This is a genomic window from Clostridium intestinale DSM 6191, assembly GCF_900130055.1.
Lineage (GTDB): Bacteria > Bacillota > Clostridia > Clostridiales > Clostridiaceae > Clostridium_T > Clostridium_T intestinale.
Genome location: NZ_FQXU01000016.1, coordinates 1 through 87,446 on the forward strand (window position 1 = coordinate 1; position 87,446 = coordinate 87,446).

Here is an 87,446-nt window from a genome sequence, read left to right on the forward strand (position 1 = left end):
ACTTTCTTGAAGAATGGGAAGTATACTAATACAGATATAGTTATACATACTACTTGAAGTAAAGCCATTCTCCATCCACCCATTATTAATCCTCCGATTACTGGTGGTGTAGTCCAAGGAACAGTTACACCTGTAAATAGTGGAACTAATCCTATTCTCATAGCAAAATATGCTACTACTGCTGAAATTGTTGGTGCTAATACGAATGGTAAGAACATTAATGGGTTCATAACCATTGGGAAACCAAATATTATCGGTTCATTTATGTTGAATATTCCAGGCCCTATAGATAATCCACCTAATGCTTTGTTTTGGTCAGATTTAGAGAACCAAATCATTAGTATTGCAAGACCTAAAGTTAATCCTGATCCTCCAACTGTTACAAAGCTAGCCATAAATTGGTCTGTAACTATGTGTCCACCATTTTCTAATGTAAGTTTTTTACCTGCATCTATAATTGCTTGGTTTTCAAGTCTGTTTGCAATTTGCATACCTTGCATAACACCGTTAACTATATTGTTTCCATGAACACCAAACCACCAGAAGAATGGTACTAGTGCAGTTGTTATAATTAATCCTATTAAAGAATCTGTAAATCCTTGTAATGGTGTTTGTAATACTTTAAATATAAAGTCTATCATTGTTGTGTTTAATGCATATTTAAAGAACATAAATATAAACATTGTTCCTGTTATTATAACAAGTCCAGGTATAAGTGCTGAGAATTGGTTAGATACCCCTTGTGGTACTCCAGCTGGCATCTTTATAGTAATCTTTTTGGTTAAGAACCAAGAATAAATTGCTCCAACTAATAATCCTATGATTATTGAAGCTACCATACCTTGTCCGCCAAGCCATGTTCTTGGAATAACTCCTGATACAACTTCTCCACCTTTAGTTGTTGTGTATTGATTTAATGTTATTAAAAATACTGCAAATGCTATAATTCCTGCTCCTAAAGGTTCATGTCCTTCGTTTTTAGCATACATGTATGCTATACCGATTACAGCTACTACAGCCATAATTGACATTGTTGAATTATAAACTTGGAATAATGGTTCTGTCCATCCTGCTCCAAATATTCCTGCCATCCAATCATTAAATGGTTGATATGGGATTTGAGCAAGTAATAAAAATATTGACCCAATTAATGACATTGGTAATGTGTAAATAATTCCGTCTTTTAATGCTACTATTCCTTTAAGTTCAACAAACTTCATTACTATGTTTATCAACTTTTCACTACGTGTTTCTGACATAAAATAAGTCCTCCTAGTTTTTATTTATGTATTTTCTGCTATAAATAGTTCTAATATTTATAGCAGAACTTAATACCTTATTGATTATTTTCCTAATAATTTTAAAGCGAAATCTAAAACTTTGTCACCTTTCATCATTCCATAATCAACTGAGTTGATTACATCTACTGGAACTCCTTTTGCAGAGCAAAGCTTTTTAGCTGCTGGTAATTTATATCTAACTTGTGGTCCAAGTAAAGCTACATCTATTCCTTCTTCTAATTTCTTACCCATAGTTGATTCTGGGAAAGCTTCTATATCAGCTTCTACTCCCTTAGCTTTAGCTGCCTCTTGCATTTTTGCTACTAATACACTTGTTGACATTCCTGCTGCACAAAATAATCTGATCTTTATCATCTTTTTTTCCTCCTTAAATATCTATACTTAACTATTTAACTAGTTTATTAACTATTTTTCTTAGTTCCATAATTTGTTCTATAAGATTCTTTTCTGTTATAGTTGTCATTAAGTGGTCTTGTGCATGTACAAACAGTACTGACACTTCTGTTTTTTCTCCTGCTGCTTCCTTTTGTAATAAATCTGTTTGAGCATTGTGTGCTACTTCTAATGCTTCGTTTGCTTTGTCGATTAATTGGTCTGCCTCTTCATAGTTTCCTTCATTTACTGCGTTTAGAGCTTCATAGGAATATCCCTTAGCATCTCCTGAGTTTATTATTATATTCATTATTACCTGTTCTAACTCACTCATTTTATTACCTCCGTATTTTTAAATCCTTTTGTTTTTATACTCTTTATATTAGCAAGACTCGTGCCAAAACACTAAACCCACCTATAATTAACGTTTTCAAACATAAATATTATTTAGTGTTTGATTATTCAACACCATTTTAGTTAGTGTTTAAATTTCATTAAGCAGTGTTTGACTATTTAAACAGTGATTTTTAAGTGTTTATATTTATTCTGTTTGTGTTTAATTTTTCTTTTTATTTAATTAAAATAAAAGAAATGACTGGATCATCTCTTATGCCTCCAGCCATTTCCTTTATAAATCATTTTATACTTTTGCTCTTTTTTTCACTAATACAAAACCTAATGCAATAAGTATTATAGAAATTCCAAGTAAAGAATTCATTCCTACCATCGATCCTGTTTGAGGCAATGTTAAACCAGTCTTAGAATCATTAGTAGCTTCCCCTATTACATATTTTGAGAAATGAGGAGTCTTAAAAGTTACATTATTTCCATCTAATGATGTTTTTAAACTTTCAAAACTTTTAGTTTCTTCATTATAATAGAATACTGTTATCTTATCTTTATTAAATTTACTTATTTCTTCATCAGTAAGTGTTATAGTAATCTCTGCTTCACCATCATTAAATTTATGAATAAGAGTTTTATTATCTCCATTTACTACATATAGATTGAAATTATAAACTTTTTTATTTCCTTTTAAATTTTTGACAATATCACTATTTTCTTCAATATTAAGTTCAAAAACTAATTTTGAACCTTCAACCAATAAGCTATCATCAATAGCTGAGAAAGGAAGTTTTATTGTAGTATTTCCTGCTACTATTTCAAAAGATCCTTTTCCATCTTTAACTGATTGTACATCTTCAATTTCAACTTTAGCTCCTTTAGTTAAATCAACATCTTTTACTACTATCTTATTAACACCATCTTTATTAACTATTGGGTTATTGGATTTATTACCATCAACTGCTTTTGTTTGCTCAAAAAGCCAATCAATCATACCTTGATCATTATTAAATACTGGCACCCATGACCAATGTTTTAAACCTCCGTAGAATTTGTGTGCATCCATATATTCATTACTATATATAGTTTCTTTAGCTTTTGTACTACCTAATTCTATTAAAGCTTTATATGCATATTTACTTGTTCTACTATCACAAATTGGATCTCCATCTGCATGTACTATCCATATTGGAATATCTTTTATTCCTTTTAATTTTTCTTTAAAGTCTGCTACAGCAGTAGCTTCCTCAGCTTTGTAATCTCCTATTGTATCTTTTGCTGCTATTGATATTGCACCTGCAAAAAGATCTGGATATTGCATCATAAATCTAAATACTCCGCCTCCACCACTTGAGGCACCTACTACATAAACGCGATTTTTATCTACTTTTCCTTCTGAGATTAATTTCTGTATTAATTCATTATAAGCAGTAAAATAATCTTGCATTTGTTTTAATTCTGTAGGATTATTATATATTGCCCATCCATAATTTTTAGGGAATTGTACGCTAAGTACTGATGTTTCTTTTCCAGACTCAGTCCAAGTTGTAGCTCCTCTATTTTCAGTTAAGTGTTTTAATCCATCTGTTCCTACTTCTCCACCACCATGTAGCCATACAACGAGTGGCTCTGGTTTACTTGATTTTGTAGATTTAAGTTTGTATGTTAAATTTTGACCATTACTTCCTACAAAAGTACCAGATACAAATTCATCTACAGTTTTAATATTAACCTTTGAAACATTGCTTTGGTTAAAAGATAACTCTGGATATTTGCTGCATATAATTGAAAATGGTGATATAAATCCACCTGGATATTTAAATCCTTTAAATCTTAATTTAACTGTATTTCCTTCTATGCTTAATTTAATTTCGTCATCAGCATAGTTGTTTTGTACAAGATTTCCTTTAGAATCTAATGGATATCCATCATAATTCCCTTTTATATCGAAATCTGATGCTTTTAGTCCTGAAAGCTTCGAAACATCGTTTACTGTTATATCAAAGCCTTGAACCATAGTACCTGCATCACCTATATAAGTATCAGCAACTATATCTTTTACCTGAACAACTTGCTTAGATTGAGAATATAGCCAACTAATCATATCTTTATTATTAAGAGTAGGAACCCAAGACCAATGAAGAAGTCCTCCATATAGTCTCAATGAATTCATATATTCTGTTGAATATATAGTCATTTTAGCATTATCATTTCCAAGCTCTTTTAATTTGTTATATATATTTTTACTTATAGTGCTTGAATTAGTTGTGTCTTCTTCTGCATGGAATAACCATATTGGTAATTTTGATATCTTACTAAGCTCAGATAAATCTTTAACTGTTCCTCTACTTGCTATTGCAACTGAAGCTGTAAATAGGTTAGGTTTATCTAATAAAAATCTTAAAGTTAATCCTCCCCCCATAGATGCTCCAGTTAAGTATATTCTATTAGAATCTACTTTTCCTTCAGCTATAAGCTTATTTATAAGCTCTTCATAAGCATCAAAAAAGTCTCTCATATCTTTTAATTCTGTATCAGTAAGTTCTACAGAATATTTATATGGGTATTGTGCTGCTATAACATTTGTTGTATATCCTGATTCTGCAAATGCTACTGCACCTCTATTGGCTGTAACTGGTTTAATATTATCTGTTCCAACTTCTCCAGCCCCATGCATCCATATTACTAATGGCTCAGGTTTTCCTGTATTTGCTGAATATAATCTATATGGTATCTTCACACCATTAGTTCCTACGTAAGTTAATTTTTCAAATTTATCAACTGTCTGAGTTTTTATTTCATTAACATTGCTTGATGTAAAATTAAGCTCTGGGTACTTATCACATATTACACTAAATACCCCTGTCATACTTGAATCATATTTAAAATCTTTTACATCCATCTTTATGGTATTACCTTCAATACTCAAAGAAATACCATCATCTTCATAATTTTCTTTAACAAGCTCACCTTTAGAATTTAAAGGATATCCATCATAGTTGTTTATTATTTCAAAATCCTCAGCTTTGATTCCTTGAATCTTAGCTGCGTCATCAATAACTATTTCAAAACTATCAACAACCTGCCCTACATCTCCCACGTAGGTATTAGCTGTAATATGCTTTATACTAACACTATCTACAGTTTCAGCATTAACTCTTAAACTAGGCACCGCAAAATTTACTACTGTTCCTGTCAGTGTAAGTGCAGTTAAAAAACTTTTTAAACCTTTTTTCATTATTTTTTACGCTCCTTATATATTTATATAACAAAGGCTCAACATAGATAATGTTGAGCCTTCACTTAATTGTCTATTTCTAAGCTTCTAATTCTTGCTCACTCTTAAGATTCATAGCATCTTGCTTTAATAGGAATGGGAAGTAAACTACTACTGAAATAGCTATACATACTATTTGAAGAAGTGCCATTCTCCAACCACCCATTATAAAACCTGATATTATTGGAGGAGTAGTCCATGGAACTGTTACACCAGTAAATAGTGGAACTAAGCCTACCCTCATAGCTAAATAAGCAACTACAGCTGATATTGTTGGTGCTGCTACGAATGGTATAAACATCAATGGGTTCATAACCATTGGGAAACCAAATATTATTGGTTCATTTATGTTAAATAATCCAGGACCTATAGCAATTTTACCTAATGCTTTAGTTTGTTCAGATTTAGCTATTATGATCATAGCAATTACTAAACCTAAAGTTAATCCTGAACCTCCTACAGTTACAAAACTAGCATTAAACTGATCTGTAACAATATGTCCTCCATTTGCAAGAGTTAATTCTCTACCAGCATCTATTATAGCTTGGTTATCAAGTCTATTAGCTGTTTGTAAACCACCTATTACTCCTCCAACTATACTTGCACCATGTACCCCAAACCACCAGAAGAATGGAACTAAGGCAACTGTGATTATTAATCCAAATAAAGAATCTGTAAATCCTTGTAATGGAGTTTGTAACACTTTAAAAATAAATCCTATAAGTGTAGTATTTAATGCATATTTAAAGAACATGTATATAAACATTGTTGCTGTTATTATAACAAGTCCAGGTATAAGTGCTGAGAATTGATTTGATACCCCTTGAGGTACTCCAGCTGGCATCTTTATTGTTATTTTCTTTGTTAGGAACCAAGAGTAAACTGCTCCAACTGATAAACCTATAATTATTGCAGTTACCATCCCTTGTCCACCAAGCCATGTTCTAGGGATAACGCCTCCTACAACTTCGCCTGTTGTAGATGTTGTAAATTGATCTAAAGTTATTAAAAATACTGCGAACGCTATAATTCCTGCTCCCAATGGTTCATGACCTTCATTTTTAGCATACATGTATGCTATACCAATTACAGCTACTATAGCCATTATAGCCATTGTTGAGTTGTAAACTTGGAATAATGGTTCTGTCCATCCTGCACCAAAGATACTTGCCACCCAATCATTAAATGGCTTATATGGGATTTGAGCTAATAATAAAAATACTGATCCTATTAATGACATTGGTAGTGTGTACATTATTCCATCTTTTAGTGCAACTATTGCTTTAAGTTCAACAAATTTCATTACCATGTTGATTAATTTTTCACTACGATTTTCTGACATAATATAATTCCTCCTTATCATTTATATCTTTTATTAAAGCAATACCCGTGCCAAAACACTATTTTCACGTATTCACAACGTTTTCAATAAGTGTTTCTAATAGTGTTTAAGTATTTTTTTATTGTGTTTGACTTTTGATATCGTTTTAATAGCATTTTAATTTTGTGTTTATATTTTTTTATTAGTGTTTGAAGTTAATATATTAAAGGTAAACTCACCAGTCAGTTTAATTAAAATAAAAATGTCTAGTTAATTTTCTAATTGAAAAATAACTAGACATTTTCCACCTATATTCCTTTATTAATAATCATCAACATCGAATTCTCTGTCTTTAAAGTAGTACTTTCTATCTTCTTCGGTTACTTCCCTTATAACCCTACATGGATTACCAACTGCAATAGCATTGTCTGGAATATCCTTTGTTACAACACTTCCAGCACCTATAACCACATTATTTCCTATTTTTATACCTGGATTTATTATAACATTTCCACCTATCCACACATTATCGCCTATTGTTACTTCAATTCCATATTCATATCCAGAATTTCTTGATTCAGGATGAACAGGATGTCCCGCAGTATATATGGACACATTAGGCGCAAACATAACGTTTTCTCCGATTATAACTCTCCCTACATCTAATATAGTACAGTTATAATTTACAAAAAAGTTATTACCTACTTCAATATTTTTTCCATAGTCACAATGAAACGGAGGTTCCACTACAATATTTTTCCCAGACTTTCCAAGTATATCTTTAATTAATGCATCTAATTCCTCTTTTTTATCTGGAGACATAGTGTTATATTTATGTATCTTTAACTTATTCTCCATCCTCTCTTCACCAAGACCATCTAACCAAGCCTTATATGGTAGTCCTGCAAGCATTCTTTCTTTTTGATTCATAGTAATACCTCTCTTTTACCTTTTATAATCTATTTAAATAATGAAATTATACTAATATTATACTCAATTGTTTACATATAAAAAAGAGTTTAGCAAATTAACTCTACTAAACTCTCATATTACAAAAGTATTTAATTATTCTTTCTCTGAAACCACAGTAAATCTTTCATTTATGTGTTTCCCATTCTCAATTTCATCTACTAATGCCACTGCCAAGTCAGGATAACTAAGGTAACTTTCTCCTTTAGAATTAACTATAAGATTATCTTTTCCTTCTATATATTTACCTGTTCTTTTTCCTTGAGGATCAAAAAATGCTGCTGGACTTAAGTGAGTCCATTTTATTCCTTCTGACTTTTCCATCTCTATTAAGCTAGCTCCCATAGCTTTAGCAGTTGGAAGATATGCTTCTATAAAATCTGGAGTATCATATAATCTCACCTTTTTATCTTCATCTACAAATAAGCTTCCAGCACCACTTACTACGATTAATCTTGTATCAGGTACTTCTTTTAAAAGATTTGTAAGAAATCTTCCTGCATCTACATAAAGATTTTCTTTTCCAGCCGGTGCACTAATAGCATTTACTAAAACATCTAGGTCTTTAACATCCTCAGCCTTTAAATCAAAAAGATCTTTTTCTATTATTTTTACAGTTTTATCTGTTAATTTTGAAGCATCCTTGACTATTGCAGTTACTTCAATACCTCTATCTAGAGCTTCCTTTAATATAAGACTTCCAGCCTTTCCATATGCACCTATAATTCCTATTTTCATTTCTCATTCCTCCTATTTTTTTAAATTTCACATACTCCGTCTATACTGCAAACTCCATAGCCTTTACTTGCTACATCCTTTGCATATTCATCATCAATTGCTTTTTCAAAGGTTTCTTTATCTGTATATCCTTCAATTCTTTTATTTCCTATAATAAACGTTGGAACTACTTTAACATTTGCATCCTCATAAGCATGTCTCAATGCCTCTCTTTGAACATCTTTATATTTTCTTGTTTGCAATGCTTCTTTGAACTCTTCTTCATTTAATCCAACTTCCACTGCAAGTTTAGCTAAAACATCTATTTCCCCAATATTTTGTTCTTCTTTAAAGAAAGCTTCATAAATCCTATCATTATATTCTTTCCCTTTCCCCTGCTCCTTTGCAAAATGAAAACCTTCAAAAGCTAAATTGGTATAGGGATTTGGAGATACCCTAGGCAACTTCATATCACTTCCTATGGATTTAGTAAATCTATTCCACATTTGCATTTTCTCTGGCTCATTTATGGGATCTAGTTTTGGTACTGGCTCTGGTCTTAACTCAAAAGGCATCCACTCAACCTCAACATCTTTTCCTTCTATAGCTTCTTCAAAAATCCCTTTTGTTAAAACGCAAAATGGACAAATATAATCTGAATATACTTTAATTTTTAATGACACAATTAATCATCTCCTAAAATATTTTAAGTTTACTTAATACTATACGTTGTAACCACATCAGTTACAACATTGATAAAAAAAATTGAAACCTTATCCTTCAATTTTTTTGTTTAACACTCCCACAAGCTCTTCCATATTTACATCTTTAAGAACAGTTTCCATGGCTTCCTGAGCTTTTATTAATATAAGTTCGAGAACTCCTTGAATATTAGCTCCTATTGGACAATTTATATTAGGATTTTCTTGAAATTGAAAAAGTTCTCCTTCCTCAACAACATCAACAGCACGATAAACATCCAGAAGAGTTATATCTTTTAAGTCCTTATTTAGGGTAGCTCCTCCAGTACCTGAAGTAACATTTACTAAACCTGCTTTTTTAAGCATACCTGTAATTCTTCTAATAACCACGGCGTTAGTATTAACACTTCCCGCCATCCACTCCGAAGTGCAAAGAGTATTGCTTTGAACAGCTATCAAAGATAATATATGAACAGCTACGGTAAATCTACTACTAATTTTCATTTAAAACACCTCTTGTAACCATTATAGTTACAACTAAACTTTTAGTCAATAGTTTATAAAAAAATACCCATAAGAAATTTTAATCTCCTATGGATATTTACATTTTATCTAAAACTTAAACCACTCCCGATTCTAATATAGAAAACTTCTTATTATCACAATCAATTTCTGCTAATGCACCATATGGAATTATCATCATTGGTGCCGTATGACCAAAATTCATATTGTACATTATTGGTAAGTCTTTAAGACTTAATTCTTCTCTAATAACTTTATTAATTACATTTTTATACTCTTCATAATACTTGTTGTCATATGGCTTTCCAAAAATTATTCCATTAATTTTTTCTAAAATGCCTTGAGAGCCATAATTTCTAATCCAGTACTCAAAATATTCAGGATTCGGTGTATCTTCTGATGTTTCTAAAAATAATATTGATTCCTTCCACAAGTCATCTTCTGGCCAAAGCTTTGTTCCCTTAAGCATCTCTAAAACTTCAATACATCCCCCTATTAGTGTTCCTTTTACCTTTCCATTTCCCTGCAGAACCTCTATTCCTTCAAATTCATTAGTTCTTCTACCTATATTCTTATTTTCTTCCTCCCAAGGAAGGTGCTCACTTGTCCATATAGTAGATGCTTGAACTTCTCCTATTTCTTCCCTATTAAATAGAACCTTATCTACCCAATATCTTGTATAAGCAAACATTTTAATGTTTTCCGCAAACTCAGATAAAATAGCTGGACCATAAAAACTAGAAATTCCTGCTTTTAAACAAATCATATGTGCAACTGTTGTATCTGAATACCCGATAAACACCTTAGGGTTTTCTTTAATAATATCAAAATCTATAAATGGAAGCATTCTAACACTTTCATTCCCACCTATACATGAAAAAATTCCTTTAATTGATTTATCTTTAAAAGCATTCATAAAATCTTCAGCTCTTTTTTTAGGATGATTATATACATATTCACTTCCCTTTAGAGTATTCTCCATTTCAACTACTTCAAGACCAAACTCTTCTTGTAATCTTCTCTTACCTTGATTATATCTCCATAATATTTCTTTATCTCCTGCTCCACCCCAAGACAAACTTACAGTGGCTATTTTATCCCCTCTTTTAAGCATTGGTGGTTTTATCAAGTTCAGCATAGCCATTCCCCCTACTTTTTGAAACATTATACCATTTATTAAAGCTGAGTCCTATATATTAATTCATTTATAATTTTAATTTTAAGAAGGCTACTCAAAAGAGAATTTTTAAAACTATAAGTTTTAGTTCATAAAACAATTTATTTCTCCAAATCTATCACAATATCATCTAATATAATTTCGCCATTTATTGGGTGATTTTCATCTATAACAGGACTTGTATCAACAACTTCTCCATCTCCATTACCTGATGCCTGACGCACATCATTTGATAAGCGTACTTTAGGGGTTATTATTAATTTAGTTGCCTTAGGATTTAATTCACCAAAAATAGCCATAGAGTTTCCAGAATATCGTCCTTCACCACCTTCATTTGTTCTACAACTTGTGAAGGTATAGATGTTTCCTAGATCATCTCTCAGCTCTAATATTGGTATATCTATCATAAAATATTTCTCTTGTAGTTCTTTTGATATTTCTTGGAAATAGTTTATTGTAAATGAAGCTGGTGTTTTAGAAATACTACTTATTACTAATTTAGCGCCATCTTTTTCAATCTCTTTATTTATAACTTGTTTAACATTCCCTATTGCCTTCAAATTAATTTTAAACTTCCAGTGTCCTTTTATTAGTTTAGAATTTTCTAAGCTCCCACTCCTAATATCTGTAAAGTTTAGTCCAAAACTTATAGCTTCTCTTTCTTTCTCTATACTGATAGTTTGTTCACCTACATAAGTATTATCATAAACTCTTTTTACTCCCGAACCTCCTCCTATTGAACCATTATAATTTTTTATATTAATGCGGGGACCATTCACATTAAAAAACGGATCTTCTCCTAAATCTTTATCACTAACTATTTCATAAGTATAAGTTAATGTTCTTCCATCAAATATTGCTTCTTTAATAGTGACTTTAATTCCATTGCTTTCCTGAGTCATTCCTACCACATCTGCGTATTCCTTATATTTATCATATGCACCAGTTCTTCCATTATCTATAAATCTAAATATATCTCCAACTATAGGAATTTCAGCTGCATATGATGGATATGCAGTTCCAAAAATTCCTGTTCCCCCAATTACTAAACAAACTAAAGCAGCTACTACAATTCTTTTCTTTTTGAATACCTTATTCTTATTTATGGAATTTTTTAAGTATTTTTTTACTCTCATTTTTTCTATATCAGATACTTCCATCAATTCAATCTCATCCTCATCTATATCAATATCATTTAATACTTCATAAATATCTTTCATACTATATCACCTCAATATTCAATTTAAGTATTTTCTTACTAAGCTTTTTCTTATTTCTATAAATTCTATTGTCTAAGGCTGATCTAGTAATACCAAACTTTTTAGCGATATCATCAGATTTTTCTCCAAGAAAAAACTTCATAACAAAAATGTCTCTGTCCATAGGTTCTAGCGTATTAATTAAACTAAGGAGCTCATTTCTTTCTTCTGTCTTAATAATTTCTTCTTCAACTAATTCATTTGTGCTTATTTCTTTATTTTCTATACTTACATCTAAGTTCTTAATTTCTTTTCTATAATAGTCAATTGCCTTAAATTTTGCTATTTTAAATATCCATTTCTTAAATGCAATTTCTTCTCCCATAAATTTGTTTGAATTATTCCATACTGAAAGAAAAACATCATTTATACATTCTTCAATAATTCCATCATTATGGAGTGGTGAGAGTACTTTATGCACAGTCGATTTAACTATTACTAGATACTTATCTACTATAAACTCCAGTGCATCTTCTTTTTTATTTTTTAATCTATCTATATAATTTTTTTCAGTACATCTCATTAAATCTTCTCCAATTCATTATTTTGTAAAAGCTCTTACACATTATATAACGTTAATAAAGAAATTTTCTCTCACATTTTTTATTATAACTGGTTTTCTGGTTAACTGTATTTCTGGTTAACTGGTTATATTCTTAACTGGTTAACTGGTTATGTGGTTTTCAAACATACTATAAACAAAAAAAATCTTAATTTCTCTTAGAACAAGGCTTTTAATCATTACTTTATAAAAACATAAAGGAGCTATAATCAATTAAATTCATCATAGCTCCTTTATGTTTTATAAGGAATATACCTTTTTTATAATTACTAAAATATAATAGATTACTAAACTCTAACTTTCCTCCATATTAGTTTTACAAGTTCAGATATTACAACTACGCTAAATGAAGTAGCAAATATCTTTATCCACATCATTATATCAAGAGGAATTGTTCCAAAAAATGCTCCTGCAAACTGTATTATGATTATCTGCAAAGCAAAAGTAATGGAAATAACAATCAACATTATCTTATTTTCAAATAAATGTTTAAATATACTTACTGACTGAAGTTCCCTGCAGTTAAAGGCATTGAATAATTGGAACAAAGCAAATAAGGTGAAAAGCACTGTTGTCATTTCTTCTTCTGTTGCTCCAAGAAAATTAAATATATACTGGCATAAAAATACTATTGAAATATAAACACCAGTAAGCCCTATTCTTGTAAGCATGGACTTAGATACAATATTTTCACTTCTCTTTGTAGGAGGACGACTCATTAAGTCACTATAAATAGGTTCTAGTCCTAAAGTAAGAGCTGGAGGTCCATCCATTATAATATTTATCCATAAAAGCTGAAGAGCTGTAAATGGAGCTTTAAATCCCAAAACTATAGAAGTAAAAACAACAATAACAGAGGCTAAGTTTACTGTTAATTGAAATTGAATAAATCTCTTAAAGTTTTCGTAAATACCTCTTCCCCAAGCAATAGCTTTAACAATTGTTGAAAAAGAATCATCAAGAAGAACAATATCACTTGCTTCTTTAGATACCTCTGTACCTGATATACCCATTGCAATTCCTACATCAGCATTTTTAAGTGCTGGGGCATCATTAATACCGTCACCAGTTACAGCAACTACATTTTCTTGAGCCTTAAGTAATTTTACTACACGCATTTTTATAGTAGGTGTACTTCTCGCAATTACGCTGATTTTAGGAAGAATTTTCAATAATTCATCATCATTTAAATCCACTATGTCTTTCGATTCAACGGCTATGTGTTCTCCGTCTAATATGTTAAGTTCATTTGCAATGGCTTTAGCTGTTACAATATTATCACCTGTTAATATTTTAAGATCTATTCCAGCAAGACGACAATTCTTAACAGCTTCATATACATCTGGACGTAGTGGATCTGATATTGCAACAAATCCATCAAAAACCATATTATTTTCCATTGCATTATGATGATGATCCTCATCATAATTTTGCATTACCTCAAGTTCTTTATGTGCAAATGCTATTACTCTCATAGCCTTTTCTTGCGCTTTTATAATATATTCTTCAATTTCACTTTTTCTATCTTCTGAAATATTACACATAGAAAATACAGATTCTGGACTACCTTTTACATATGAAATAATTTTACCATCAACCTTACTTATAGTTGTCATATGCTTTAATTCAGAAGAAAATGGGAATGCTTGAAGAACATCATGATCTTCTCTTTCATCCTTATATGATTTACCACTTGTTTTACGTACATCTGATTTTTCGTAGAAATTTAACATTGCACATTCAGTAGGATTACCTATAAAAGTACCTTCTTTAGAAATATCTGCTGTTGTATTTAAGCATATATTATGAACCAGCCAACTTGATGATAAATTGGATGGCTTTTCATTCCACTTATCATCATAAAATGCAGATACAGTCATTTTATTTTCAGTCAATGTTCCAGTTTTATCTGAACATATTACATTAATACAACCAACCGTTTCAGATGCAATCATCTTTTTAACAAGGGCATTTTTGTGGGAAAGTTTTATAATGTTTATAGATAGTGAAACTGCAACAATTGTAGGTAATCCTTCTGGAACAGCTGCTACAATAAGCACAATACTAGTAACAAAGGCTTCTAAAACTTCTTCAAAAACTAGTCCACCATTAACCGCAAATGATATAAGTTCAGTTATAAAAACTACACTAGCTGCAATTACTCCAAGAATAGTAATTATTTTTCCTAGTCTTGCTAATTTTTCTTGAAGAGGTGTTAATGTTTTTTCTGTACTAGTAAGTTCCTTAGCTATTTCACCAAACTCTGTATTATCACCTACTGCAGTTACTACCAGCTTACAATATCCGCTTATTATATAGTTTCCTGAATAAAGCATGTTGCTTCTTTCAGCTAAAGGTGTTTTTTCATCTATAATGGTAGAATCAGCATTTTTCTTAGCTGGAACACTTTCACCAGTAAGAGCTGATTCATCCACTGATAAATCTACACTTTCCAATAATCTTCCATCTGCTGGGATTTTATCTCCTGTAGAAAGAAGCAGTATATCGCCAGCTACAATTTCTTTTTGCGCTACCATAGTAGTATCGCCATTACGAAGTACCTTGATTAAAGTGTCTTCACTTATCTTTGAAAGAGCTTCAAAAGCCTTAGCACTTTTCCCCTCCATAACAACAGTAATAATTACCGAAAGAAAAATTGCTGCAAATATTCCTACACACTCTAAAAAGTCTGCTTCCCCACCAGTTGTCGTACGGATAATATTAACAATAAGTGCTATTACCCCTGCCATAATAAGCATTAAAATCATAGGCTCACTGGCAGCTCCTATTATTCGTTTTACTAAAGACTCGGGCTTTTCTCTAGTCAGAGTATTACTTCCATATTTTGATTTATTTTGAGCTACTTGCTCATTTGTCAGGCCTGCCGATGAATCTGAGTTAAGCCTAATTAGAAGACTCTTTTTGTCCTCCATAAATTCCTTCATAATTAATTCCTCCTCTTAATAAATATTATTCCCTGAAATCTACAAAATAAAAAACTCGTGTACAGCAGACTAAGCTATACACGAGTCAAATAAAAAAAGACCATGTATGGCTATATAAGCTATACATGAGTCTCGTTTATTAAGACAAGCCAGACTTTTTACGGTCAGTATGTTGACTTGTCACGTAAATTCTTACGCAAACTACTCCCTCACGAGTATTTTTAAATTATTTTCATATTTTACCATGATGGTTTTATTTAGTCAAGTAAGCTTTTAAGTCTCTTCAATGTTCTTATGATTAATAGAATATTCATTTATCAATTTTATACATTATTGACATAAAAAGAGTTTTTATTTATACTTAAACTAATTTTATAAGGAGACACGCTATGATTACCAATTTTAGAAATAAAAAACCTAAGCAAATAGATAAAAAAGTAGGACGTAAGTTTCATATTAAAACCATTGTATGGTGCTCTATATTTACTTTATTTTTCACAGGTATAACTGCTCCTTTTACTTTGCTATATGGCCCTTTTGAAAATGCAAAAAAAATTTTTGTTGGGACTGCAATGGGTTCCATGCACTTTCAATGGCTTGCTACAAGCTTTTTACCTAAAGACAAAATAGATGAAATTATCGGAGCCAATAAGGAAATTGAAGAAAACCCTATTACTAATGAAGATACTACCAATATAAAAATATCAGAGGAAAAAGATAATTCTATAGAAAGAAAAGACATATCTGATGAAAATAATAAATTTAAAGGGTATGCATTAATAATTAAAGATCCAACTAGAGTAAAGATAGGAGTTTCATCTAAAATATTTAAAGAAGGTGAAACCATTTCTGAAATTGCAGAACATTATGGTGCTGTAGCTGCTATAAATGGAGGTTATTTTACTGATGAAGCTGACTCAGAAAAATGGTCATCTAATGGTGGTATTCCAGTAGGATTTTTAATGTCAAACGGCAACATAATTCAAAACATAGATCCTAATGAAGAATCCTATATTTTAGCCCTTACAAAAGAGGGTAAATTATTAATCGGCAAAACATCAATAGCTAAATTATTAGAAAAGAAAGAAAATGAAAAAGAAACAGTAACAGAGGCAATGACTTATATAACACCACTTATAAAAAACGGTAACTTATTGGACATACCAAGTAATCAAGGAACCTCACCTAAAACAATGATAGGTCAACGTAATGACGGTGCTATAGTCTTTGTAGTTTTGGATTCCAATCTACCTGGAGGAAGAGTTTGCGCAACTTTAACAGAAGCACAAAAGGTAATGAATAACTTAGAATGTTATAATGCAGTTAATTTAGATGGTGGAAAATCAACAACTATGTATCTGAACGGCAAGGTAATTAACAATCCTTCCTATGCACTTGGAGAAAGACCTATATCATCTGGATTTATAGTTAAATAAGAAAATGGAGTATAAAAAATGAATATATTAAAAAAAGTAATTGTTTGTATAGTTATTTCAATTGTTGTCCAATCTAGTGTACTTTTTTATTTGGATAAAATACTTTTTAAAGAATCAACTCAGTTTGTAATAGAAACCGTAGATACTCCGATAGAAACTAAGGTGTCTAATATATATATACCTAGTGATTCTGAAAATATCAAAGCTTCTTTTAACGGAAATTTTATTACATATTTTCAAAATGGCAAACTAAAAATAGTTAATACTACAACAGGTGAAACCAAGGAAATTTTAAATGGTACTAATATACTTAGTGTAGAATGGGTTCCTAAAAACAACACCTTATTTTTAGTAGAAAATAAACATGGTGAAATAAATACAAAAACATATAATGCAACAAACGAAGTAGAGCAAGATATCTGCAAATTAGCTAACTATAATGAAAATGATAATATTCAATCCTTTATTTCATTATCAACAGAATATGTAAGTATAACTAATAGAAATAACACCACAATTTATAGAGTTGATATAGAAAAAGAAAGGAAAAAAATTTCTAATTTTAAATTTATGTTAGGCACTGCTAGTGTTTCTCCAAATAAGGATTTATTCTATTTTGAAGATTTTTATAATAAGGAGTTTTACCAATATTCAAATGGAAGCAGTAAAAAAATTAATTTACAAAATACAAATCAATTAACCATATTAAAAGCTATAGGAAACACTTTATACATTGGTGAATATTCAGATGATAACAAGATTTCAAAGATAATATATGGTGAATCAATATCTGATATAAATAATTGGAAAACTCAAGTTTTAAATGAAAAAGTTGATAAAAAAGATATATACATAAGTAGTGACAATCAAATCTATATTAACAACAACTTACAAGGCATGGTCACAAATATTATTACAGGAGAAAATATTCAATATGATGATAAATTCCTTTTTATCAATGATAAGGTACTATGTACAATAAAAAATAATTATGTATATTTTATAAACTTGAATGATTCATAGTAAATAATATTCAAAGATAAACTTAATAAAAAACAAGGTGCAGAAGGTTAAATAGTGAATACTATCTTATCTTCTGCACCTTAACTTATAAACTTTTATATTTTATCCAACTCTTCTTATTGCCTTAGTTGGACATTTCTCCACACATATTCCACAATTAACACACTTATCATAATCGACCTTAGCTAAAAGGTCATTTACATGAACTGCATCATGTGGACAATTCTTTTCGCATATTTTACAACCTATACATCCTACACTACAGTTTGTCCTTACTATCTTACCAACATCTTTAGAGCTACATGCAACTCTAACTTTTTTGTTTTCTGGAATAGATTCTATTAATCCCTTAGGACATGCTTTTATACAAGCTCCACAGTTAACACATTTCTCCTCGTTAACTTTTGCTATTCCATCTACTATATCTAAAGCTCCAAACTTACATACATTAACACAGGTTCCTAAACCTAAACAACTGTATGAACATCCAGATGCAATCTTATCCCAGTTTTCATGAGCATCAACACAGTTAGTATAACCTGCTGTATCTAACTGTATCTTTTTATTTGAGCAATTTCCATTACAGTTTACAAAGGCCACTTTTTTCTCAACTTTTTCAACCTTAACTCCAAGTATTTCACCTAAAGCATTTGCAACTTTTATTCCACCAACTGTACATCCATTTACTGGCGCTTCTCCACTTACAACAGCCTCAGAAAAAGCATCACATCCTGGAAAACCACATCCTCCACAGTTAGCGCCTGGCAAGGCTTCACGAACCTTTGGAACTCTAGGGTCTACCTCTACAGCAAATTTATCTGATGCATATCCTAAAGCTGTTCCAAATATAATTCCTAAAACACCTAAACTTAAGGCTGCATATAATATATTAATATCCATTCTTCCGCCCCCCTACTTTATTAAGCCTTGAAAGCCTAAAAATGCTATAGACATTAAGGCCGCAGTAAATAAGGTAATTGGTAATCCTCTTAAAACTCTAGGAATATTTTCATTATTATCAGTTTTTTCTCTAATAAAAGATAATAAAACTATGGACATCATATATCCTAAAGCCGCTCCAACACCATTTACTACTGATTGTAGGAAATTATAATTTTCCTGCATGTTTAATACTGTCATACCTAATACAGCACAATTTGTAGTTATAAGTGGAAGATATATTCCAAGAGCTTTATAAAGTCCTGGACTCATTTTCTTTATTACCATTTCAACTAGTTGAACTAAAGACGCTATAACTAATATAAAAGCTATAGTCGATAGATACTCAAGTTCAAGTGGTACTAATATAAAGTTAAACACTAAATAAGACATTATAGATGCTATAACCATAACAAAGGTAACTGCAAACCCCATTCCTATAGCTGCATCTCTCTTTTTTGATACCCCTAAAAAAGAACATATTCCTAGAAATCTAGAAAGCACAAAATTATTTACAAACATGGCACTTACAAAAATCAATAATAAATTCATTTATTTCACCTTCTCCTCTTAATACTATTTTTCTGTATTGCATCCAGTTCCACAGCCTGAACAATTTCCACAGCCGTGTTCTAATGTCTTAGGTGAAGTTCCATTTTTATCAGCTTTTCTAATATTAATGTAGTTTAAAATAGCCATTAAAAAGCCTAATGTTATAAATGCTCCTGGAGCAAGAATCATAATTGAAGCTGGTTTATAACTTTCTGGCATTATAGTAATACCAAAAACTGCTCCTGAACCTATTAACTCTCTAATAACTCCAACCATTGTTAAAGCTAAAGTAAATCCTAGTCCCATTCCAAGTCCATCAAAAATTGATGGTATTATAGGATTTTTTGAAGCATAGGCTTCAGCTCTTCCCAAAATAACACAGTTTACAACTATCAAAGGAATAAATATTCCTAAGGATTTATATAAAGCTGGTACGTATCCTTGAATAAACATCTCTATAATAGTTACAAAAGACGCAACTACAACTATATATGCTGGTATTCTTATTTTATCTGGTATAAATTTTCTTAAAGCAGAAATCAACATATTTGAAAATATTAAAACTATGGTGGTAGCTATTCCCATTCCAAGGGCATTTTCAGTAGAAGTGGTTACAGCTAGAGTTGGACACATAGCTAAAACTTGAACAAATATAGGATTTTCTGTTATTACGCCATTTTTTACTCTTTCAAATACTTTATTCATATAAACAACTCCCCCTAACTTTCTGATGCTCCGGAATTTGCATCCGTACCATTTTCATCGATAGGTGCCTCTCCCTGAATATTAACTCTATAGTAATTAATAGCTTCATTAACTGCTGTTCCTACCGCTTTTGAAGATATGGTTGCACCAGTTACTCCTTCAACCTCATTTTCACTAGTTGGAGTTGTCTTCACCATACTAATTCCTTTATCTATTGGTACATTTTTAAATCTTTCTTTAAATTTATCTTCATCTATTTTAGCTCCTAACCCTGGGGTTTCAGAGTGAGATATAACCTTAAGACCTGTCATTTTCCCTTCATTTGATATTGCAATCATAAGGTCAACTGGTCCATGAAAGCCTTTGGTATTTACTTTAAATAAATATCCAACTCCCTCGGAACCATTTTTTCCTTCAAGAACTTCTAAAATATTCCCCTCTAACTTTTTATCTGTTTCTTCAACAGAAGTTGCTAAAGGCATAATTAATGCTAAGTCTTCTTTATTTAGTTTAGAATTTTCTGCAATTGCATCTTTAGTAACACCATTTGCCAATCCTAAAAGAACTCCTGCTATAGAAGTAATTATTGCTAAAATAATCCCTAACTTAAAATTCTCTTTCATATTTATGCTACCTCCTTTATAGGCTTTCTTTTAGTAACATAATCAATTACTGGAGTTAACAAGTTTATAATTATAATTGCATAATAAGGACCATCTGGGTTATATCCATAGATCATAATTATGCTTGCAAGCATAGCTGTAAGCGCTCCAAAAATTACTTGTCCAAGTTTTTCCTTTGGTGTGGTTACGTGATCATTAGCCATAAACACTGCTGATAACACGACTGCCCCGTTTATAACATTTGTATAATCACCAAGAAAATATCCTTCTCTTGAAAATACCCAGTTAAATAAAGCAAAAAATGCTAAATAACTTAAAGTACTTCTATAACTAATAACACCTCTAACTAATAGATAAATAAATCCTACTAATAAAGCTAATACAGAAACCTCGCCTAGATTTCCACTAGCTGTTCCTAAAAATTTATCCATTAAACTAGCAGCTTGTACCGTTTCTCCACCTGATGGTTTAGCTATAATTGCTGCCCAAGATGTAATTAAAAACACCTTTCCAACTGCAGCTGGGTTCATAAAATTTCCTCCATATCCTCCAAAGAAACTTTTAACAAAGATATTAGAAAATATAGCCCCTATTACAACTATCCATATTGGAAGATGGCTTGGCAGAATCAAAGCAAATAATATTCCTGTAACTACTGAGCTTAAATCCTTTAATTTTAACTTCTTATCTCTTCCATAGTTCCAAATAACTTCACATAAAATCGAGGTTATAACTGATGCTAATATTATCTTTACCGCATCAAACTTATAAAAATACATACTTGCAGCAACTGTAGGCAAAGTTGCTATAATTACTTCAACCATAGTTTTGTTCTTTAAATTTAGATTGTTTGACAAATTATTCATCCTCTCTTTATAGATAAGTTTTTAAGTACATAAAGCAGCTGTCATTTTTTTATCGGCTTGCACTTTTTTGTATACGTTCATTTTCATTTTAAGAAAAAACTAGTTTTTCCTTGATAAAAAAAAAACAAACCGTTTCCTAATCGTCTGGGCTCTCCCCCCTGAGTAGCCCAGACGACTTGAAAACAGTTTCCTGCTCAACCGATAATTCCATATTTATTTCATTATAATTCTAACATAACACTTATCCTCTGTCAAAAAGTTGTTGGTTATAGGAATCTAACTTATATTAATAGAATAAAAAATTCCACCAAAGGCAAAATACACTCATGATAAAACATAAATGAGGTGATTAAAATAAATAAAGATGAAGATAACTATAAAATACTTACAGGTAATCTTGAACTGGATCTTAATAATTTGAAAAATATATTCTTTTATCCTAAAAATAAAGACTTTGTCATAAGACCCTTGCATATAAAGGCTTTAAATGTAGACGGTATTATAATTTATTTAACTGGTTCTGCATGCATAAACACAATAGTAGCTGATGTTATTCAGCCCTTAACTAAAGAAGGAATTAAACAAACACCTAACCCCATTACCGAAGATATAATAAATAAAATTCTTACTACTAAAGAAGCTCATAAAATATCAAACTTAGCTGAAATTACAACTTCAATTACTAAAGGAAATACGTTGTTGCTTATAGAAAACTCCAAGGAAGCTATTTCTATTTCTACTACTGAATTTGAACATCGTTCCATTGAAAAACCAGCAAATGAAAATACCATAAAAGGACCCAAAGAAGCCTTTGTTGAATCTGCTAATGTTAACAGATCTCTTATACGTAAACACATAAAATATGCGAACTTAGTTACTGAAAGTATTGAAGTGGGTGAAAAATCTAAAAATGATGTTTATATGATGTATATTGAGGGAATTGCAGACCCAGAATTGATAGAAAATATAGGAAATAGAATCAATAATATAAAATCAGACTCTATATCAAATGTTTCCATGCTAGAACAATTTATTGAAGAAAGAAGCTATTCACTTATTCCTACAATCTTATATACAGAACGCCCTGATAGAGCATCATCTTTTTTAAATGAAGGCCACATAGTACTGCTTATTGATGGATCTCCCGCTTGTTTAATAGCACCAGTAACATTTTGGGCATTTTTTCATACTGCCGAGGATCAATATGAACGATGGGCTTATGGAAATTTCATAAGAATAATTAGACTATTTGCAGTTCTTATATCCTTGTTAGTTCCAGGATTGTATATTGCAATGAGTAACTTTCACGCTGAAATGATCCCAAGCGATTTAGCTGTATCCATTGCTGCCGCTAGAGAAGTACTCCCTTTCCCAATAATTGTTGAAGTGATTTTAATGGAGGTTGCTTTTGAACTAATACGTGAAGCAGGAGTAAGAATTCCTACTACAATAGGCCCTACTATAGGTATTGTAGGCGCATTAATTTTAGGGCAGGCAGCAGTAGAAGCAAATATAATTAGTCCTATTTTAGTAATAATAGTATCAATTACAGGACTTTCTTCTTTCGCATTACCAGATATAAGTCTTAGTTATGCTATAAGAATATCAAGGTTTCTATTTTTACTTGCTGGCGCATTTATGGGATTCCTAGGAATATCACTTCTATTAACAGTTTCCTTGGCTTATATGATTAACATTACATCTTTTGGTGTTCCATTTATGTCTCCTTACGCTCCTCACTACCCTTCTTCTCATGATTTTTTAACAAGAGCACCTTTATGGAAGCAAGTGTTAAGACCTTCTAATATTTCTAATATTAATTCTGTAAGAAGAAAAGGTAAAAGAATGGAGTGATGGACATGATAAAAAAATATGATGGTAAAATTGGTTTTAGAGAACTTATCACTCTAATAATAATTTGTTTAGGTATGAAAGTTACTGACAGTACACCAGTTTTATTAACTAAATTAGGATTAAATTCTTCATGGATGCTTCCTATCATCTCAGGCTTAGTAATAATAATTCCAATTTTATGCCTATTATCATTATTAAAGCTTTATTCAGATAAAAATATAATAGACATAATATATTTATTAGCTGGAAAAGTTATTGGATTTATTCTTGTGTTTTTATTATTAATACTTACTTTACAATATGTGATAATTACTATAAGAAGTTATAGTGATATTTTAAATACCTTGTTCTATATAAAAACACCTATTTACGTTATAACGCTCTTATTGATTGTAAGTAGTTGCTATATCGCTAATAAGGGCTTTAGTGTAATAGGTAGTTTAAGCTGGATAATTTACTTTTCACTACAAGGCATACTACTAATTCTAGTAATTATGTTATGGAAAGAATTCAACTTTAGTTATCTTTTCCCTTTAGGAGGTCCTGGTGTTTTTACTTTATTAAAGGAAGGTACTACTCACTCCACAATCTTAGGAGAATTTATTATTTTAGCAGTTTTTTTCCCACTAGTGAGATCTTTTAAAGATTATAGAAATGCAACTTTATTAGGGTTTCTTATAGCAGCTCTACAGCTATCTATTTTTATGATAATTTATATTAGTGTTTATGGATATCCAACCCTATCTGTTTTAAATTATCCATATCATCAGTTAACACGTTTAGTAAACGTAGGGAGATTTGCTACTAATATGGAGGCTATTTTTCTTGGATTTTGGGTTTTAGGAACTTCTATTAGATTTTCCTTGTATTTTAGTACCGCGTCTACTATATTATCTAATATTATAAAGTGTAAAAATCAAAAATTAGTTATAGTTCTAATAGGAATTTTAACTTTTTTAATGTCGATAGTTCCTGATAATTTTACTAAATATGTTTTAGACTATAGAGAATTTACTATTGTTATATTTTGGATTTATGTAGTAGGACTCCCTATTTTATTATATGTAATAGCTAAACTAAAAGGAGAATACAAAAGATGAAGACTATTAAAGTTGTATCGATACTAATTTTAACATCATTGCTTTCAGGCTGCTGGGATAAAGCAGAAATAGAGGATATTGGTTATGTTGCAGTAATAGGTATAGATGATGCCGGTTTTAATAATATAAGTGTAACCTTCCAAGTCACTAACCCCCAAGTTGGAACATCAGCCAAAGTTAAAGTTGATGAACCAGCTACTAATATTATTACTTTGTTATCAAAAGACTTAATTACCGCAAGAGAGATTTCAAGTATGTCTATCGCAAGACGATTAACATTTGCTCATGTTAAAGCAGTAGTAGTCAGTGAAGAATTTGCAAAAACAGATAAACTATTTACTTTAATAGAAGCAGCTCAAAGAGATCGAGATATTAGGCGTGACTTTGATTTTATAATCTGCAAGGAAAAAGCCTCTGAATTTATAAGAAAAAACGATCCTCAATTCGATACTAGGGTTGCTAAATATTATGATTTTGTTTCAAGTCGCTGGAAAGATTCTGGATATGTACCCTTATCTGATCTTCACAGACTTTCGCAACGTACTTCAGATGACTTAGGTTTATTTCTTGGAACTTATGCCACTACTAATAAAGAAAATGAAAAAAAATTTGCTGAAAATGAAACAGATTACATAGCTGGAGAGATACCTGAACAAGAACCCAATCCTACTCAAATGATGGGCTCAGCTGTCTTTAGAAAAGGAAAAATGATTGGAACACTAACTGGAGACGAAACTAGACTTGCATTAATCTTAAGACCAAAGATTATAACAAATCATTTAATTATTAGTTTTCCTGACCCAATGAAAGAAGAAGAAAGAGTAACTACTATGATGTTTAGAGGAAAAAATAAAATCAAAATTGATGTAACTAATGAACATCCTGTTATTAATGTCACAGTTCCATTAAAACTCAGTATTACCGCTATTCCAAGTCTTATTGATTATGTTGAAAATCAAGAAAATCAGAGAATATTGGAACAATCAATAAAAGAATACTTAGAGGATAAAGCTACGAAGCTAGTAAAAAAAACTCAGGAAGAATTCCATGGAGAGCCCTTTAATTGGTCAATCGTGGTACGAAAAGAATTTAGATTATATGATGACTTAGAAAACTATAATTGGATGGATAAATACACTGATGCCGAGGTTAATATTAAATTTGATGTAAAAATTAAAGATTTTGGAAAACATATTGCTCCAACAAATCTAAAAAGACCAGAAAATTAAATTTCATTAATTCTTAATATCATTCACAATGAAATTAATAATGTTATAATATATTATAATATTAAAGTTAAGCTGTTTTTAAAGCAGAGGAGGCAATATAATGGAAAAAATCGCAAGTTTTACAATTAATCATTTAGAATTACATCCTGGAGTATATGTTTCAAGAAAAGACAATGTAGGTGGAAGTGTTATAACTACTTTTGATATCAGAATGACAAGACCTAATTTTGAACCAGTTATGAATACAGCTGAAATGCATGCTATCGAACATTTAGGTGCCACATATTTAAGAAATCATGCTGATTTTGGATCAAAAATTGTTTATTTTGGTCCTATGGGCTGTAGAACAGGTTTTTATCTACTACTAAATGGAGATTATGCTTCAAAAGACATAGTTGATTTATTAACTGGTTTATATAAATTTATTGCAGATTTTGAGGGCGAAATTCCTGGAGCATCTGCTAGAGATTGTGGAAACTACCTAGATATGAATCTACCTATGGCTAAATATTTAGGAAAGAAGTTCCTTAATGAAGTTCTTTTAAATATTAGTGACAAGAACTTAAACTATCCAGAATAATATCATTTAAATAAAGAGTAGTAATAGGCTTAAATTCTATTACTACTCTTTCTATTAAGTTTGATAGACCTTAAATAGTTTCTTCACAGCATTTTTTGCAAGTATCCATCTTTTTTATACATGAAACTTTTTCTGACTTACAGTTAGGACAATTAAACTTATCTTCACTACAATTGATCTCATAATTATTCCCACAATCAAAACACTTATACTTGCAAGCCTTTCTAATATAGTTTCCTCCACTTATTTTTATTGCCTTACCTTCTATTAAAGCCATAGCCACCTTCTTTCTTGCATTATTTATAATATTTTGAAAGGTGGGTCTAGATATCTGCATTTTTTCAGCACATTCTTCTTGACTTAAATTCTCAATATCCTTTAATCTCATTGCTTCAAGTTCTTCTATTTTTAAAATAATTTCCTCAACTTCTGATTTAGCTCTACACTTCATTTTTTTACATGGTGCAAAGTAATCATCTTCTGGAAAAAACTCTACAGCTCTATGCTTTGTTGGTCTAACCATCATTTACCCCCTCAAGATACTAGATGTTTGTTAACTTAATTATATATAACTACATATAAATCTTCAAATATATAAACTATTTTATAGTAATTTTATTATATCCTATTGCTTTTTTAGGACATACGTTAACACACTGACCACACTGTATACAATCTGGATGACTTAGCATATCATCTTTATAATCATAGGGAACCAATCCTAACGGACACTTCTTCTCACATAACTTACAAGATACACAAGAAGCTGATACCTGTAATACATTTTTGCTTTTTCTAAATTTAGATATAATCGAGGCCAAAGTTCCCATAGGACAGAAATTACACCAAGTTCTATGATTATATCTTAAAGACAATACTATTCCTATTATTGTTGTTATAAAAATAATCCTATAAAACACCATTCCAATCCCATATAAATTACCCCAACTTTTTTTAATCCCTAGAGTAAACATAGTCATCATAATTATAAAGACTAAAGCTCTAAAGTAATAAGACTTTAAAAATTTAGGTGCCTTTTTCTTATTACTAAATTTTGAAACTACATTATCATAAAAATTCCCCCTTGGGCACAAATTACCACACCAATATCTCCCTCTAAATACAGAAACAATCCCAGGTGCAATCATGCAAATAGCTGCTATAACAGCAAACCTTAAATCCACTAAACCTACTATAAAAAATACTATCAACACTATAAACGAATATTTTTTCCACCAGTTAAAGATGCCTTTCATTTATTACCCCCACTTATTACATTTTCTTATATTTTATAAAATATAAACATTTATTTCTGTGATTTAATTACTTATCCACATCAAATACAAATAAATATTTTTCATATTTTACCTTATTTTCAAATCATTATTGACATATGCCACTAACAAGTTTAATATAATTATTAATGGCATATGACAATAACTTTTTTTGTTTTGTGTATTTTATTAAAATTTTATGGAGGTATATTTTATGAAAATAGCATTACCATCTCGTAATAACTCTATCGATGACCATTTTGGTCACTGTGAGTATTACACTATCTTTACTATCAATAATGAAACTAAAGAAATACTCTCTTCTGAGATTCTACAGTCTCCTAAAGGTTGTGGTTGTAAATCAAACATTTCTACAACACTTTCTGATATGGGTGTTGAAGTTCTACTTGCTGGTAACATGGGTGAAGGCGCATTAAAAACTTTAAACAATGCAGGAATAGAAGTTTTACGTGGTTGCTCTGGAAATGTACAAGACGTTGCTCAAAAGTGGCTCCATGGATCTCTAATTGATTCTTCTGAATTATGCCACAATCATGATTGCCAAAGCTAACAAAAAAACATTAAACTTAAATATATTAAAAAGAGTAGCACTGGACTAAATAAATTCCATTACTACTCTTTACATTTTACAACTCTATAAATAAATATTTAATAACTTTATATCTAAAAGTCTACTAAATTAATCCAAGTTTTTTGAAACTATTATAAATACCACCTTCATCGTGAGTATCTGTAATTTCATCAGCAATTTCTTTTAAACCTGGTTTTGCATTTCCCATTGCAATCCCTAAATTACAAAACTCAAACATTTCTACATCATTCATTCCATCCCCAAAAGCTATGGTATCTTTAACATCAATATTTAAATGCTCTAAAAGAGTTTCGATGGCGGTTGCCTTATGCACCTCTGGAACTCCAAGCTCTCCACTATCATCTCCAAAAATTGGAACTGTACAATGAATAACTTCAAACTCATTTTTAAATTCATCTCTAATCTGTTCAAAAGTAATCCCTTTAGGTTCTAAGAAACAAGCTTTATTAACATCATTCCTATATAAATCTTGTCCACTAATTAATGCTTCAATAAAATGATTTGGATTATTTTCTTTTTTATGTTTCGCAGTTGTGTCACTTTCTATATCTCCATAAATAAGTCTTTCTAACTCTGGAATTAAATTTTCACTTGCATATAATCCACCATTAGATTCAATATAAAAATCCACTTTATGTTCTGTAAAAAAGTCAACTAAGTGCTTAACATTCTCTTCACTAACTTTTTTATGATAAAGCATTTCTTCACCAATCTCTACAAAACCACCACCAGCTCCGATTATTCCATCAAAGCCTATTTCAATTATAAAGTCATAAATTTCTGCTTTTGAACGTCCTGTACATAGATAAACTACATGTCCATTTTTTCTTGCTTCTTTTATAGCTACAGCCGCAGATTCAGGTACTAAACCTTCATCATTACACAAAGTTCCATCAACATCTATAAATATCATCTTTCTATCTGTCATAAACCCACCTCATAATTATAAGAATTTTTAAGTACATTATATTATAATTATAAAGCATAAAAGGACTTGTTGTTTTCTAAAAATGAAAGATAATTTCTATTTACCTAATTAAACATCTTGTCTTGAAGCTTTCTTAATTGAAGTAGTAGTGAATCTTCATTTAATTCAACCATATCATAAGTGATTAAATCACCTTTTTTAACATCTTTTTTCAATACAGTATCTCTACTTACCAAGCCTACTGGAAGTAGATTTAAATCCTTAGCAACTTCTGCTCTTTCAAGTGTACCGTAAACTGTATATCCACCTATTCCATCTAAGTTTTGTCCAGCTTTAAGATCCTTCTTTGCAACTGTTACTACTTCTGAAACTAACCCTTTTATTGGTGCAATTGTTGCTTTATGGTCTAATACTGCCATAGCCGCTGATAAAGGTGTTTCTAAACTACATAAGTGATATGGTCTATATAATACATAGTTTGGACCAGGTCCCATACTTAAGTATTGCATCTCATGATTAACTTCTGGTAATGGACTGCTTACTATTACAAATACTCCTGGAGCTATACCATCAACATAATCAACAACTCCGTATTTATCTAGTATTCCACCTTCTTCTTTTAATGAGAACTTAGCTGGAAGTTCAGATACTTGTCCTGAAATCCCATGTGCTCCTCTAACATCAGGGATAAATCCTGTTGAGTTAGACATAAGAGCCATTTCAACCATAGTTTTACTTCCTTCTTTGAAGGCTGCTAACATGTGAGGACTAACCCCTCTTCTTGTAGCTTCTTCTCTTACTGTATCTGGATTACAGTCTAAATCAACCTTGTTGTTTTTACCCTTTCCTACAACTCTTACTTCAAATCCCATGGCTACAGCAAAATCATATAATTCCTTAACAGCACCTGGTTCATCTCCAGCTGCACCAGTGTATACTACTCCAGCATTATCAGCTAATTTTTTAAGTATTGGTCCTATTACGCAGTCAGCTTCTGCATTAAGCATAACAATGTGTTTTTTATTTGTTATTGTATCTAAAGCAATCTTAGCTCCTACTTCTGTTACCCCAGTAGCATCTATAACAACTTGTACAGCTTTTGACTTAGTAACAAAATCAATACTACTAGCAATAACATATTTTCCTTCTTTTGCCCAGGCATCTGCTGCTTCTTGTGTTTCAGCTTGTAGTATGTCCTTTTCTTCTATTCCAGCATAAAGAAGAGCCTTTTTAGCATTTTCTATGTTAATATCAACTACTATTGAAGGCTTCATTCCTTTCATAAGAATCATTTGACTAACCATACCTCTTCCCATTTGACCAGTACCTATTACCCCCGTACAAATGAATTCACCTTTTTTTTCTAATTCCTCAAGTTTGTAATTTAATCCTAACATATCTTTCCCTCCTATTTTTACTTTTACATATGTTCAGTTCTTTTATTTTTGTTCACAAAGATTATATTGCCTTTTCTTTTATAAGTCAACCTATTTTAAATAAATAAAAAAATCTTATCGAATTTATATTTGTACAAACATAAATTCAATAAGATTTTTTAAAATTAAAACTGGTCGTAAATAGCTTTCGCATTACTATAATTAGTTACAAGAACATTTATAAACTTTCCATTTAAAGCCCCTACAATTGCTTCTATTTTCTCTTCTCCCCCAGCAACTCCAATAACAGTTGGTATTTTTTTTATATTATCTAGTTCCACTCCTATAACTCTGTTATTAAACTCGAATTCATCAGACTGTCCATTAATATCATAAAACTGAAGACATATATCACCAGCAGCGCCCTGCTTTTTGAATACTTTTAAATCATCAACATCAAAATATCCACTGCTCATCATTGTAGATTTATCCGTTATCGGTGAACCAATACCAACAATAGCTATATCAACTTTTTTACCCATTTCTAGTATATTCTCTAAACTTTCTTCCTTCAAAAAAGTATTTCTTATTTCTCCGTTAGATACAACAGCTGGTGCATGCAAAAGTTTAAAATCCCCTCTAAAAGCTCTCGCTAAATCCATAACCACATGGTTTGGGTGAATTTCAATCTGAGTTTGACCTACTCCCCCTATAAGTGGTATTAAGGTTAAATTTAACTTACTATTTGGCTCTATGTACTTTCCAATATTTTTTATTGTCGTTCCCATAGACACTCCTATGTTGTCATCCATCTTCACTATTCTTTTCAAATATTCTGCACATGCTTTTGCAAGATTTTTCTTTTGAGCATCATCATCTTTATCATCATCAACTATTATAACTTCTCTTAAACTATACTTTTTCTCAATATTTCTTTCTAAAATCCCATAATTATTTTCAATAGGATTTACTATTTCTATCTTTACAACACCTGATTTTCTTCCTTCATCTAAAAGCCTAGATATAGTAGGTCTTGAAACTCCAAGTATAGTGGCTATTTCATTTTGAGTAAGGTTTTCTTCATAATATAACTTACAACACTTGATCATTAAATTTGCTTCACCAACAAACTTTTTCATTATTTTTGTCTCCTCCAAAATATTTTGAAATATATTACACTAAGTTTATAATACATTAACTCTGACCAATGTTCAACGCCTTTCTTTTTGTTCATATAGATTCGATCATAAAAAAATCTTACCAAAGTCATATCTATATACATATGACTCTGATAAGATTAATTTTATTTAAACTTAGTTAATTACTATCATATCCCCTATCTTCATATTAGGTCTACCTGGTCCTTCTAACTCAATTTGCCCTGGTAAGTCAACCTGATCTTTGCCAGAAAATCTAAAGGTACAGTGGCCTAATTCCCTTAATGTATGAAGCGCTTCATAACCTACAGCAGTAACAGTATATACTTGATCTCCTAACAAAATACTGTCTCCAACCGCTATTTCTTCTTGAAATTCACTAATAGTATGCAAAAATGATATCTCAGCTAATTCTTCTGGTGCATTATCATTAAATATAATTAGACTATCATTTTCCTCCAATAACTCAAAAGCCAATTCTCCAATCCCTGTAATTTTAGAACGGTATTTCATAGTATCTCCCCCATCTTTCAATTTGCATAGTTATTAATCTTTATATATTTAATATAAACCAATTCCAATGAAGTATGCTATAACAACAGATAACGGCCCTGTAACTATTCTTGAAAATAATATAGCAGGAACACCAACTTCAATAGTTTCTGGGCTTGCTTCTGCTAAACTAAGCCCTACTGGTATAAAGTCACATCCAACTTGCGGATTTATTGCAAATAATGCTGGTAGTGCATATTGTGGTGGTATGCTTCCTTGTCCTATTTGTACCCCAATTAACACACCTACTACTTGTGCAATAACTGCTCCTGGTCCTAACAAAGGTGATAATATTGGAATTGAACATACTAATGAAAGTATTAGTAAACCTGGCAACGAACCCACATAAGGTGATATAGTATTTGCAATAATATCACCAATACCAGATTTTAATATAATACCAATTATTAAACTAACAAAAGCCATAAATGGCAGTACATTCTTAATAACTGAATCAATAGATTCTCTACCTGCCTGATAGAATTTTCCTACAACCTCACCAACACCTTTACCAAGTCTAACAAAGAAGTTTTCCTTTTGATATTTAGCTGCACTAGCTTTTACCTCTTGATAATACTTCTTTCTATCTTCACTTGATTCTGGAAGTGATGTTTCAGTTGGCTTTTCTTCTACAGTTCCATTATATAATTGAATACAGTTTTCTTTAACGTCAGATACATAAATGTCTTCTTTAATATATTTTGCTAAGGGGCCTGCTTGCCCAACAGCCATAACATTTACAGTGTATACTCCTTTTTTAGGATACACTCCACATCTTGCCGTACCTCCACAGTCAACAACAACTACAGCTATTTGATCATCAGGAACTCCTGTTAAAAATCCATTTACTACTTCCCCATTAGTTAATTCAGCTATTTTATAAGCAATAGGGTGAATACTTTGTCCTGTCACACTTACAATTTTATTTCTTTTTTCAGTAGGCTCTATAATTAATGGGCCACCCCATCCACTTGTTCCTTTTGTTATCTTTACAGCTTTATACATAACCTTTCCCCCCTTCTTATATACTAAACGTTTTCTGTAATGGCAATTTTATTTGAAGACTCTCTCTTCATCATGATATTAGTAATTTTTTCAGTTAAAATTCCTCTAATAAATATAACTATTATACCAACTAAAAAGTATCTAACTGCTAATTGAGGAAGCGGTAATCCTAAAGTTGTTAACCCTTGAGCTATTCCCATATAAACAAATAATTCTGAAGCATTTGCATGAGGAAATAAGCCAACAACAGGATGTACAAATGAAACGGTAGCGTCATAAAATGCTGGTTTATACTTTTCATCTACAAATCTGCCAAAAGTGTAGCACATTGGATTAGTTAAAAAGAACACAGCTAAAATAGGAAAAATTGTATATCTTGTAATTACATTTTTTGTACATAGTTTAGCAAAACTATTTACTCTCTCTTCACCTATTATTTTTATAATTGCATTAACTCCAGTCATAAGTACTATAAGAGTTGGTAGAATTCCAGTTACTAAACCTAAAAAGTTTTCTCCTCCCTTATTAAATAGACCTATAAAACCTTGTGCTAAATTAGACAAAACATCCAACATAAAAATTCTCCTTTCAATATAATTTTTTGATATTAATTGATTGATAATTTTATCTTACTTAAAGAATTTTCTATACTGTCAACGGCACTTATTAAAGCAATATTTTTTCCGTCCTTCTCAGCGATTTCTTTTCTTAAGGTAAATATATCCTTACCTTGAATTCCTCTAAGTTCCTTAAACCTAGCAAAAATAGTCATACCATGCATTTCCTTCCCAGTAATAATATCACCAACCTCATTACTAACAAGTATAATAATTCTACCAGCTTTAAGTTTTCCTTTTTGCACTCCAATGCCTATAATACCCTTATTCTTTAAGCTCTTTACTGTTTTTTTATAGTTAACAACCTGAAGCCACGTTAAACCACCTTGTAAAATCATGAACAAAAATGCAATATAAACAAACTTTACCATAGAAACCTCCTAATATTTTTCATACTATTATTCTAATAATTTAATATCCAATTAGCTTTAACAACAAAGATTCTATTATTCCAAATTACTCCAACCTAATACTAACGTTTACAAAAACTATAAATCGATAAACCCTATTACTAATCAATATTAAACCTAGAACTTGTCCATAAATAACTTATCCATCTGAACTATTTTTAACCCTTAACTCGTTTAATTTATAATTCAATCCTAACATGTTCTCCCCCCCCCTTTAGATTTCTCTTTTACATTTGTTCACCTCTTTTATTTTTGTTCACAAAGATTATATTATCTTTAATCTTTTTAGTCAATATATTTTTCCTAGTATTATAAAAAATTTACAGTCTTTATTTTATAGCTATTAAGTTAGAATTTAGGGAAAGCATCATTGAATTATTTTACTTAATTTCTAAATATTCGGTATCATTTTTATAGTTTAGATTGTATAACTAAACATTCAGCTTGTAAATATTAAATATTCAAAAAATTTAGTAAACTTTGCTAAACAAATTATTGAATCATTGATATTTACTTCTACATTTTGTATAATTTACATAAATAATTGAAAACGTAATCTGAAAAATTATGTTTGTTATACCTTCAAGGAGGAAGACCTTATGACAAATAGAGAAATAGCTCAAAAGCTTAAAATTTCTCCAGCTTCATTATCATTAATTCTTAATAATAAACCTGGAGTTTCTGATTCTACTAGAACAAAAATTCTTACACAATTAAATGAAATGGGTTTTGGATATCTAATAAAAAAAATAACTACCGAAGTACAAAACAATAATATTGGATTTATTATTTATAAAAAACATGGTGCCATTTTAGATATTAGCCCTTTTTTTCTTGTTCTAATGGAATTTATTGAGATTCATGCTAGAAGCTATGGCTATAATATACTGCTTTCAACTATAGATGAAAGACGCTCTCTTAAACCTCAAATCGACCACATATCTGAACTTAACCTTAAAGGTGCTATTATATTTGCAACAGAAATGAATGATGAAGATATGAAAGGTTTTAAAAACCTTCAAATTCCAATAGTAGCTATTGATAATGATTTTTCTAGATTTAGCTGCAACACCGTATCAATAAACAATATTATGGGCACCTTCCAAGCCATTGAACACTTGGTAAAGATGAATCATTGCCGCATAGGTTATCTTAAAAGTAATATACGTATAAGTAGTTTTGAAGAACGTAAAAAAGGATATGAAAGCGCTTTAGAATACTTTAATCTTGCCTTTTTCTCTTCTGATATATTAGAAGTTCGTCATACAGAAGAAGGAAGCTATCAAGACATTAAAGGGTTCTTAGAAATAAATAAATCAACTAAACTTCCTTCAGCTTTTGTTTGTGAGGATGATACTATTGCTGTTGGCGCTCTTCGAGCCTTTACTGAATATGGCTATAAAATTCCAGAAGATATTTCAATTATAGGCTTTAATGACAGGAGTATATGTGAAGTTACTTCTCCACCCCTTACCACTATAAGTATACCTAAACGTACTTTTGCATTTGAAGCAGTAGATGAACTTATTCATCGTATACATAATAAGGACAAGTCCTTAGAAGTGTCTCTTTCTAGAAAAATTCGAATTGAAACAAAACTTATTCAGAGAGAGTCTGTAAGACTAATTGAAGAAAAAAAATAAGGTAAGTCATTTTGACCTACCTTACTTTCTTTATATTTTTTAATTAATAAACTAATTAATCTATGCTTCCAGCTATTTCATCTTTAACAGTTACTCCTGCTGCTTCTAATTCAGCTATCTTAGCAGCAAATTGAGGTAAGTGTTTTTTGTGAGCAATTAAAAGCTCGTCCATTACACGTTTAGCAGTTTTTCCACTTGGTATTTGTGGATTTAAGAAGAATGCTTGCATAAGTAGACCGTAGTCTCCAGTAACAGCAGCTTCACATACACAAAGTTCCATGTTCTTCATAACTTGTAACCATCCACGTTCTGCTGGTGCTAATGGTCCAAATGCTATTGGTAAAGCTCCACTTGCTGAAATATAAGCAGAAACTTCTACAACACAATCTGCTGGAAGATCTGGAACAGATCCATTATTTTGAGTAGAAACAACAATGTGTTGCTTTTTGTCACCATATATAGAAGCTATTGTTTCACAAGCAGCATCTGAATAGTGAGTACCACCACGTTTAGTTAATTGTTCTGGTTTGTAGTTTAGGTTAGGATCTTTATAAAGTTCAAATAACTCACCTTCAGTTACTTTAACTTGTTGAGCTCTAGTTCCAACTCCATTGTATTCTTCTAAACCATGTTCTAACATTTCTTCTTGTAAGTAGTAGTATCTATGATATCCACAAGGGATTAATTGCATTTGATCTATTTGTTCTCTCATGAATGCAACTGCATGGATATTCTTTGGAATTCCAGCATCTTCACTGTACATTTTATCAATGATTTCTGCAGTAACATTTTTACCATTGTTATCGAAAACTTTATGCCAATGGAAATGGTTTAATCCTGCAAATTTGTAAGTTAAATCATCTAATGTTTTACCTATCATTCCTGGTTCATTCATCATAGCTCCAACTGGTACGTTACAAAGTCCTATAACCTTATCCCATTTACCATATCTAACTACAGCTTCAGTTACCATTCCACTTGGATTTGTAAAGTTAACTAACCAAGCATTAGGGCAAAGTTCTTTCATATCTTCAACTATATCTAAAATTACAGGGATTGTTCTTAGAGCTTTAAATATACCACCTGCTCCATTTGTTTCTTGTCCTAATAATCCATGAGAGAAAGGAATTCTTTCATCTTTTATACGAGCGTTTAATAAACCAACTCTGAATTGAGTAGTAACGAAATCAGCATCTTTTAATGCTTCTCTTCTATCTAAAGTTAAGTGAACTTTTACATCATATGGTGATGCATCCCACATACGTTGAGCCATAGCACCAACGATTTCTAATTTTTCTTTTCCTGCTTCTACGTCAACTAACCAAATTTCTCTTATTGGTAGTTCATCAAATCTCTTTATAAAACCCTCCATTAATTCTGGAGTGTAACTGCTGCCTCCACCGATTGTAACAATTTTAACTGGCTTCTTATCCATTGCTAATCCTCCTTAAATCTTAAGTGATCTATACCTTTACAATATATTAAATCTTGTCTCACTTCAATATTATTTCATTTTGTGAAACAAGTTTCAGATAAAGAAATTTACAATGTATAAACGTCCATATTATAGTACTATTTATGTATTATTTAAATTCCCATTTACATGCTCATAATATTTTAGAGCAATAAGTTTTGCATAACACTCAAGTATTAGAGAAGATTCTAACATATTATTGTTTGGTAGAGCAATAACATGATCAATATAAGAAGGCTTCTTTATACTTGAGGTTGTTATCAAATATATTTTAGGTGCATTACTTTTGTTAAAAAACTCTTCATTTTGAAATATTCGTGAAAAATATGTACCTGAAGAAGAAAAAGCTATAATAAGGTTTTCTTCTGTTGCCTCTTCGATATATTTTTTTTGAGCCATAAAAGGGATACGAGTATCAACCATTTTTCCACTTGAAAATAACTCATGTTGCATTGATATTGCTATGCTACCTGATTGCATATGTCCAAACATAGCAACTTTTTTATATTTAAAAATATCCTCAATTAAGTTACTCAAAAGATAACCATCTAGGTTTTCATTTAATAACTTCATTGAACTTATAGCCTGATTTATAAAATAAGAATGGCTATTTTCATGTCCTACAACAAGCCCATACTTCTCTTCTAAATCGGATTTCCTGTCTTGAAACATATATTTCAACTCATAAAAGCTATCTACTCCAATTTTCTTACAGAACCTACTTATTGTCGCTTTTGAAACATTGCATCCCTCTGCAATACTACTAGTTGAAAAAGACTTAAAGCTGCTTGTATTATTTAATAGATAGTGAGCTATCTTGTAATTTACAGAATCCTCTTCTTCAGTATTTATGACATTTAATAATAAAAGAATAATACTTGGCATGTATCTACACCTCCCTAACTATAGTATCATATTTTTTTTAGAAAGTATGTGATTTACAAATTAAGAAAAGGTATCTTAATAACCCTTATTGTTTCTTGCTAAATACACTTCATTTTTGCCCTCTTCAGTTACGCTATTAAAATAGTGCCTAATAGCTATATCAATTATAGTATTCATATGAATATCTACATCGTCACTCAGTCCTTTAAGCTGATTGAGCATCTTAACAGTTGATCTTCTCATCATATAGGTTCGTTTAATTTCAAACTCTTCCCCATCTACTGCTGGGGTTCTTCTTTTAGTTCCTCCTCTTATTATTTTTCTAGTTTTATCAACTTTTTCTCCTTCTTGTTCATTTATTAAAATAGTTTTTTTATCAATATTAGAATATATCTTATCATAAACAGAGCTTATAAGTTCCCTAACCACTTCACCATCAATTTCGTCGCCTTCTTGCATCTCTATATTTATAATGTTTTTTTCATCCTCTTCTTTTGATAGATCTTCAAGTTCTTTTCCTTCTAACTTTATCTTCTCAGCCATAAAAATCACCTCTTAATTAAATAATATTCTTAATTAAGATAAAAATTCTTTTTTTAAATGGTTTTCTGGTTAACTGGTTTTCCATTTAACTGTTTTTCTGTTTAACTGGTTAACTGGTTAAACTCTTAATTGGTTTTCTTCTTAACCAGTTAACTGGTTATTAATTTTATATATTAGAAAAAGCTCAAGAAAATTAATTCTGAGCTCTTTCTCTATATATTCTTTTTATTTTTTAAAACTTAACATCATCAGGATTCATTCCTGATCCACCGCAATACTCCATAGAGTTAATTAAAGACATATCTTCATTAGAAATAACAAAATCAAATATTTCGCTATTTTCCTTTATACGAGAAGGTGTAACTGACTTTGGTAAAGGAAGTACTTTATTTTGAAGACACCAACGTATACAAAGTTGTGCTACAGATTTATTATATTTTGCTGCAATCTCTTTAAGTGTTTCATTTGATAACATTCTTCCTGTCCCAAGTGGGCTCCATGCTTCCACTAACATGTTGTGTTTTTTGCAATAATCCACAGTCTCATTTTGCATTTGACCTGGATGGAATTCTATCTGATTAACCATTGGTGGAATTTCAGTTTTCATAAGTGACTTTAAGTGATGTGGTAAAAAGTTTGATACACCTATTGAACGAATTTTTCCTTCTTTATAAAGCTTTGTCATTGCACGCCATGTTTCTAGATTGATTTCATCCCAATTTGAAAACTGTTTTGCATTTGCAGGCCAATGAATTAAGTATAAATCAAGATAGTCTAATCCTAAATCATCTAATGTTTTATTAAATGCAGCTATGGTTTTCTCATAACCACGATCTTTATTCCATACTTTACTCGTAACAAAAAGCTCTTCACGTGATACCTTACTTTCAGAAATTCCTGTACCAACACTTTTTTCATTACCATAAACAGCTGCTGTATCAATATGTTTGTATCCAAAGCTAAGAGCTGCTTTTACAGAACTAACTGCTGTAGCTCCATCTGGTGTCTGCCATGTTCCAAATCCAACACATGGAATTTTATATCCATTACTAAGTATAAAATCATCGTTCATTTTATTCATTTATATCAGCCTCCAACTTTACTATAAATTCTTATAATAATAGTTTATCACAATAAAAGATCTTTATTATATAATTAAAGCACTCTCTTGATTTCTACCAAAATAATTATCTAAATATCCTTCTGGCAATGCAGGTAATAACTCAAACTCAGTTTCCATGGTCTGTACCTGTCCAGTTTCGGTACATTTAACAATACCATTTAAAATTTCTACCGCATGACATCCCATATCAATATTTGCACGATGTGGTCTATCTTTTCTCATAGCCCATGCCATTTCTGCAACTCCAAGACCTCTTGAATTCTCACCATATCCATAACAATTAGGTATTTCAACGGATTCTTTCATTCCTTTTTTCTGTAATAATACCTTTCCTCCGAATTTATCAGGGTCTGGAATATTTAGAATTCCCTCCGTACCATAAATAGTTAACACTGGTACTTGTGGCCATATGGTATTTGACGTGAAGTTCATTGTTCCATATACTCCGCTTTTAAACTTCATATTTGATATCATTACGTTTTCACTTTCAACCATAAAAGTTTCGCCATAACGAGGTAATGATGGATTCTCTACAGTATGTTCTGGATTTGTATTGCAAGCAAATCCACTAACCTTTTCAACAGGTCCTAAAATACTAAGTAATGCTGTAATATAATAAATACCAACATTAAAACCTATGCCTCCCCCCTTTGTCGTATGAAATGCTCCTGGATAATATAAAAATTCCATATCACGATTTACTGCTGCATGGCATGAAACAACCTTGCCTATCCCACCACTATCAATGACCTTACGAGCTGTCTGTATAGCTGCACCAAGAAATGTATCAGGTGCACACCCAATTCTTAAGTTTTGCTTATTCGCAATCTCCTTAAGTTCAAGAGCATCTTTTAAATCTGGAGTTATAACTTTTTCAGTATATACATTTTTTCCAGCTTCTAAGGATTTCTTTATTACTTCATAATGAGCTGTCACAGGAGTTAGGTTTACAACCAACTCAATTTCAGGATCATTTAAAATATCATTAATAGACATAGCTTTTATTCCAAATTCCCTTGCTTTTTCCTCAGCCCTTTGAAGACTTAAGGCTCCACACCCAATTACATCTAGGATTTCAAACCTATTAATCATATTGTCTAAATATATACAACTTATTTTCCCACAACCTATAACAGCAGTTTTAACTTTTTGAAATTGTTTCATTCTTCTCCTCCTCCATTTTCTTTCTTACTTATCTATCAGCAACCACTATGCCAAGATTTAGGCCACTTATAAAGTTCTATATTCTTAATTTAACTTATGTATTTTCCCTATTTCGGTGTAATAAAAAAAGCCCTCAAAAAGTATTTATGTGCTTTACTTCTTGAAGGCTTTTCAAAGCACATAGGTGATGCGCTTTGCTTAACTTAATTTATCCTTTATTTTCAAAATACGTAAATATTTCTTATCTTACTTTGTTACAATTAAACTAATTAGGTTTATTTAAAAAGAGAGGGGTTTCAGACTTTGAGAGATAATGGTGAAAGTTATTTAAAAAGGCATTTATTATATATTCCAGTAATAGCAGTGATTCTAATAGCATTTAATGTTTTTGATATAAGTAGATACTATCAAAATATAATCATTTATGTGCTATTAGCTTTATCTGTTATTGTAGATATTATATATGAAATAAAAAATAAAGAAGTTAATTTGTAAAAATAAGAGCTAGGAAATTTACATTCCTAACTCTTATTTTTATCTATACTTTTTTGAAAGTTTTACTTTATAAGTTTTCTCCATTACTTTTTATTACTTCTTTATACCAGTAGAAACTTTTCTTTTTACTTCTTGCAAGTGTTCCGTTTCCATCATTATCTTTATCTACATAAATAAATCCATAACGCTTTTTCATTTCTCCAGTTCCAGCACTTATTAGATCTATACATCCCCAAGGTGTATAACCCATAAGTTCAACTCCATCAAGTACTATTGCATCTTTCATTGCTTTTATATGATGTTTTAGATATTCAATTCTATAGTCATCATTTATTGAACCATCCTCGTTAACTACATCAACAGCTCCTAGACCATTTTCAACTACAAAAAGTGGAACTTGATATCGATCATATAAATTGTTTAAAGATATTCTTAAACCAGTAGAATCTACTTGCCATCCCCAATCAGATGCTTTTAAATATGGATTTTTTACTCCACCAACCATATTTCCACCAGTACTTGCTACCTTGCTATTATCAGAAGTGGCAACCAAAGACATGTAATAACTAAAACCTATATAATCTACCTTTCCATTTAATAACGTTTCTTCATCTTTTTCATCCATTACTATATTAATATCGTTTCGTTCAAAATATCTCTTTATAAAGTTAGGATAATAACCCCTCACATGTACATCAGTAAAGAAATAATTTTTATTCATAGATTCATTTGCTATTAAAACATCCATTGGATTACATGTTTCAGCATAAGTTAAAGGATAGAGGAGCATACAACCTATTTTAAAATCTGGATTAATAGAGTGTCCTAATGCTACAGCTTTAGCACTAGCAACTAACTGGTGATGAGCGGCTTGATAAACAACCTGCTCTTTTCGCTCTCCTTCTTTTAACTTAATACCAGCCGAGATAAAAGATTGATATGCAATTACATTTATTTCATTAAAAGTCATCCAATACTTAACCTTATTTTTATATCTATTAAAAATAGTATTACAAAAATTTATGTAAAAATGTATAAGCTTTCTATTTCTCCATGCACCATATTTTTCAACTAAGTTATAGGGCATCTCATAATGAGAGATTGTTACTACTGGTTCAATTCCATACTTTAAACATTCATCAAACACATTATCATAAAACTTCAAACCTTCTTCATTTGCCTCGTCTTCATCTCCATTTGGGAAAATTCTAGTCCATGCTATTGATAAACGAAAGCATTTAAACCCCATTTCTGCTAATAACTTTATGTCACTTTTATAATTATTATAGAAATCTATTGCTTCATGAGATGGATAGTATATACCATCAATAACTCCATCAGTGTATTCTCTTCGTTTATTCACAGAACCGGCAGTAGCAACATCAGCTGTACTTACTCCTTTACCGCAAACATTCCATGCCCCCTCAAGTTGATTTGCAGCTACGGCACCTCCCCATAAAAAATTATCTGGAAATTTATCTACCATTGTTTTCTCTCCTTTGTTTTAAAAATCCTCCTTTATTCTACTAGCTATGTAATCTTATAACTAATTTATAAAGGAGGATGGATCTATTAATTTACATAGTTAAATTATTTGTTTCTATATAGTTCTATTAATTCCTTTGATACAATTCCTAAAGTTTCTGCGCTCATCATCTGATCCTCAGCGTGAATTAATAACAAACTTATATCTGTTTTTCTTCCTTCAGCCTCATCCCTAACTAATGATGCATGAACAGCATGTCCTTTACGTAACATTTCATTTCCTTCTGTTATAAGTTCATCTGCTTTTGATAGATAGCCGTTTCGTGCCTCTTTAATAGCTTCTACATAACAAGATCTTGCAGTTCCTACTGAAGATATTATCTCAAAACAAATCATCTCTACTTTATCCATGTATGTTGCCTCCTAATTTTTTGCGTCTCCTAATTTATCTAATGCTATGTTTAAAACTTTTTCTCCATTCATTGTTCCGTAATCCATAATATCAATAACAAATACAGGCTTAGTTGATACTTCTGCTTGAATTTCCCCTAAGGCATATCTGATTTGAGGTCCTAATAAAATAATATCAGCCTTTTCCTTATGTTTATCTATATCCTGCATTTGAATCGCCCATATTTCTGTTTCTATTCCCTTCTCAATAGCTGCTGCTTTCATTTTTTTCACTAATATACTTGTAGACATACCACCTGAGCAGCATAATAAAATATTTACCATTTTGTTTCCTCCTATCAATTTGCAATTATTATTTTAACTAAAGTAATATTTAAACTTTATTTACTTGCTTATTTTGCTTGCTCTTCTTTTAATGCTTGTCTATCTGCGTATTTGAAGAATGGATAGTATATTATTGCAGTTGCAATTATAGCAGCAGTTATACAAATAGCTGCTAACATACCTGTTTGCAATAAATGTACTATAGGCGCAGGCATTGTCCAAGGTAACTTAACAGTAGGATTAAATTTATTGTAGAACCCAAGATTAACAAATAATAATCCAAGGCCTCCAGTTACTATAGGAGAAAGTGTCATTGGTAACATAAATACAGGATTATATATTATAGGAGCTCCAAATATAATAGGCTCATTTATGTTAAATATATTAGGTATTATTGCAAGTTTTCCTAAGGTTTTAAAACGTTCCGATTTTGCAAATAGTACCATATCAAAGGCTAATCCTAATGTACCACCTGTACCTCCAACCATTATATAAACATATGTTACTTGGAATGCTAAGTAAGGTAATATAGTTCCTGCTTGGAAGGCATTAACATTACTTGTGATTGCGGTCATAAATACTGGCATAAGTACACTTGTTAATGAACTTGGATGTATACCGAAACACCATAATAAGCTACATAGTGCATAAATAATTATTATAGAAACTGGTGATGTCCCCATTGCCATTATTGGCTTAGCAATAGTAGAATTGATAAAATCAAACACATTTCCATATTCAGTATAGCCAAAAACTATTCTAACTGCTAATACGACTACAAAAATAATCATTGCTATAAAGGTTGGACTTAAAGATTTTGATACCATTTCTGGTACACTTTCTGGTAATTTTATATTTAAGCCTTTTCTATTTAGATAGATATAAATTTGGGATATTAGTATAGCGCAAAGCATTGAAACAAATACTCCTGATCCGCCTAAATAGGACTTTTGTAAAACATTTATTGATGTTCCTTCTGCAACTTTATATACTTGAGGCATTAATATGATAAAAGAACCTAGTGATAGTACTCCTGCTGTAACACCATCTTCTTTTTTTAATGTTGCATAATTATATGCAATTATGAATGCTAAAAATAATGCAATAATATCTGTTGTTCCGCCTATTACTGCAGTCATATGAGTTTTTATACCACTTGAAGCTAACCAATTAGTCCATGCAGTCACTGGGAAGTTAGCTGCTATAGCAACTAAGCTAGTACCAAGGGTAAGTGGCATTGTATACATCATACCAGCAGTAAGGGATTTAATTACCTTATTTGAACTTATCTTCCCCATTAATGGGGTAATATTTTTTTCAACTGAATTAGCGAAATTTGACATTTAAAAATTCCTCCTATTTTGCCTTTCATTTTTACTTATCTTCTAAAGGATTTGTTTATTATTGAAATCATATTTGCAATTTCATTGTTATCAAATACAACTTGAAATTCTGATTCCAATATCTCAAAGCTTTTCTTAAAAGCTTTATAGAGTATTATATTTTCACTAATTATTTCATCTGCATATATATTTATTGGAATATCACTATGCTTTTTAATATGCTCAATGCAACATGCAACATGAATCATTAGTGAAACCTGTTGATCTTTAGTTAAAATACAATTGCTAGCTTTAATAAAATTATTAATTGCTATTGGAAGATACCTTCTCAGAATTTCCATATTGACCATTTCTAGCTCTTCACTTAAGTGATTGAAGATAACGTTTAAATCATCATTTAAAGTTTCACTATCTGTTGTTATATTGGAATTCAATTGTAAAGTAACCTTAAGCTCTTTTGCCTTATTTTGAAAAATATCTGTAATTGGTATATATTTTATTCCAAAAAGTCTTGGATCGTAGCTCCCAACTACACAAAGAATATTGTGTTTTTCTTTAATTTTATTTACTTCCTCAATTAAAAATTTCTCATTAGATATTGCTAATGGAATAATCTCTACATCTTTAAGTTCAACATGTTTTTCAATAAACTTCTTGGTTTGTATTGCTGCACCCTCTCCACTCATGCAAAGAGTTAGTATTATATCAGTACTATTAACTTTGTAATAAGTATTTTTCTGTACATACATCATATTCTCATAAGTTTCTATCATATCTTCATAAATTTCATTAAGATTTAAGTCAAGCATAACTTTTCTACTACAATCTAAAGCTAATAAAGTTAATGGGAGCTGCATGCTTTTAATCTCGATTCCAGTTTCGGTTGAAATCATATCAAACATAGCTTTAAAGGATCCCATATCATATATGACAAAAATACCTTTTCCTTTATGAATTTTTAAAATAAGCATTTTTAATTCTTCATAAGCAACAGTAGTACTTGTATCTAAAGGCATATCATAAGCATATGCTGGATACCCACTCATGAAGTTTACAACATCAACAATAGAATGCGCAGCTGAGTTTCCATGAAGAGCTATTAATAATACAGGATGCTTTTTATCTTCATCAACTAGGTTTTCTTTTGCAAGAAACATAGTAATAAATATTACCTCATCTATTGGCAAGGATATTTTAAACTCTTTTTCTATGAGACTAACAAATTTAACACAGTAAGCGTATTCATCTTGATTATATTTAATAATCTCCATAATTTGTTCGTTGCTTAATCTTTGTGATTTGTTTTGTCTACTTAGTGTAGAATTAAGATGTAAGCATAAACCGTAAAACACTGAAACGGGATATACTCTATTAAATTTAATTGTTGCTTCCTCTAAAAAATTACTTACCAAATTAATAATTTTACTGTTCACTATTTGAGCTAATTGAGCTTTATCAATTATTTGTTCACTCAATCGTCTACTGTACTGTTTAAACTCATTTTCTATATTAATACTTAAAATAGTATTAATATCATGTTTTTCAATACCCCTAGCACTTAGCTCATTAAATTTTGCATCAATCCAGTCATACATAGTTTGTTTTTTAGAGTTTTTATCTTGATTTATTGCTATAATAGTAGCTTGTTCTTTAGAAAAAGCATAATTATAATTCTCAGATATTAGTTCCTTAACTTCCAATCTGTGATTTTTTAAGTTTAAATAACCTGTTCTAATATAATATTCAAAGTCTGACATATGAACTAAAATATCATTATTATCAGTATGAAACTCCCTTACATATGCATTGGCACAGCCTAATTGAATATCTTTCTTTAATTGCTTTATGTTTCTTTCACAATGATATAATAATAACCCAATCATAACTTCTGGGTTTATCTGTATAGTTTTATTGCTCTTTTCAGCTTCTATAGTAAAGAAATGTTTTACTAAATCGAATCTCTCTTTTAATGTCCTTTGATTTAATGATGGTAGCTCAATTTTTATAGAAATATATTTTGAATAATTTTTTATAAAGCTTTTATTTGACTTATCATTCATGGAACAGATTATAATTCCATTAAAATTTCTTTTAACTCCATTTATTTCTATTGAGTTATTTTCAATTAATTGTATTAAATAATTTCTTGCATCTACTGGAAGTAGTTCTATGTTATCAATGAAGAGAACTCCTCCTTGAGCTTTAGCTAATACAGAATTGTTATCATCACCAAACAGGTCATTAACTATAAGAGCTGAATTTTCACTGTAATTATCACAATTAAATTTTACAAATGATGCAGTTTCTTTAATTATCTTGTTTTCCTTTGCAAAATCATACATGATATTAGCAAAGAAGCTTTTACCAGACCCTTCTGGACCTAAAATTAATGAATGCAAACTTTGTTGAGGATATAAAATTGCAGCTTTGGCCAATTGAACCGCATTTTTTAAACTTCCATCACAACCTATTAGCTTATTAAAACAAGATTGTTCTCCGCTTATGGTTAATACATCTTGTTTGAGTTTGTATAAAACTGGTCGACCATTTATTTTTTCTATACTTCCTTCTTTAACTAAGCTATTTAAGATACTGCTTATGTTTGTTCTTTGCATTCCTAATCTATTTGACAAGTATTGTGTAGTAACTCCTTTATTATCTTCTGTTGGTACGGAGCTTGTACATTTTTTTATAAAATCATAAACTAATTCTTTATTAGATTTCATTAAAACACCCCCCTAAAGAAGTTATACACTACATACTGTGATTTAACAATAAAATATTTTATTTGTTTTGTCAATATACCTGTAAACCTAGTATTTATGCACTCTCATGGTGTTTTTATACTCTGTCGCAAAGAGTATAATGAATTATGTCTCTATACACTTATACACTAAATTTACTGTCTAAAATATTCTTATGTTTTTCTTTGTGTATAAATATATATCAAAATATTTAGACACAAGTTAAGACAAATGTTATACACAAAAAAAATTAATTTTATTTCATATTTACATATAAAGTCTAGTTCAACAGTTGATATTCTCTTTGCATAATCTATCTAAAATTAAGAGGTTCAAAGAAACTTATTAAGTAAGTTTCTTTGAACCTCCTGTATTCTATTCTTTTTTAGATATTATTCTAAATGTACTTTTATAAGCATCTGATTTAGAAGTTGCATATTGAATGATATTCCCATCTTTATCGTAGGTTGTAATACGGGTAATAGATATAGGATCATTCTCTTTTAGATTAAGATATGTAGCTTCTTGAATATCAGCTTTTCTTATCTCTATATTTTTTTCCTCTTTATATGGAGTTACATTATGCTCCTCAAGTGTTCTAAAAAGATTATGTTCTGTAAAATCAATATCAATTAATTTAGGACATATTTTTAATGGAATATAATCATCTGCTAGAGAATACAAATCATCATTAACATACCTAACTCTCTTTAAGTGAAATACCAAATCAGTTTCTAAAATATTTAGATAAGATGCTACATTGGATTTTGGGAATTCAACAGCTTGTTTAAGTACACGATTTTTAGTAAATTTCCCTGCTGAGCTTAAAATACTAGATAATCCAAGTCCATTATTATTAGAATCTGAATAATCTATTGGAACTTTATTTCCTATGTAAAAGGTTCCTTTTCCTTGAATTCTTACAATTATATTTTCATCCTCTAATTTTTCTAATGCTTTTCTAATGGTTGGTCTACTTACATTAAACATATTAGATAAATCGCGTTCACCTGGTAATGGTGAATAATATTCGAATTTAGAAAAATAGGCTATCATTTCATCCTGAATCTCCAAATGTAATGGAGTACCTGTTCTCTTCATTCAAAATCAGCCCCTTTCTATTAATTAAAATCATCTATTTTAAAATTTATTTTCACTTAATAATAATATATTTAAGAAAAATCATCAAGTAAAAGACCCCTCTTGTTTACCAGTGGTAATAATTATACTCCACTTATCAATTTATCTCAAGTCCTAAAATTTATAATATTTTCTATTTTAATATTGATGACCATTTTTACCTATGGTACAATTATTTTACCAGTGGTAAAGAAATAAATTAAAGGAGGGTCTATTAATTTATGAAAATAAGAACACCATTTTTAGTTGTAAATCCAAAATCCTATCTATATGGAAAACGATCTCTAGATTTAGCACTAGCTGCTGACAAAATAGCTAAAGAAACAGGTATAGAAATGTTCTTTACATGTCCATTTGCAGATATTCGTTACATTAGTGAAAATACTACTAACGTAATTGTAACTGCTCAGCATATGGAATCTTTAAAACCAGGTCGTGGAATGGGACATGTTTTGCCAGAATCTTTAAAAGAAGCTGGTGCAAAAGCAGTTTTTTTAAACCACGCTGAAAATCCAATGACTGTAGCAGAATTATCAAAGACAATTGAAAGGGCACGTGAACTTGATATAAAAACTATAGTCTGTGCTGACTCTGTTTCTGAAGCCGTTGCGCTTTCTAAATTTAATCCAGACATAATCTTAGCTGAACCTACAGAATTAATAGGAACAGGTAAAACAGCAGATAACAGTTATGTAATAGAAACTACAGAAAAGATTAGAGAAATGAGTCCTAATACTTTAGTTATGATAGCTTCAGGGGTTACTACTGCTGAGGATGTTTATAACGTTATTAAGCTTGGTGCTGATGGTACTGGAGGAACAAATGGTATTTTAGGTGCTCCAGATCCTAAAAAGCGTATAGAAGAATGGGCTGAAGCAATGGTTAGAGCAATCAAAGATAAGGAATAAATAGGGGGTTATAATATGAGCATTTATAAAGAACAAATAAGTTTAACATCTCACGGAGAAACACCAAGTTTTTTTGATATTACTCCACAAGTAAGGGAAGCAATAAAGAAAAGTAACATACAAAATGGTATCTGTGTTGTAATTTCTCCCCACACTACCTGTTCAGTATTTTTTGAAGAATTTGTTCATGATTACACTGAAAATGGGGATGAATTTCTTCAAGTAGACTTAAATGATGTACTAAAAAAAATAATTCCAGATAATGTTGCACTTGGGCAATACAATTATCCTGGGGAAGAGCATTATAAAGCTGTTGAATCTTGGCCAGATGCCTCAAGTTATCTACCAAACGGAGATCGTTCTGCACTATTTAACTGCGATGCACATTTAAAGGCAACTCTACTTGGTTCTAGTGAAACTTTTGAAGTTGATAATGGAGCCCTAGGAGTTGGAACTACAGGTTACGTTTATTTCGTAGACTTTGACCGTACAAGATCTCGTACTCGTAAATGTAAAATTATAATAATAGGTGAATAATTGATTTAATATGGAGGGAGAAAAATGTTAGTTAATTCAAAAGAAGTATTATTAGATGCTAAAAAAAATAACTATGGCGTTCCAGCACCTGATTTTTTAGATTTAGATTCTGCTAGAACCTTTGTTGAAGTTGCTGAAGAATACAATAGACCTATTATTCTATCCTTTGCTCAAGCACATCGTAATATAATTTCTCTAGAAGAAGCGGCTATTGTAGGAAAATTTATGGCTGAAAGCGTTAATGTTCCAATAGTTTTACATCTTGATCACGGTGAAGATATTGAATACATTAAAAGTGCAATCGATTTAGGTTTTACCTCTGTGATGATAGATGCATCTATGGATAGTTTCGAGGAAAATGTGCGTAAAACAAAAGAAGTTGTTGAACTTGCACATCCCAAAGGAATAACTGTTGAAGCTGAAATTGGACATGTTGGTCAAGGTGAAATCGTTGGACAAGGTGAAGGACAAAGCGGAACCTCATCCATATATACAACTGTTGAAGAAGCAGTGGCTTTTGTGAAGCAAACTGGTGTAGATTCTTTAGCTGTTTCTATAGGAACATCCCATGGAATATATAAAGGTAACAAGAATCCTGAAATAAATTTTGAAAGACTAAAGGAATTAGCAAAGGCTATAGAAATTCCATTAGTTCTGCATGGTGGCTCAGGAACAGGTGATGATAATCTTCATAGATGTGCAATAGAAGGCATATCTAAAATCAATGTATTCACCGACTTTTTGGTAGGTGCAATGAAGGAGATTGACCAGGTGAAACCAGTAGACTTTATAGCACTAAAAAAAGCTTCAAATGAAGGAATGGCAAAGGTTCTTAGACATTATTTTAATGTATTTTCTAAAGATTATAAATAAACTATATATTTTCAATAAATCCAGTAGATGACTTTTATATCTACTGGATTTATTAATCTTTATTTGATGTATATTTTTACCATTTTAGATATTTTGTGACCTTTTTCTCCTTTCCTGCATATATTGTTTTTATATAGCACTAACGAAAGGAGGTGGTATATATGGCAATAGATAAGCAAAAAACTTCATCTCAACTTACTATTGAAGTTGAAGGTGGAGCTAATGAAGTTGGTAAAACCGTCTATAAAAAGCTTAGATTTTCCGGCTTAAGTGCTGATTGTAGTGTTGATGATCTTTATGAATTAGCTGAAGCTATAAAAGGTCTTTTAGCTAATGATACTAAAGATTTTCTATTAACCGATGTCTTTAAACTAGTTAAGGTTAATTAATTCTATAAACAAAATTTAAGACGGAAGGAGGGTTTTCTGTGAGTAATGTCTTATCTATAAGCTTTATAACTTCTAACGGTTCAAAGGCTTCTTTGTCTATAGCCGATGTTAGAGAAAATGTAACTAAAGAAGAAATAGAACGCTTAATGAATTTAATAATTGAAAAAGGTTATTTTGAAACAAAAAACGGTTCTTTGATAGCAATAAATGCTGCCAAGATCATCAAGAAAGAAGAAAATAAAGTAATATAAAAATTCAGAGTTCAGCATTAATTTTGCTGAACTCTTATTATTTGTTATTTATCTATCTATCCCTTTTTTATTTCCCATAAACGCCATAAGCTGCTCATAATACGGATAACCTTCCATGTCACCTTTTACAAGTGTTGCCATAGCACCAACTGCATTGCCTTGTACCGCGCATTCTCTTAAACTTAGGTTTTTTAATACCCCTGATAGAAATCCTGCTGCAAAACCATCCCCTGCTCCAACTGTATCTTCTGTTGTTACTTGGAACCCTTGTATATATTCCTTCTCAGACTTAGTGGCTACATAACAGCCTTTTTCTCCAAGCTTAACTACTACTGTTTTGCAGCCCATTTCTAAAAACTTTTCTGAGATGTCTTTTTCATTATCTAATCCTAATAACATTTCTCCCTCTTCTATTCCAGGGAATATAATGTCTGCCATCTCTGCAATTTTTAGAAGTACAGGTCTTGCTTCTTCTAAAGTCCATAGTTTCAATCTAATATTAGGATCAAAGGAAATAGTTATTCCGTTCTCTTTTGCAATCTCTAATACCTTAAATACAGTTTCTCTACAGCTTTCAGATAATGCTGGTGTTATTCCTGTAATATGAATTATCTTAGTGTCTTTTATATATTCTACATCTAAATCTTCTATGGATAATCTACTTGCAGCAGAGCCTGCTCTATAATAATAAACATTGGGATTGGTATTATTAACTCTCTCTTTAAAAAGTATTCCAGTACTTGCACCCTTATCAACTTTTAATCTAGATACATCTACTCCTTCTCCACGAACCGTATTTCTAATGTATCTTCCAAACTCATCATCTCCAACTTTTGAAAACCATCCTGCTTCATGTCCTAATCTTGCAAGTGCTATAGCAACATTAGAATCTGCTCCACCTATAGATTTACTAAAACCCTCTACAAATCTTAGTGGACCATTAGCTTGAGGATTAAAAAGTACCATAGTTTCTCCAAAGGTTAATACTTCCTTCATTTTTATACCCCCACCTAAATAGTATTCCTAGCTTCTCTTACTTTTTCCACAAATTCAGCTGCTACTTTTGTGATTTCTTCATAGTTTCCTGTTTTAGCTCCTTTAGTAAGATCTCCACCTGTACCTACTGCTATAGCTCCAGCTTTTATCCACTCTGCTACATTGTCTAAATTTACTCCTCCAGTAGGCATAAAATTAGCTTGTGGCAGCGGTGCTTTGAAAGAACTTATAATGGATGGACCATAAGCATTTCCCGGGAATACTTTTAATATTTCTACACCATATTCTAAAGCTTCTACAATTTCAGTTACTGTCATTATTCCTGGTATAACAGCTACCCCGTATCTATTACACATTTTTAGAGTTTCTATGCTTAGGCATGGACTAACAATAAATTCTGCTCCAGCAAGTATACAAGCCCTTGCTGTTTCAGGATCAAGTACAGTTCCTGCTCCTATAATTACATCTTCCCCTCTATATGTTTCCGATAATTCCTTAATTATATCTACAGCACCAGGCACAGTCATGGTAATTTCAAGTGCCTTAATACCTCCATTTTTAACCGCTTCAATTATTTTAATTGCTTCTCCTTTTGACTCAGCTCTTATAACTGCAACTACCCCTGTATCAACTATGTTTTTTATAATCTCTGAACGTTTCATTAGATTATATCCTCCCTCTTAATCATTAATAATTTAAATTTATAACTTTTAAACAATATTTTCTTTCATTTTTTTGCTATAAAGTATAAAATTATTGCATTAATCATAAAATTCTTATATTCTAAAAATAAGCTTATTTAAGGAGGTTATCTATGAATGTTGGAATTGATAATATAGATGAAGGTATTTATAACATATGCTCTTTAATTCATAACTTAGTTAATATAGATGTGGAGTTTTTTGATAGTTCTCATAACTCTTCTCTTCAATTATTCAAGTTCCAAAAACCCCTTATAATAGAAGACTTAAGATTTTCAAGTATATTAGATATGGAGAATCTTCTTAAGAATAAAAACTCCAATGATTTATTGTACTACACTGATAATTTTAATCTTAATTATTTGTGTTTAGGAATTTTTACTGAACAAAACTATTCTTCTGGAACAATTATTGTAGGCCCTTTTCTCTCAGATATTCCAGATGACTTATTAATATCTAAGATCATTCAATTAAATAATCTTCCTCTTGGATATAGGCAAGAACTTAGAGAATACTACAAAGCCATTACTATATTAGATAGTAAAACTTATAAAAATATAGGCTCTCTTATGGTAAATCTATCGTCAAATCCTCTTATTAATAGCAATATATCCTTTGTTCAAAGCAATAATGGTATTTCAAATATAAAGGACTCCCAAGAGACAGATGATAGAAAGTTTTATTCTGATATAGAATTTAGATATAAATTAGAAAGAGAAATTCAGAATTCAGTAGCTAAAGGTGAAAGTGAAGAAGCACTCAAGCTTATGAACAGCTTTGAGTTTAATCCAACCCACAGAGTTCCTAATAACCCTTTAAGAGCATGGAAAAATTACGGTTTTGTTATTAATACTCTTCTTAGAATAGGTGCAGATAAAGGTGGAGTTTCCCCTATTTATATACACAATATTTCTGATAAGTTCGCTATATTGATAGAAAAAGTAACAAGTAAGGCAGAATTGGATAGTTTATTGAAAGAGATGACTTTACAATATTGTGATCTAGTAAAAAGTTTTTCAATTTCTCAATATAGTCCTGTAGTAGGAAAATGTATTGATTATATAAAAGTAAATTTCTACAACAAGATATCTTTAAAGACTATATCTAATGAAATAGGAATAAGCCCTTCTCACCTTTCAAGAATGTTTAAGAAGGAGACTAACTTTACTATAACTGAATTTATAAATAAAATGAAAATTGAAGAAGCAAAATTTCTAATAAAGCAAAATAAGCTTTCCATTACAGATATTGCTTTAAAGGTAGGTTTTGAAAACCATAATTATTTTTGTTCAGTATTTAAAAAACTAACTTATTATACTCCAAAAGAATATTTACTAAAGGCTTAAAGCTGATTACTCTAAATCAGCTTTAAGCCTTTTACTCTTTATACATGCTTTCATAGAATTGCTTTGGTGTTACTCCATACTCATTTTTAAAAGCTCTAAAAAAATTAGAATAATCCCCAAAACCACATTTTTTATATACCTCTTTTATAGATATATTATTAAGTATAAGTTCCTTTGCCTGAATAAGCTTCTTTTGAACTATATATTTATGAATTGTTGTACCTGTATGTCTCTTAAACTCTCTTGAAAGATGAAACTTACTAAGATAACAATACTCTGCAAGTTCATCTATTGTTATGTCCTCTTCAATATTATTATTTATGTACTCTATTATGCTATCTATTAAATTGCTCTTTTTTATATCTATATCAAGCACAATATCTTTATTAAACAATATGGTATTTATATAAACCATAAGCTCAGTAATATAAGCTGAATATAAAAGTTCATAACCAAAACCTTTATTTTTTTGAACACTTAATATCTTATTTAATACTAATCTGATATTTTTTTGAGTTTCAAAGTCCATTCTTAAAACATTTTTTTTCTTATCACTTTCAAAACAAAGAGTTAGATCTGTTTCTTCACTTGATATTTTCCTTAAAAAAGATCTATTTAACCATAATACAATTCTCTCATAAGCTGCATCCTTGTTATTTATAATTGCCTTGTGAAGTTCCTTTGAATTAATAAGTACTATATCACCAGGTGCTAAATTATATATTCTACCTTCTATATGGTAAGTTACATCTCCAGAAATAAAAAGATAACATTCATAAAAATCATGATGATGAAGGCTCACTCCTGTCATTTCAGTATTTTTATAATGAAATATTTCATAATCAGTAGAAAGCATATACTGTCTATTTGAGTACTGCTGAACCTTATTTCTCATTTAAAACTCCTTTATTATTTGAGCAATTTTTGCATGTTATATAGCAATAATAACATACTTTTTAATTTTTGTTATTGCTATAATCAAATTGTAAAAAAGATTATACTTTCAAACTTAATTGAGGTGATGTTATTGTTAGATAACGATTTTATATTAAACGGCAAGACGGCTCAAAGTATTTATAATAGTGTTGCAAAAAATGCTCCGATTTATGACTACCATTGTCATTTATCTGCTAAAGAAATATATGAAGACAACACATTTAATAATATTTCTAAGATTTTTCTTGGATTTGATCACTATAAGTGGAGAGCAATGAGATATGCTGGAGTTCCTGAAAAGTATGTAACAGGAGATTCAGATGATCTTAGTAAATTTAAAATGTGGGCAAAAACTTGTGAAAGATTAATAGGAAGCCCTTTATATCATTGGACAAATTTAGAGCTTAAAAACTTCTTTGGTGTAACTGAAATTTTAAAAGAAAATAATTCTGAAGAAATTTATAATTATTGCAATAAAAAAATCAAAGATGAAAATCTATCTCCTGTAAAGTTTATAGAAAACTCTAATGTAAAGCTTATATGTACTACTGACGATCCAATTGATGATTTAGAATATCATAAACTATTAGCTGAAAAAAGTGATTTAACTTTTAAAGTACTTCCAACCTTTAGACCAGATAAATCACTAAATTTATTAAATAAAGACTTTGAGGATTATATTGAAAAACTTTCAACTGTAACTTCTATAGATATTAAAACCTACTCAGATTTCTTGAAGGCTATAAAATTAAGAGTTAGCTATTTTAATGAAGCTGGCTGTAAGCTTTCAGACCACTCTCTTGAAAGTTTAGAATACTTCTCCACAGATGAATCTGAAGTAAGCCTAATTTTTAGTAGAAGATTAAAATGTGATTCTATCTCAAAGTCTGAGGCAGAGAAATATAAGTTCTTTACTTTAAAACAACTTGCTAAAGAATATAATGATAAAAACTGGGTAATGCAGCTACATATAGGAGCTCTTAGAAACAATAATGAAGTAATGCAAGGTAAGACAGGTCCTGATTCTGGTTTTGATATTACTAATGATTTTGAAATTGCATCCCATATTTCAAAATTACTTAATGATATTAATAATGAAGCCTCCTTACCAAAAACCATACTTTATACCCTAAACCCAAAAGATAACATAGTTTTATCAACTCTTCCTCAATGTTTTAGTGAAGATGGTGTTCAAGGTAAAGTACAGTTTGGTACAGCTTGGTGGTTAAATGACCATAAAAGAGGTATTACTGATCACTTAACTTCCCTAGGAGAACAAGGAATGTTAGCTTATTCTCTAGGAATGCTTACTGATTCAAGAAGTTTTCTATCCTATGCTAGACATGAATACTTTAGAAGAATTTTATGCAGCTTTATAGGAAACCTTGTAGACTCTGGTGAATTTGAAAATGATGATGAACTTCTTAAAGAAATAGTTGAAGCTATATGCTTTAAAAATATAAAGAAATATTTAGAAATGTAGGAGGAATAAACTTATGAAATTATCATTTAGATGGTACGGAAATGATGATCCTGTAAAAATAGAATATATTAGACAAATCCCAAGCATGCACAGTATTGTAACTGCAATATATGATGTTCCTGTAGGTGAAAAATGGAGTATGGACAGCATATTATCTCTTAAAGAAACAGTTGAAAATGCTGGTTTAAATTTTGATGTAATTGAAAGTGTTCCTGTACATGAAGACATTAAACTTGGCTTATCTACAAGAGATAAATATATAGAAAACTATAAAGAAAACATAAGAAACCTAGGTAAAGCTGGGGTTAAAGTAATATGTTACAACTTTATGCCTGTATTTGACTGGACAAGAACTCAGTTAGATAAGGTATTAGATGATGGTTCAACTGCTTTAGTTTATTATGTTGATCAAATTAAAGACATGGACCCACTTACTGGTGAACTTTCTTTACCAGGTTGGGATTCAAGTTATACTAAAGAAAGTCTTAAAGAAGTATTTGATAAATACTCGAAGATAACTAAAGAGGATTTATGGAACAGTCTTGAATATTTCCTTAAAGAAATAATACCTGTTGCTGAGGAAGCTGGAGTTAAGATGGCAATCCATCCAGATGATCCACCATATGATATTTTTGGTCTTCCAAGAATAATTACAAACGAAGAAAACCTAGATAGGTTCTTAAAACTTGTTGATAGTGAATACAATGGTTTAACTTTCTGTACTGGTTCTCTTGGATCTGGAAGCTTTAATGATGTAGTAAAAATGATAGATAAATATGCTGCTCAAAGACGTATCCACTTCATGCATGTTAGAAATGTTAAGCTTCTTGATGATGGCGGTTTTGAAGAAAGTGCTCATTATTCACCTTGTGGTTCTTTAGACCTTGTTGAAATAATGAAAGCTCTTCATAAACACAATTATGAAGGATACCTTCGCCCAGACCACGGAAGAATGATTTGGGGAGAAACAGGAAGAGCTGGTTATGGATTATATGACCGTGCTTTAGGAGCAATGTACTTAACAGGAATATGGGAAACACTAACTAAAACAGATAAAGGAGAAAAATAAAATGAAACTTCCATTTAATATAGATTTAACTGATAAAGTAGTTGTTATAACAGGTGGCGCTGGAGTTATTGGGGGGTATTGGGTAGATGCTCTTGCAGAATGTGGTGCAAAAGTAGCAATACTTGACCTAAAACTTGAAAATGCTGAAAGAAAAGCAGCTGAAGTTATAGCTAATGGTAAAATAGCTTTAGGTGTTGAGGCAAATGTTTTAAATAAAGAAAGCCTTAAAAAAGCTCATGAGCTTATATTAGAAAAATTCGGACCATGCGACATACTTATAAATGGTGCTGGAGGAAATAATCCAAAGGGAACAACAACAAAAGAATACTTATTCCCAGAAGATTTAGCTGAAGATAACAAGGATTTAATTACTTTCTTTGATTTAGATGAGCAAGGAGTAAGATTTGTATTTGACCTTAACTTCCTTGGAACTTTACTACCATCACAAGAATTTGCAAGAGATATGATAGGTAGAGAAGGTTGCAGTATAATAAATGTTTCTTCAATGAATGCATTTACTCCACTCACAAAGATACCTGCATATTCAGGTGCAAAAGCAGCTATATCAAACTTTACTCAATGGCTTGCAGTACACTTTGCTAAGGTAGGAATAAGAGTAAATGCTATAGCTCCTGGATTCCTTGTAACAGCTCAAAATGCTGCTCTTTTAAAGAATCCTGATGGAAGCCTAACTGAGCGTTCACACAAAATACTAAACAGTACTCCAATGGGAAGATTCGGTGAACCAGAAGAGCTTATAGGAGCATTATTATTCTTAGTAAATGAATCTGCTTCAAGCTTTATAAATGGTGTAGTTCTTCCGATTGACGGCGGATTTTCAGCATATTCTGGTGTTTAATAAGATTTGTAAATATATTAGTAAAGTCCAGCAAAAGCTGGACTTTATATTATATATAAAAGTATTCATTAAAGAAAGACTCATTTCATCACTATTAAAAACACAATTTTTTTCTATATTCTATTCTAATAATCCCAATGATTTTTCTTCATATCAACATGATTTTCATCTTTAAAGGATACACCTTCTTCTAGTAGCAAAAATCGTTGTTCCCGCCATCCCGGTGCCAATCTTCCAGCATGATTTACCACACGATGACATGGATATCTACCATAAAATTCTGCCATACTTAGAACTTTCCCCACAAGTCTTGCATTTTTGTCTCTGCCAATAAGGCTGGCAATTTGTCCATAGGTGGCTACTTTCCCTTCTGGAATTTCCTCTACAACTGAAAGTATTTCATATATTAATTGTTCATTCATAATCTTTTTCATGTATTCTCCAAACTCTTATTTCTAAAGTAAATACATAAATATTTTAAATTTCCTTAACCTTGAAGCCCATTTGATTGTCTTTCCATATTTTCTATAACAACATCATAAATTTCTCCTAAAGATGAGCAATACTCAAGTACTTTCCATGGAATATTTGTGTGAAAGTGAATTTTTATTAATTCTTCATCACCAACTGCAAGTAAAGAATCACCTTCAATATTTTTTGTTATATAATCATTTATTTCATCTTCTGAAAGGTTTTTCCCTTCAATTAATAACTGTGTGTCAAATTTATATTCTATCATAATTAATTTATCTCCTTTTCTATTTTAAGATCTATTATATTATATAAAGCTAAATATTCATACTAATTTACTCAAACAAATAACGTATCATCTTTTCAGGATTCTCTAAAAACTTTCTTGTTATCATGTAATTATCAGTCTTTTTGTAGGTGGTTTTATTAATTCCATTATCATCAATAACAAATATATCTGCATCTGGATACGCCATCAGTATAGGTGAATGAGTAGCTATAATAAACTGAGAATTTTGCTTTACAAGTTCATTAATAACAGTCAGCATAGACATCTGTTTTATTGGGGATAGCGCAGCCTCTGGTTCATCTAAAATATATAACCCATTTCCACCAAACCTGTTAGTCATAAGAGTAATAAAGCTTTCACCATGTGACATTTTATGTAATGAAGTTCCTCCATAGCTATGTATAGCACCTAATTTTTCTATTTCTGTAGCTACATTATAAAAACTTTCTGCTCTTAGAAAAAATCCATCCTTAGGACGCTTCACACTTTTTACTACAGTAATATACTTATATAAATCAGAATGAGTTTCCATTGATGAAAAGTTAAAATTTTTAGTTCCACCTTCTGCATTAAAGCCACTATTAACTGCAATAGCTTCTAGTAACGTTGATTTCCCACTACCATTTTCACCAACAAAAAAAGTTACATTGCTTGATAAAGCTAAACTATTTAAATTACTAACAACAGGTAAATTCTTAATATAGCTCTCTTCTTCATAAATTTCTTTTTTTAAACGGATTTCTTTTATATACATATTATCTTGTATCATAGATGTATCACCTCACTTCTCTCATTTCTTTAGTGAAGAGAATATTAAATTAAATCATCTTTACTTATTTCTATTGATGGGTAGTGACTAAGTTTCGTTAAGTCAGTATTTAATGGCACACTATATACCATATAATAATCATCTAAATCATCTTTATTTTTTAGTAACTCCTGAATCTTTTGTTCTGCTATATCTCTGTCAGTCGTAGCATATACTACAGACACTACTCCAACCTTATTGTTCTCTTTATTATCAATGCTTCCACGCAATATTAATTTCAATGGTTCTTCTCCATTTAACCCTAATTCAATGTAGTCTTGGTAGTCCATGTTATAACCTCCTTGTATTCCTTAGTCTTTATTAATATTCAACGAATATATGACTAATTTAATTGTACCATAATTTACATAGCACAATAATTATTTGTAAACTACTCTGTGGTTATCTCCAAATAAAAAAAGATATAGGATTCAGTAGTAAATTAACTACCTATCCTATATCTCTTATCATATTTCTTACCTTAACTACAAGCATAAGTTCGATTGACTAAATCAAAGATTTAGAATGTCACTTATCTTAATTTTTAGGTATAACATTTAGTTCCTTATTTATAACGCTTAATAATTCCTTTGGTATATTAAATCTAGATCTCTTAGACATACTGTCTATAGTCATTAATCCCCTCATTGCACTCATTTGACTGCTTTCTGCAATGTCTCCAAAGTATTTCTTAAATACTGCTTTTGCTTCTTCGTTTTTATATAATTCATCAAGTGTGTCAAAAGTTGAATAGTATCCTTCTTTAAGTGTCACTTCTTGAACATCTGTTAAGTCAAATTTTTGGAACCAGTTAGTTACATGAGTTGTTGTTTCTGGCTTTTTAAGAACATAACTTTCATCTTCTTCTTCAGTTCTGTTTAATGTTATTTCATCAGTATAAGTGTTTTTATTATTATCAATAGCTTCAACTTTTACTATATTTTCCCCTAATTCTAATTTTACGTTAGAGAATTTCTTCATTGGCTCTTTATCATTTAGTTCAGCTATAAATTTTTCATTTACATAAAGCTTAATATTCTCTACATTTGATAATACTACTATATCATTCAATTCTTCATGTCTATTTACAAATCTGCTTCCTGCTAGTTTTACAAATAACTCTTTTGACCAGTAAGCCTTACATAAATAGAATGCATCCTTTTTAATTTTTCTATCTATAGTTACTAATCCTTTTTGATTTCTTCCTTTTTTACCGCCTTCATTTCTAATTTCACTACCAAAATCGAACATAGCCCATACGTAACCACCTAAAATAAACTCTCTTTCATTAAAAGTTTTTAGAGCGTTATTTTGGAATAACAATTGATATTCTTCTGTATAGTCTTTTACTGTTGGATTGTATGAATGAAGATCAGGGTTAGTATCTACCCCATACTCTGTAACCATAACAGGTGTATTAGGTCTTGCATTATGGAATTCATCTAATCTGATTGCTAGATCTTTCATCTCTTTATAATACCATCCATAATATAGATTATATCCAACAAAATCGGTTATATCATTTAATGGACTTTCATTTGCTACAGAGTGGATATTGGCTTGTGCAATAAATCTGCTTGAATCTAACTCTCTAGCTATAGTAGCAAGTTCTTTAACCATTTCATATATCTTTTCATTTTCTATAGCTATTGTTATTTCATTTTGAACTCCCCAACAATATATAGAACTATGATTATATGCTTGTTTTATTAATCTTTCCAACTGATCCTTGGCATTTTTATTTTCTTTATCTGCTGTTGTTGGAACACTTATAAATGGTATCTCTGCCCATGCTAATATTCCTTCTCTATCACAAAGAGTGTAGAAATAATCATCATGTTGATAATGAGAAAGTCTTACGCTGTTTGCTCCCACTTCCTTAATTATTGACATGTCTAATTCCATATGTTCCTTAGTTAAAGCATTACCTATTCCATCAAAATCCTGATGTCTGCTAACACCATTAAGTTTAATAGACTTACCATTTAAGAATACTCCTCTATCTGGAGTTATTTCTACTGTTCTAAAGCCAATCTCTATAACTCTCTCATCATATATTTGCCCGTTATGAACTAAATCTATTTGTACTTTATAAAGGTAAGGATTTTCTATTCCTTGCCAAACAATAACATCATTTATTGTTTCTAATAATTCAAAGTTCTCTTCTTTAGAAACGTTAACGTCAATTACCTTACTATATACAATCTCTTCTTCTTTGTTTATTAATTTAAAATCTACCTTTACATCTTTTGTTTCAGCTAGTTCATTTATTATTTTTCCATTTATCTTTAATTCAAATTTACCTTCACTTAATCCTTTTTGAGTTAAATATATACCATCTCTACTATTATCCATTAGATCAAAGTGAAGACTATCCCTAATTATTAAATTTACATCACGATATAGTCCACCATAAAATGAAAAGTCAGCCATTAGAGGATATACTGCATCATTACGTCTATTATCTACTTTAATTGAAATAGTATTTTCCCCAGCTTTTAAGAAAGGAGTTAAAAACACTCTGTACATAGAAAATCCACAACTGCTTTCTCCAGCAAGTTCACCATTTACATATACCTTAGATACAAGTGATGCTGCACCTATTTCCAAAAAAATAAACTTCTCTAACTCTTCCTCATTTATGTTTAAGCTTTTTTGATAACAACATTCTCCCTTAAACATCCCATTGCCACTTTGTCCATCTATTCCATTAAAACAATGTGGTAATGTAACACTCTCACTTACATTTTTATCTTTAATAAATAACCAGTTGTCATTTATATTTATTGTTTTCAACATGCTTCTCTCCTTTTCCTTCTAAACATATTCAAGCCACCACTCATACAAGTGGTGGCCTATTTTTAATATATTAAGCTTCTGCTTTCATTTCTATCTCATGAGCTTCTTTGTCTGCCTTTTTAAAGAATGGATACCAAACAACCATTTGTAAAAGTACAAGTACTACTTGAAGTACAGCTATCTTCCAGCTACCTTCCATTAATCCAGTAAATATTATAGGCATTCCGCTCATTGGTGTCATACCTGCTACTCTTGGAACTAAACCTATAGCTGTTAAACTATAAGCTATAGTTAAACTTATAGCATTCATGAATAAGAATGGCACTGCAAATCTAACATTGAAAACCATTGGGGTACCGAAAACTAGTGGTTCACTAATTCCGAAAAGAGATGGTACAGCAGATAATTTTCCTAATGTCTTATATTGTTTACTCTTAGCAAAGAACAACATAAGTAGAGCAAAACCTATTGCACTTGCAGACATAGTATAAGTACTTATAAACGCACGTCCAGTTATATTAGGAAGAGGATCTCCAGCTGCATAAGCTGCTAATTGAGCCGCATCCATTGCTGTAAATATTGGAAGAACAACTGAGTAAATAACTAATGTTCCATGAATTCCAAACCACCATAATATTTGTGAGAATGTCCATAAAATTATTATAGATACGATGTTTCCACCTACACCTTGTAATGGAGTTTGAACAAATGAATAAATAAATCCATGCATAGTTTTGAAAGGTGTTGCTGCAAAACCACCTGCAACAGCTAAAAATAAAGTAATAACTAAAAGTCCTGGTATTAAGCTACTAAAACTGCTTGATACAACTGGTGGTACACTTGATGGCATTTTAATTGTCCATCCCTTTTGTTTAATGTATACATATATTCTTGTTGCTACTATACTTATAATAATTGCTGAGAAAATCCCTCTTGCTCCTAACCATTCTACTGGTATAGAAGTTACATTAGCTTCATTAACCTTATTTACTGCAGTAGGTGTAATTATAAAGAAACATACTGCTGATAATAATGATGCTATAATACTATCTTCTTTATATTGTTTTGCATAACTACCAGATATAGTAAGTACAAATACTACAGCTAAAAAATTTGTTGTAAATAATATACCTGTGTTTAGAAGTCCTGCAATTCCTGAACTAGCAAGAAAAGCTTTCCATGCTGGTATTGGTAAGTTTTGAAATAATGAAGCAAATGAACCGAATAATGTAACAGGTAATGCTATCATCATTCCTCCAGTTATTCCATTTGCTAATTTACTTTTTTGAACTTTGTTTAATACTGGTGCTATCTTTTTTGATATCGCCTTTGCATCAAATTTAGCCATTTATAAATCCCCCTTTAAAATATTATCTTTTAATAACCTTTTCATTTGTATTAATCAAGTAATGAAAGTGCATCCTTTAACACTTTCTCACCATTTAGAGTTCCGTAGTCCATCATATCTATTACTGCAACTTTGATTCCTTTTGGTTCATATTGTTCTCTTATTTCATCTTCTAAGTAAGCTATTTGTGGTCCTAAAAGTAAAACTTCTGTAGGCTCTTCATATTCCTCAAATTTAGATTCTGACATAGCTATTACTTTTATATCAAGTCCTTGAGCTTTTGCACTTTCTTGCATCTTATTCATTAATATACTTGTAGACATTCCTGCTGCACAAATTAGGGTAATATATCTCATCATTCTTCCTCCTAAGATTCATTTTTATATTTTTTTATTAATTATTAAAACAAGCTTGCTTTTAATTATTATTAACTATTAGATTTACTATTTTCTAACTTCTTCATAAATATCAAGTACTTCTAGAGCTAAATCACGTATAGTAATTGCATTCATTAAATGATCTTGCGCATGTATCATAAGCAAATTTATCTGAAATTCCTCTCCTGCTGCTTCTCCTTGTATTAAACTAGTTTGGATGTTATGTGCTTTGTTTAAAGCTTCATTTGCCTCTTTAATCTTTGCTCTAGCAGCTTGTAAATCACCTTTTTTTGCTATTTTAATAGCGCCCATTGCTTTACTTCTAGCATCCCCACTATTAACTATTAATTCCATAACTATTTGTTCTTTTGACAGTATTTCCATTGCTTCACCTTCTATTCAAGTTATTTATGTATCTTACACTTTTATATATAGCAATCACCGTGCCAAGTTTAATTTCTCTCTTTCTTCAAATAACTTCTTTTCTAAAATCGCATTTTTACTGGATTTAAGTTAATATTAAAACTTTTTCGAACTAATATTTAAGTGCTTTATTTTAAGCTAAAAAAATAAAGCACATTCATTATGTGCTTTATTTTCTGCTTTTCATTCTAAACAAATTCATAAGATAACAAATCTCATCTTCTGATATAGTAATTGTGTATTTAGTATTAATTAAAGTACACTCACTTTTAATTAACCTATATAACTCTAGATTTTGTTTTATATATTCCTCTTTACCTATATACTCTTCTACTTTTCCATTATCAATTAACCTATCAACCATTACCGCCATATGAAGGGTTATTCCTATTAGAGCATTTGATGTTAGCTGTATCTCCAAAGCTTTAGTTACATTTCTACAAAACCTTTTTATGTCATTAACAATAGTTCTGCCATCAATATTCTTCAACTGATGCTCTAAGGTTTCCTTCATCTTCATATAGACTTTTTCTCTATCTATTAAATTTTGTATATCTTCTGAGGCCCTTCCCTCAATAATATCACTTAACTTAAATTGTATATAATCGGCATCTAACTCAAAAGGACTAACTATACTTAGTATTTCATATTTATTTGATAGTTTTTTAAGTCTATCATAAATGTTTTCTTTACCTATAAAGTTAAGTGGAATTATATCTAGCAACTCATTTTCCATCTTAAGATTTCTCTCCAAGATGCTCTTCATAGTTTTAGCACTTCCTTCACCAGTTGTGCAAATAGTAACTATACATAATCTCTTTTCCTCAGCTACTTCTGGTATATAGTCTAATGAATTATTATCATATAAATTATTAACTTCTAAAGTATCTCTGTATATTTCATCTAATGAGTAGCCCATTATTGCTTTTCTAGTAGCCTCCATACAATGAAGAGTACTCACTAGAGGAATAGTTCTTGTTTTTATTTTTAAGCTTTTCTCTATCTCCCTACCGAAGTTTGCAAGTGAACCCATATCAACTAAAAACAATATGTCTGTATTAATATTGTTTTGCCTTATATAATCTTTAACCTTTTCTAAGGTCATTTGAGGTTTCTCATCTATTGGAGCATTTATTCCCTTTGCATAGTTCACACCCAAAAGTCCATTTACAGCATCCGCTAAAGATGTAGCTGTTGTAGCACCATGTGATATGATTACTATATTTACATTACTATGAGAGTTTCTTATTTTTTCTTTATGATAAGTTAAAAACATAGTAATAAATCCAGCTTCATCCACAGGAATTTTAATGTCTAAAGACTGCTCTAATATTTTTAAGACGTCTATAGCCACATTAAACTCTCTGTTATATTCCTTACGAATTCTATTTAACTCTAAGTTTTCAATCTTTTTATTTCTTCTTATTCTATCAATAGAATTATTAATGTGAACTGCTAACCCATAGTATATCTGCTCATTGAACTTTACATCTAACTCTTCTTCACAATAATTAATCACGTTTTCAATTACCTTCATAATATGAGGTTCTATAATGTTTTCTATATTTGTAGTACCAACTTTATAATTAAACTTATCAATATATTTGTTAAAGTAACCCTCTACATTTCTCTGTATTTCTTCCTCAAAGCCTCTGCCTTCTATTCCTCTAGCTTTAAGTTCTCTAGTTTTATTCTCTAACATTTCATATATATTTTCATCTGAATCGGTTTCTTCAAATATTATCTTCTCTTCGTTTTTATCAAATATATAATATCTTTTATTAATATCACTTAATTTATTCCAAAGCTGTCTATGCTCAACTTCCCTATATAATCCTTCTGCTATATAACCTGGTAAGTCTAGGCTACTTATACTTATTTCTTCTTTTTTCTTTGACAAGAAATCTGCATATGCCCTTGCACAAGCCAGTTGTATATCTGATTTTAGCTGCCCTACATTATTCTTACAATCATAAAATAAAAATGACTTTATTGAATTAACAGATACTTTTATGCTTTTTCCAAGCCTTCCTGACTCTTCAATCATAAACTGCTTTATGAGATTAAATCTTTCTTCTATCCCTCTGTTTCTCAAAGCTGGTATTGTTATTACCATAGGAATTCTTCTTGTGAAAGTTTGAAGAAGAGTTGTATTAGGATCTTCTGTAGTTGCAGCTATTATGAGAACCTGTGCACTTCTTTCGCTAACTGTCTCTCCTAATCTTCTATACATTCCTCTATCCATAAAGGTAAAAAACATTTCTTGCCCCTCAGCTGGAAGTCTATGAACTTCATCTAAAAATAGAATTCCTCCATCCGCCTGCTCTAAAAGTCCAGCCTTATCAAAATCAGCTCCTGTATATGCTCCTTTTTTCACTCCAAATATTTGTCCTAACAATAGCTGAGGATTGTTTGCATAATCAGCACAGTTAAAAATTATAAAAGGACTCTCTTTAGGTTTTACTTCCATCTCAATAGCATATTTATATATTAACCCTGCAAAAGTTGATTTTCCAACCCCAGTCTCTCCAAGCAATAATATATTCATTCCATTAGGCGGATATAATATTGCTGCTTTTGCCTGCTCTAGAGCTGTATATAAACTTGGATTTAATTCTGAAAATCTATTTATCATAGATGTATCATTTACTGCCTTAAACAATGTAGGCTTTCCTTTAAACTTAACCGCTTTTCCTTCAGCAACTAATTTATTTAAATCATTACTTACATTTCCTCTAAGTAGATTTAATTCCTCTGCAATTTCTATTGCTGAAACTCCCTCAGGTTTTCTTTCTGTTGATTCTATAAGCTTCTTAAGAATTAAATCGATTCTCTTCATTTAATAGTTCACCTCTCTATATTAGGTCCGTTTAATATAAAATTTCTAAATATATTTAAATTCTATCATATATATTTAACTTTATCTATTTTGGTTTAAAATCCTTATTATAAAAAAGTAGAGCTCAGAAAATTAATACTGAGCTCTACTTTTACAAATGTTATTTATTTATATCCTTTATTGGAACTCCATTTAAAAAATGATATTATAAAATAAGATTCATTGTTAATTTGAATCAATGTTTTAAAAATACCAGGAGGTCCCTATGGAAAAACTTACTTTTGTAATGGAAAATTATTTAGAAGCTATTTATGAGTTATCAGAAGAAGGTAACGGCGTTAAAATGACTCATATAGCTGAAAAACTTGGAGTAACTAAAGCTAGCACCAATAGCGCTATGGCAACTTTAGCTGAAAAGGGCCTTATTACTAATGAAAAGTATAAAAAGATATTTTTAACTCCTTTAGGGCTAGAAATAGCTAAATTAACCTCTAAAAAACATCATATTATAAAAGACTTTTTTATAAAAGTTTTAAAAGTAGACTCCTCTATTGCTGATAATGATGCATGTTCTATAGAGCATGTTATTAGTTCAGATTCAATTAATGCTATGCAAAAATTTTTGTCAGATTTGTAACTTTTATGATACCTGACTTCTATATAACATAGCATAAGTTCCATTGTTACGAATTAGCTCATCATGGCTTCCCATTTCTTTAATGCCATTTCTCTCTAATACAACAATCTTATCTGCATTGCGAATAGTTGATAGCCTGTGGGCAATTACTATTGTTGTTCTATCTTTTGAAATTTCATCTAATGCAGCTTGAATTTCTTTTTCTGTTTTTGTATCAAGAGCTGAAGTTGCTTCATCTAGTATAAGTATAGGTGAATTTCTAAGAATTGCTCTAGCTATAGAAATTCTCTGCTTCTGTCCTCCAGAAAGACGTACTCCTCTTTCCCCTATAACTGTATCATAGCTATTTTCTAAAGTTTTAATAAACTCATGGGCATTGGCGGCTTTTGAAGCTTCAAGTACCTGCTCTTTACTAGCTTCTTTCCAGCCATAAACAATATTTTCATAAATGGTTCCATTAAATAAGAAAGTATCCTGTAAAACCATACTTATATTATCTCTAAGACTTTTTAAAGTTACATCTTTAATATCTTCACCATCTATTAAAATACTTCCTTTTTGTAAATCATAAAATCTATTCAAAAGACTTGCTATGGTGGTTTTACCAACTCCAGTAGTTCCTACAAAAGCTACAGTTTCACCTGGTTTTATATTTAAGTTTATGTTTTCTAAAACACCTATTTCATCATTATAAGAAAAAGAAACATCTTTAAACTCAATTTTTCCACTTACCTTAGATAGTTTTCTTGCATTAGCACTCTCTTTTACATCTGGAACCTCATCCAAGACTTCAAATACACGTCTACATCCTGCAACTGCTGTACCTGCCATTTCCATGAGTCTCGAAAAGCTCTTTATAGGTCCATAGAACATACCAAGATACATAGAAAACCCTACAATATCTCCAATATTAACTTCTCCTCTTGAAACCATCATTCCTCCAACTATTATCACTATAACAGAACCTAGTGCTGTGAAGAATGCAAGTAGTGGAAATGTTGTTTCAAAGAAGAAACTTGCTTTTAAGTAAGCTTTACTATGTTTCATTGAAAGTTTATTAACTCTTTTTTCTTCTGTATCTTGTTGATTAAATATCTGTATTTCCTTAATTCCAGAAAAATTATCTTGAACAGTCCCAGAAAGTTCTCCCCTAACCCTAGAGTTTTCCTTCCATATAGGAGAGAGATATTTACTTTGCCAAAGTGTAATTCCAATAAGAAAAGGAATAGTAACAAGACTAAAAAAGGCTAACTTTACATTAATAGAGAATAATAATATCCCTACACCTATAAAAGTCAGTATATTAACAACAAAGTCAGGAATTATATGAGCTAAAAGAACCTCAACTTCCATAACATCATTAATTACCCTACTGGTTAAGTCTCCTGTACGACTTTTATTGAAATACTTAAGCCCCATATGTTGAAGCTTAGAATAAAGTTCAGTTCTCGTATCTGCAACGTAATGCAAAGCTGCATGATGGTTTAAATATCCTGAAATAGAACTTCCAGCTGACTGAAGTATAGTTGCAACTAAAAGCATTAATCCTATTCTTAAAGACTGAGCACCAAAATTAGAACTTCCTTCTGTTGCTAAGCTTGTAAGTTCTCTTAAGGCCCATGGGTTATAAAATCCTGCTACAGTAGAAACAATAACAGCTATTAGTGCTAGTATTAAATAGCACCAATATTTCTTGGCTCCCATAAAAATACGTAAGGTTGTCTTCATATAACTATAGCCTCCTTCTCTCTTATTATTACCTCTTCATTATCTTCAACAATATCATAGGTAATACATACTGGACGATTGCTTTTAGGTTCAATAACAACATCAGCATTTATATTGAAGGTTTTTCTAAGAACCTCTGGAGTCATAACCTCTTCTGGACTTCCATGCTTTATGATACTTCCTTTTTGTATAGCAATAATATAATCAGAAAATCTTGCAGCAAGATTTAAATCATGAAGAACCATGACTATTGTACACTTTTGACTACGATTAAGTTCAAATAAAAGTTTTAAAACCTCAAGTTGATGAGCAAGATCAAGATAAGTAGTAGGCTCATCTAATAAGATTAAATCTGTTTGCTGTGCTAAAGCCATGGCAATCCACACTCTCTGTCTTTGCCCTCCTGATAAAGTATCAACTTCTCTTTTCTCAAACTCACTTAACTTAGTTGCATCTAAAGCCCATTTAACTATTTTTTTATCCTCTTCTGTTAGATTTCCAAAACCCTTTTGATGAGGGAAACGTCCATATGCTACTAACTCACTTACCGTAAGTCCACTTGGTGCAGTAGGTGTTTGAGGAAGTATGGCCATCTTTTTAGCTATTTCTTTTGTAGGAAGTTTGCTTATATCTTGTCCACTTAGATGTACTACTCCCTTTTTAGGCTTTAATATACGCCCAACAGCCTTTAATATAGTTGACTTTCCGCATCCATTAGCTCCTATAATAGAAGTTATCTTTCCTTTTGGTATCTGCATATTTAATTCTTTTACTATGAGAGTATCCTCATAAGCTATATCTAAATTTTTAGTTTCAATACTTTTCATATAAACCTCCCTAATTTGACTTTACTAACAGGTATAAGAAGTAAGGTGTACTTAATACTGTAATAATAATTCCTGTAGGAACATCAGTCCCAAGACTTATGGTCCTAGTAATAGTATCTGATAGTAGAATGATTATTGAGCCTACTAAAGATGCTGTAGGAATCAAAAGCTTATGATTTGAACCTACAAACTTTCTTGCCATATGAGGAGAAATCATTCCAATGAAAAAGAAGTTTCCACCTAAAGCTACACTACCTGAAGATAAAGCAACAGCTACTACAGCTAAAGCTATAAATTCTTTCTTTACTGCTACTCCTAAGCCTGTTGCAGTTTGTTCCCCAAGATTTAAGGTGTTTAAGATACGAGATTTATAAAGTACATATAAAAATAAAATCAATACCCAAGGGGCAAGAATAGAAATATAAGTCCAATTATCTCCCCAAAGACTTCCTGCACTCCATCTTTGAATAAAATCCATCTGATTTTCATCTAGTTTTAAAGTAAGCAAAGTAGTTATAGCGCCATATCCACTTCCCACAGCTACCCCTGTTAAAATCAGTCCTGTAGGAGATATGCTTCGCCCTTTTCTATAAGCAAGAAAGAATATAAGTATAGCAGCAGTCATTCCCCCTACAAAAGCCAGAAGTGGTAGTGCAATAGCAGAAGGTGTGCTCTCAACCTTAAAAATAACCACGAATAATAATACAAATAATCCTGAACCAGAACTTATTCCCAAGGTTCCAGGACTAGCCATATCATTACGAAGCAAACTCTGCATTACGCATCCAGCAGTTCCCATACCAATACCAACAAGAACAGTTAATACAATACGAGGAAGACGAAAATCATATACGATAAGATTTTGCTTAGCAGTCCCTTTTCCAAAAAGAACATTAAAAACTTCAGAAGGAGAGAGGCTCATTTTACCAGAATTTATGCTTATTACAGCTACAACTAACAGAATAATTATAAGTATAAATATAATAGTTAAACCGCGTGAAACTGAATAACCCTTTTTCTTCATTCAAATTCCCTCCTTTGTACCCTTGTAAGATAAAGAAAATACGGAACACCTATTACAGCAAAAATAACTCCGATAGGAGTTTCATAAGGCTTATTAATAAGTCTTCCAACTAAATCTGCTGAAACAGTTAATAACGCTCCATATAATGCTGAAGCTGGAACAATATATCTATAATCCACCCCTATAAGGTAACGAACTATATGAGGTACTATTAATCCTACAAATCCAACAGGTCCTACAACAATTACAGAAAGTCCTGTAAGTATTAAAACAACTAATGTAGATATTCCTTTAACCCTTTTAGTATTAAGTCCAAGGCCTACAGCCGCATCATCCCCAAGATTTAATACAGTAATTGAAGGGGATAAAGCAATAGCCACAAGTATCCCTATTATGAAAAATGGGAAAACAATAGCAAGCTCACTCCAGCTAGCACCTGCTGTTCCTCCAGCAGTCCAATAAGCTAACGCCTGCCCAAGTCTATATTTAATAGAAAGATATTGACTAAAGGCACCAAATAACATCGATATAGAAACACCTGCTAATACAAGTTTCTGTGGTTTCATTCCGCCTCTTCCAAAAGAAGCAATAAAGTAAGTCATACCAGTGGTTACAGCTGCACCAATACATGCAAAAAGCATCATTTGTCCATAACTTCCACCAGGTAAAAAAGCCATACAAATAGCCATGGCAAAAGTAGCCCCACTACTTATCCCCATAAGCCCAGAGTCTGCAAGTGGATTTCTTGTAGTTCCCTGCATTATAGCACCACACACTGCAAGGCTTGAGCCAACAATAATATTAGCTGCTGTACGAGGAAGTCTTAGAGTTTGAATAATCTGGTGTTCCGTTAAAGAAGAGTCAAAATTAAAAATGGCTCCCCAAGCCGTAGATAAACTCATATCAGCAGCGCCAAAAGAAATTGACGCCGCTGACATAATCACCAGCAAAACCACCCCTGCAATCATATAGATTGTAAAATTCAAAGCTCCTAACTGTCGCTTTTTTTTATAGGTATTTTGCATATTTATTTTCCTTTCTTAATTAGAGTTATTTAACTAATGAATTTATTGCATCAACCATATAGTCAAGTTGAGCAGTAAGACTTGTAACATCTGAATAGTAGAAAAGTCCTTGATTTTCTCCTGGAATTTCAGCAACTCTACCTTCTGTAACAGCAGGTATACTCTTCCATATTTCTGTCTTAGCATACTCTGACTCTTTACCTTCTTGCTTAAACCATAATATATAATCTCCAAAATACTCATGAGCCACTTCATAGCTTATAGTTCCACGTCCTTCTCCCGATTTTGCTATAAGTTCTTTTAGCTTGTCTGGATATTTAAGACCAAGATAATCATAAACTAAAGTACCACCTCTTGAACCTGTTTCATATGCAACTCCGCTCCATTCACCAGAAGGACCCCAGTCTTCCATAATGCTGAATGTTTTCCCTGTAAATGCATCACCTTTAAGAGTTTTCTTAGCATCAGCAAGTTTCTCTTCAAAGTTAGAAACTGCCTTATTGGCCTCATCAGCTCGTCCAGTAGCTTCGCCTATAATCTTAAGTCTTTCTTCTGAACTTTTTGACTCTGGAATAACAAGAACTGGAGCTATTTTACTGAACTTGTCAAAGTCTGCTTCATCATATGTAATTATAAGTTCTGGTTCTAAAGCCATAACCTCTTCAGGCTCCCATTTTTCAATTTTTGTAGAAGCCTTAAGCTCATCGTAAAAAGGCATAGTTTCTTGAGTCCATGCATTATATCCAACTAAATTTAACTCTAAAGTAATAACATCTCCAACATACCAGTTAGCAACAACACGTTTAGGATTAGCTGGAACTTTTATATCCCCTTTAACAGTACTTACCGTACGAACAGTTGCTTCTTCTTTCTCTGCATTCTTAGATGAAGAACAACCAGCTAAAATTGCTGTAGTCATAATTATTGAACAAAATAATGCCAAAATTTTTTTCATTTTATATCTCTCCCTTATAACCCTTATTATTAATCTTATAACGCTAGCGCCTGCGTTATATACAAATGTAAGACTAGTCTAACTTCAAAAATCGTAGCATTTATAAATTCTTCTGTCAATCGCTTAAAAAGTCAGTTTTCAGAAGTCATTCTTTATTAAAATCGTGGTAATTTATTATTTTATAAGCGTTAAATGAAAATACTTCTCTCTTTTATGGATTGTTATTTAAATAGAATGGATTATATTCTTATTGAAAATATTTCTCAAACAATGTTATAATTTTCTTAATTTAAATCACAGAAATGAGAGGCGTGAAAATTTTATGGATGAATATAAAGATTCTTCTTGGGATGCTTTAGCAGATAAATATAAACTCTATAAAAGACCCTATGGTAAGGGGCAGATTTACGATTTTCCACCTCATTGGTCAAATGGGTGGATTGCAGAATTGAATCCAGCTGATGGTTTATATGTATCAAGCGCTTGGCTTACCCCAAGTGAACAGATAGTACATACAATAAATTCTACTAAACCCTTTATGATAATCTTTTGTGTTGACTGTGGGGATATAGTTTATTCACATCAAGGAAAAAAGAGACAAACTCTTTCACCTATAACTCATGTGATTATTAATCCTCAAAAGCAATTTACTCTAACATTCTTAAAAGACGTACACTATTGTTTTACCAGTGTATTGATTTTTGATGACTTTATAAAACCATTTCTAAAGGATCGCATAAGTGCACCTAGAATAAGTGTTCAAGATGCGAAGCTTTGGAAAACTCAGCACTATAATAGTCCTGATATAATGCTTATTTTGGAGCAAATTAGATGGGCAGTAAGAAATGCAGATATGCCATTACTTGCTTTTGAGGGTATGACTTTGCATCTATTATCTGCAATCACTAGAAACTTTCCTGATATACCAAAAAGAAGAAGCAGTCGGCGTCACTATGTTACTTGGGAAAATGAGCAGAAAATTTATCAAGTTAAAAATAAGATTGATGAAGATGTTTTAAATCCTCCAGATACCATCGAACTATGCAGAATGGCCGGTATGAGTGAAAGTAAACTACGTGAAACCTTCAAAAACCACTATAGCGTGCCTCTTTATAAATATATTCGTATAGAAACTATGAAAAGAGCCATGCAGCTATTATCCGATGACCACTTAAGCATTCGTAATATCTCTGAACTATGTGGTTATAAAAATCCAGCAAAGTTTGCTGCTGCTTTTAAAGATGTACATGGAATTACTCCAAGTGATTTTAGAAAATACTTCAACCTCTAAATAAAAAATTAAGATACCTATATCACATAAGTATCTTAATTTTTCTTATTAACTTTTAGACCTTTCTAATAACCCCTTTACAATCACATCTAATTGTGCATTAAAGGATTGAATATCAGAAAACCAGAACATTCCACTTTCTACCTGAACTACATTACCGTTTTTTACAGTAGGAATAGATTCCCATACATTATTGCCCTTCATCTTCACAATTTGTTCATCTGAAAAAATATAATCACCTGCATAGTCCTGTAAAGCTTCATATGATATATTAATATAGGAAACTCCCTCTTTATCAAACACTTCATCTTTGATACGCTTTGGAGGATTAAGACCTAAGTGTTTATAAATTATTTCGCCTCCACGACCATAGCTATCTCCAAAAATACACATTACACCATTATCTTTCATCTCATATAACGCTACTGTCTTATCATTAATTCCAGCATTACTTAAAGATTCCTTGGCATCTAAAATCTTTTTATTAAACTCTGTAACTACTTTCTCTGCCTCTTCTTTTTTATTTACTAAATCACCGAAAAACTTAACTCTTTCTTCATATCCCCAGTCATAATATGGCATAATAACAGTAGGCGCAATTTTAGAGAGCTTATCATAATTATCTTTTTGAATCCAGATGATAAGATCTGGCTCCAAAGCTGCTATTTCCTCATAATTAGGTTCCCATGAGTCAATCACAGTTGTATTCGATAATGCATCTTCAAAAACCGCCCCATCATTAAATGAAGTTCCTACAGGTTCTATACCAAAGCTTAAAATATCACCTTGAAACTGCGCTACTACTATCCTTTTAGGCTTTACAGGAACTTTAACATCTCCCATCATTGTATTTATTACTCTTGTACCCTCATCAACAGATTGAGATGCTTCGTTGTTAGACTTTGCTTCATCACCATTACTATTAGCTGCACTACTACATGCGGTTAATAGCAAAGTAAGGCTTAAAGCTGCTGAAATCACAGTTTTATTTTTTAGTTTTTTGAACATTTTATATTCCCCTTCCTCAAAAAGTTTGACTACTCTAACTAATCTTTCTTTATTATAAGGGAATAAAAAATCACTCTCCATGGTATAATCGTTTATATCAATTGGTGTTTTCGCTCTATATTCACTTGGAGACATGCCCACATTTTTCAAAAACAACTTACTAAAATTAAACTCATCTTGAAATCCACAACTAACAGCCACCGATTTCACTGAAATATTTTTTGTATTAAGTAGTTTTTTCGCTTGTTCTAAACGATATTTTGTTAAATATTCTTGTGGACTTTTACCATATCTTTTTTTAAAATTTCTACGTAAATTACTGTCACTTATTCCTAACATGTAAGCAATATTTTGTATTGATATCGCTTCGCTATAATGTCCATCAATATACCGTTTTGCCATAGAAATTACGTCTAAAGAAAATATAGATACGCTCTCATTAACCAGTTCTTCATATACAGCATAAACAATCTGATAAAAAGCTGCTTTTCCATAAAAAAGGTTTAAAGGAGTTTGCTTCTGCCACTTTTCATACATCTCCAAAAATTTACTTCCAAAAAACAATGGATTGCTAGGCTTAAAACCATACTGCAAGCTAAAGGGATTCATATTCTCTATAATCCTGTGGAAATCTCTTCTATATAAAGATGGCTCACTAGCCTTATACAGAATCATGTAAGTTTCAATCCAGGGCTCAATTGGTCTTATTGAAAGTTCTACACCCTTCCCTCCGTGAAATACTCCAAAATTATCTATATTATATGAATTGTCTCCAATAGATACCTCTGCTTCTCCTCCATTAGTATAGATAAAGGTATTAGCAGGCATTATATAATTGTTTATTGCCTGCTCTCTAGAAATAAGACTGTGCCTTATATCGATTAGAGAAATGCTGCATTTCTCCCATATTCTAAGGGCATCTGATAACTCTTCCTTTGAGAAAATAACCGCTCTATCTAACTTCTTTTTCATAACATAACTCCTTGCAAAACATAGTTAGAATGAACTAACTTCTTTCTGTAATTGTAGCATATTGCTGTGCTATTTGTCATCCTTCAAACTTATGCTAATCTAATTTCTATCATACCGCTGTTTCAGTGTTCCAATGCTTCACTTTTACGCTGTTCCTATTTTTCTGAAGCCCTATTCACCACTTTTCCAATGTTCCGCTGTTCCTATGTTTTTGCACTTTTGCATAACTATGTTTCAAGACTCATGCATACTTATGATTTATTTGCTTTTATCTGTATAACCCTTTAAATTTAGAGTCTTACTAAAACAATAAATCTCAAATTTATTATTTGTTATATATAAAAAAGACTGTAAAACTAATTTCTTAAGTTAGTTCATTTAAGCTGGATTTCTGGTTAACTGGTTAACTGGTTTTCTGTATATATGGTTATTAAACATACTGTTTTAATCAAAGATATTTATAGAAGCCTTTTTACGATTTTTAATAGGCTGAAGCTTTTAGTAATAAAAATAAGAGCTTTGAGTTAGCAACTAATATTGCTAACTCAAAACTCCTTTTTAACATGAATTTATATTTTTAAATATTGGGGGTCAATATCTAAAGAAAAAAAGTTACTTTTTATATAATGTTTCTATTAAATAATCTCTAAGCTCCTCATTTGATTTTTCTATTTGTTCGGGAGTCCATTTTTGAAATCCAGTTCCGCTCTTGAAGCCTAATTCTCCCTTTTCAACCTTTTCTCTTAATATAGGAGAAGGTTCAGTAGAGTTTTCTAAATGCTTTAAGATATAATCATGAATAGATAAAGTTAAATCTGTTCCTACCATATCAGCATTTTCCATAGGTCCTAACTTTGGAAGCCTTAGTCCAAAACTATATTTAATTGCTTCATCAACAGTTTGAGCATCTGCTATTCCTCTTTCTACAATAGATATAGCCTCTCTCCAAAGTGCATGTTGAAGTCTATTAGCTACAAAGCCTGGAACATCCATATTTACTCTTATTGGTTTTTTATTTACCTTCTTAAGTAATTCCATGGTGTCATCCATAACTTCTTCTGAAGTGTAATCAGATTTAACTACTTCAACTAGAGGTATTAGGTATGGAGGATTCCAGAAGTGAGTTCCTACAACCCTTGATTTATCTTTAACTTTTTGTGATATTTCAGTAATGCTCATTACAGATGTATTAGTTGCAAATATTACACTTTCTTTGCATAATGGCTCTAAACGCATAAATAGGTCTTGTTTTAGTTCCATTTTTTCTGGAATACATTCTATGATAAAATCAGCATCCTTAACCGCTTCCTTTAAATCCTCTGTTAAAGTTATTCTATCTAATGTAGCGTTAACTTCTTCTTGAGTAAAAACACCATTTTCTTTTAATACTTGAAGGTTTGTTCTTATCTTATACATACATTCAAGTTCAAATTTTTCTCTGATAAATATAGTTACCTTTAAATCTTCACAACCAGCGAATACTTGAGCTATTCCACTTCCCATCATGCCTGGACCAAATACTGTAATGTTTCTAATCTTATTGTTCACGAAATTAATCCTCCTACATTTTTATTTAGCAGTTTTTAAGTCCTAATATTTTTCTTGCTTCAGCTGGAGTTGCTATTTCTTTACCCATTTCAATCACAGTTCTCTTTGTTCTTTCAACAAATTCCACATTGGATGTAGCTAGCTGTCCTTTTTTATAGAATATGTTATCTTCCATTCCTACTCTTAGGTTTCCACCTAATGCTAATGTTGCATATAATATAGGAAGATGTTGCTTACCTATTCCTATAGCTCCCCAAGTTGAATCCTCAGGAATTAAATTCTTAAGATATACTAGATTTTCTACAGTTGCTGCCATTCCTCCAGGTACTCCTAATACAAATTGGAAATGAAGTGGTCCTTTTAATATTCCTTTTTTATAATAATATAATGCGTTATAAACCATTCCTGCATCGAATATTTCTATTTCAGGCTTCACATCATTTTCTTGCATAGCAATACCTAACTTTTCTAGGAATTGTGGACTGTTTTCAAACACTGTTGAATGCTGCCAATTCATACTTCCACAGTCATAAGATGCTATTTCAGGTTTTAATTCTATGAAAGGCTTCATTCTTACATCATCATCAAGACCTATTCCGCCTGAAGTAGTTAAGTTTATTACTATATCACATTTTTCTCTTACAAGTTTTACTGTCTTTTCGAATTTTTCAAAGCTCATAGATGCCTTATCTTCGTCATCTCTAACATGTATATGAGCAACAGAAGCTCCTGCCTTATAGCATTGATAAATTTCTTCAGCTATTTCTTCAGGTTGTAGCGGTACATATGGTGTCTCTTTTTTTGTAGGCCAAGCTCCTGTAGTTGCTACTGTCAATATAACTTTCTCTTCTGAATTTCCCATAATTAATTTCCTCTTTTCCTTAATTTTAATTTTGAGGATACTCTATAAGAGCATCCTCAAAAATTAATTCTTATTTATATTTGTGTGCTTTCAGACCTTATTAATTTAGGACTAAAATCCACCGTATGTGTAAGTTCTTTCTGGAACATCATTTACTTGATCTTCATCTATTTCAGCGACGCAACGAACCATAGAACCGTCTCCCATGTACCATCTGATTGGGAAGCAGAAGAATCTGAAGCGTTTTCCAGATACCTTATCTAAATTTCCACCAAGGTTTTCAACACCAACAATACCATGTCCTAACATTTGTTTATGACAAGGTTCCCATGTTCCCCAGCATCCGATTTCTTCTAAATCACCGAACTTTTCATCATACGCTTCTTTTCCATGAATTCTAATGTATTCATCTTTATCAAATTCAGCATATGCTTCTTCACCAAATTTTTCTTTGTATTCTTCTGTTATTGGTCTTCCTGAGGCACCTAGTAAGTTTAATTTAGTAGCTCCATTATTACCCATAGCTGTATGAAGTGGATGATCAAGAGCTTGCATATCCATAGCTACACATTTAACTTTATGTTTTACAAACCATTTTCCTGCTTCAACGCCTGTACCACATGAGTAATGATAGTACTCTTTTGAATCATCAAATTTACGATGCATTCCTGTATTTAAACAGATAACCATTCCTTCTAATTCTTCTGGTTTGATATTTGCACGTCTACATGCATCTTCAAGATGTTCTGGCCCAATTAATCCCCAAGGTTCAATATTTATTTCAAGACAAACTGCATCACCTGTATATGCATCAACTGGCATTTCATGAGTATAACGAGCTCTTCTTCCATCAAATTCTTTTTCCATAACATGACGTGGTGCATCACAGTGTGTTCCAGTGTGTTGTACGCAATCAATTCTTTGTGTAAGAACTCCACCTTTTGCTAAACTGTGCATAGAATCAATTACTGGTTTTACAAAATAAGGCCAACGTGGAATATCAGCACTGAATGGGTGTGTTAAATCTACAAATACTTTTTTTGTCATTTTCATTTCCTCCTAAAATTGCGAATTATTTACCTGATTATATCAACTAGTATTCTTAAAACATTCCTAATTAAGTTAGGTTAGTTAGCCCAGTACCCACCTTCTGCAGCTACATTAGCTCCAGTCATGAAGTCACTTGCACTTGATGCTAGGAATATACATGGTCCTACAAAATCTTCTGGTTCTCCAAGACGACCTACAGGAAGTCTTCTTAAGAAGTTTTTATAGACAGCACTTTCTGGATCAAACATCCACTCCGTTAAATCTGAACGGAATACTGTTGGGTTTATTGTATTAACATTAATTTTATGTTTAGCTGTCCACTCGCAAGCTAGGGATTGAGCCATAAGATCTATTCCTGCTTTTGCTGTACAGTATCCTGTATATCCAGACATACCCATCTTAGAACGTGCAGAAGATACCATTATAACCTTACCGCCTTTTCCCTGTTCTATCATTTGTTGTCCAACATATTTACAGAATAACCATGTTCCTTGTACATCGGAATCCATGATTTTTTTCCATTCACTTAACTCTTGTTCTACTATTGGTTGTGGATTATTGTATCCTGCTGCTGTTACTAATACATTGATTTCTCCAAATCTTTTAACAACATCATCAACCACTTTAATTACATCTGCTTCTATAGCTGGATCTCCTGTTGAATATCCACAGACAATTCCTTGAGCTTCTAATTCATCACATAAAGCTTTACATTTTGCATCACTACGTCCAGTAACAAAAACCTTCATTCCTGCAAGTCCATATCCAAAAGCAACTGCTTTTCCTAATGCTCCAGTAGCTCCAGTTATAACAGCAACTTTACCTGTAACATCAAATAACTTATTTACAAATTGTGAATCCATTACTATTCTCCTTCTCGATTATGCCTTAATAATTTACTACTACTAACATAGTTGCAGGCATATTAGTTTCATTGATAATTGATCTACCTTCATTAGGAGCTATAAATATTGAATCATATTTATTTAGTACATATTCTTCAGTCTTAGTTTTTATTGTTACTTGTCCATCTAAGACAACATAGATTTTTTCTGTAGGAGAGTCTTCATAAGCGTACTCTGCACCACCACCTGGAAGAAAATGTGTTACTCCCATCCAAAATTCTTTTGCTCCAGTTTCTTCAGTACCATGTAATTTTAAAGTTGAGCAGTCAAAATGTAATGGAGCCTTATATGGTTTAACCTCGTTAAATTTAACTTGTTTCATTTCTTCACCTCCTCTCAATATCCCTTAAATATCTATAGTCTTTAAATTTTCAGCTATTATTAAATTAGCTTCAGTAGCATTTATTACCTCTTCCACTGTTAAGTCTGGAGCAATCTCCTTTAAAAAAAGCCCTTCTGGAGTTACTTCCATAACAGCCATTTCAGTAACAATTAGATTTACTTTACCTACAGCTGTAAGTGGAAGTCTGCATTCTTTAAGTATTTTGGTTTCACCTTTAGCAGTATGCATCATGGCAATTATTACTTTTTTTGCACCACTCACTAAGTCCATAGCTCCTCCCATACCTGGAACCATCTTTCCTGGTATCATGTAGTTTGCTAAGTTTCCTTTTTCATCTACCTCTAAGGAACCTAAAACGGTAACGTCTACATGTCCACCACGAATTATTCCAAAAGATGTAGAACTGTCAAAAAAAGCTGCTCCACTATTTATAGTTACATATTGTGCTCCTGCATTTACTATGTCTTTATCTTCTTTACCTTCTTCTGGCACACTTCCTAAGCCAACAAAACCATTTTCAGATTGGAAAGTTACATTTATATCTTCTGGTAAATAATTTGCTACCATTGTTGGAAGTCCTATTCCTAAATTAACTACATCTCCATCTTTAAGTTCTTTTGCTATTCTTCTTGCAATAAACTCTTTAGCATTTTTAGGATTCATTACGCTTCACCTCCAACAATATAATCAACAAATATCCCTGGGGTCATAACATGATTAGGATCAAGTTCCCCAACTTCCACAATTCTTTCAGCACCTACTATTACATTGTCTGCTGCTGTTGCCATTAGTGGATTAAAGTTTCTTGTTGAAGCGTTGTAAAATACATTACCTTGCTTGTCTACAATTGACCCTCCCAATATCGCTAAATCCGCTCTTAATGGAAGTTCTAGAATATATTCTTTATCTTGGGCTTTAATTTTCTGTTTGCCTTCCTCTACAATTGTACCTATACCTGTTTCAGTTAAAAATCCACCTATTCCAGCTCCACCGCATCTAATTTGTTCTACTAATGTTCCTTGAGGTACAAGTTCAACAATAAGTTCTCCCCTATTCATTTGCTTTCCTGCCTCTGGATTTAATCCTATATGAGATGCGATAACCTTTTTAACTTGCTTATTAACAACTAATTTACCTACTCCTCTGTCTGGAAATCCAGTATCATTAGCTATTATAGTTAAATTTTTCACATTTTTCTTTACTATTGCATCAATAATAAACTCAGGAGTACCTACCCCCATGAAGCCGCCTACCATAATGGTCATATCATCTTTAATGAATTCCATTACTTCATCAATACTTTTTATCTTGTTCATAAGTCACCTACTTCTAATCATGTATCTCTCAACACTTATACTTATAGCAATTAGTATGCCAAACCTCCGGAAAATCTTTGTACCTTTTTCCTCTTACATCTTAAATAGCTATGAGCCCTTGTTTTATGGACTTTAACATTTTTATAATTAAGTTGTTTTTTAAATTTCTTCTGACCTATATTTGAAAACATTTTTCAATTACTTATAGATTTGATTCATTTTTGTATCATTCTTTAAAAACTAAGTGTTAGTATAGATTTAATAACAGTTTTATCTCTAATACATTTTTGTATCACTTCAATTTATTAATGTATCGTTTTCTTAATATTGATTCTTTTAATTATTAATTACCTCTAAAATCATTGATAACTCTCATTTCAATTAAGATTTCTATATTTTAATTGATTTATATATAGGCTTCTTTAAATTCACATTTCTATTAAAATTTAAGTTCATTAAGTTGGTAGATACTTTTTTCCAATAAAGTCATGTATTTATTCAATGCGATAACCTTTCATAAAAATAAAAAGATATCACAATAATGATAAAAAAATCACTTTGTAATACCTTTTAAAATTAAAGACAATATATGAAATTCATCATAGTAATATCAATAATCAAATATATAACCCATTATTCCTTTGTAATCTCCACGCCCAATGCTTTTGCCTTTCTAAAAACAGTTGGCTGAGCTACACCTAATACTCTAGCCGCTTTATAAGTACTTCCATGACTTCTTAAAGCCTGCTCTATCATCTGTCTCTCCAATTTTTTTACAGCTTGCTTTAAAGTCAAATCTTCATTATTCTTTTTGAAATTTATCTTGTCTTTTCCAAGAACGTTTACTACATTTTCATAGTTTATATATAAGCTATCATCAATAACTATAAGCCTTTCTATTATGTTTTGAAGCTCTCTTACATTACCAGGCCAATCATAGTATTCTAAGCCTTCTATAGCCATAGCTTCAATCTTTTTTTGCTTATTATATTTTGTATTAAACTTATCTACAAAAGCATTGATCAATAGTTTGATGTCACTTTTTCTTTCTCTTAGTGGAGGTATTTTTATGGGTAAAACATTTAATCTATAAAACAAATCCTCTCTAAATTTACCTTGTCTTATTAATTCTTCTAAATTACAGTTAGTAGATGCAATAACTCTTACATCTAGTTTTATACTCTTTGTTCCACCTACTCTAGTTAATTCCTTTTCTTGAAGAACTCTTAATAATTTTGATTGAAGGCTCATAGGCATTTCACCTATTTCATCCAAAAGCAGAGTTCCACCATTTGCAATTTCGAACATACCTAGCTTCTCCTTATTCAAAGCTCCTGTAAATGACCCTTTTTCATATCCAAATAATTCTGATTCAATTAAACTTTCTGGAATAGCAGCACAATTTACTTTAATATATGGATTATCTTTTCTATCACTTTTTTCATGTATCTCTTTAGCTATTATTTCTTTTCCACAGCCTGTCTCACCTGTTATTAGTATTGTAGCTTCTGTTTTTGCAACATAACTAATAAGTTCTTTTATTTCTCTTATCTTTACACTTTCTCCTATAAAGTTTTTGTTCTTAATGAATTTGCTTCTATAATAATTCAACTCGTTAAGATACTTTTCATTTTTCTTTTCTGCCATTTCTATTTCATCTTTTAACTTCAGTAACTCTGTTAGATCTCTCATTACAGTTAATACCTGAATAACCTCACCATTTTTATCGAATATTGGGTTCCCAGTTATAAGTACTTTGTTATTATTATTTATAGTTGCTAAAGATGTTATCTTCTTTTTTTGTTCAATAACAAGTAAAGAAATTGAATTATTAAAGTACCCATCAATAACTACACTCTTTATACTTCTTCCTACTAAATCCTCTTCTTTTATTCCAGTTATATCAGTATATCCTTTATTGACTGCTATCACTATTCCCTTATTGTCAACTATACATATACCATCTGATACAGCATCTCCTATAGAAAAAGCATCCAACTCTCTATCCTTATACGTTTTCAATATTTCTAACTCTTCTTTTTGCTTTAGTACTATTTCTTTATAACTCTCTATTATTTTTAATATATCTTCATCAACTTTTAGAGGTCCTCTTTCCTCTAAATCTCTAATTTTACTATTTAAATCCTTTTCAACTTCAAATATTCTTTTGGGCATTTATTTTCTCCTCAACTCCTAATATTTTATCTGATAACACCGAGTATCTAATACAATTATGTATTAGCAATTTTGATACCAATTAGTCTACAGTTATAACGATCTCCGTAATCATTGAATTTTCTTACCTTATGCTTACTACTCATATTTATATTTTTTCTTCATGTATACTATAAATAATTCATATATGAATTATTATAATATAAAAGCTTGATTTTCCACAAATATGTTAATACAAAAATGTATTGTTTTTAATTCATTTCTGTATTGATGAATCTCAAAATCCTCCGACATTCAATTCTTTAATATTATAGGTTGCACTACTGCCCTGTAGATGCTTCTTATCTAGTCTCATTAGATTCCTTTTTTTAACTTTTTAGGGTAGTCTACTTTTTGCCTATTCATTATTTAAGTGTTTATAAAAAATAATTTATATATTAGGTGTAGTATTTAAAAAGACTGTAAAACCAACCTTTTAAGTCGATTTTACAGCCTTGTATTAACTCTATTTACTGCTTAAATATTCATGGATTCCATTAGCAGCTCTTTTTCCTGCTCCCATTGCTAGGATTACTGTTGCAGCTCCTGTTACTGCGTCTCCGCCTGCGTATACTCCGTCTTTTGTTGTTTTTCCTGTTTCTTCTTCAACTACTAGACATCTTCTTTTATTTATTTCTAGTCCTTTTGTTGTTGAAGATATTAGTGGGTTTGGTGATGTTCCTAGAGACATTATTACTGTATCTAGTGGCATTACAAATTCTGAACCTTCTACCTCTACTGGTTTTCTTCTTCCTGAGGCATCAGGTTCGCCTAGTTCCATTCTTATACACTTCATGCCTGTAACCCAACCTTTTTCATCTTGTTGTATTTCTACTGGGTTTGTTAGAAGGTCAAAGATTATTCCTTCTTCTTTTGCATGATGTACTTCTTCTACTCTTGCTGGAAGCTCTGCTTCGCTTCTTCTATATACTATATGAACTTCTGCTCCTAGTCTTAA

Annotated in this window: 85 protein-coding genes; 20 read left to right on the forward strand and 65 right to left on the reverse strand. The window is 31.1% G+C overall.

The genetic code is table 11. From position 1 onward, the window contains the following. The 13 genes from BUA92_RS19410 to BUA92_RS19470 all read right to left on the reverse strand — a co-directional run. Window positions 1-1,259: PTS sugar transporter subunit IIC (locus tag BUA92_RS19410; RefSeq protein ID WP_073022324.1), on the reverse strand; the 1,259-nt coding region annotated here is incomplete at its 3' end. Between the two features lie 84 nt (window positions 1,260-1,343). Then, on the reverse strand, window positions 1,344-1,655 hold the full coding sequence (locus BUA92_RS19415) for a PTS sugar transporter subunit IIB (RefSeq protein WP_073022325.1): 312 nt from the start codon (window positions 1,653-1,655) through the stop codon (window positions 1,344-1,346). Between the two features lie 31 nt (window positions 1,656-1,686). Continuing rightward, complete coding sequence (locus BUA92_RS19420) at window positions 1,687-2,007, reverse strand: PTS sugar transporter subunit IIA (protein ID WP_073022326.1); 321 nt, start codon at window positions 2,005-2,007, stop codon at window positions 1,687-1,689. 306 nt (window positions 2,008-2,313) lie between these two features. Continuing rightward, window positions 2,314-5,256 carry a carboxylesterase family protein gene (locus BUA92_RS19425; protein ID WP_073022327.1) on the reverse strand — a complete coding sequence of 981 codons (2,943 nt, stop codon included), beginning with the start codon at window positions 5,254-5,256 and terminating at the stop codon, window positions 2,314-2,316. 79 nt (window positions 5,257-5,335) lie between these two features. Continuing rightward, a complete protein-coding gene (locus BUA92_RS19430) occupies window positions 5,336-6,637 on the reverse strand; it encodes a PTS sugar transporter subunit IIC (protein ID WP_073022328.1) in 1,302 nt (433 codons plus the stop codon). Between the two features lie 300 nt (window positions 6,638-6,937). Then, entirely contained in the window at window positions 6,938-7,546 is a 609-nt protein-coding gene (locus BUA92_RS19435; RefSeq protein ID WP_073022329.1) for a sugar O-acetyltransferase, read from the reverse strand. Window positions 7,547-7,681: 135 nt separating this feature from the next. Beyond that, on the reverse strand, window positions 7,682-8,323 hold the full coding sequence (locus BUA92_RS19440) for an NAD(P)-dependent oxidoreductase (RefSeq protein ID WP_073022330.1): 642 nt from the start codon (window positions 8,321-8,323) through the stop codon (window positions 7,682-7,684). A gap of 20 nt (window positions 8,324-8,343) precedes the next feature. After that, on the reverse strand, window positions 8,344-8,985 hold the full coding sequence (locus BUA92_RS19445; RefSeq protein ID WP_073022331.1) for a DsbA family oxidoreductase: 642 nt from the start codon (window positions 8,983-8,985) through the stop codon (window positions 8,344-8,346). Between the two features lie 90 nt (window positions 8,986-9,075). Further along, the gene (locus BUA92_RS19450; RefSeq protein WP_073022332.1) at window positions 9,076-9,507 is read right to left on the reverse strand and encodes an Rrf2 family transcriptional regulator; all 432 of its coding nucleotides are present in this window, start codon (window positions 9,505-9,507) and stop codon (window positions 9,076-9,078) included. 115 nt (window positions 9,508-9,622) lie between these two features. Further along, entirely contained in the window at window positions 9,623-10,663 is a 1,041-nt protein-coding gene (locus tag BUA92_RS19455) for a S66 family peptidase (RefSeq protein WP_073022333.1), read from the reverse strand. A gap of 140 nt (window positions 10,664-10,803) precedes the next feature. Next, window positions 10,804-11,922 (reverse strand): DUF4179 domain-containing protein, encoded by a 1,119-nt coding sequence (locus tag BUA92_RS19460; protein WP_073022334.1) that lies wholly within the window; start codon window positions 11,920-11,922, stop codon window positions 10,804-10,806. A 1-nt stretch (window position 11,923) separates the two neighbouring features. Continuing rightward, on the reverse strand, window positions 11,924-12,484 hold the full coding sequence (locus tag BUA92_RS19465; protein WP_073022335.1) for a sigma-70 family RNA polymerase sigma factor: 561 nt from the start codon (window positions 12,482-12,484) through the stop codon (window positions 11,924-11,926). Window positions 12,485-12,810: 326 nt separating this feature from the next. Next, window positions 12,811-15,468 (reverse strand): calcium-translocating P-type ATPase, PMCA-type, encoded by a 2,658-nt coding sequence (locus tag BUA92_RS19470; RefSeq protein WP_175550936.1) that lies wholly within the window; start codon window positions 15,466-15,468, stop codon window positions 12,811-12,813. A 389-nt stretch (window positions 15,469-15,857) separates the two neighbouring features. On the opposite strand from BUA92_RS19470, the gene BUA92_RS19475 reads away from it, so the two are divergent. Together BUA92_RS19475 and BUA92_RS19480 are read left to right on the forward strand one after the other, a co-directional pair. Further along, window positions 15,858-16,904, forward strand: a complete 1,047-nt coding sequence (locus BUA92_RS19475; protein ID WP_073022337.1) for a phosphodiester glycosidase family protein — start codon at window positions 15,858-15,860, stop codon at window positions 16,902-16,904. 18 nt (window positions 16,905-16,922) lie between these two features. Beyond that, on the forward strand, window positions 16,923-17,927 hold the full coding sequence (locus BUA92_RS19480) for a hypothetical protein (RefSeq protein ID WP_073022338.1): 1,005 nt from the start codon (window positions 16,923-16,925) through the stop codon (window positions 17,925-17,927). Window positions 17,928-18,029: 102 nt separating this feature from the next. Here BUA92_RS19480 and BUA92_RS19485 read toward each other — a convergent pair whose 3' ends face one another. Genes BUA92_RS19485 through BUA92_RS19505 form a run of 5 tightly spaced genes read right to left on the reverse strand, consistent with a single transcriptional unit; the run spans window position 18,030 to window position 21,603 of the window. Next, complete coding sequence (locus tag BUA92_RS19485; protein ID WP_073022339.1) at window positions 18,030-18,827, reverse strand: RnfABCDGE type electron transport complex subunit B; 798 nt, start codon at window positions 18,825-18,827, stop codon at window positions 18,030-18,032. Between the two features lie 12 nt (window positions 18,828-18,839). After that, window positions 18,840-19,418 (reverse strand): electron transport complex subunit RsxA, encoded by a 579-nt coding sequence (gene rsxA / locus BUA92_RS19490; protein ID WP_073022340.1) that lies wholly within the window; start codon window positions 19,416-19,418, stop codon window positions 18,840-18,842. 24 nt (window positions 19,419-19,442) lie between these two features. Then, the gene (gene rsxE / locus BUA92_RS19495; RefSeq protein WP_073022341.1) at window positions 19,443-20,123 is read right to left on the reverse strand and encodes an electron transport complex subunit RsxE; all 681 of its coding nucleotides are present in this window, start codon (window positions 20,121-20,123) and stop codon (window positions 19,443-19,445) included. 14 nt (window positions 20,124-20,137) lie between these two features. Further along, on the reverse strand, window positions 20,138-20,746 hold the full coding sequence (locus BUA92_RS19500) for an RnfABCDGE type electron transport complex subunit G (RefSeq protein WP_021803298.1): 609 nt from the start codon (window positions 20,744-20,746) through the stop codon (window positions 20,138-20,140). A 2-nt stretch (window positions 20,747-20,748) separates the two neighbouring features. Next, window positions 20,749-21,603 carry an RnfABCDGE type electron transport complex subunit D gene (locus tag BUA92_RS19505; RefSeq protein ID WP_021803299.1) on the reverse strand — a complete coding sequence of 285 codons (855 nt, stop codon included), beginning with the start codon at window positions 21,601-21,603 and terminating at the stop codon, window positions 20,749-20,751. 354 nt (window positions 21,604-21,957) lie between these two features. Here BUA92_RS19505 and BUA92_RS19510 point away from each other — a divergent pair, with 354 nt between their 5' ends. The 4 genes from BUA92_RS19510 (at window position 21,958) to BUA92_RS19525 (ending at window position 26,375) form a co-directional block, all read left to right on the forward strand. Next, window positions 21,958-23,466: a spore germination protein gene (locus tag BUA92_RS19510; RefSeq protein ID WP_207650365.1), complete on the forward strand. Its 1,509-nt coding sequence runs from the start codon at window positions 21,958-21,960 to the stop codon at window positions 23,464-23,466. 5 nt (window positions 23,467-23,471) lie between these two features. After that, window positions 23,472-24,566, forward strand: coding sequence for a GerAB/ArcD/ProY family transporter (locus BUA92_RS19515; protein ID WP_073022343.1), 1,095 nt, complete (start codon window positions 23,472-23,474; stop codon window positions 24,564-24,566). After that, on the forward strand, window positions 24,563-25,795 hold the full coding sequence (locus BUA92_RS19520; protein WP_073022344.1) for a Ger(x)C family spore germination protein: 1,233 nt from the start codon (window positions 24,563-24,565) through the stop codon (window positions 25,793-25,795). Before BUA92_RS19515 ends, BUA92_RS19520 begins: the two co-directional genes overlap by 4 nt. A 100-nt stretch (window positions 25,796-25,895) precedes the next feature. Further along, window positions 25,896-26,375, forward strand: coding sequence for an S-ribosylhomocysteine lyase (locus tag BUA92_RS19525; protein ID WP_021803300.1), 480 nt, complete (start codon window positions 25,896-25,898; stop codon window positions 26,373-26,375). 70 nt (window positions 26,376-26,445) lie between these two features. On the opposite strand, the gene BUA92_RS19530 is transcribed toward BUA92_RS19525, so the two are convergent. Together BUA92_RS19530 and BUA92_RS19535 are read right to left on the reverse strand one after the other, a co-directional pair. Further along, window positions 26,446-26,898 carry a DUF134 domain-containing protein gene (locus tag BUA92_RS19530; RefSeq protein WP_073022345.1) on the reverse strand — a complete coding sequence of 151 codons (453 nt, stop codon included), beginning with the start codon at window positions 26,896-26,898 and terminating at the stop codon, window positions 26,446-26,448. Window positions 26,899-26,974: 76 nt separating this feature from the next. After that, a complete protein-coding gene (locus BUA92_RS19535; RefSeq protein WP_073022346.1) occupies window positions 26,975-27,631 on the reverse strand; it encodes a 4Fe-4S binding protein in 657 nt (218 codons plus the stop codon). A gap of 232 nt (window positions 27,632-27,863) precedes the next feature. Between BUA92_RS19535 and BUA92_RS19540 the strand changes: the two genes are divergently transcribed. Then, complete coding sequence (locus BUA92_RS19540; protein WP_021803303.1) at window positions 27,864-28,220, forward strand: NifB/NifX family molybdenum-iron cluster-binding protein; 357 nt, start codon at window positions 27,864-27,866, stop codon at window positions 28,218-28,220. 124 nt (window positions 28,221-28,344) lie between these two features. Here the strand turns inward: BUA92_RS19540 and BUA92_RS19545 are convergent, their stop codons facing one another. The 7 genes from BUA92_RS19545 to BUA92_RS19575 all read right to left on the reverse strand — a co-directional run bounded on the left by BUA92_RS19545 (window position 28,345) and on the right by BUA92_RS19575 (window position 34,268). Continuing rightward, the gene (locus BUA92_RS19545; RefSeq protein WP_073022347.1) at window positions 28,345-29,190 is read right to left on the reverse strand and encodes a Cof-type HAD-IIB family hydrolase; all 846 of its coding nucleotides are present in this window, start codon (window positions 29,188-29,190) and stop codon (window positions 28,345-28,347) included. Window positions 29,191-29,294: 104 nt separating this feature from the next. Continuing rightward, window positions 29,295-30,587 (reverse strand): NAD(P)H-dependent oxidoreductase, encoded by a 1,293-nt coding sequence (locus BUA92_RS19550; RefSeq protein ID WP_073022348.1) that lies wholly within the window; start codon window positions 30,585-30,587, stop codon window positions 29,295-29,297. Window positions 30,588-30,751: 164 nt separating this feature from the next. Continuing rightward, window positions 30,752-31,705, reverse strand: coding sequence for a sugar-binding transcriptional regulator (locus BUA92_RS19555; protein ID WP_073022349.1), 954 nt, complete (start codon window positions 31,703-31,705; stop codon window positions 30,752-30,754). 174 nt (window positions 31,706-31,879) lie between these two features. Beyond that, the gene (locus BUA92_RS19560) at window positions 31,880-32,236 is read right to left on the reverse strand and encodes a PTS glucitol/sorbitol transporter subunit IIA (protein WP_073022350.1); all 357 of its coding nucleotides are present in this window, start codon (window positions 32,234-32,236) and stop codon (window positions 31,880-31,882) included. A 48-nt stretch (window positions 32,237-32,284) separates the two neighbouring features. Next, a complete protein-coding gene (gene srlE, locus BUA92_RS19565; RefSeq protein WP_073022351.1) occupies window positions 32,285-33,280 on the reverse strand; it encodes a PTS glucitol/sorbitol transporter subunit IIB in 996 nt (331 codons plus the stop codon). A 23-nt stretch (window positions 33,281-33,303) separates the two neighbouring features. Further along, complete coding sequence (gene srlA, locus BUA92_RS19570) at window positions 33,304-33,852, reverse strand: PTS glucitol/sorbitol transporter subunit IIC (RefSeq protein WP_073022401.1); 549 nt, start codon at window positions 33,850-33,852, stop codon at window positions 33,304-33,306. Between the two features lie 35 nt (window positions 33,853-33,887). After that, entirely contained in the window at window positions 33,888-34,268 is a 381-nt protein-coding gene (locus BUA92_RS19575) for a transcriptional regulator GutM (RefSeq protein ID WP_073022352.1), read from the reverse strand. 638 nt (window positions 34,269-34,906) lie between these two features. On the opposite strand from BUA92_RS19575, the gene BUA92_RS19580 reads away from it, so the two are divergent. Next, on the forward strand, window positions 34,907-35,950 hold the full coding sequence (locus BUA92_RS19580; protein ID WP_073022353.1) for a LacI family DNA-binding transcriptional regulator: 1,044 nt from the start codon (window positions 34,907-34,909) through the stop codon (window positions 35,948-35,950). Between the two features lie 55 nt (window positions 35,951-36,005). Here BUA92_RS19580 and BUA92_RS19585 read toward each other — a convergent pair whose 3' ends face one another. The 5 genes from BUA92_RS19585 to BUA92_RS19605 all read right to left on the reverse strand — a co-directional run bounded on the left by BUA92_RS19585 (window position 36,006) and on the right by BUA92_RS19605 (window position 41,139). Then, window positions 36,006-37,385, reverse strand: coding sequence for a 6-phospho-beta-glucosidase (locus BUA92_RS19585; protein WP_073022354.1), 1,380 nt, complete (start codon window positions 37,383-37,385; stop codon window positions 36,006-36,008). Window positions 37,386-37,526: 141 nt separating this feature from the next. Next, window positions 37,527-38,309, reverse strand: a complete 783-nt coding sequence (locus tag BUA92_RS19590; RefSeq protein WP_073022355.1) for a MurR/RpiR family transcriptional regulator — start codon at window positions 38,307-38,309, stop codon at window positions 37,527-37,529. A gap of 75 nt (window positions 38,310-38,384) precedes the next feature. Continuing rightward, the gene (locus tag BUA92_RS19595; RefSeq protein WP_073022356.1) at window positions 38,385-38,852 is read right to left on the reverse strand and encodes a hypothetical protein; all 468 of its coding nucleotides are present in this window, start codon (window positions 38,850-38,852) and stop codon (window positions 38,385-38,387) included. A gap of 232 nt (window positions 38,853-39,084) precedes the next feature. Then, window positions 39,085-39,933 (reverse strand): aldo/keto reductase, encoded by an 849-nt coding sequence (locus BUA92_RS19600; RefSeq protein ID WP_073022357.1) that lies wholly within the window; start codon window positions 39,931-39,933, stop codon window positions 39,085-39,087. A 66-nt stretch (window positions 39,934-39,999) separates the two neighbouring features. Continuing rightward, a complete protein-coding gene (locus tag BUA92_RS19605; protein WP_073022358.1) occupies window positions 40,000-41,139 on the reverse strand; it encodes a Gfo/Idh/MocA family protein in 1,140 nt (379 codons plus the stop codon). 303 nt (window positions 41,140-41,442) lie between these two features. On the opposite strand from BUA92_RS19605, the gene BUA92_RS19610 reads away from it, so the two are divergent. Further along, window positions 41,443-41,634 (forward strand): hypothetical protein, encoded by a 192-nt coding sequence (locus BUA92_RS19610; RefSeq protein WP_073022359.1) that lies wholly within the window; start codon window positions 41,443-41,445, stop codon window positions 41,632-41,634. 67 nt (window positions 41,635-41,701) lie between these two features. On the opposite strand, the gene BUA92_RS19615 is transcribed toward BUA92_RS19610, so the two are convergent. The 6 genes from BUA92_RS19615 to BUA92_RS19640 form a co-directional block, all read right to left on the reverse strand. Continuing rightward, window positions 41,702-43,120 (reverse strand): 6-phospho-beta-glucosidase, encoded by a 1,419-nt coding sequence (locus BUA92_RS19615; protein ID WP_073022360.1) that lies wholly within the window; start codon window positions 43,118-43,120, stop codon window positions 41,702-41,704. A gap of 104 nt (window positions 43,121-43,224) precedes the next feature. Then, entirely contained in the window at window positions 43,225-43,530 is a 306-nt protein-coding gene (locus BUA92_RS19620) for a PTS sugar transporter subunit IIA (protein ID WP_073022361.1), read from the reverse strand. Window positions 43,531-43,542: 12 nt separating this feature from the next. Further along, window positions 43,543-43,854: a PTS sugar transporter subunit IIB gene (locus BUA92_RS19625; protein WP_073022362.1), complete on the reverse strand. Its 312-nt coding sequence runs from the start codon at window positions 43,852-43,854 to the stop codon at window positions 43,543-43,545. Between the two features lie 68 nt (window positions 43,855-43,922). Further along, complete coding sequence (locus BUA92_RS19630; RefSeq protein WP_073022363.1) at window positions 43,923-45,197, reverse strand: PTS sugar transporter subunit IIC; 1,275 nt, start codon at window positions 45,195-45,197, stop codon at window positions 43,923-43,925. A gap of 35 nt (window positions 45,198-45,232) precedes the next feature. Beyond that, window positions 45,233-47,923, reverse strand: a complete 2,691-nt coding sequence (locus BUA92_RS19635; RefSeq protein ID WP_073022364.1) for a PRD domain-containing protein — start codon at window positions 47,921-47,923, stop codon at window positions 45,233-45,235. A gap of 393 nt (window positions 47,924-48,316) precedes the next feature. Continuing rightward, complete coding sequence (locus BUA92_RS19640; RefSeq protein WP_073022365.1) at window positions 48,317-49,042, reverse strand: GntR family transcriptional regulator; 726 nt, start codon at window positions 49,040-49,042, stop codon at window positions 48,317-48,319. Between the two features lie 260 nt (window positions 49,043-49,302). On the opposite strand from BUA92_RS19640, the gene BUA92_RS19645 reads away from it, so the two are divergent. The 5 genes from BUA92_RS19645 to BUA92_RS19665 all read left to right on the forward strand — a co-directional run bounded on the left by BUA92_RS19645 (window position 49,303) and on the right by BUA92_RS19665 (window position 52,039). Next, complete coding sequence (locus BUA92_RS19645; RefSeq protein ID WP_021803318.1) at window positions 49,303-49,989, forward strand: triose-phosphate isomerase; 687 nt, start codon at window positions 49,303-49,305, stop codon at window positions 49,987-49,989. A gap of 15 nt (window positions 49,990-50,004) precedes the next feature. Then, window positions 50,005-50,526, forward strand: a complete 522-nt coding sequence (locus tag BUA92_RS19650) for a YjbQ family protein (RefSeq protein WP_073022366.1) — start codon at window positions 50,005-50,007, stop codon at window positions 50,524-50,526. 24 nt (window positions 50,527-50,550) lie between these two features. Further along, entirely contained in the window at window positions 50,551-51,399 is an 849-nt protein-coding gene (locus tag BUA92_RS19655) for a class II fructose-bisphosphate aldolase (RefSeq protein ID WP_073022367.1), read from the forward strand. Between the two features lie 161 nt (window positions 51,400-51,560). Next, the gene (locus BUA92_RS19660; RefSeq protein ID WP_073022368.1) at window positions 51,561-51,788 is read left to right on the forward strand and encodes a DUF1659 domain-containing protein; all 228 of its coding nucleotides are present in this window, start codon (window positions 51,561-51,563) and stop codon (window positions 51,786-51,788) included. A 38-nt stretch (window positions 51,789-51,826) separates the two neighbouring features. Then, the gene (locus tag BUA92_RS19665; RefSeq protein ID WP_073022369.1) at window positions 51,827-52,039 is read left to right on the forward strand and encodes a DUF2922 domain-containing protein; all 213 of its coding nucleotides are present in this window, start codon (window positions 51,827-51,829) and stop codon (window positions 52,037-52,039) included. A 48-nt stretch (window positions 52,040-52,087) separates the two neighbouring features. On the opposite strand, the gene BUA92_RS19670 is transcribed toward BUA92_RS19665, so the two are convergent. Both BUA92_RS19670 and BUA92_RS19675 read right to left on the reverse strand, forming a co-directional pair. Next, a complete protein-coding gene (locus tag BUA92_RS19670) occupies window positions 52,088-53,035 on the reverse strand; it encodes a sugar kinase (RefSeq protein WP_073022370.1) in 948 nt (315 codons plus the stop codon). Window positions 53,036-53,049: 14 nt separating this feature from the next. Next, window positions 53,050-53,697, reverse strand: coding sequence for a bifunctional 4-hydroxy-2-oxoglutarate aldolase/2-dehydro-3-deoxy-phosphogluconate aldolase (locus BUA92_RS19675; protein WP_073022371.1), 648 nt, complete (start codon window positions 53,695-53,697; stop codon window positions 53,050-53,052). A gap of 152 nt (window positions 53,698-53,849) precedes the next feature. On the opposite strand from BUA92_RS19675, the gene BUA92_RS19680 reads away from it, so the two are divergent. Then, window positions 53,850-55,082: a helix-turn-helix domain-containing protein gene (locus tag BUA92_RS19680; RefSeq protein WP_073022372.1), complete on the forward strand. Its 1,233-nt coding sequence runs from the start codon at window positions 53,850-53,852 to the stop codon at window positions 55,080-55,082. A gap of 31 nt (window positions 55,083-55,113) precedes the next feature. Here BUA92_RS19680 and BUA92_RS19685 read toward each other — a convergent pair whose 3' ends face one another. Further along, window positions 55,114-55,977 (reverse strand): AraC family transcriptional regulator, encoded by an 864-nt coding sequence (locus tag BUA92_RS19685; protein ID WP_073022373.1) that lies wholly within the window; start codon window positions 55,975-55,977, stop codon window positions 55,114-55,116. A gap of 132 nt (window positions 55,978-56,109) precedes the next feature. On the opposite strand from BUA92_RS19685, the gene uxaC reads away from it, so the two are divergent. The 3 genes from uxaC to BUA92_RS19700 are packed head-to-tail and all read left to right on the forward strand — an operon-like array spanning window position 56,110 to window position 59,429. Further along, a complete protein-coding gene (uxaC, locus tag BUA92_RS19690; RefSeq protein ID WP_073022374.1) occupies window positions 56,110-57,501 on the forward strand; it encodes a glucuronate isomerase in 1,392 nt (463 codons plus the stop codon). A 13-nt stretch (window positions 57,502-57,514) separates the two neighbouring features. Then, entirely contained in the window at window positions 57,515-58,570 is a 1,056-nt protein-coding gene (uxuA, locus tag BUA92_RS19695; RefSeq protein ID WP_073022375.1) for a mannonate dehydratase, read from the forward strand. Window position 58,571: 1 nt separating this feature from the next. After that, window positions 58,572-59,429, forward strand: a complete 858-nt coding sequence (locus BUA92_RS19700) for an SDR family oxidoreductase (protein ID WP_073022376.1) — start codon at window positions 58,572-58,574, stop codon at window positions 59,427-59,429. A gap of 125 nt (window positions 59,430-59,554) precedes the next feature. Here the strand turns inward: BUA92_RS19700 and BUA92_RS19705 are convergent, their stop codons facing one another. The 9 genes from BUA92_RS19705 to BUA92_RS19745 form a co-directional block, all read right to left on the reverse strand. Further along, window positions 59,555-59,863, reverse strand: a complete 309-nt coding sequence (locus BUA92_RS19705; protein ID WP_073022377.1) for an MGMT family protein — start codon at window positions 59,861-59,863, stop codon at window positions 59,555-59,557. A 53-nt stretch (window positions 59,864-59,916) separates the two neighbouring features. Beyond that, window positions 59,917-60,168 (reverse strand): kinase to dihydroxyacetone kinase, encoded by a 252-nt coding sequence (locus tag BUA92_RS19710; protein WP_073022378.1) that lies wholly within the window; start codon window positions 60,166-60,168, stop codon window positions 59,917-59,919. 67 nt (window positions 60,169-60,235) lie between these two features. After that, a complete protein-coding gene (locus BUA92_RS19715) occupies window positions 60,236-60,958 on the reverse strand; it encodes an AAA family ATPase (RefSeq protein WP_073022379.1) in 723 nt (240 codons plus the stop codon). 44 nt (window positions 60,959-61,002) lie between these two features. After that, complete coding sequence (locus BUA92_RS19720) at window positions 61,003-61,287, reverse strand: hypothetical protein (protein ID WP_073022380.1); 285 nt, start codon at window positions 61,285-61,287, stop codon at window positions 61,003-61,005. Between the two features lie 247 nt (window positions 61,288-61,534). After that, complete coding sequence (locus tag BUA92_RS19725) at window positions 61,535-63,796, reverse strand: glycoside hydrolase family 2 protein (protein WP_242950210.1); 2,262 nt, start codon at window positions 63,794-63,796, stop codon at window positions 61,535-61,537. Between the two features lie 70 nt (window positions 63,797-63,866). After that, the gene (locus BUA92_RS19730) at window positions 63,867-65,144 is read right to left on the reverse strand and encodes a PTS sugar transporter subunit IIC (RefSeq protein ID WP_073022381.1); all 1,278 of its coding nucleotides are present in this window, start codon (window positions 65,142-65,144) and stop codon (window positions 63,867-63,869) included. A 50-nt stretch (window positions 65,145-65,194) separates the two neighbouring features. After that, a complete protein-coding gene (locus BUA92_RS19735) occupies window positions 65,195-65,500 on the reverse strand; it encodes a PTS sugar transporter subunit IIB (RefSeq protein ID WP_073022382.1) in 306 nt (101 codons plus the stop codon). Between the two features lie 87 nt (window positions 65,501-65,587). Then, entirely contained in the window at window positions 65,588-65,905 is a 318-nt protein-coding gene (locus BUA92_RS19740) for a PTS sugar transporter subunit IIA (protein WP_073022383.1), read from the reverse strand. A 208-nt stretch (window positions 65,906-66,113) separates the two neighbouring features. Then, window positions 66,114-68,783: a sigma-54-dependent transcriptional regulator gene (locus BUA92_RS19745; RefSeq protein WP_073022384.1), complete on the reverse strand. Its 2,670-nt coding sequence runs from the start codon at window positions 68,781-68,783 to the stop codon at window positions 66,114-66,116. A gap of 265 nt (window positions 68,784-69,048) precedes the next feature. Here BUA92_RS19745 and BUA92_RS19750 point away from each other — a divergent pair, with 265 nt between their 5' ends. Next, window positions 69,049-69,420 carry a metal-dependent transcriptional regulator gene (locus BUA92_RS19750; RefSeq protein WP_073022385.1) on the forward strand — a complete coding sequence of 124 codons (372 nt, stop codon included), beginning with the start codon at window positions 69,049-69,051 and terminating at the stop codon, window positions 69,418-69,420. 3 nt (window positions 69,421-69,423) lie between these two features. On the opposite strand, the gene BUA92_RS19755 is transcribed toward BUA92_RS19750, so the two are convergent. The 5 genes from BUA92_RS19755 to BUA92_RS19775 are packed head-to-tail and all read right to left on the reverse strand — an operon-like array spanning window position 69,424 to window position 74,979. Continuing rightward, complete coding sequence (locus tag BUA92_RS19755; RefSeq protein WP_073022386.1) at window positions 69,424-71,148, reverse strand: ABC transporter ATP-binding protein; 1,725 nt, start codon at window positions 71,146-71,148, stop codon at window positions 69,424-69,426. After that, window positions 71,145-71,975, reverse strand: coding sequence for an ABC transporter ATP-binding protein (locus tag BUA92_RS19760; RefSeq protein ID WP_073022387.1), 831 nt, complete (start codon window positions 71,973-71,975; stop codon window positions 71,145-71,147). Before BUA92_RS19760 ends, BUA92_RS19755 begins: the two co-directional genes overlap by 4 nt. Before the next feature lie 10 nt (window positions 71,976-71,985). Continuing rightward, window positions 71,986-72,999, reverse strand: coding sequence for a FecCD family ABC transporter permease (locus tag BUA92_RS19765; RefSeq protein WP_073022388.1), 1,014 nt, complete (start codon window positions 72,997-72,999; stop codon window positions 71,986-71,988). Next, window positions 72,996-74,024: a FecCD family ABC transporter permease gene (locus tag BUA92_RS19770; protein WP_073022389.1), complete on the reverse strand. Its 1,029-nt coding sequence runs from the start codon at window positions 74,022-74,024 to the stop codon at window positions 72,996-72,998. The genes BUA92_RS19765 and BUA92_RS19770 overlap by 4 nt, the downstream gene beginning before the upstream one ends. A 25-nt stretch (window positions 74,025-74,049) precedes the next feature. Next, window positions 74,050-74,979, reverse strand: coding sequence for an ABC transporter substrate-binding protein (locus BUA92_RS19775; protein ID WP_073022390.1), 930 nt, complete (start codon window positions 74,977-74,979; stop codon window positions 74,050-74,052). A gap of 322 nt (window positions 74,980-75,301) precedes the next feature. On the opposite strand from BUA92_RS19775, the gene BUA92_RS19780 reads away from it, so the two are divergent. Further along, the gene (locus tag BUA92_RS19780) at window positions 75,302-76,270 is read left to right on the forward strand and encodes a helix-turn-helix domain-containing protein (RefSeq protein WP_073022391.1); all 969 of its coding nucleotides are present in this window, start codon (window positions 75,302-75,304) and stop codon (window positions 76,268-76,270) included. Window positions 76,271-76,318: 48 nt separating this feature from the next. Here BUA92_RS19780 and BUA92_RS19785 read toward each other — a convergent pair whose 3' ends face one another. From BUA92_RS19785 to BUA92_RS19830, 10 genes are all read right to left on the reverse strand, one after another. Then, window positions 76,319-78,250 carry an AraC family transcriptional regulator gene (locus tag BUA92_RS19785; protein WP_073022392.1) on the reverse strand — a complete coding sequence of 644 codons (1,932 nt, stop codon included), beginning with the start codon at window positions 78,248-78,250 and terminating at the stop codon, window positions 76,319-76,321. 612 nt (window positions 78,251-78,862) lie between these two features. Beyond that, window positions 78,863-79,798: a 3-hydroxyacyl-CoA dehydrogenase family protein gene (locus BUA92_RS19790; protein WP_073022393.1), complete on the reverse strand. Its 936-nt coding sequence runs from the start codon at window positions 79,796-79,798 to the stop codon at window positions 78,863-78,865. A 25-nt stretch (window positions 79,799-79,823) separates the two neighbouring features. Beyond that, window positions 79,824-80,660: a beta-keto acid cleavage family enzyme gene (locus BUA92_RS19795; RefSeq protein ID WP_073022394.1), complete on the reverse strand. Its 837-nt coding sequence runs from the start codon at window positions 80,658-80,660 to the stop codon at window positions 79,824-79,826. 111 nt (window positions 80,661-80,771) lie between these two features. After that, the gene (locus BUA92_RS19800) at window positions 80,772-81,707 is read right to left on the reverse strand and encodes a cyclase family protein (RefSeq protein ID WP_073022395.1); all 936 of its coding nucleotides are present in this window, start codon (window positions 81,705-81,707) and stop codon (window positions 80,772-80,774) included. 80 nt (window positions 81,708-81,787) lie between these two features. After that, complete coding sequence (locus tag BUA92_RS19805; protein ID WP_073022396.1) at window positions 81,788-82,573, reverse strand: SDR family NAD(P)-dependent oxidoreductase; 786 nt, start codon at window positions 82,571-82,573, stop codon at window positions 81,788-81,790. A gap of 25 nt (window positions 82,574-82,598) precedes the next feature. Further along, on the reverse strand, window positions 82,599-82,937 hold the full coding sequence (locus tag BUA92_RS19810; RefSeq protein WP_073022397.1) for a cupin domain-containing protein: 339 nt from the start codon (window positions 82,935-82,937) through the stop codon (window positions 82,599-82,601). 24 nt (window positions 82,938-82,961) lie between these two features. Next, on the reverse strand, window positions 82,962-83,621 hold the full coding sequence (locus BUA92_RS19815; RefSeq protein ID WP_073022398.1) for a 3-oxoacid CoA-transferase subunit B: 660 nt from the start codon (window positions 83,619-83,621) through the stop codon (window positions 82,962-82,964). Continuing rightward, the gene (locus tag BUA92_RS19820; RefSeq protein ID WP_073022399.1) at window positions 83,621-84,274 is read right to left on the reverse strand and encodes a 3-oxoacid CoA-transferase subunit A; all 654 of its coding nucleotides are present in this window, start codon (window positions 84,272-84,274) and stop codon (window positions 83,621-83,623) included. Before BUA92_RS19820 ends, BUA92_RS19815 begins: the two co-directional genes overlap by 1 nt. Window positions 84,275-84,907: 633 nt before the next feature. Then, a complete protein-coding gene (locus BUA92_RS19825) occupies window positions 84,908-86,449 on the reverse strand; it encodes a sigma-54 interaction domain-containing protein (protein ID WP_073022400.1) in 1,542 nt (513 codons plus the stop codon). Window positions 86,450-86,954: 505 nt separating this feature from the next. Next, a partial coding sequence (locus BUA92_RS19830; protein ID WP_175550937.1) for an FAD-dependent oxidoreductase occupies window positions 86,955-87,446 on the reverse strand: 492 nt, incomplete at its 5' end.

What these genes read in the sequence shown, in the direction of transcription:
- BUA92_RS19500 (WP_021803298.1), bottom strand. Translation starts at nt 20,746, where the DNA reads ATGAAAGAGAATTTTAAGTTAGGGATTATTTTAGCAATAATTACTTCT.
- BUA92_RS19780 (WP_073022391.1), top strand. Translation starts at nt 75,302, where the DNA reads ATGGATGAATATAAAGATTCTTCTTGGGATGCTTTAGCAGATAAATAT.
- BUA92_RS19555 (WP_073022349.1), bottom strand. Translation starts at nt 31,705, where the DNA reads ATGAAAAAGTTTGTTGGTGAAGCAAATTTAATGATCAAGTGTTGTAAG.
- BUA92_RS19685 (WP_073022373.1), bottom strand. Translation starts at nt 55,977, where the DNA reads ATGAGAAATAAGGTTCAGCAGTACTCAAATAGACAGTATATGCTTTCT.
- BUA92_RS19715 (WP_073022379.1), bottom strand. Translation starts at nt 60,958, where the DNA reads ATGATACAAGATAATATGTATATAAAAGAAATCCGTTTAAAAAAAGAA.
- BUA92_RS19670 (WP_073022370.1), bottom strand. Translation starts at nt 53,035, where the DNA reads ATGAAGGAAGTATTAACCTTTGGAGAAACTATGGTACTTTTTAATCCT.
- BUA92_RS19595 (WP_073022356.1), bottom strand. Translation starts at nt 38,852, where the DNA reads ATGGCTGAGAAGATAAAGTTAGAAGGAAAAGAACTTGAAGATCTATCA.
- BUA92_RS19785 (WP_073022392.1), bottom strand. Translation starts at nt 78,250, where the DNA reads ATGAAAAAGAAGTTAGATAGAGCGGTTATTTTCTCAAAGGAAGAGTTA.
- BUA92_RS19485 (WP_073022339.1), bottom strand. Translation starts at nt 18,827, where the DNA reads ATGGATATTAATATATTATATGCAGCCTTAAGTTTAGGTGTTTTAGGA.
- BUA92_RS19775 (WP_073022390.1), bottom strand. Translation starts at nt 74,979, where the DNA reads ATGAAAAAAATTTTGGCATTATTTTGTTCAATAATTATGACTACAGCA.
- rsxE (WP_073022341.1), bottom strand. Translation starts at nt 20,123, where the DNA reads ATGAATAAAGTATTTGAAAGAGTAAAAAATGGCGTAATAACAGAAAAT.
- BUA92_RS19455 (WP_073022333.1), bottom strand. Translation starts at nt 10,663, where the DNA reads ATGCTGAACTTGATAAAACCACCAATGCTTAAAAGAGGGGATAAAATA.
- BUA92_RS19820 (WP_073022399.1), bottom strand. Translation starts at nt 84,274, where the DNA reads ATGAACAAGATAAAAAGTATTGATGAAGTAATGGAATTCATTAAAGAT.
- BUA92_RS19590 (WP_073022355.1), bottom strand. Translation starts at nt 38,309, where the DNA reads ATGCCAAGTATTATTCTTTTATTATTAAATGTCATAAATACTGAAGAA.
- rsxA (WP_073022340.1), bottom strand. Translation starts at nt 19,418, where the DNA reads ATGAATTTATTATTGATTTTTGTAAGTGCCATGTTTGTAAATAATTTT.
- BUA92_RS19425 (WP_073022327.1), bottom strand. Translation starts at nt 5,256, where the DNA reads ATGAAAAAAGGTTTAAAAAGTTTTTTAACTGCACTTACACTGACAGGA.
- BUA92_RS19550 (WP_073022348.1), bottom strand. Translation starts at nt 30,587, where the DNA reads ATGTTAGGATTAAATTACAAACTTGAGGAATTAGAAAAAAAAGGTGAA.
- BUA92_RS19540 (WP_021803303.1), top strand. Translation starts at nt 27,864, where the DNA reads ATGAAAATAGCATTACCATCTCGTAATAACTCTATCGATGACCATTTT.
- BUA92_RS19475 (WP_073022337.1), top strand. Translation starts at nt 15,858, where the DNA reads ATGATTACCAATTTTAGAAATAAAAAACCTAAGCAAATAGATAAAAAA.
- BUA92_RS19750 (WP_073022385.1), top strand. Translation starts at nt 69,049, where the DNA reads ATGGAAAAACTTACTTTTGTAATGGAAAATTATTTAGAAGCTATTTAT.
- BUA92_RS19650 (WP_073022366.1), top strand. Translation starts at nt 50,005, where the DNA reads ATGAGCATTTATAAAGAACAAATAAGTTTAACATCTCACGGAGAAACA.
- BUA92_RS19515 (WP_073022343.1), top strand. Translation starts at nt 23,472, where the DNA reads ATGATAAAAAAATATGATGGTAAAATTGGTTTTAGAGAACTTATCACT.
- BUA92_RS19645 (WP_021803318.1), top strand. Translation starts at nt 49,303, where the DNA reads ATGAAAATAAGAACACCATTTTTAGTTGTAAATCCAAAATCCTATCTA.
- BUA92_RS19770 (WP_073022389.1), bottom strand. Translation starts at nt 74,024, where the DNA reads ATGCAAAATACCTATAAAAAAAAGCGACAGTTAGGAGCTTTGAATTTT.
- BUA92_RS19660 (WP_073022368.1), top strand. Translation starts at nt 51,561, where the DNA reads ATGGCAATAGATAAGCAAAAAACTTCATCTCAACTTACTATTGAAGTT.
- BUA92_RS19810 (WP_073022397.1), bottom strand. Translation starts at nt 82,937, where the DNA reads ATGAAACAAGTTAAATTTAACGAGGTTAAACCATATAAGGCTCCATTA.
- BUA92_RS19640 (WP_073022365.1), bottom strand. Translation starts at nt 49,042, where the DNA reads ATGAAGAGAACAGGTACTCCATTACATTTGGAGATTCAGGATGAAATG.
- BUA92_RS19545 (WP_073022347.1), bottom strand. Translation starts at nt 29,190, where the DNA reads ATGACAGATAGAAAGATGATATTTATAGATGTTGATGGAACTTTGTGT.
- BUA92_RS19730 (WP_073022381.1), bottom strand. Translation starts at nt 65,144, where the DNA reads ATGGCTAAATTTGATGCAAAGGCGATATCAAAAAAGATAGCACCAGTA.
- BUA92_RS19625 (WP_073022362.1), bottom strand. Translation starts at nt 43,854, where the DNA reads ATGGTAAATATTTTATTATGCTGCTCAGGTGGTATGTCTACAAGTATA.
- BUA92_RS19815 (WP_073022398.1), bottom strand. Translation starts at nt 83,621, where the DNA reads ATGAATCCTAAAAATGCTAAAGAGTTTATTGCAAGAAGAATAGCAAAA.
- BUA92_RS19620 (WP_073022361.1), bottom strand. Translation starts at nt 43,530, where the DNA reads ATGGATAAAGTAGAGATGATTTGTTTTGAGATAATATCTTCAGTAGGA.
- BUA92_RS19560 (WP_073022350.1), bottom strand. Translation starts at nt 32,236, where the DNA reads ATGAAATACCGTTCTAAAATTACAGGGATTGGAGAATTGGCTTTTGAG.
- BUA92_RS19655 (WP_073022367.1), top strand. Translation starts at nt 50,551, where the DNA reads ATGTTAGTTAATTCAAAAGAAGTATTATTAGATGCTAAAAAAAATAAC.
- BUA92_RS19680 (WP_073022372.1), top strand. Translation starts at nt 53,850, where the DNA reads ATGAATGTTGGAATTGATAATATAGATGAAGGTATTTATAACATATGC.
- BUA92_RS19580 (WP_073022353.1), top strand. Translation starts at nt 34,907, where the DNA reads ATGACAAATAGAGAAATAGCTCAAAAGCTTAAAATTTCTCCAGCTTCA.
- BUA92_RS19675 (WP_073022371.1), bottom strand. Translation starts at nt 53,697, where the DNA reads ATGAAACGTTCAGAGATTATAAAAAACATAGTTGATACAGGGGTAGTT.
- BUA92_RS19825 (WP_073022400.1), bottom strand. Translation starts at nt 86,449, where the DNA reads ATGCCCAAAAGAATATTTGAAGTTGAAAAGGATTTAAATAGTAAAATT.
- BUA92_RS19530 (WP_073022345.1), bottom strand. Translation starts at nt 26,898, where the DNA reads ATGGTTAGACCAACAAAGCATAGAGCTGTAGAGTTTTTTCCAGAAGAT.
- BUA92_RS19415 (WP_073022325.1), bottom strand. Translation starts at nt 1,655, where the DNA reads ATGATAAAGATCAGATTATTTTGTGCAGCAGGAATGTCAACAAGTGTA.
- BUA92_RS19520 (WP_073022344.1), top strand. Translation starts at nt 24,563, where the DNA reads ATGAAGACTATTAAAGTTGTATCGATACTAATTTTAACATCATTGCTT.
- BUA92_RS19605 (WP_073022358.1), bottom strand. Translation starts at nt 41,139, where the DNA reads ATGAAACAATTTCAAAAAGTTAAAACTGCTGTTATAGGTTGTGGGAAA.
- BUA92_RS19745 (WP_073022384.1), bottom strand. Translation starts at nt 68,783, where the DNA reads ATGAAGAGAATCGATTTAATTCTTAAGAAGCTTATAGAATCAACAGAA.
- BUA92_RS19585 (WP_073022354.1), bottom strand. Translation starts at nt 37,385, where the DNA reads ATGGATAAGAAGCCAGTTAAAATTGTTACAATCGGTGGAGGCAGCAGT.
- BUA92_RS19635 (WP_073022364.1), bottom strand. Translation starts at nt 47,923, where the DNA reads ATGAAATCTAATAAAGAATTAGTTTATGATTTTATAAAAAAATGTACA.
- BUA92_RS19755 (WP_073022386.1), bottom strand. Translation starts at nt 71,148, where the DNA reads ATGAAGACAACCTTACGTATTTTTATGGGAGCCAAGAAATATTGGTGC.
- BUA92_RS19525 (WP_021803300.1), top strand. Translation starts at nt 25,896, where the DNA reads ATGGAAAAAATCGCAAGTTTTACAATTAATCATTTAGAATTACATCCT.
- BUA92_RS19615 (WP_073022360.1), bottom strand. Translation starts at nt 43,120, where the DNA reads ATGGTAGATAAATTTCCAGATAATTTTTTATGGGGAGGTGCCGTAGCT.
- BUA92_RS19450 (WP_073022332.1), bottom strand. Translation starts at nt 9,507, where the DNA reads ATGAAAATTAGTAGTAGATTTACCGTAGCTGTTCATATATTATCTTTG.
- BUA92_RS19760 (WP_073022387.1), bottom strand. Translation starts at nt 71,975, where the DNA reads ATGAAAAGTATTGAAACTAAAAATTTAGATATAGCTTATGAGGATACT.
- BUA92_RS19535 (WP_073022346.1), bottom strand. Translation starts at nt 27,631, where the DNA reads ATGAAAGGCATCTTTAACTGGTGGAAAAAATATTCGTTTATAGTGTTG.
- BUA92_RS19470 (WP_175550936.1), bottom strand. Translation starts at nt 15,468, where the DNA reads ATGAAGGAATTTATGGAGGACAAAAAGAGTCTTCTAATTAGGCTTAAC.
- BUA92_RS19460 (WP_073022334.1), bottom strand. Translation starts at nt 11,922, where the DNA reads ATGAAAGATATTTATGAAGTATTAAATGATATTGATATAGATGAGGAT.
- uxuA (WP_073022375.1), top strand. Translation starts at nt 57,515, where the DNA reads ATGAAATTATCATTTAGATGGTACGGAAATGATGATCCTGTAAAAATA.
- BUA92_RS19575 (WP_073022352.1), bottom strand. Translation starts at nt 34,268, where the DNA reads ATGGTAAAGTTTGTTTATATTGCATTTTTGTTCATGATTTTACAAGGT.
- BUA92_RS19795 (WP_073022394.1), bottom strand. Translation starts at nt 80,660, where the DNA reads ATGGGAAATTCAGAAGAGAAAGTTATATTGACAGTAGCAACTACAGGA.
- BUA92_RS19725 (WP_242950210.1), bottom strand. Translation starts at nt 63,796, where the DNA reads ATGTTGAAAACAATAAATATAAATGACAACTGGTTATTTATTAAAGAT.
- BUA92_RS19430 (WP_073022328.1), bottom strand. Translation starts at nt 6,637, where the DNA reads ATGTCAGAAAATCGTAGTGAAAAATTAATCAACATGGTAATGAAATTT.
- BUA92_RS19465 (WP_073022335.1), bottom strand. Translation starts at nt 12,484, where the DNA reads ATGAGATGTACTGAAAAAAATTATATAGATAGATTAAAAAATAAAAAA.
- BUA92_RS19480 (WP_073022338.1), top strand. Translation starts at nt 16,923, where the DNA reads ATGAATATATTAAAAAAAGTAATTGTTTGTATAGTTATTTCAATTGTT.
- BUA92_RS19420 (WP_073022326.1), bottom strand. Translation starts at nt 2,007, where the DNA reads ATGAGTGAGTTAGAACAGGTAATAATGAATATAATAATAAACTCAGGA.
- BUA92_RS19765 (WP_073022388.1), bottom strand. Translation starts at nt 72,999, where the DNA reads ATGAAGAAAAAGGGTTATTCAGTTTCACGCGGTTTAACTATTATATTT.
- BUA92_RS19440 (WP_073022330.1), bottom strand. Translation starts at nt 8,323, where the DNA reads ATGAAAATAGGAATTATAGGTGCATATGGAAAGGCTGGAAGTCTTATA.
- BUA92_RS19805 (WP_073022396.1), bottom strand. Translation starts at nt 82,573, where the DNA reads ATGGATTCACAATTTGTAAATAAGTTATTTGATGTTACAGGTAAAGTT.
- BUA92_RS19735 (WP_073022382.1), bottom strand. Translation starts at nt 65,500, where the DNA reads ATGAGATATATTACCCTAATTTGTGCAGCAGGAATGTCTACAAGTATA.
- BUA92_RS19705 (WP_073022377.1), bottom strand. Translation starts at nt 59,863, where the DNA reads ATGAAAAAGATTATGAATGAACAATTAATATATGAAATACTTTCAGTT.
- BUA92_RS19800 (WP_073022395.1), bottom strand. Translation starts at nt 81,707, where the DNA reads ATGACAAAAAAAGTATTTGTAGATTTAACACACCCATTCAGTGCTGAT.
- BUA92_RS19710 (WP_073022378.1), bottom strand. Translation starts at nt 60,168, where the DNA reads ATGATAGAATATAAATTTGACACACAGTTATTAATTGAAGGGAAAAAC.
- BUA92_RS19720 (WP_073022380.1), bottom strand. Translation starts at nt 61,287, where the DNA reads ATGGACTACCAAGACTACATTGAATTAGGGTTAAATGGAGAAGAACCA.
- BUA92_RS19740 (WP_073022383.1), bottom strand. Translation starts at nt 65,905, where the DNA reads ATGGAAATACTGTCAAAAGAACAAATAGTTATGGAATTAATAGTTAAT.
- BUA92_RS19435 (WP_073022329.1), bottom strand. Translation starts at nt 7,546, where the DNA reads ATGAATCAAAAAGAAAGAATGCTTGCAGGACTACCATATAAGGCTTGG.
- BUA92_RS19600 (WP_073022357.1), bottom strand. Translation starts at nt 39,933, where the DNA reads ATGAATAAAATGAACGATGATTTTATACTTAGTAATGGATATAAAATT.
- srlE (WP_073022351.1), bottom strand. Translation starts at nt 33,280, where the DNA reads ATGTATAAAGCTGTAAAGATAACAAAAGGAACAAGTGGATGGGGTGGC.
- BUA92_RS19630 (WP_073022363.1), bottom strand. Translation starts at nt 45,197, where the DNA reads ATGTCAAATTTCGCTAATTCAGTTGAAAAAAATATTACCCCATTAATG.
- BUA92_RS19700 (WP_073022376.1), top strand. Translation starts at nt 58,572, where the DNA reads ATGAAACTTCCATTTAATATAGATTTAACTGATAAAGTAGTTGTTATA.